Annotated in this window: 97 protein-coding genes and 1 riboswitch (2 of these 98 cut by a window edge); of the genes, 54 read left to right on the forward strand and 43 right to left on the reverse strand. The window is 69.2% G+C overall.

Annotated features, from left to right (window positions below):
• Positions 1 to 86, forward strand: the end of a protein-coding gene (locus ACLJQ7_RS18570; RefSeq protein ID WP_126731744.1) for a PH domain-containing protein. Its footprint begins 358 nt before the window's first position; 86 of the gene's 444 nt are visible here — the last part of the coding sequence; its start codon lies off the left edge, out of view; it ends in the stop codon at positions 84 to 86.
• 280 nt (positions 87 to 366) lie between these two features.
• On the opposite strand, the gene ACLJQ7_RS18575 is transcribed toward ACLJQ7_RS18570, so the two are convergent.
• Together ACLJQ7_RS18575 and ACLJQ7_RS18580 are read right to left on the reverse strand one after the other, a co-directional pair.
• Positions 367 to 1146 (reverse strand): exodeoxyribonuclease III, encoded by a 780-nt coding sequence (locus tag ACLJQ7_RS18575; protein WP_410649443.1) that lies wholly within the window; start codon positions 1144 to 1146, stop codon positions 367 to 369.
• Between the two features lie 109 nt (positions 1147 to 1255).
• Positions 1256 to 1993: a S1 family peptidase gene (locus ACLJQ7_RS18580; RefSeq protein ID WP_410649444.1), complete on the reverse strand. Its 738-nt coding sequence runs from the start codon at positions 1991 to 1993 to the stop codon at positions 1256 to 1258.
• 238 nt (positions 1994 to 2231) lie between these two features.
• On the opposite strand from ACLJQ7_RS18580, the gene uvrC reads away from it, so the two are divergent.
• From uvrC to whiA, 4 genes are read left to right on the forward strand one after another with little or no spacing between them, the layout of a single operon-like run.
• A complete protein-coding gene (gene uvrC / locus ACLJQ7_RS18585; protein ID WP_410649445.1) occupies positions 2232 to 4190 on the forward strand; it encodes an excinuclease ABC subunit UvrC in 1959 nt (652 codons plus the stop codon).
• Positions 4191 to 4240: 50 nt separating this feature from the next.
• Positions 4241 to 5098 carry an RNase adapter RapZ gene (gene rapZ, locus ACLJQ7_RS18590; RefSeq protein ID WP_101606758.1) on the forward strand — a complete coding sequence of 286 codons (858 nt, stop codon included), beginning with the start codon at positions 4241 to 4243 and terminating at the stop codon, positions 5096 to 5098.
• Positions 5085 to 6059 (forward strand): gluconeogenesis factor YvcK family protein, encoded by a 975-nt coding sequence (locus tag ACLJQ7_RS18595; protein WP_410649446.1) that lies wholly within the window; start codon positions 5085 to 5087, stop codon positions 6057 to 6059. Before rapZ ends, ACLJQ7_RS18595 begins: the two co-directional genes overlap by 14 nt.
• 18 nt (positions 6060 to 6077) lie before the next feature.
• Positions 6078 to 7067: a DNA-binding protein WhiA gene (whiA, locus tag ACLJQ7_RS18600; RefSeq protein ID WP_034311722.1), complete on the forward strand. Its 990-nt coding sequence runs from the start codon at positions 6078 to 6080 to the stop codon at positions 7065 to 7067.
• 61 nt (positions 7068 to 7128) lie between these two features.
• Here the strand turns inward: whiA and ACLJQ7_RS18605 are convergent, their stop codons facing one another.
• Genes ACLJQ7_RS18605 through ACLJQ7_RS18620 form a run of 4 tightly spaced genes read right to left on the reverse strand, consistent with a single transcriptional unit; the run spans position 7129 to position 12922 of the window.
• Entirely contained in the window at positions 7129 to 8082 is a 954-nt protein-coding gene (locus ACLJQ7_RS18605; protein ID WP_410649447.1) for a prenyltransferase/squalene oxidase repeat-containing protein, read from the reverse strand.
• Complete coding sequence (locus ACLJQ7_RS18610) at positions 8079 to 8786, reverse strand: class I SAM-dependent methyltransferase (RefSeq protein ID WP_410649448.1); 708 nt, start codon at positions 8784 to 8786, stop codon at positions 8079 to 8081. The genes ACLJQ7_RS18605 and ACLJQ7_RS18610 overlap by 4 nt, the downstream gene beginning before the upstream one ends.
• Positions 8780 to 9994 carry a glycosyltransferase family 4 protein gene (locus ACLJQ7_RS18615; RefSeq protein ID WP_410649449.1) on the reverse strand — a complete coding sequence of 405 codons (1215 nt, stop codon included), beginning with the start codon at positions 9992 to 9994 and terminating at the stop codon, positions 8780 to 8782. The genes ACLJQ7_RS18610 and ACLJQ7_RS18615 overlap by 7 nt, the downstream gene beginning before the upstream one ends.
• 3 nt (positions 9995 to 9997) lie before the next feature.
• Entirely contained in the window at positions 9998 to 12922 is a 2925-nt protein-coding gene (locus ACLJQ7_RS18620; protein ID WP_410649808.1) for an FHA domain-containing protein, read from the reverse strand.
• 71 nt (positions 12923 to 12993) lie between these two features.
• On the opposite strand from ACLJQ7_RS18620, the gene ACLJQ7_RS18625 reads away from it, so the two are divergent.
• The gene (locus ACLJQ7_RS18625; protein WP_410649450.1) at positions 12994 to 13923 is read left to right on the forward strand and encodes a hypothetical protein; all 930 of its coding nucleotides are present in this window, start codon (positions 12994 to 12996) and stop codon (positions 13921 to 13923) included.
• Between the two features lie 86 nt (positions 13924 to 14009).
• Here the strand turns inward: ACLJQ7_RS18625 and ACLJQ7_RS18630 are convergent, their stop codons facing one another.
• On the reverse strand, positions 14010 to 14888 hold the full coding sequence (locus tag ACLJQ7_RS18630) for a sterol desaturase family protein (RefSeq protein WP_410649451.1): 879 nt from the start codon (positions 14886 to 14888) through the stop codon (positions 14010 to 14012).
• Between the two features lie 83 nt (positions 14889 to 14971).
• Here ACLJQ7_RS18630 and ACLJQ7_RS18635 point away from each other — a divergent pair, with 83 nt between their 5' ends.
• On the forward strand, positions 14972 to 15583 hold the full coding sequence (locus ACLJQ7_RS18635; protein ID WP_410649452.1) for a TetR/AcrR family transcriptional regulator: 612 nt from the start codon (positions 14972 to 14974) through the stop codon (positions 15581 to 15583).
• A 105-nt stretch (positions 15584 to 15688) separates the two neighbouring features.
• Here the strand turns inward: ACLJQ7_RS18635 and ACLJQ7_RS18640 are convergent, their stop codons facing one another.
• Positions 15689 to 18211 (reverse strand): PQQ-dependent sugar dehydrogenase, encoded by a 2523-nt coding sequence (locus ACLJQ7_RS18640; RefSeq protein ID WP_410649809.1) that lies wholly within the window; start codon positions 18209 to 18211, stop codon positions 15689 to 15691.
• 422 nt (positions 18212 to 18633) lie between these two features.
• A complete protein-coding gene (locus ACLJQ7_RS18645) occupies positions 18634 to 19071 on the reverse strand; it encodes a PPOX class F420-dependent oxidoreductase (protein WP_410649453.1) in 438 nt (145 codons plus the stop codon).
• Positions 19072 to 19180: 109 nt separating this feature from the next.
• Here ACLJQ7_RS18645 and ACLJQ7_RS18650 point away from each other — a divergent pair, with 109 nt between their 5' ends.
• Genes ACLJQ7_RS18650 through ACLJQ7_RS18670 form a run of 5 tightly spaced genes read left to right on the forward strand, consistent with a single transcriptional unit; the run spans position 19181 to position 26625 of the window.
• Entirely contained in the window at positions 19181 to 20632 is a 1452-nt protein-coding gene (locus ACLJQ7_RS18650) for a hypothetical protein (RefSeq protein ID WP_410649810.1), read from the forward strand.
• A 47-nt stretch (positions 20633 to 20679) separates the two neighbouring features.
• On the forward strand, positions 20680 to 21420 hold the full coding sequence (locus ACLJQ7_RS18655) for a hypothetical protein (RefSeq protein WP_046199931.1): 741 nt from the start codon (positions 20680 to 20682) through the stop codon (positions 21418 to 21420).
• Between the two features lie 13 nt (positions 21421 to 21433).
• Positions 21434 to 25903 carry a hypothetical protein gene (locus ACLJQ7_RS18660; RefSeq protein ID WP_410649454.1) on the forward strand — a complete coding sequence of 1490 codons (4470 nt, stop codon included), beginning with the start codon at positions 21434 to 21436 and terminating at the stop codon, positions 25901 to 25903.
• A 52-nt stretch (positions 25904 to 25955) separates the two neighbouring features.
• Positions 25956 to 26222, forward strand: a complete 267-nt coding sequence (locus ACLJQ7_RS18665) for a type II toxin-antitoxin system Phd/YefM family antitoxin (protein ID WP_410649455.1) — start codon at positions 25956 to 25958, stop codon at positions 26220 to 26222.
• Positions 26212 to 26625 carry a type II toxin-antitoxin system VapC family toxin gene (locus ACLJQ7_RS18670; protein ID WP_410649456.1) on the forward strand — a complete coding sequence of 138 codons (414 nt, stop codon included), beginning with the start codon at positions 26212 to 26214 and terminating at the stop codon, positions 26623 to 26625. Before ACLJQ7_RS18665 ends, ACLJQ7_RS18670 begins: the two co-directional genes overlap by 11 nt.
• On the opposite strand, the gene ACLJQ7_RS18675 is transcribed toward ACLJQ7_RS18670, so the two are convergent.
• Positions 26609 to 27538 carry an AraC family transcriptional regulator gene (locus ACLJQ7_RS18675; RefSeq protein WP_410649457.1) on the reverse strand — a complete coding sequence of 310 codons (930 nt, stop codon included), beginning with the start codon at positions 27536 to 27538 and terminating at the stop codon, positions 26609 to 26611. The two genes, ACLJQ7_RS18670 and ACLJQ7_RS18675, sit on opposite strands and share 17 nt — an antisense overlap.
• A 75-nt stretch (positions 27539 to 27613) precedes the next feature.
• Here ACLJQ7_RS18675 and ACLJQ7_RS18680 point away from each other — a divergent pair, with 75 nt between their 5' ends.
• The 7 genes from ACLJQ7_RS18680 (at position 27614) to ACLJQ7_RS18710 (ending at position 33422) form a co-directional block, all read left to right on the forward strand.
• On the forward strand, positions 27614 to 28057 hold the full coding sequence (locus ACLJQ7_RS18680) for a nitroreductase family deazaflavin-dependent oxidoreductase (RefSeq protein ID WP_410649458.1): 444 nt from the start codon (positions 27614 to 27616) through the stop codon (positions 28055 to 28057).
• Positions 28058 to 28254: 197 nt separating this feature from the next.
• Positions 28255 to 29442: a winged helix DNA-binding domain-containing protein gene (locus tag ACLJQ7_RS18685; protein ID WP_410649459.1), complete on the forward strand. Its 1188-nt coding sequence runs from the start codon at positions 28255 to 28257 to the stop codon at positions 29440 to 29442.
• A gap of 178 nt (positions 29443 to 29620) precedes the next feature.
• On the forward strand, positions 29621 to 30625 hold the full coding sequence (gene gap, locus ACLJQ7_RS18690) for a type I glyceraldehyde-3-phosphate dehydrogenase (protein ID WP_034311751.1): 1005 nt from the start codon (positions 29621 to 29623) through the stop codon (positions 30623 to 30625).
• Positions 30626 to 30634: 9 nt separating this feature from the next.
• Complete coding sequence (locus tag ACLJQ7_RS18695) at positions 30635 to 31843, forward strand: phosphoglycerate kinase (protein WP_410649811.1); 1209 nt, start codon at positions 30635 to 30637, stop codon at positions 31841 to 31843.
• Positions 31843 to 32628: a triose-phosphate isomerase gene (tpiA, locus tag ACLJQ7_RS18700; RefSeq protein WP_410649460.1), complete on the forward strand. Its 786-nt coding sequence runs from the start codon at positions 31843 to 31845 to the stop codon at positions 32626 to 32628. The genes ACLJQ7_RS18695 and tpiA overlap by 1 nt, the downstream gene beginning before the upstream one ends.
• 156 nt (positions 32629 to 32784) lie before the next feature.
• Positions 32785 to 33015: a preprotein translocase subunit SecG gene (gene secG / locus ACLJQ7_RS18705; protein ID WP_125783705.1), complete on the forward strand. Its 231-nt coding sequence runs from the start codon at positions 32785 to 32787 to the stop codon at positions 33013 to 33015.
• Between the two features lie 65 nt (positions 33016 to 33080).
• On the forward strand, positions 33081 to 33422 hold the full coding sequence (locus ACLJQ7_RS18710) for an RNA polymerase-binding protein RbpA (RefSeq protein WP_034311760.1): 342 nt from the start codon (positions 33081 to 33083) through the stop codon (positions 33420 to 33422).
• Between the two features lie 7 nt (positions 33423 to 33429).
• Here ACLJQ7_RS18710 and ACLJQ7_RS18715 read toward each other — a convergent pair whose 3' ends face one another.
• The 7 genes from ACLJQ7_RS18715 to tkt all read right to left on the reverse strand — a co-directional run bounded on the left by ACLJQ7_RS18715 (position 33430) and on the right by tkt (position 43324).
• The gene (locus ACLJQ7_RS18715; RefSeq protein WP_410649461.1) at positions 33430 to 34632 is read right to left on the reverse strand and encodes a sensor histidine kinase; all 1203 of its coding nucleotides are present in this window, start codon (positions 34630 to 34632) and stop codon (positions 33430 to 33432) included.
• A 558-nt stretch (positions 34633 to 35190) separates the two neighbouring features.
• Positions 35191 to 35946, reverse strand: coding sequence for a 6-phosphogluconolactonase (pgl, locus tag ACLJQ7_RS18720; protein WP_410649462.1), 756 nt, complete (start codon positions 35944 to 35946; stop codon positions 35191 to 35193).
• Entirely contained in the window at positions 35943 to 36944 is a 1002-nt protein-coding gene (opcA, locus tag ACLJQ7_RS18725) for a glucose-6-phosphate dehydrogenase assembly protein OpcA (RefSeq protein WP_410649463.1), read from the reverse strand. Before opcA ends, pgl begins: the two co-directional genes overlap by 4 nt.
• The gene (gene zwf / locus ACLJQ7_RS18730) at positions 36941 to 38470 is read right to left on the reverse strand and encodes a glucose-6-phosphate dehydrogenase (protein WP_063270998.1); all 1530 of its coding nucleotides are present in this window, start codon (positions 38468 to 38470) and stop codon (positions 36941 to 36943) included. Before zwf ends, opcA begins: the two co-directional genes overlap by 4 nt.
• The gene (locus ACLJQ7_RS18735; RefSeq protein WP_410649464.1) at positions 38467 to 40086 is read right to left on the reverse strand and encodes a glucose-6-phosphate isomerase; all 1620 of its coding nucleotides are present in this window, start codon (positions 40084 to 40086) and stop codon (positions 38467 to 38469) included. Before ACLJQ7_RS18735 ends, zwf begins: the two co-directional genes overlap by 4 nt.
• Before the next feature lie 8 nt (positions 40087 to 40094).
• Positions 40095 to 41207 (reverse strand): transaldolase, encoded by a 1113-nt coding sequence (tal, locus tag ACLJQ7_RS18740; protein ID WP_410649465.1) that lies wholly within the window; start codon positions 41205 to 41207, stop codon positions 40095 to 40097.
• Between the two features lie 14 nt (positions 41208 to 41221).
• On the reverse strand, positions 41222 to 43324 hold the full coding sequence (gene tkt / locus ACLJQ7_RS18745; protein ID WP_410649466.1) for a transketolase: 2103 nt from the start codon (positions 43322 to 43324) through the stop codon (positions 41222 to 41224).
• Positions 43325 to 43624: 300 nt separating this feature from the next.
• Here tkt and ACLJQ7_RS18750 point away from each other — a divergent pair, with 300 nt between their 5' ends.
• The 4 genes from ACLJQ7_RS18750 to ACLJQ7_RS18765 all read left to right on the forward strand — a co-directional run bounded on the left by ACLJQ7_RS18750 (position 43625) and on the right by ACLJQ7_RS18765 (position 48812).
• Positions 43625 to 44605, forward strand: coding sequence for a heme o synthase (locus ACLJQ7_RS18750; protein WP_410649467.1), 981 nt, complete (start codon positions 43625 to 43627; stop codon positions 44603 to 44605).
• A 119-nt stretch (positions 44606 to 44724) separates the two neighbouring features.
• Positions 44725 to 45906 carry an MFS transporter gene (locus ACLJQ7_RS18755; protein ID WP_410649468.1) on the forward strand — a complete coding sequence of 394 codons (1182 nt, stop codon included), beginning with the start codon at positions 44725 to 44727 and terminating at the stop codon, positions 45904 to 45906.
• A 70-nt stretch (positions 45907 to 45976) separates the two neighbouring features.
• Positions 45977 to 48232, forward strand: a complete 2256-nt coding sequence (locus tag ACLJQ7_RS18760; RefSeq protein WP_410649812.1) for a HelD family protein — start codon at positions 45977 to 45979, stop codon at positions 48230 to 48232.
• A 10-nt stretch (positions 48233 to 48242) separates the two neighbouring features.
• Positions 48243 to 48812, forward strand: coding sequence for an FKBP-type peptidyl-prolyl cis-trans isomerase (locus tag ACLJQ7_RS18765; RefSeq protein WP_219153041.1), 570 nt, complete (start codon positions 48243 to 48245; stop codon positions 48810 to 48812).
• Between the two features lie 215 nt (positions 48813 to 49027).
• Here the strand turns inward: ACLJQ7_RS18765 and ACLJQ7_RS18770 are convergent, their stop codons facing one another.
• Together ACLJQ7_RS18770 and ACLJQ7_RS18775 are read right to left on the reverse strand one after the other, a co-directional pair.
• Entirely contained in the window at positions 49028 to 49555 is a 528-nt protein-coding gene (locus tag ACLJQ7_RS18770) for a GNAT family N-acetyltransferase (RefSeq protein ID WP_410649469.1), read from the reverse strand.
• Positions 49552 to 50523 (reverse strand): quinone oxidoreductase family protein, encoded by a 972-nt coding sequence (locus tag ACLJQ7_RS18775; RefSeq protein WP_410649470.1) that lies wholly within the window; start codon positions 50521 to 50523, stop codon positions 49552 to 49554. Before ACLJQ7_RS18775 ends, ACLJQ7_RS18770 begins: the two co-directional genes overlap by 4 nt.
• A 95-nt stretch (positions 50524 to 50618) precedes the next feature.
• On the opposite strand from ACLJQ7_RS18775, the gene ACLJQ7_RS18780 reads away from it, so the two are divergent.
• Positions 50619 to 50927, forward strand: a complete 309-nt coding sequence (locus ACLJQ7_RS18780; RefSeq protein ID WP_034311792.1) for a hypothetical protein — start codon at positions 50619 to 50621, stop codon at positions 50925 to 50927.
• Positions 50924 to 51790 carry a RimK family alpha-L-glutamate ligase gene (locus ACLJQ7_RS18785; RefSeq protein WP_410649471.1) on the forward strand — a complete coding sequence of 289 codons (867 nt, stop codon included), beginning with the start codon at positions 50924 to 50926 and terminating at the stop codon, positions 51788 to 51790. The genes ACLJQ7_RS18780 and ACLJQ7_RS18785 overlap by 4 nt, the downstream gene beginning before the upstream one ends.
• Before the next feature lie 76 nt (positions 51791 to 51866).
• On the opposite strand, the gene ACLJQ7_RS18790 is transcribed toward ACLJQ7_RS18785, so the two are convergent.
• From ACLJQ7_RS18790 to mptB, 5 genes are all read right to left on the reverse strand, one after another.
• Entirely contained in the window at positions 51867 to 52814 is a 948-nt protein-coding gene (locus ACLJQ7_RS18790) for an acyl-CoA desaturase (RefSeq protein ID WP_410649472.1), read from the reverse strand.
• Positions 52815 to 52928: 114 nt separating this feature from the next.
• Complete coding sequence (locus ACLJQ7_RS18795) at positions 52929 to 53897, reverse strand: COX15/CtaA family protein (protein WP_410649473.1); 969 nt, start codon at positions 53895 to 53897, stop codon at positions 52929 to 52931.
• 64 nt (positions 53898 to 53961) lie between these two features.
• Positions 53962 to 54762 (reverse strand): ABC transporter permease, encoded by an 801-nt coding sequence (locus ACLJQ7_RS18800; RefSeq protein WP_410649474.1) that lies wholly within the window; start codon positions 54760 to 54762, stop codon positions 53962 to 53964.
• Positions 54759 to 55685 (reverse strand): ABC transporter ATP-binding protein, encoded by a 927-nt coding sequence (locus tag ACLJQ7_RS18805; protein ID WP_410649475.1) that lies wholly within the window; start codon positions 55683 to 55685, stop codon positions 54759 to 54761. Before ACLJQ7_RS18805 ends, ACLJQ7_RS18800 begins: the two co-directional genes overlap by 4 nt.
• A gap of 19 nt (positions 55686 to 55704) precedes the next feature.
• A complete protein-coding gene (gene mptB, locus ACLJQ7_RS18810; RefSeq protein ID WP_410649813.1) occupies positions 55705 to 57291 on the reverse strand; it encodes a polyprenol phosphomannose-dependent alpha 1,6 mannosyltransferase MptB in 1587 nt (528 codons plus the stop codon).
• Between the two features lie 211 nt (positions 57292 to 57502).
• On the opposite strand from mptB, the gene ACLJQ7_RS18815 reads away from it, so the two are divergent.
• From ACLJQ7_RS18815 to lepB, 9 genes are all read left to right on the forward strand, one after another.
• Entirely contained in the window at positions 57503 to 58303 is an 801-nt protein-coding gene (locus ACLJQ7_RS18815; protein WP_410649476.1) for a helix-turn-helix transcriptional regulator, read from the forward strand.
• Positions 58304 to 58341: 38 nt separating this feature from the next.
• On the forward strand, positions 58342 to 59748 hold the full coding sequence (sufB, locus tag ACLJQ7_RS18820; RefSeq protein WP_410579314.1) for a Fe-S cluster assembly protein SufB: 1407 nt from the start codon (positions 58342 to 58344) through the stop codon (positions 59746 to 59748).
• A gap of 2 nt (positions 59749 to 59750) precedes the next feature.
• Positions 59751 to 60923: a Fe-S cluster assembly protein SufD gene (gene sufD, locus ACLJQ7_RS18825; protein WP_410649477.1), complete on the forward strand. Its 1173-nt coding sequence runs from the start codon at positions 59751 to 59753 to the stop codon at positions 60921 to 60923.
• Between the two features lie 35 nt (positions 60924 to 60958).
• Positions 60959 to 61729, forward strand: coding sequence for a Fe-S cluster assembly ATPase SufC (gene sufC / locus ACLJQ7_RS18830; RefSeq protein ID WP_125793823.1), 771 nt, complete (start codon positions 60959 to 60961; stop codon positions 61727 to 61729).
• Between the two features lie 54 nt (positions 61730 to 61783).
• Positions 61784 to 63073, forward strand: coding sequence for a cysteine desulfurase (locus ACLJQ7_RS18835; protein WP_410649478.1), 1290 nt, complete (start codon positions 61784 to 61786; stop codon positions 63071 to 63073).
• Positions 63073 to 63522, forward strand: coding sequence for a Fe-S cluster assembly sulfur transfer protein SufU (sufU, locus tag ACLJQ7_RS18840; protein WP_125783745.1), 450 nt, complete (start codon positions 63073 to 63075; stop codon positions 63520 to 63522). Before ACLJQ7_RS18835 ends, sufU begins: the two co-directional genes overlap by 1 nt.
• On the forward strand, positions 63519 to 63926 hold the full coding sequence (locus ACLJQ7_RS18845; protein WP_125783747.1) for a metal-sulfur cluster assembly factor: 408 nt from the start codon (positions 63519 to 63521) through the stop codon (positions 63924 to 63926). The genes sufU and ACLJQ7_RS18845 overlap by 4 nt, the downstream gene beginning before the upstream one ends.
• Before the next feature lie 347 nt (positions 63927 to 64273).
• Positions 64274 to 64603, forward strand: a complete 330-nt coding sequence (locus ACLJQ7_RS18850) for a YnfA family protein (RefSeq protein WP_410649479.1) — start codon at positions 64274 to 64276, stop codon at positions 64601 to 64603.
• A gap of 21 nt (positions 64604 to 64624) precedes the next feature.
• Complete coding sequence (lepB, locus tag ACLJQ7_RS18855; protein WP_410649480.1) at positions 64625 to 65425, forward strand: signal peptidase I; 801 nt, start codon at positions 64625 to 64627, stop codon at positions 65423 to 65425.
• Here lepB and ACLJQ7_RS18860 read toward each other — a convergent pair.
• Entirely contained in the window at positions 65349 to 67313 is a 1965-nt protein-coding gene (locus tag ACLJQ7_RS18860) for an ABC1 kinase family protein (RefSeq protein WP_410649481.1), read from the reverse strand. The genes lepB and ACLJQ7_RS18860 overlap by 77 nt on opposite strands.
• A gap of 137 nt (positions 67314 to 67450) precedes the next feature.
• Positions 67451 to 68716 (reverse strand): MFS transporter, encoded by a 1266-nt coding sequence (locus ACLJQ7_RS18865; RefSeq protein ID WP_410649482.1) that lies wholly within the window; start codon positions 68714 to 68716, stop codon positions 67451 to 67453.
• Positions 68717 to 68806: 90 nt separating this feature from the next.
• On the opposite strand from ACLJQ7_RS18865, the gene ACLJQ7_RS18870 reads away from it, so the two are divergent.
• The 4 genes from ACLJQ7_RS18870 to ACLJQ7_RS18885 are packed head-to-tail and all read left to right on the forward strand — an operon-like array spanning position 68807 to position 72321.
• Positions 68807 to 69376 (forward strand): TetR/AcrR family transcriptional regulator, encoded by a 570-nt coding sequence (locus ACLJQ7_RS18870; RefSeq protein WP_410649483.1) that lies wholly within the window; start codon positions 68807 to 68809, stop codon positions 69374 to 69376.
• Between the two features lie 9 nt (positions 69377 to 69385).
• Complete coding sequence (locus tag ACLJQ7_RS18875; RefSeq protein WP_410649484.1) at positions 69386 to 70615, forward strand: sensor histidine kinase; 1230 nt, start codon at positions 69386 to 69388, stop codon at positions 70613 to 70615.
• Positions 70612 to 71265: a response regulator gene (locus ACLJQ7_RS18880; protein WP_410649814.1), complete on the forward strand. Its 654-nt coding sequence runs from the start codon at positions 70612 to 70614 to the stop codon at positions 71263 to 71265. Before ACLJQ7_RS18875 ends, ACLJQ7_RS18880 begins: the two co-directional genes overlap by 4 nt.
• Before the next feature lie 18 nt (positions 71266 to 71283).
• A complete protein-coding gene (locus tag ACLJQ7_RS18885) occupies positions 71284 to 72321 on the forward strand; it encodes a serine hydrolase (protein ID WP_410649485.1) in 1038 nt (345 codons plus the stop codon).
• 298 nt (positions 72322 to 72619) lie between these two features.
• Here ACLJQ7_RS18885 and cysC read toward each other — a convergent pair whose 3' ends face one another.
• Both cysC and cysD read right to left on the reverse strand, forming a co-directional pair.
• Positions 72620 to 74446 carry an adenylyl-sulfate kinase gene (cysC, locus tag ACLJQ7_RS18890; protein WP_410649486.1) on the reverse strand — a complete coding sequence of 609 codons (1827 nt, stop codon included), beginning with the start codon at positions 74444 to 74446 and terminating at the stop codon, positions 72620 to 72622.
• Positions 74446 to 75354 carry a sulfate adenylyltransferase subunit CysD gene (cysD, locus tag ACLJQ7_RS18895; RefSeq protein ID WP_410649487.1) on the reverse strand — a complete coding sequence of 303 codons (909 nt, stop codon included), beginning with the start codon at positions 75352 to 75354 and terminating at the stop codon, positions 74446 to 74448. Before cysD ends, cysC begins: the two co-directional genes overlap by 1 nt.
• A gap of 77 nt (positions 75355 to 75431) precedes the next feature.
• On the opposite strand from cysD, the gene ACLJQ7_RS18900 reads away from it, so the two are divergent.
• Entirely contained in the window at positions 75432 to 75902 is a 471-nt protein-coding gene (locus ACLJQ7_RS18900) for a nuclear transport factor 2 family protein (RefSeq protein ID WP_410649488.1), read from the forward strand.
• A gap of 70 nt (positions 75903 to 75972) precedes the next feature.
• On the opposite strand, the gene ACLJQ7_RS18905 is transcribed toward ACLJQ7_RS18900, so the two are convergent.
• Positions 75973 to 76851 (reverse strand): helix-turn-helix domain-containing protein, encoded by an 879-nt coding sequence (locus ACLJQ7_RS18905; protein WP_410649489.1) that lies wholly within the window; start codon positions 76849 to 76851, stop codon positions 75973 to 75975.
• A gap of 87 nt (positions 76852 to 76938) precedes the next feature.
• On the opposite strand from ACLJQ7_RS18905, the gene ACLJQ7_RS18910 reads away from it, so the two are divergent.
• From ACLJQ7_RS18910 to ACLJQ7_RS18920, 3 genes are read left to right on the forward strand one after another with little or no spacing between them, the layout of a single operon-like run.
• Positions 76939 to 78108, forward strand: coding sequence for a hypothetical protein (locus ACLJQ7_RS18910; protein ID WP_410649490.1), 1170 nt, complete (start codon positions 76939 to 76941; stop codon positions 78106 to 78108).
• The gene (locus ACLJQ7_RS18915; RefSeq protein WP_410649491.1) at positions 78105 to 78887 is read left to right on the forward strand and encodes an SDR family oxidoreductase; all 783 of its coding nucleotides are present in this window, start codon (positions 78105 to 78107) and stop codon (positions 78885 to 78887) included. The genes ACLJQ7_RS18910 and ACLJQ7_RS18915 overlap by 4 nt, the downstream gene beginning before the upstream one ends.
• Before the next feature lie 10 nt (positions 78888 to 78897).
• The gene (locus ACLJQ7_RS18920) at positions 78898 to 80058 is read left to right on the forward strand and encodes a sulfotransferase family protein (protein WP_410649492.1); all 1161 of its coding nucleotides are present in this window, start codon (positions 78898 to 78900) and stop codon (positions 80056 to 80058) included.
• Positions 80059 to 80090: 32 nt separating this feature from the next.
• Here ACLJQ7_RS18920 and ACLJQ7_RS18925 read toward each other — a convergent pair whose 3' ends face one another.
• Both ACLJQ7_RS18925 and ACLJQ7_RS18930 read right to left on the reverse strand, forming a co-directional pair.
• Positions 80091 to 81776, reverse strand: a complete 1686-nt coding sequence (locus ACLJQ7_RS18925; protein WP_410649493.1) for an EAL domain-containing protein — start codon at positions 81774 to 81776, stop codon at positions 80091 to 80093.
• A 72-nt stretch (positions 81777 to 81848) separates the two neighbouring features.
• Positions 81849 to 82976 (reverse strand): lycopene cyclase family protein, encoded by a 1128-nt coding sequence (locus ACLJQ7_RS18930; protein WP_410649494.1) that lies wholly within the window; start codon positions 82974 to 82976, stop codon positions 81849 to 81851.
• Positions 82977 to 83019: 43 nt separating this feature from the next.
• On the opposite strand from ACLJQ7_RS18930, the gene ACLJQ7_RS18935 reads away from it, so the two are divergent.
• From ACLJQ7_RS18935 to ACLJQ7_RS18955, 5 genes are all read left to right on the forward strand, one after another.
• Positions 83020 to 84582 carry a deoxyguanosinetriphosphate triphosphohydrolase family protein gene (locus tag ACLJQ7_RS18935; RefSeq protein ID WP_410649495.1) on the forward strand — a complete coding sequence of 521 codons (1563 nt, stop codon included), beginning with the start codon at positions 83020 to 83022 and terminating at the stop codon, positions 84580 to 84582.
• Positions 84583 to 84795: 213 nt separating this feature from the next.
• Complete coding sequence (locus ACLJQ7_RS18940) at positions 84796 to 87666, forward strand: S8 family serine peptidase (protein WP_410649815.1); 2871 nt, start codon at positions 84796 to 84798, stop codon at positions 87664 to 87666.
• A 647-nt stretch (positions 87667 to 88313) separates the two neighbouring features.
• On the forward strand, positions 88314 to 88982 hold the full coding sequence (locus ACLJQ7_RS18945) for an acVLRF1 family peptidyl-tRNA hydrolase (protein ID WP_410649496.1): 669 nt from the start codon (positions 88314 to 88316) through the stop codon (positions 88980 to 88982).
• A gap of 144 nt (positions 88983 to 89126) precedes the next feature.
• Positions 89127 to 90755: an ABC-F family ATP-binding cassette domain-containing protein gene (locus tag ACLJQ7_RS18950; protein ID WP_410649497.1), complete on the forward strand. Its 1629-nt coding sequence runs from the start codon at positions 89127 to 89129 to the stop codon at positions 90753 to 90755.
• 178 nt (positions 90756 to 90933) lie between these two features.
• The gene (locus ACLJQ7_RS18955) at positions 90934 to 91143 is read left to right on the forward strand and encodes a helix-turn-helix domain-containing protein (protein ID WP_003071237.1); all 210 of its coding nucleotides are present in this window, start codon (positions 90934 to 90936) and stop codon (positions 91141 to 91143) included.
• On the opposite strand, the gene ACLJQ7_RS18960 is transcribed toward ACLJQ7_RS18955, so the two are convergent.
• Positions 91144 to 92445: a glycosyltransferase family 87 protein gene (locus ACLJQ7_RS18960; RefSeq protein ID WP_410649498.1), complete on the reverse strand. Its 1302-nt coding sequence runs from the start codon at positions 92443 to 92445 to the stop codon at positions 91144 to 91146.
• A 146-nt stretch (positions 92446 to 92591) separates the two neighbouring features.
• Here ACLJQ7_RS18960 and ACLJQ7_RS18965 point away from each other — a divergent pair, with 146 nt between their 5' ends.
• Positions 92592 to 94457 carry an ABC transporter ATP-binding protein gene (locus ACLJQ7_RS18965; RefSeq protein WP_410649499.1) on the forward strand — a complete coding sequence of 622 codons (1866 nt, stop codon included), beginning with the start codon at positions 92592 to 92594 and terminating at the stop codon, positions 94455 to 94457.
• Between the two features lie 87 nt (positions 94458 to 94544).
• Here the strand turns inward: ACLJQ7_RS18965 and ACLJQ7_RS18970 are convergent, their stop codons facing one another.
• Entirely contained in the window at positions 94545 to 95273 is a 729-nt protein-coding gene (locus ACLJQ7_RS18970; protein WP_410649500.1) for an SIS domain-containing protein, read from the reverse strand.
• Between the two features lie 131 nt (positions 95274 to 95404).
• On the opposite strand from ACLJQ7_RS18970, the gene ACLJQ7_RS18975 reads away from it, so the two are divergent.
• The 4 genes from ACLJQ7_RS18975 to ACLJQ7_RS18990 all read left to right on the forward strand — a co-directional run bounded on the left by ACLJQ7_RS18975 (position 95405) and on the right by ACLJQ7_RS18990 (position 99338).
• On the forward strand, positions 95405 to 96100 hold the full coding sequence (locus ACLJQ7_RS18975) for an alpha/beta hydrolase (RefSeq protein ID WP_410649501.1): 696 nt from the start codon (positions 95405 to 95407) through the stop codon (positions 96098 to 96100).
• Positions 96101 to 96121: 21 nt separating this feature from the next.
• Complete coding sequence (locus tag ACLJQ7_RS18980) at positions 96122 to 97384, forward strand: class I SAM-dependent methyltransferase (RefSeq protein ID WP_410649502.1); 1263 nt, start codon at positions 96122 to 96124, stop codon at positions 97382 to 97384.
• Between the two features lie 94 nt (positions 97385 to 97478).
• Positions 97479 to 98690 (forward strand): LCP family protein, encoded by a 1212-nt coding sequence (locus ACLJQ7_RS18985; RefSeq protein WP_410649503.1) that lies wholly within the window; start codon positions 97479 to 97481, stop codon positions 98688 to 98690.
• 117 nt (positions 98691 to 98807) lie between these two features.
• Positions 98808 to 99338, forward strand: coding sequence for a GNAT family N-acetyltransferase (locus ACLJQ7_RS18990; RefSeq protein WP_410649504.1), 531 nt, complete (start codon positions 98808 to 98810; stop codon positions 99336 to 99338).
• Here the strand turns inward: ACLJQ7_RS18990 and ACLJQ7_RS18995 are convergent.
• The 10 genes from ACLJQ7_RS18995 to ACLJQ7_RS19040 form a co-directional block, all read right to left on the reverse strand.
• Positions 99325 to 99789, reverse strand: a complete 465-nt coding sequence (locus ACLJQ7_RS18995) for a peroxiredoxin (RefSeq protein WP_410649505.1) — start codon at positions 99787 to 99789, stop codon at positions 99325 to 99327. The two genes, ACLJQ7_RS18990 and ACLJQ7_RS18995, sit on opposite strands and share 14 nt — an antisense overlap.
• Before the next feature lie 17 nt (positions 99790 to 99806).
• Positions 99807 to 101654, reverse strand: coding sequence for a putative bifunctional diguanylate cyclase/phosphodiesterase (locus tag ACLJQ7_RS19000; RefSeq protein ID WP_410649506.1), 1848 nt, complete (start codon positions 101652 to 101654; stop codon positions 99807 to 99809).
• A gap of 209 nt (positions 101655 to 101863) precedes the next feature.
• The gene (locus tag ACLJQ7_RS19005) at positions 101864 to 103309 is read right to left on the reverse strand and encodes a cytochrome P450 (protein WP_410649507.1); all 1446 of its coding nucleotides are present in this window, start codon (positions 103307 to 103309) and stop codon (positions 101864 to 101866) included.
• A 140-nt stretch (positions 103310 to 103449) separates the two neighbouring features.
• A complete protein-coding gene (gene metE, locus ACLJQ7_RS19010; RefSeq protein WP_410649508.1) occupies positions 103450 to 105723 on the reverse strand; it encodes a 5-methyltetrahydropteroyltriglutamate--homocysteine S-methyltransferase in 2274 nt (757 codons plus the stop codon).
• Between the two features lie 98 nt (positions 105724 to 105821).
• Positions 105822 to 106036, reverse strand: a riboswitch (cobalamin riboswitch).
• Between the two features lie 221 nt (positions 106037 to 106257).
• Positions 106258 to 107334 (reverse strand): ribonucleotide-diphosphate reductase subunit beta, encoded by a 1077-nt coding sequence (locus ACLJQ7_RS19015; RefSeq protein ID WP_410649509.1) that lies wholly within the window; start codon positions 107332 to 107334, stop codon positions 106258 to 106260.
• 76 nt (positions 107335 to 107410) lie between these two features.
• Positions 107411 to 110398, reverse strand: coding sequence for a ribonucleoside-diphosphate reductase subunit alpha (locus ACLJQ7_RS19020; RefSeq protein WP_410649510.1), 2988 nt, complete (start codon positions 110396 to 110398; stop codon positions 107411 to 107413).
• A gap of 222 nt (positions 110399 to 110620) precedes the next feature.
• Positions 110621 to 111229 carry an acetoacetate decarboxylase family protein gene (locus ACLJQ7_RS19025; RefSeq protein WP_410649511.1) on the reverse strand — a complete coding sequence of 203 codons (609 nt, stop codon included), beginning with the start codon at positions 111227 to 111229 and terminating at the stop codon, positions 110621 to 110623.
• Entirely contained in the window at positions 111226 to 112065 is an 840-nt protein-coding gene (locus ACLJQ7_RS19030; RefSeq protein WP_410649512.1) for an enoyl-CoA hydratase-related protein, read from the reverse strand. Before ACLJQ7_RS19030 ends, ACLJQ7_RS19025 begins: the two co-directional genes overlap by 4 nt.
• Positions 112066 to 112104: 39 nt before the next feature.
• Positions 112105 to 112575, reverse strand: a complete 471-nt coding sequence (locus ACLJQ7_RS19035) for a tetratricopeptide repeat protein (protein ID WP_410649513.1) — start codon at positions 112573 to 112575, stop codon at positions 112105 to 112107.
• Positions 112572 to 112964 (reverse strand): MerR family transcriptional regulator, encoded by a 393-nt coding sequence (locus ACLJQ7_RS19040; RefSeq protein WP_410649816.1) that lies wholly within the window; start codon positions 112962 to 112964, stop codon positions 112572 to 112574. The genes ACLJQ7_RS19035 and ACLJQ7_RS19040 overlap by 4 nt, the downstream gene beginning before the upstream one ends.
• 50 nt (positions 112965 to 113014) lie before the next feature.
• Here ACLJQ7_RS19040 and ACLJQ7_RS19045 point away from each other — a divergent pair, with 50 nt between their 5' ends.
• Both ACLJQ7_RS19045 and ACLJQ7_RS19050 read left to right on the forward strand, forming a co-directional pair.
• Entirely contained in the window at positions 113015 to 113875 is an 861-nt protein-coding gene (locus tag ACLJQ7_RS19045; RefSeq protein ID WP_410649514.1) for an NAD(P)-dependent oxidoreductase, read from the forward strand.
• Positions 113876 to 114138: 263 nt separating this feature from the next.
• Positions 114139 to 115343, forward strand: the 5' portion of a protein-coding gene (locus ACLJQ7_RS19050) for an FAD-dependent monooxygenase (protein ID WP_410649515.1). 43 nt of this gene lie beyond the right edge of the window; 1205 of the gene's 1248 nt are visible here — the first part of the coding sequence; it begins with the start codon at positions 114139 to 114141; its stop codon lies beyond the right edge, outside the window.

Consider the following 115343-nt stretch of genomic DNA (forward strand, 5'->3'; position numbering starts at 1 on the left):
TGGCGGTGCAGGCGGTGGACCGGGAACGCGCGGTGGCCGCGGTGCGGGCGCTCCGGAAGTTGCACAAGGCGGCCTGGGAGGGCTGACGCGCTCTTTCGTCGTGCTATGAAAGGTCCTTTCCTTGCAAAATTTGCAAGGAAAGGACCTTTCATAGCGATCGTGAGGCTTGTGGGGCGGTGCGCCTCGGGGGGCGTTGCGAAAGCCACTTTCGCAACCTTCAACGTTGCGAAAGTGGCTTTCGCAACGTCGGCCGGGCTTCGGCGCCTCAAACGCGCCGCAGATGTGCCCTTCGGCACCGGCGGGCGGACGGCCGGTGCGCTCCGGGAGTGTCACAGCCCGTTTACGGCACCTGGACCGACCGGCCGCTCAGAGCGAAAGATCCACCACGATCGGCGCGTGGTCCGAGGGTCCCTTGCCCTTCCGCGCCTCACGGTCCACATAGGAATCCGTCACCGCACCGGCCACGACGGCGTCGGCGTACACGAGGTCGATCCGCATTCCCTTGTTGTTCGGGAAGTTCCCGGCCCGGTAATCCCAGTACGTGAACGGGTGGTCGTACTTCAGCGGCCGCGGGAAGACGTCCGACAGCCCGAGGTCGCGCAGCGCGGCGAGCGCCTTCCGCTCCGGCTCGGTCACGTGCGTCGATTCGGCGAACACGCCGATGTCCCAGACGTCCGCGTCGGTCGGCGCGATGTTGAAGTCGCCGAGCACCGCGAACGGCAGCCCGCGCGCCTGCTCCTCCCGCACGGTCGCCTCCAGCGCCGAAAGCCAGGCGAGTTTGTAGCCGTAGTGCGGGTTCTCCAGGTCACGCCCGTTCGGCACGTACACCGACCACAGTCGCAGCCCGCCGCAGGTGGCGCCGATCGCTCGCGCGTCGGTCTTGTCCTCGAAGGTGGGCTCGCCGGTCAGGCCGCGTGTCACGTCTTCCAAGCCGACGCGGGACACGATCGCGACGCCGTTCCAGCGCCCGATGCCGTACGCGGCCGTTTCGTAGCCCAGTTCCTTCACGGCGTCGAAGGGAAAGGCGTCGGTGCCGCTCTTGAGTTCCTGCAGGCACAGCACGTCCGGCCGTACCGTGCCGAGCCAGTCCAGCACCCTCGGCAGCCGGGGCCCGATCGAGTTCACGTTCCAGGTCGCGATCCGCATGCCCGCGAGCGTCCCACACCCCACCGACACGACGACGAGAAAGGGGCCCTTCCGAGACGGGTCGCGTCTCGAAAGGGCCCCGGCCGGGGGGCTGCGGAGGGGGAGAGAATCAGACCCCGGTGGTCGAGCGGATCCAGGAGCGGGCCGAAGCGACGCTGCCGTAGTTGTTGGTGCCGCGGATGTTCGAGCCGCTCTGGTTCTGCACGGTCGAAGCGACACCGACCTGGACGCCGTTGGAGACCTGGGGGCCGCCCGAGTCGCCCTTCCACGCCGAACCGTTGATGCCGACGCTCTGGATGGCCGGGCCGCCGTAGGCGTCGCGCGAGGTGCCGGTGACGCGGACGTTGGCCACCTTCAGCGCCGAGGCGGGCGGGCCCGTCGGGGTCTCGCGGCCCCAGCCGTAGAGCTGGTTGGTGCTGCCGACCGACGGGTTCGAGCTGGCCAGGGAGATCGGCGTGACACCGGCGTCCGAGGCCAGGTGCAGCAGGGAGATGTCGGCACCGTTCGGCGAGGACACCTTGCGGTCGACGGCGATCTCACGGCCGCCCTGCAGCGCGTTGCTACCGACGCGGACCCGCATTCCGCTGCCGTCGGAGTCGAGGCAGTGCTTGGCGGTCAGGACCCAGCGCTGGGCGATGACGCTGCCGGAGCAGTTGAACCCGTCCCACTGACGGCCCGGGGTGTTGACGTAGACCTGGGCGCCCCAGCTCACGGTGGGGGCGGTGCCACCGCCCACGATGTTGGGCTGGACACCGGTGGGGGTGCCCGCGGAGGCGACCGCGCCTGCGGTCATGGTGAGGGCTGCGGCGGCGAGGGTGGCGGCGCCCAGCGTACGAAGACGGCTCACGGTGCAGGAGTCCTTTCGAGCGTCATCTGACGAAGAACCGAGTGAAGTGGAACTGGGACGGAAAGTAATCACCCGATTCACCCGCTAGGAACCAACGAACGTCTGATCCGGCCGAAGACCCGACTTAGGTCGGTATACGTAATGAAAGACCGACCGCATCGTGGTAGGCGCCACCCGAATGAGTGCTAGAGCATGGGGGCCCGCAAGACTGTCGGTGGTGCCCCATAGGCTTGGCGGCGTGGCTGACCCGACCACCTACCGTCCCTCGCCGGGGAGCATCCCGGACGCCCCTGGCGTGTACAAATTTCGTGACGCCACGAAGAGGGTCGTCTACGTCGGCAAGGCGAAAAGCCTCCGCAGCAGGCTGAACTCGTACTTCGCGGACCTCACGGGCTTGCACCCGCGCACGCGCCAGATGGTGACGACGGCGGCGAGCGTCGAGTGGACCGTGGTGAGCACCGAGGTCGAGGCGCTCCAGCTGGAGTACAACTGGATCAAGGAGTTCGACCCGCGGTTCAACGTCCGCTACCGCGACGACAAGAGCTATCCGGTCCTCGCCGTCACGATGAACGAGGAGTTCCCGCGTCTGCACGTCTATCGCGGCGCGCGCAAGAAGGGCGTGCGGTACTTCGGTCCGTACGCGCACGCCTGGGCCATCCGCGAAACGCTCGACCTGCTGCTCCGGGTCTTCCCCGCGCGCACCTGTTCGGCGGGCGTCTTCAAACGGCACGGCCAGATCGGCAGGCCCTGTCTGCTCGGCTACATCGGCAAGTGCTCCGCGCCGTGTGTGGGCAAGGTCTCCGCGGGCGAACACCGCGCGATCGTCGAGGACTTCTGCGATTTTCTCGCCGGTCGCACCGACGCGCTGATCCGCCGCCTGGAACAGGAAATGGCGGCCGCGTCCGAAGAGCTGGAGTTCGAGCGCGCGGCCCGGCTGCGCGACGACCTCGGCGCGTTGCGGCGCGCGATGGAGAAGCAGGCGGTCGTGCTCGGCGACGGTACCGACGCGGACGTAGTCGCCTTCGCCCACGACGAACTCGAAGCCGCGGTCCAGGTCTTCCACGTGCGCGGCGGCCGGGTCCGCGGCCAGCGCGGCTGGGTGATCGACAAGGCCGAAGAAATGGACGTCAAGGATCTCGTCGACCATTTCCTCACGCAGTTCTACGGTGAGGAGGCCGAGCGCGCGGACGATCCCGACCTCGGGTCGCCGGTGCCGCGCGAGGTCCTCGTCCCCGAGTTGCCCGCCGACGCGGAAGCGCTCGGCGAATGGCTTTCCGGGCTGCGCGGGTCGAGGGTGAGCCTGCGGGTGCCGCAGCGCGGCGACAAACGCGCGCTCGCGGAGACCGTGACCCGCAACGCCGGCGAGGCGTTCACCCAGCACAAGCTGCGCCGTGCCGGCGACCTCACCGCGCGTTCGGCCGCGCTGGCGGAACTGCAGGACTACCTGGCGCTGGAAACCGCGCCGCTGCGCATCGAATGCGTCGACATCAGCCATATCCAGGGCAGTGACGTGGTGGCGTCGCTCGTGGTGTTCGAGGACGGGATCCCGCGCAAGTCCGAGTACCGGCGCTTCGCGTTGCGCGAGGCCGCGGAGGAAGGCGACGTCGCCTCGATCGCGGAGGTCGTCCGCCGCAGGTTTTACCGGTACCTCAAGGAAAACGCCGAAGGTGCCGAGGTCGATCCGGACCGTCCGGGCATCGACCCCGAAACCGGCAAGCCGCGCAAGTTCGCGTACGCGCCGAACCTGTTGGTCGTCGACGGCGCGGGCCCGCAGGCCACCGCCGCCGCGGACGTCCTCTCCGAACTGGGCGTCACCGACGTCGCCGTGGTCGGCCTGGCGAAGCGGCTGGAGGAGGTGTGGCTCCCGGGCGATCCCGATCCGGTGATCCTGCCGCGCACCTCCGACGCGCTGTATCTGTTGCAGCGGCTGCGTGACGAGGCGCACCGGTTCGCCATCCGATACCACCGCGAGAAACGGTCCAAACGGATGCAGGTGTCCGCATTGGACGGTGTGCCCGGGCTGGGGCAGGCTCGCCGTACCGCGCTGATCAAGCATTTCGGCTCGGTGAAGAAACTCCGCGAAGCGCGGATAGAGGAGATCGAGGCGGTGCCCGGCTTCGGCAGGCGCACCGCCGAAGCGGTCGTCGCGGCACTCGCAGGGGAAACAGCCGCGGCGGCGGGGGAGTCCAGTACGTGACCGGTGAAGGGACCATCGTGAGTGCGCAAGAAGAAGGCCGCGGTTCGGGGATGGAGGTCGCGGTCGTTTCCGGTCTGTCCGGCGCCGGCCGCAGCACCGCCGCGAAATGCCTGGAGGATCTGGGCTGGTTCGTGGTGGACAACCTGCCGCCCGAACTGATCGCCACCATGGTCGAGCTCGGCGCGCAGGCGCGGGGCGCGATCACCAAGGTCGCCGTGGTGATGGACGTGCGCTCGCGCGCGTTCACCGACGACCTGGCGTCGGTCATCAAGGACCTCGACGCCCGCGGGTACAAGCCGCGCGTCCTGTTCCTGCAGGCGACGGACGCGGTGCTGGTGCGCCGGTTCGAGGCCGTCCGCCGAGGTCACCCGATGCAGGGTGACGGCAGGCTCGCCGACGGCATCACCGCCGAGCGCACGCTCCTGGAGCCGCTGCGGGAGGAGGCCGACCTCGTACTCGACACGTCGTCGCTTTCGGTGCACGACCTGCGCGCCAAGATCGAGGACGCCTTCGGTTCCGAGGCGAGCACGCAGACCAGGGTCACCGTGCTGTCCTTCGGCTACAAGTACGGCCTGCCGATGGACGCCGACCTGGTGATGGACGTCCGGTTCCTGCCGAACCCGTTCTGGATCCCGGAGTTGCGCGACCACACCGGCCTCGAAGGCGAGGTCCGCAACTACGTGCTCAGCCAGGAAGGCGCGGACGAGTTCCTCGACCGCTACCACCAGCTGCTGCGCCTGATCGGCGCGGGCTACAAGCGCGAGGGCAAGCGGTATCTGACGCTGGCCGTCGGCTGCACGGGCGGGAAGCACCGCAGCGTCGCCATTTCCGAGGAGCTCGCCCAGCGTCTGTCCAATGAGGACGGTATGGCCGTGAAGGTGGTGCACCGCGACCTTGGCCGCGAGTGATCCGCGCGCGGTCGCACTGGGGGGCGGGCACGGCCTGCACGCCACCCTCACCGCGTTGCGCCGGGTGACCTCGCAGGTCACCGCCGTGGTCACCGTCGCGGACGACGGGGGCTCGTCCGGCAGGCTGCGCCGGGAGCTCGGGCTGCTGCCGCCGGGCGACCTGCGGCAGGCCTTCGCCGCGTTCGCCGCCGAAGACGGCGGAACCTTGTGGGCCGAGGTGTTCCAGCATCGCTTCGGCGGCGACGGCGCGCTCGCCGGGCACGCGGTCGGGAACCTGTTGCTGGCCGGGCTGTTCGAGGTCCTCGGGGATCCGGTCGCCGCGCTCGACGAGGCGAGCAGGCTCATGGGCATTTCCGGCCGTGTCCTGCCGATGTCACCCGAACCGCTGGAGATCCAGGGTGAGGTTTCGGGGCTGGACGCCGAGAATCCCGAGGCGGTCCGGCGGATCCGCGGTCAGGTGGCGGTGGCGACGACCCCGGGGCAGGTGCACCGGATCAGCCTGCACCCGCCCGGCCAGGCCGACCGGCCGCCCCGCGGCTGCGCCGAGGCGATCGAGGCGGTGCTCGAGGCGGACGTGGTGTTCCTCGGCCCCGGGTCGTGGTTCACCAGCGTGCTGCCCCATCTGCTGGTGCCGGATCTGCACGACGCGTTGCTCCGAACGGACGCCACGAAGGTCGTGATCCTCAACCTGATCCCCCAACCGGGGGAGACGGCGGGGTTCTCGCCGGAAAAGCATTTGGACGTACTGTTCGAACACGCCCCGGAATTGCGGGTGGACGCGGTCATCGCGGATCGTGACTCGGTGCCCTCACCAGCCCGGTTGCGAGACGCTGCCGGGAGACTGGGCGCGCGGGCGTTGCTGGGGGCGGTGGCTGACCCGGTCGTGACGGGGCGGCATGATCCTGATGCGCTCGCGGGCTGTATGCGGGACGCTCTGGAGTCTCACCGGGGGAGGAGCTGAAGGTATGGAGGGGCAGCGATGGCGATGACCGCCGCCGTGAAGGACGAGCTGAGCCGGCTGGAGATCACCAAGATCGGCCCGCGCCGCGCGGAGGTCGCGTCGATGCTGCGATTCGCGGGCGGGCTGCACATCGTGGCCGGCCGCGTCGTGGTGGAGGCCGAACTCGACACCGGTTCGGTGGCGAGGCGGCTGCGCAAGGAGATCCACGAACTGTACGGACACCAGTCCGACGTCCACGTCATTTCCTCCAGCGGATTGCGCAAGGGCACGCGGTACGTCGTCCGGGTGGTCAAGGACGGCGAGGGGCTCGCCCGGCAGACCGGCCTGATCGACCAGCGCGGCCGTCCGGTGCGCGGGCTGCCCGCGGCCGTCGTGTCCGGTGGCGTCGCCGACGCGGAGGCCGCCTGGCGCGGTGCGTTCCTGGCGCACGGCTCGCTCACCGAACCCGGGCGTTCGTCGTCGCTCGAAGTCACCTGTCCCGGCCCCGAGGCCGCGCTGGCGCTCGTCGGCGCCGCCCGGCGGATGGGCATCCAGGCCAAGTCGCGTGAGGTCCGCGGTGCGGACCGGGTCGTCGTGCGTGACGGCGACGCCATCGGTGCGCTGTTGACCCGGCTCGGTGCGCACACGAGCGTGCTCGCCTGGGAAGAGCGGCGGATGCGCCGCGAGGTGCGCGCCACCGCGAACCGGCTCGCGAACTTCGACGACGCGAACCTGCGTCGTTCGGCCCGCGCGGCCGTCGCGGCGGCGGCCAGGGTGGAGCGCGCGCTGGACATCCTCGGCGAATCCGCCCCGGACCACCTGCTCGCCGCGGGCAAACTGCGCCTGTCGAACCGGCAGGCTTCGCTCGAAGAACTCGGTCAGCTGTCCGAGCCGCAGATGACCAAGGACGCCGTCGCCGGCCGGATCCGCCGTCTGCTGGCGATGGCCGACAAGAAGGCGAAGGAACAGGGCATTCCGGACACCGAATCCGCGGTCACGCCGGACATGCTGGAGGAAGACGAAGCCTGAGTAGCCCGCGTTTAGTCCTCTCGATGCGGTAGTTGCGCGTGCGACGACCGCATCCAGAGGACTAAACGCGGTGTTCGCCGAAGACCTCGCAGGTGGCCACCTCGCCGGCCATGGCCGCCGTCGCCAGGAGGACGGCGCCCGAGGTCCACGTGGTGCGCTCGTCCGGCCAGAATTCTTCGTCCGCGTACTGATAGCCGGTCCAGTACGAGCCGTCGTCGAGCCGGAGCCGGGTGAGGCACGCGAGGAGTTCGCCCGCGCGGTCCCGGTCACCGCGGGCGGCGAGGGTCAGTGCCAGTTCGGCGGTCTCCCCGCCGGTGACCCACGGCTCGTGGTGCACACAGCGCACTCCCAGCCCGGGAGCGACGAACCGGTCCCAGCCCGCCGCCAGCCGCGCCAAGGCGTCGGCGCCGGTCACCACGGAGCCCAGAACCGGGTAGTACCAGTCCATCGCGTGCGGTTTCGCCGCGAACAGCCGCGGCTCGCCGACCAGGGCCGCACGCAGCCGGTGTGCCGCGTCCCGCCATTGTGGACGGTCCAGTCCCATCGTGGACGCGAGTGCCAGCGCCTGCGTCAGCGCGTGGTGGATGCTGCTGCATCCCGCGACCAGCCGGACTTCGGGGTCGTCGCGCCAGGAGATGGCGCCAGACGGTTGCTGCCGCCGCAAGACGGCGTCGACGGCTCTGTCCACGACGGGCCACATCCGGTCCAGCCAGGCATGGTCCCCGGTCAGCAGGAAATGGTGCCGCGTCCCGACCGCGACGTAGGCGGTGAAGTTCGTGTCCATAGTGGACAAGTCGATCTCGTCGTCGTGGTACCGGGCCGCCCAGGATCCGTCCGGGCGCTGGTTGCGGACCAGCCAGCCGTACGCGGCTTCGGCCTCGGCCCCGAACGCGGCGGCGTCCAGCCCCATGGCGGCTTCGAGATGGTTCCACGGGTCGAGATGACCGCCGGTCTCCCAAGGGATCCCGCCGTCCGGCCGCTGCACGGCCGCGATCGTGGCGGCGGTGGCCTTCACGGTTTGCGCGCGTAGACGACGAGGCTCTTGCCGAGCACCGGGTTCAGCGCCCACTCGGCGAACCGCACCGGCCGGGGGCTCCGCATGATGTCCCAGACCAGGAACCGGTGGTACAGCGCGCAGAGCCGGTGCTCCTCGTCGGGACCGACGGCGCATTTCAGCCACCAGTACGGCGAGTGCAGGGCGTGCGCGTGATGGCCGCCTTCCGTCCGCAGCCCGGCTTCCCCGATCTTGCCGAGCAGTTCGCGGCGGCGGTAGATCCGGATGTGCCCGCCTTCGACCTCGTGATACGCGTCCGAGAGCAGCCAGCAGATCCGCTCCGGCCACCAGCGCGGCACGGTCGCCACCAGTCTGCCGCCGGGCGCCAGCACGCGGCTCGCCTCCGCGAGCACCGTCCGGTCGGCGTGGATGTGCTCCAGCGTCTCGGCCACGATCACCCGGGTGAATGAACCACTCGGGAACGGAAGCCGGAGGGCGTCCGCGCGGACGGCCAGCGCCGAAGCGGTGGCGGGAGCCTCGCCCGCCTCCGCCAGGTTGGCGAACATGTCCCGCACGTGTTTGAGCGCGATGTCGTCGAGGTCGGCGGCGACCACGTCCGCGCCGCGTTTGAACGCTTCGTAGGCGTGACGGCCGTCGCCGCAACCGAGATCCAGCACCCGGTCCCCGGGGCCGACGGGGAACCGTCCGAAGTCGACGGTCAGCATCCGGCACGCTCCCGGCCGAGGACACGCCGGTAGTACGCCGCGGTCTCCTCGGCGGTGCGCCGCCAGCTGAGCGCACCGGCCGTCGCCAGGCCGCGGTCCGCGAGGTCGGCGCGCAGGTGTTCGTCGCCGAGGACCTTGGTGAGCGCCTCCGCGAGCGCCGGTACGTCACCCGGCGGCACCAGGATCCCCGCGTCGCCGACGACCTCGGGAAGTGCCCCACCCGTCGTCGCGACGACCGGTGTCCCGCAGGCCATCGCCTCGGCGGCCGGGAGCGAGAACCCCTCGAACAACGAAGGTATACAAGCGATTTCGGCGGAGCAGAGCAACCGTGCGAGTTCGTCGTCGGTCAGCCCGCCGACGAATCGGACGCCGGCGCCGGGGCCGAGCCGGGCGAGCGCCCGCGCCGCCGGGCCGTCCGGTTTCGGTTTGCCGACGATCACCAGTTCGCCCTCGATCCGTTCCCACGCCGACAGCAGGTGATCGAGCCCCTTCAAGGGTTCGTCCGCGCTGGCGGTGACCACGACGCGTCCGGGGACCCGCGGGATCTCCGGCCGCGGCCGGAAGAACCTCGTGTCGGCGGCGAGCGGGACGACGTGGATCCGGTCCTCCGGCACGCCCATCTCCCGGCCGATGGCCGCGCGGGACGCCTGGGACACCGTCAGCGTCGGCAGCCGCCGTGCGACCCGGTGCTGCATGTCGACGAACCCGTACCACCGCTTGACCCGTGCCGCTTCGCGTCCGGTGACGGTCGCGAGCTTCAACGCCCGGTCCACGGCGATCGGATGGTGGACGGTGGCGACCGTCGGCAGTCCACAGTGGAGCATTCCGTAGCCGAGCCCCTGGTTGTCGTGGACGAGGTGGAATTCGCCCCGGCGCTTCGCGAGATGACGCGCGGCACGCAGGGAGAACGCGAGAGGTTCGGGGAAACCGCCGCGTCGCATGCCGAGGAACTCCACCCACGACGGCAGATCGCGCAGTTCACCCGGCCGCGGTGTCCGGAAGGGATTCGGCTCCGCGAACAGGTCGAGCCCCGGGATCTTCGTCAACCGCACGCCGTCATCCACCTCCGGGTAGGGCGGCCCGGACAGCACCTCGACGTGATGCCCCAGCGCGGCGAGTTCGCGGCTCAGATGCCGGACGTACACGCCCTGGCCGCCGCTGCGCGGGTTCCCGCGGTAGGTCAGGAGCGCGATCCGCAGTGCGCTCACCGCTCACTCCCGCGCGCCCCAGTAGCCGAGCTGCTCGCGGATCTTCCGGGTTTCGCCGTGCCGTTCGCCGCGGACCTCGACGGAATCGGCCAGCAGCAGGGCCCAGGTCGAGAGCGCCTCGGTGACCTGGCCCGCTTTGGCGAGCGCGAGCGCGAGACCGAACCGGCGGTCGAGGACGTCGGGATGCCGCTCACTCAGCCGTCCCCTCGCTTCGTCGAGGAGCCGTCGATACTCCGAAACGGCGGGGGGGGGCTCGATTTCGGCGCTCCAGAACGCGATGTTGTGCCGGACGTGGCTGACGATCTCGTCGTCGCCCAACGCCTGCTTCGCCTGCGGCAGCAGTTCCCGGGCGAGGCGGAGGGCCTCCTCCCCGTTCCCGGTCTTGCCCGTCGCCACCGCGAGGAAATGCCGGGCGTGCAGCGTCTCGCGATGGTCGGCTCCGAGGGCATGGGTGGCGTCGCGGACGAGAGCTTCGAACTCCGCCCGGGATTCTTCGTAACGGCCGAGTTCGGCGAGCAGATGCCCGATGTTGTTGCGGATGCTCAAGACGTCCTCGTCGTCACTCGACAGGGTGGTCGTGGCGATCGGCAGCAGTTCGCCGAACCGGGCGAGCGCGCCGGCCGCGTCGCCTGCCTTGCCGGTCCACGTGGCGTGCCTTGCCTTGCAGCGCAACGTGATCCGGTCGGTCTCGCCGAGTTCCCGTGCCGCGCGGTTCGTCCAGGCCGCCCAGCGTTCCCGGTTCTCGACGGGGATGTGCGACGCCCGGCGGTCCAGCGAGGCGAGGGCGTCTTCGTGGAGTCCGGCGAGCCAGAAGTGCTCGGCCTCGTTGGCTGCCGCGTAACTCTGCTCCGGCGTCGGCTCGTCGTCTCCGGTCACGAGTGCCACCTCCGAGGTCGCCGCCGCCAGCCGGGCGTGCGTTCGTTTCACTTCGCTGGGGAAGAGCACCGGCGGCTCTCCGGTCCACAGGACGGTTTCGTCGGCGAGACCCGCCCGCGTCCGGCTGACCGAGTCACCGAACCCGGCCAGGACGTCGCGGACGTGCACCCGCCGGTCCGGTCCGCCCGCCGCCGCGCTCGCCGCGGTGAGGATCGAGATCGGGACGGGCCCGCGGGTGGCGGCAGGTCCCAGCAGCTCCAGCAGGATCGTTCGCTCCGGTCGCGGCGAGGCCACCGCGCCGGTGCCGCGCTGGTCCTCCTCGTCCTGGTCCTCCTGCGTGACGCTGATGAAGGTGACCGTCGAGTCGCCGAGCCGGAGCACGTCGCGATGCGCCAGCTCGGCGTTCAGCACCCGGTGCCCGTTGACGAAAGTGCCGTTGGCGGAGTCCCGGTCGGTCAGCCACGCCGTAAAGCCGTCCCAGTGGATCTCGCAATGGAGCCGGGAAACCCGCGAATCCCCGAGCCGGAGCGCGGCGTTCCTGCTGCGGCCGAGCGTCGTGAGCCCGAAGGACAGTTCGTGCCGCGCGGGCGGCAGCCCCGGGACGTCGACGATCAAGGTGGCGGGGGTGATCCTCGGTGAAGTCGGTGAGCCGGTGTCGTGTTCCGGCAGGGGGGTCCAATCGGCGGCCTCCCTGGGCTCCCACTCCGGGTCGGACCCCGGCGGCCGCTCGAAACCGCCTGCCATCACCAGCGGGATCTCCACCGCGGGCGGAAGGCGGGCCGGATCCCGCGTCGCCACGACCGTCGTCACCAGGTCCAAGCCCGGGTCCGCAGACAGGCTTCGCATCAGGCCGCACAGGCGTTCCCGGACGTCGGGGTCGAGGTCGTCGAGCCCGTCGATGGCGATCCGGACCGGTGCTGCCGCGGTCCACTGTGGAGCGAGCGTCCGCAGCGGACCGAGCAAGGCCAGGTCGAAAGCGCTGGCCCCACTGCGGGCGGCGTCGTCGAGCCCGGCATGGTGAGCCTGCTCGGCTTCGGCGAAACCGGGCACGGTGCGCCGCAACTGGCGGGCGAGTTCCCGCGCGAGCCGCTCCGCCGTGTCGCCGCGGCTCGCGAACAGGACGCCGTGCAGGAAGTCGGGCGGCACATAGGAGCCGGCCACCGACGGCCGGGCGAGCGCGGCGAGCATGGTCGACTTCCCCGCGCCGGCTTCACCCGTGATCGCGACCAGCCGGGCGCCGGTGAGCAGGCGCCCGACGGTCTCGCCGAGTTTCGGATCCTGCTGGTAGTTCGCGGTGAGCCGTTCGATCCGGGGCGCGGCCGGGTTGCCCGCCAGCGGGGAGCGCCGCCAAGAAGGGGAGGAGTTCAGCGCGAGCCACAGCCCCTGATCGGCCTCGGCCACCTCACGGGTGCCGTCGAAACCGAGGTGGATGGCGGTCTGCATCGGGCACAGGCCGGTGATCACCCGTTTGAGATCCGCGCAGCGGACGCGTTCGCCGAACTCCGCGTGCCCCGACCGCAGGACCGAGACCAGTGACCGGCTGAAACAGCCGTTGGCCGCGACGCGGTCGTCCGAGGCGGTGAGCAGGTCGAAACGTTTGCCCGCTTCGCCGACGATCCTCAGCCAGCGTTGGCCCGCCTGCCTCGCCCCGATACCGGCGTGGCAGGTGTCGAGCAGGATCACCAGACCGTCCAGCGTCGAGTAGCGGCCGAGCAGCTCCTTGATGCGCTGGGCGAACAGGAACGACCGGCGGCTGTCCACCGGCAGGCCGGTGTCCTTGGTGAGGAAGTAGAAGTCGTCGTCGGCGTATTCGCCGTGGCCGACGAGCGAGAGGAAGAGCGTCGCCTCGTCGTCCGACGCGCGCTCGAAGGCCTCCACGAGCGCGTCGTCCAGCTCGACCATCGTCGGGTCGACGAGCAGGCCGCGGCCGTCTTCGAGCGCGGGCACGCAGCCGCCGATCTCGGGGTCGAGCAGGGCCGTCGACACCTGATGACCCGCGTCGGGGAGGAACGAGAGAAGGTTCAGTGAGTCGCATTGCGACGCGACCACCAACGACCTCCGCTCTCCCACGGAGATCACTTTGTCTCATCGGACGGTCACCGGCAAGGGCGGGCCGCGATACCGTGCGCCATGGCTCGGATCGTTCTGGTGCACGCATCGCCCAGGAACAGAAGTCCGCGGACACGCTCGAGGCCGAATGGCTGCCGAGTCTCGCGGGCGGTGTCCGGCTCGCCGGTGACGCCACGCTGGCCGACGCCGTGTGGCGTGACGCCCGGCCCGGCGACGCGCGGATGGCCTTCTACGGCGACCTTTTTCGCAGGGACGGCCAGCAGGGCGGCGCGGACGAATTCACCGCGGACGAGTGGGCGCTCGCCGAGACCCTGGCGGCGGAATGGCTCCGGAACGCGGCTTCGTCGGCGTCCCGCGAGACGGACCGGGACCGGGCGAGGGTCGAATTGGCTCAGCTCGGAGGCCTGGCGGGGGAGACCCAAGGGGTACGCGCGGCCGCCCGCCCGGTGCTGAACGCGCTGGTGCGGCTGAAGCCGTTCGCGCGGCTCGGGGTGGCGTTCGCCGAACGCGTGGTGATCAAGGCGCTCAAGCAGGTGACGCTGTACCTCACCGACGAAACGATCCGGGAACGTGTGCAGGAGCGCGTCGCCGAGCACATCGGGCCGGAGACGGAGGTGCTCGTCGGGCATTCGCTCGGTTCCGTCGTCGCCTATGAAGCCGCCCACCTGCACGGCCGTCCGTTGCCGCTGCTGCTCACCCTCGGCTCGCCGTTGGGCCTGCGCACGGTGGTTTACGAACGGACCCGTCCGCAGCCGCCGTCCGTCCCGCCCGGTGTCGCGCGCTGGGTGAACCTGGCCGACCGGGACGATCTCGTCGCCGCGCGGCCGGATCTGAGCGGGCTGTTCCCTGGCGCCGACGGTGTCCTGGACAGCGGCTACACCGTCGACAACGGGGCGAAACCGCACGAGGCGGCGTTCTACCTCGCGAAGCGACGGACCGGTGAGGTCCTCTCCCAGGCGTTGACCCGCGGCGGGCAGGCGTAACGCGGCGACGAGTGCTCGAGCGGGAACTCGTGCTCACCGATGTGGCCCTCACGCAGCGGCCGCCGCCGGAGATCCGCCCGGAGAACTCACCGGCCTTGCGCAGGAGCGCTTAGCGCCTCCTTGGGCTGCCAGCCCGGCGGGCCGAACACATAGCCGAATTTGTCCCGCCACGACTCCGCCGCGCGGACGTCGCGCAGGATCGAGCCGTACTCGTGGAAGCCGACCTTGAGCAGGTTGTAGGACTCGACGCTCTTGGTCAGCCCGTAGGTCGGGCGTTTGCCCTCCGGCACGAAACTGCCGAACATCCGGTCCCAGACGATGAGGATGCCGCCGTAGTTCGCGTCCAGGTATTCCTGGTCGCTACCGTGGTGCACACGATGGTGTGAAGGCGTGTTGAACACGTACTCGAACCAGCGCGGCAGTTTCCGGATCTTCTCGGTGTGCACGAAGAACTGGTACACGAGGTCGATCGACAGTCCGGTGAGGATCATCCACGGCGGAATCCCCGCGAGCGCGAGAATCGACCAGAACGGCAGCTGGAAGTACGGGGTCCACTTCTGCCGCAACGCCGTCGAGAAGTTGTAGTGCTCGCTCGAATGGTGCACCTGGTGGCCTGCCCACATGAGCCGGACGCGGTGGCTCGCCCGGTGGTAGGCGTAGAAGACGATCTCCTGGCCCAGCAGCATCAGGACCCAGGTCCACCAGTCGTGCGGGCTGAACTTCACCGGCGCCAGTTCGTAGAGCGCGGCGAACACGAACAGCATGGCGATGCGGAAGACACCGTTGATCACCACCGCCACCGCGCCCATCGACATGCTCGTGCGCGTGTCCTTGACGCTGTAGCCGATGACGTTGTCGTCATGGCCCAGTACGTGCAGAGCGAGGATCTCGATCGCGACGAACAGGAGGAACACCGGTGTCGCCATCAGCACCGGGTCACTCAGATGGGCAAGAAAATCCGCCACCGCACTTCTCCCTGGTCCGCCCCGTTATCTGACCATCAGGTAACTTACCCGAGGGTCACTTACCTCAGGGTAAGATAATCGCCGTGACAGAAGCAAGGGCCGTCGGCACGAAGGGGGTGCCTCGTGAAGAGCGGGAAACCCAGATCGTGCGCGCCGGGACGGAGGAATTCGGCAGGAACGGGTACGCCGGGGCGTCGATGGTGGAGATCGCCCGCCGGGTCGGCGTCACGAAACCCTTGCTGTACCAGTACTTCGGCTCGAAGGACGGGCTGTACCTCGCCTGCCTTCACCGGGCGGGGGACAGGCTGACCGAAGGGGTCGCCGAGACGATGGCGACGGAGGCCGAGCCGCCGGAACGGATGCCGCTCGCGGTGCTCTCGGCCATTTTCGAGACGTTCGACAACGACCGGTACGCGTGGAAGCTGCTCCGCGACCCGACGGTGCCTTCGACGGGTGAGATCGCCGGCGTCGCCATCGACTACCGCTACCGGCTCGACGGGTTCGCCCTGGTCGGCGCCGCTCAGCTGATGCGCTCACGGGGCCTGGACGACGATCGCGACATCGAGGCGATCGCCCAGGTGTGGACCGGCGTGGTCGATTCGCTGATCAGCTGGTGGATCGACCAGCCGGATCAGGACGCCGCGGCGATGACCGAGCGGTGCGGGCGGATCATGCGGAACCTGTTCGGCTGGTGAACGAAAAACCACCCCGCCGGGAGAACCCGGGCGGGGTGGCGTTCCTCCAGCTCACACTGGATACGGTCGGGGTGCCCGGCGCCGCTCCGGACACCCCGGCCGTGCTCAGGACGCGGCGCTGGATTTGCCGCGTAGCTTGACGTTGTCCGTCGAGGCGTTCTTGATCGCCGTCTCGATCTGCGCCATCGTCGAGGACGAGGACAAGCCCGGCACGGTCGCCGACTTCAGCGCGTAGAGCGTGAAGGTGTAGGGATGGCTGGAGCCGCCGGGGCAGGGGCCGAAGTACTTCTGCGAGTTCGCCCCGCTGCCCATGGCCTTCTGCTTGGCGCCGTTCTGGTTCGGAACGGAGTAGCCCGCGCCCAGGCCTTCGGGCAGTGACACTGTGGACGCCGTGGACGCCGCGGACGCCGGGATGTCCCAGATCGCCCAGTGCAGTTTGTTGCCGTTGTTGGCCACGTCGGCGAAGACGATCGCGTAGCCCTTGGCACCGGTGGTCCCGGCGCCCCATGCCAGCGGCGGGGAGGTGTCCTGGCCCGCGGTGCCGTCACCGGCGCAGGTGAACTTGTCCGGGATCGACGCGTTGTCGGCGAACGCGGAACTGGTCAGCTTGAACGCTCCCGGCTGTGCGGCGCCGGGGAACTTCAGCCGGACCACGACGTTGTCGATCCCGCTCGGGGTGCCGCCGTTCTTGTCCGCGTTGGTCGAGGTGACCCACAGGCCGCCGTCCGGGGTCTTGGTGACCGAGCGGAGCCTGCCCCAGCGGCCGGAGAACAGCGACTGCACCGAGCCGACGCCGTTGCCCGCCGCGTTGATCTGGGTGGCGAAGAGCTGTTCGCTGGTGACCGCCGCGACGTAGATCCAGTCGTTGACGATCTCGATCCCGCTCGGCCCGCCGGAACTGGTCGGCCAGGTCTTCTTCGGCGCGACCGTGCCACCACAGGTTCCGCTGGTGCCCTCGCACTGGGGCCAGCCGAAGTTGCCGCCCTTCTGGATCAGGTTGAGCTCGTCCAGTTTGCCGTCGCCGAACTCCGAAGCCCACAGCTGGCCGCGGGAGTCCCACGCCAGGCCCTGCGGGTTGCGGTGTCCGAAGCTCCACACGTAGCGGGCGTTGCCGCCGGTGGAGAAGAACGGGTTGTCGCTCGGAGCCGATCCGTCGGGGTTGACCCGCAGGATCTTGCCGTTGAGCGAACCCTTGTTCTGCGCGGTTTCCTTGTTCTGCCCGTCGCCGACGGTGGCGTAGAGCTTGCCGTCCGGGCCGAAGCGCAGCCTTCCGCCGTTGTGGTAACGGTTCTTGGCGATCCCGGTGAGCACCGGGGTCGAGGACGAAGACAGTTTTCCGTTGTCGTAGGTCATTTTCACGATCCGGTTGTCGCCGGATGCCGTGTGGTACAGGTAGATCGCGTGATCGGTGGCGTAGTTCGGCGAGATCGCGATGCCGAGCAGGCCGCCCTCGCCGTTGGTGCCGACCGCGCCGGGCACCTTGCCGACCGTGGTCTTCTCACCCGACGGCGTGATCCGCAGGATCTCGAACCGGTCGCGTTCGGTCGCCAGCGCCGTGCCGTCCGGCAGGAAGTCGACCGACCAGGCAAGGTCCGCCTTCGTGATGTCCTTGTCGTACTCGGGAATCCCACCGCCCGCGGCGCCGCTGGTCTTCGCGGTCAGCGCGGTGCTCGCGGCCGAAGCGTTGCCGTCGAGGTCGCGCGCCTTCACCGTGAAGGTGTACGACGTGTTCGCGGTCAGGCCGGTCACCGTGGCTTCGAGCGAAGGCGTCGTCGCGACCTTCGTGGTGCCCTGGTAAACGTCGTAACCGGCGATGGTGCCGCTGTTGTCCGTGGAAGCGTTCCACGCCAAGGAGACGCTGTTCGCGGTCACCGACGTCGAGCGGAGGTTCCCCGGCACCGTCGGTGGGGTGGTGTCCCCGCTGGGTGGGGTCGTGAACTGGACGACATTGCTTTGCTGTGAAGGGTTTCCGGCCGCGTCGAAGGCGCCGACCGAGATGTCGTAGGCCGTGTTCGGCTGCAGATTGTCGACGGTCGTGGTGAGCGTGTTGCCGTCGACGGTCTTGAGGACGTTGCCGCCGCGCATGACGTCGTAGCGGACCACGCCGACGTTGTCGGTCGCGGCCTCCCAGGTGAAGGTGGCGCTGCGGGCCTTGACGTCCTTGGCGGCCAGGTTCTTCGGCGGGGTCGGCGCTTCGGCGTCGAGGACCCCGCTCGCGGTGAGCTTGTCTGCGTTGGGCCCGCCGTTCGCGGTCGTCGCGGTGGTGCGGATCTTGTTGGCCCCGGCGGCCAGAACGACGTCCTTGGTGATGGTCTTCCAAGTGGTCCACGCCCCGGTGCCGGGGAAGGACAGCGTCCCGGCGGCGGTGCCGTTGACGCTCAAGGAGACGGGCCGGTCGATCGTGGTTCCGTTGGCGTAGCGGAAGGTCAGCGTCCGGGTTCCGGCCTGCGCGGCGTTCACCGTGTACTCGACATAGCTGCCGGCGACGTTGTCGAAGTTCACGAACCCGGTGCCGGAATAGCCCGCGTGGTTCTTTTCGACGGCGCCTTGGGAGATCGCCGCGGTTTCGGATTCGTGCTCGGTCGGTGCCGCGCCGGCGGGCAGCGCCGGCAGGACGGCGAAGGTCATCGCCGTTGCGGCGGCACACGTGAGCAACGCGCGCCACGGTGGTCGGGGTGCCACTGGAGCCTCCATGCGTGAAGTTCGGGGTCGGGAGGTGCAACGGCGGACCGGGCGAGCCCGGCGGGTGACGTGGAGTTTAGTTAGGAAACTTTCCTATCTATGTTTCAAATCACACACCAGCGGGTGCTTCGTGTCAATACTTGACCAACATCAACACGGAGGGTCACGCTCCCCGAACGCGTCCTTGCACACGCAAGTACCGCATCCAGAGGACTAAACGCGAGGAAAGGGTGTCGCGGCCAGCGACATGTCTCCGGGTCGGCGGGTTGCGAAAGCCACTTTCGCAACCTTCAGCGTTGCGAAAGTGGCTTTCGCAACGTCGCTTTGGTGATACACACGCAGCAGCCGTGCACCCGGAGAGGGAAGCGTCAGCCGGCGATGTCCGCCCGCGCGATCACCTTCGTGATCCGTGCCCGCACCAACGACTCCTCCGGGACGGCGTTCCGCTTGCCGTAGGCCTCGGCCTGGTCGGCGCCCATGTACCGCCCACCGAGCTTGGTCGCCCATTCGAGCATCTCGTCGAGATCGTCGTGCAACACGGCTTCGGCGGTGAACTGCACGTACGAGTACGGCGGCTTCTGGTCGTCGACGGCCAGCGAAAGCCGCGGATCGCGTCGCAGCGCCTTCCCCTTGAGGGTGTCCGTGCCGGTGGTGAAGATCAGTTCGTCACCGTCCGGCCCCTCGTTCAGCAGGAACCACACCGGCGTCACGATCGGTGCCCCGTTGGCGCGGACCAGGCCGAGCATGCCCGTCCGCGTGCCCTCGCTCGCGAACTCCCACCATTCGTCCCGGCTCATTTCACGCATGAACCAGACGCTACCGCCGCCCGGAACCCCGGGCACCCCGGTCACCCGTGCGAGGTGCCGGGGGCGGCGACTAGCCTGGCCTGCTGTGCGAGACGACGAGCTGACCGGGATGGGGCTGGCCGACGAGGGGCTGACCCGCCGCCTCAAGGCGCTGGCCTGCACCGCGCCCTTGCACGACCTCGACGCGCGCAAGGCGAAGCTGGACTGGGCGGACGCCACGATCTACCAAATGGCCGAGATCGCCCTGCATACGATCGACCAGGTCACCGTCTCGATGGACTTCGACACGGGCGCCGACCACGAACAGGTGATCACGCGGCTGCTGCCGTTCGTGGCGCTCCAGGCGCCCGGCCGGACTCCCGACGAGCATGCCAAGGTCGCCCGGTGGGTCCTCGACAATCTGATCAATGTCGGCACCACCGATCGCGGGTTCCGTCGCGTCTACGGCTCCATCGGCCCCGGCGGCGGCTACCAGCGCCGCCAGTTCGACTTCAAGCTGCTCGTCGAGCTGGCCGCGCCCGACGGCGAGGTCTACCTGCGCGCCACCGACGAGGCGATCAACGTGCTCGTCGGCGCGCTGGACACCGACGTCGAGTCCGCCCAGATCGCGGCCGAGGTCAAACTGGAGAACCTGATCAACCGGGGCCGCCTCGCCGACGCGAAGCTCGCGGCGGAACAGGCCCGCTACCGGACGGTCCAGTACGGTGAGACGCTGCGTGCCAAGCTCGACGCCACCCGTCGCGACGTGCGCGCGGTCGACTGGGAGCGTGAGGTCCCGGACCTGCTGGACCAGGCGCTGTCCCATATCGAGTCCCGCTTCCGCGCCGAAAACGCGATCCTCAAGAACATCACCGCGTCGAGGGACGAGACCGAAGACCTCGACCGGAAACGCCGCGCGGCCGAACTCGTCGACATCGTCGGCGACTGCATCCGCCGCCACACGCGGCTCCAGTCGAGGCTGGCCGACGCGGGCGCGGTGTTCCGCGCCGAACAAGACCGTCAGCAGTTCTCCGGGCCGCCGCAACGCGCGACGATCGACCTGTTCGGCCAGCTCCTGATGCCGACGCTGGGCCTGCCGATCGCCGAAGCCGTCGCGCCCGCCGAATCGTTCTTCCACGCCGGAGCCGGGATCTCCCCGCCGACCGTGCCGTCGCTGTCGTCGCTGGTGTCGTTGCTGCTGCGGCCCGCCCCCGAACGCGATCAGCTCGTCGGTGAGATCCCCGAACCCGAGCTCATGCCCGCCGAGGTCACCGACCGGTTCGGCGACGAGCAGTGGCGGCTCGCCGACGACCTGCTCGACCTGCCGGAGGTGCCGCGGCGGTTGTCCGGGCTGCTCGAAGAAGCCCGCCGGATCGATCCCGGGCTGCCCGCCCTGGTCGCCCTGCGGGCGGTGCACGCCTACAGTCCCGAAGTCGGCGCGGCGCTCCGGCAGGGGGAGCGCCAGGTGCTGCTGGCCGTCGACGACGGCACGCTGCTCGAAGACCCCGAGTTCGGCGGAGCGGATCTGCTGCTTTCGTCGGCCGCGGTCGATCGCCACGACGAAGAGGAGGAGGTCGCGTGACGACAACCGGGGACGTCGAATCCGCGGCCAGGCTGGTTTCCTTCGGCATGCGGCCGAAGCAGCTGCCGTCGCGGGACGTCGTGTACGGCGACCTCGTCCGGCGCTACGGCGAGGACAGGGCGTTCAAACAGCTCACGCACGCGGTCGCGGCCGGGCTCGGGCTGATGGTGCTGGAGGTCAACCTTCAGGCCGGTGCCGTGCTGGCGGCGACCGACGAGTCGGTCTTCGAGATCAAGATGGACAGCTACGCGCGGCAGAGCAAGATCCGCGAACGCCGCGAAACCGAGAAGGTCCTGCACGGGCTCGTGCACCTGGCCACCGCCGCGCTCGGTTACCCGCGCCCGGACGACCTCGCCAACGACACCTACATCGGCCGCGTCAGCGTCGAGCAGGTGGACGCGATGGTGCGGGAGGCCTGCCGGATCCTCGACGAGCGCGCGGCGGAGGCGGAGGCGAACAACGACCCGCTGGCCGACGCGCCCGAACTCGAACAGGCCTGGCGCGCCTACGCCCGGCGTCCGGCGGCGGCGGCGACCAAGGACGGCAGACTGGCGTCGGACACCACGCGCGGCATGGTCGCGCGGGCCCTGCGTTTCCTCGCCGATCAAGGCTTTCTCGTCCAGGTCAGCGGCGAACAGGGCGGCACTTACCGGACGACGCCGCGCTATCAGGTGCAGGTGCGCGAACTCGCCGCCGACGCGGCCTTCGACGATCTGCTGGAACTGAACGTGGTCTCGGTCGCCAACGGCGGCGGGACGTTGCGCGCGGCCGCGTCGGACACGCTTTAACCAAGGGGAGTCGATGTACGAGCTTTCGCGGGTTCGCCTGCACTCGGTGGGTCCGGCGGGCGCGCGGTACCAGGACGTCGTGCTGGACTTCAGCGGCGTCGGCGCGGCCATCACCGCGCCCAAACAGGACGCGCTGTTCAGCGCCGGGATCCACCTCGCGGGGGAGGGGCCGCCGCGGCGGCCGTCGCCGGCGAGCGTGCTGTTCCTGGAGAACGGCGGCGGCAAGTCCGTCCTGATCAAGCTGATCTTCTCGGTCATGCTGCCCGGCCGCCGCCAGGTCGTCGGCACGACGAACACCAAGGTGCTGGAGAAGTTCGTCGCCGCCAAGGACGTCTCGCACGTCGTGCTGGAATGGCTGCAGGTCGAGACCGGTCACCGGGTGATCACCGGCAAGGTGTCGGAATGGCGCGGGCACGTGGTGTCGGCGGATTCGGAGAACCTCGTCGATTCCTGGTACTGCTTCCGGCCGACGCCCTCGCTCGACCTGGACTCGCTGCCGCTGACGTCGGACGGCAGGCTGCTGACGATGTCCGGCTTCCACGACCAGCTCGACAAGGTGCACGGCGGCGAGCCGGAACTGGAGCTGTTCTGGACGCGGCGGCACCACGAATGGACGTCCCGGCTCGACGGTCTCGGCCTCGACACCGAACTCTTCCGGTACCAGCGCGCGATGAACGCCGGTGAGGGAGAGGCGGCGGACGCCTTCGCGTTCAGCACGGACGAGGCGTTCGTCGAGTTCCTGTTGCGCGCGGTGCTTTCGGAGGAGGAACCGAAGGACCTCGCCGAGGTCGTCGCGACGTACGCGCACAACCTCGCCCAGCGCGGGGACCTGTTGTCGGAGCGCGATTTCGTCGCCGGTGCCCTCGATCTGCTCACGCCGCTGGCGGAGGAGGAAGGCGTCGCCGCCGCGTCACGAAAGCTCGCCGAGGCGGCCCGCGCCGAGATGCGGACGCTGGCCGGTCAGGTCGCCGCGCGCGACAAGCTGGAGAACGAGCGACTGAGCGGGCTCGAACAGCACGTCGACGAGGTGAAGTCCGCCGAGAAACTGGCCGAGGGCGACCACCGTCGTCTCACCGCCGGAGTCACCGAACTCCGCCGCCTGGTCGGGAAACTGCGGCTGGAAGAGGCGCAGGAGGGCAAGAAGCGGATCGACGGCGAACTGGCCGAGGCCAAGACCGCCGCCGAGGCCTGGCGTGAATGCGCCACCGTGCTCAACCACCTCAACGCTTCCCGCAAGGCCCGCGATTTCCGGGAACTGGTGGGAAGTCGCGAGCAGAAGGCGCAGCCCGCGCTGCAGGCGCGCAACGCCGCCGCGGGCGCGCTCGCGCGGGGTCTGCTGGCGCTGGCCAAGAACGCCGCCGAGCAGGCGGCGAAGGCCGAAGCCCATGTCGGTGCCCTGCGTGCCGAGGCGGAGAAGGCGCAGGCGGAACGGGACGAGTCGGCGAACCTCGCGGCCTCGCGCCGGGCGGAGGCCCGGGGGCTGGGCGCGCGGATCGCCGAAATCCGTGAGGAGATCGCGGAAACGGTCCGGTCCGGCGCGCTCAAGGCCGGTGCCGACGTCGCCGAAGCGGCGCGTGCGGCCAGGGCCGAGGCCGAGGCGACCGCCGCGGAACTCGTTCGGCGCGAACAGGAACTCGAACGCGTCGCCGAAGATCTGCGCTCCGCGCAGGTCACCGTCAACGACGCGCACCGGCTCGCGGGGTCCACAAAGGACCGTCTCGAACGCGCGGCCGACGAACTCGACCGGGCCAACCGGCGCACCGACGCGCTCGCCGTCGAACCCCGGTTGAGCGAACTCCTCGGCGCCGACGACGTCACACTGGAGACGGACCTCCCGGTGCTGCTGGAGCGGCTTCGCGAGGCGGGTTCGGCCGCGGAGAGGGAACAGACCGCGTTGCGGATGGAGGAATCCGTCGACGAGCGCGCGCTGAACGCGCTCGGCTCCGGTGGTCTCCTGCCCGCCACCGAAGAGGTCCAGGCCGCTTTGGACGCGCTGGAAGCCGCCGGGATGAACGCCTGGTCCGGCTGGCGCTACCTGTCTACTTTGGACAAAAAGCGGCGGGCGGCCGTGCTGGCCCGCGCGCCCCAGCTGGTCTCGGGAATCCTGCTCAACGAACCGGAGCAGGTCCGGCTCGCCGAGAAGATCCTGGCGGAGCGGCGTCTGCTGCCCACCACGATCATCCCGGTCGCCACGACCGAGGCCACCACGACCGACCGCCTGCCGGACGAGGCCGGGATCGCCTTCCTCGTGCCGCCGAACCCGGCGATGTACGACGAAGAAGCCGCCGACGCCGAGCGCGAGGCCATCGCGCTCCGGCACGCGGAACGTCAGCGCCGCCTGGAAGCGCTGGCGACGTCGCTGGCCGACGACAGCGCCCTGTCGTGGAAGCTCAAAACCTGGCGCGAGGACTACCCGCCCGGCAGCATCGCGACACTGGCCGAGCAGCTCCAGAACGCGCGTACCGCACACGAAACCGCGCAGACCGCGTTGGAGCAGGCGGAAAAGGAGTTCCAGCGTCTCGGCGAGAAGGCGGCCGGGCTGCGGGAACGGGTCCCCGAGCTGCGTGCGGCTTCGGCCGAGGCGGGGGAGCGGGCCCGCGGGCTCGAAACACTCGCCGCGCGCGCCGCGAAGATTCCCGAGTGGACGGACGACGTCGAACGCGCGACCGAGACCGCCGAGCGGGCGGAGGCGACGGCGTCCGAAGCCGCGGTGAAGGCGTCCCGGTTGCGCGAGCAGGCGAGCGAGGAGCAGCGCACGGCCGACGGACACCGGCGCACGGCAACAACCGCGAAGGCGGAACTGGCCGAGGTGCCGGGATCGAGTGACGTCACCGAAAACGACCCCGTGCCCGCCGAGCCGGTGGACGCGCTGCGGCGGACTTTCGCGTCGGCTTCCGAGGCGTACGCGAAGGTGGAGGTCGGCAGCGACCTCCGTGCGGAACTCGATCAGGCCGAGAGTGTCGAGGCGTCCGCGCGGGCGGCTGTGGAGGCGTTGGACGACGCTGTCCGCGAGCGGGCCTCGGCGTTGCTGGAGACGCCGGACGGCTCCGACGCATCGGCGCGGGCGGCGGCGCAGGCGCGGGCGAACCGCGCGGTCACGGTGCTGGAGGAAGAACGCACCGAGATCGTCGGGCTCGTCGCGACCCGCAAGGCGGAACTGAGCCAGCTTCCGGAGCTAGCGAGCCCCCAGCTCGCCCTCGACGCGAGGCCGAAGGACATCGAACACGGCCTGGAGCTGATCGACGAAGCCGGTCTCGAAGTGTCCGCCGCCGCCCGGAAATGGGAGGAACTGCAGGACCGCCGCGCGGCGGCCGAAGCGACGCTGGAGTCCGCGAAGACGTCCGCGTCCGGCTTCGGTCTGCTGGCCGAGTCCATGGCGCACCTTTTGGCCAAAGAGGACGAAGAGGCGGCCTTCGACGGCGATGTCGAATCCGCGCGCGTCAAGCACTCCCGGCTCAACACCTCGCTCACCGAGGCGCAGGACGCCGCCGACGCGGGTGACCGCCGGGTGCGGGCCGCGGCCGACCAGCTGGCGCAGTACGCCACCGACAAACGGTTCGAAAAGCTCAGCACACCGGTGCGGCAGCAGGTGATCTCGGTCCGCCGCGATCAGCTGCCCGCCCACGCCGCGGAATGGGCGGAGGCACTGCGGCCCCGGCTGCGGACGCTCACCGACGATCTCGCGCAGATCGACCGGCACCGCGGCGGCATCATCACGCGCCTGCAGGGCATGGTCGACGGCGCACTGCGCACTCTCCGTGCGGCACAACGGGTTTCGCGGCTGCCGGACGGTCTCGGCGACTGGTCGGGCCAGGAGTTCCTGCGGATCCGCTTCACCGAACTCGAAGAGAACGTGCTCGCCGAGAAGCTGGGCGAGGTCGTCGACGAAGCCGCGGTGGGGAAGACCTCCGACGGCCGGGACGTCAAGCGGGACGGGCCTTCGCTCGTACTGCGCGGCGTGCAGGCCGCCGCTCCCAAGGGTTTCCGGGTCGACATGCTGAAGCCGGACTCCGTGCTGCGGACCGAGCGGCAGCGTGTCTCCGAGATCAGGGACGTGTTCTCCGGCGGGCAGCAGCTGACCGCGGCGATCATCCTGTACTGCACCCTGGCGGCGCTGCGGGCGAACAACCGCGGCAAGGCCCGCAACCGGCACTCCGGCGTGCTGTTCCTCGACAACCCGATCGGCCGTGCGTCGGCGGGCTACCTGCTGGAACTGCAGCGCGCGGTCGCGGAGGCGCTGGGCGTCCAGCTGATCTACACCACCGGCCTTTTCGACGCCGGCGCGCTGAGCGAGTTCCCGCTGATCGTGCGGTTGCGCAACGACGCGGACCTGCGGGCGGGACGCAAGTACCTGTCCGTCGACGCGACGATCCGGAACGCGACCGACGAACTCGGCGAGCCGGACGGCGTCGCGCGGCTCTCGGCGACGCGGCTGTTCACGCGGCCGGCGGACGAGCCGGAGCCGGAGGAGGAGACGGCCTGAGGGGGTGTGGCACGCAGTGGCACAAGGTGGCACTTCGTGGTAAAGTGCGGATATGAGCGTTCAGCACGAGATCTCCCAGCGTGATCTCCGGAACCGGTCCGGCGAGATCATGGACGCGGTCGAGCACGGCGAAACCTTCACCGTGACCCGTAGCGGTTCGCCCATCGCCCAGCTGATTCCGCTGTGTCGACGGCACGCCGTTTCCCGTGACCAGTTCGCCACCGGTTCGGCGAACGCTCCGCTCATCGACCCGGACAGGTTCCGTGCGGACCTCGACGAGGCCTTCGAAGGGGAGGCGGACGATCCCTATGGCCGCTGAGGTCCACGGCCTGCTCGACACGAACATCCTCATTCTGCGCCGGGCGATCGATCACGCCCAGCTGCCGGACCTGATGTCGATCAGCACGATCACGCTCGCCGAACTGTCGGCGGGTCCGCATTACGCCGCCGACCCGGCCGAACGGGCCCGGCGCACGGATCTGCTGCAACGGGTGGAATCCGAGTTCGACCCGCTGCCCTTCGGTACCGAGGCGGCGCGGATCTTCGGCCGGGTGTCGGCGTCCGTGCTCGCGATGGGCAGGACACCCCGGCGGCGGGTGGCCGACCTGATGATCGCCAGTGTCGCCATCGCGCACCGGATGCCGTTGTACACCACCGATCCGCAGGATTTCGAAGGCCTGAAGGAACTTCTCGAGGTCGTTCCGGTCACCCGGCCGGCTTGAGGTCTTCACGCGCCGAGGCCCGGTACTGCCCGGGCGCCTGACAGCGAGCCCGGCGGAAGGCCCGGCTGAACGCGTACACCGACGTGTAGCCGACCGAGTGGGCGATGGTGTCCACCGTGTCTCCGGTGTCGCGCAGCCGGACGGCGGCCAGGTCCATCCGCCACTGGGTGAGGTACTCGCCGGGGGTCCGGCCGGTGGTCTCGCGGAAGCGCCGGGTCAGTGTGCTGCGCGATGTCGCCAGTTCCGCCGCGAGCAGGTCGGTGGTCCACGGTTTCGCCGGGTCCTCGTGGATCTTCGCCAGTGCCACGCTGATCAGTGGATCGCCGAGGACGCCGAGCCACGTCCCCCGGGCCTCGGCCGGTTTCTCGGTCCGCCACGCGCGGAGCAACTGGACGAGGAGGATGTCGACGAGCCGGTTGAGGACGAACTCGGTGGCGATCTGCGGGGAGGCCAGTTCCCGCGACAACAGACGGACGGTGTCGTCGAGCCCGCCGCCGACGTGGTTCGCGCGGATGTGCACCAGTTCCGGCAGGGTGGCGAGCACCTGGGTGGACACCGCCGGGTCGTAGGCGTAGGACGCGCCGAGGACATGGGTCTCCACCTCGCCGGAACCGAGGCGCAGCACGCCACCGCAGTCCCGGGCCTTCTCCGCCGCCGTGCACAGGTTGGGAATGATCGCGACGTCCGGGGCGCTGCGCAGAGTGTGCTCCGGGCCGTTCGGCAGCAGGACGACGTCGCCGGGCATGAGCTGCCGCGGCGGGTGCCCGGCGAGTTCCAGCCAGGCGGTGCCGCAGGTGACGGCGTAGAAGGCGGCGCGGGTGATGCCGTGCCAGAGGATGCCCCATGGTCCGGATGCCTCGATCCGCGCTCCGGCGGCGCCACGCACTCCGCCCACGGCGAGCGCTTCGGCCAACAGGTCAATGCCATCGAGGATAGTGCGACAGATGGATATCTTCGTGGCGTTTTCAGGCATCGATATGGTCACTGGATGCGCCATACGATCGAGGTCATGACTGACACGTTCGACTTCGACCAGATCAACCGCACCGTGATCGCCGAGTTCCGTGAGACCGGCGGCAAGGCGGGGGGCATGTTCGAGGGCTACCCGCTCGTCCTCGTCCACCACACCGGCGCGAAGTCCGGCGCTCAGCGGATCGCGCCGCTGGTCCCGCTTCTCGAAGGTGACCGGATCTTCATCTTCGCGAGCAAGGGCGGCTCGGACGACAACCCGGCGTGGTTCCACAACCTGGTGGCCCACCCGGACACAAAGGTCGAACTCGGCACCGAGACCTTCCCCGTCCGCGCGCGGTTGCTCGCCGGCGCCGAGCGCGACGAGGTCTACGCCAGGCAGTCCGCCCTCCAGCCGCAGTTCGCCGATTACCAGAGCAAGACCGGCCGCGTCATCCCGGTCTTCGAGCTGGAGCGGGTCTAGCCCTTCACGAGTGGCCTCGGTACATGAAGGCCCCCTTGCTGTACCTAGGCGCAAGGAAGGGGGCCTTCATGTACTCGAGGAGGCCTTTACGGACCGGGCCGGGGTCACGACGACGGGGGAACGGCCATCCCGCGCAAGTTGAACACGAGCCCGGTCCGATCCGGGGTTTTGTCGGGGCCCGGTGGTAGGAACGATCCGTGACCCCCAAGATCGGTATCGGGCAGCGTCGTGCCCGCCTCGCGACGCGTCATCGCCTCGTCGCGCCCGCCGAGTCGGTGCACGCCGCCGCGGACGCGGTCGTCGCGCTGCATGCCACCGATCCGGCGTCGGTGCACCTGTCGGCGTGGGCGCGCGTCAAAGGCAGCGGTGTCGCCGAGCTGGAAAGCGCGCTGTACGAGGAGCGCACCCTGATCCGGATGCTCGGCATGCGCCGCACGGTCTTCGTCCTCGGTCACGAGAACGCGGCGCTCGTGCAGGCCGCGTGTTCCGCCGACATCGCCAAGAAGCAGCGCCGCCTGCTCGAACAGCACCTCGGCACGCAGGGACATCCGGTGAACGTGCCGGAGCCGGAGCGCTGGCTCGCCGAGGTCGAGGACGCGACCGAGCGCGCGCTGAAGGCCCGCGGTTCCGCCACGGCACAGCAGCTTTCCGAGGACGAGCCGCGGCTCAAACAGCAGCTGCTGATGGCGAAGGGCAAGCCGTACGAGGCGATCGCCAACGTCACCAGCCGTGTCCTGTTCCAGCTCGCGGTCGACGGCCGTATCGTGCGTGGCCGCCCGCGCGGCAGCTGGATCAGCAGCCAGTACTACTGGGCCCCGATGGCGGGCTGGCTGCCACAGGGTCTCGCCGCATGGGACGCCGACGCCGCCAGGGCCGAGCTGGCCCGAAGGTGGCTGTACGCCTACGGACCCGCCCCGGTCGCGGACCTTCGCTGGTGGACGGGCTGGACGATAGGCCAGACGAAGAGGGCGCTCGCGGCGATTCAGCCGGTCGAGGTCGATCTCGACGGCGTACCCGGCGTCGTGCTCGTCGACGATCTGGAGCCGGTCGCGGAGCCCGCCCCCTGGGTCGCCCTGCTCCCGTCCCTCGATCCGACGGCGATGGGCTGGATCGAGCGCGACTGGTATCTCGGCCCGCACAAGGCGCCGCTGTTCGACGGCACCGGGAACATCGGGCCCACCGTCTGGGCCGACGGCCGCATCGTCGGCGGCTGGGCGCAGCGGCCGGACGGCGAGGTCGTCCACCACTTCCTGGAGGACGTCGGCGCGGACGTCGAACGGGCCGTCGAGGCGGAGGCGAACCACCTGGCCGAGTGGTTCGGAGAGGTGCGAGTCACGCCACGAATGCGGACACCGTTGGAGCGACGGCTAGCACAGGGAAGCTGAGAGTTTCGACAAGACGGCCTGGTAGCGGCGGTCTTAATCGATTCTTGACCTGACCCACCGAGTGGTGGAAGTCTCGTCAGGGCAAAGAGGGTCGCCCGAGCACGCACGCTAGGGTTGCGCCCGAGTAAAGGACGTCTTACCGGGGCGATCCCGGACGAGTCTCAAGGGAGTGGCAGCAGTGACGGTTCGCGTAGGTGTCAACGGCTTCGGCCGCATCGGCCGCAACTTCTTCCGGGCCGTGCAGGCCGCCGGTCACGACATCGAGGTAGTCGCGTTCAACGACCTCGGCGACGTCGCCACCATGGCCCACCTGCTCAAGTACGACTCCATCCTCGGCCGTTTCCCGGGCGAGGTCAGCGTCAGCGACGAGGGCATCGTCGTCGACGGCAAGACGATCAAGGCCCTCGCCGAGCGCGACCCGGCCAACCTGCCCTGGGGCGACCTCGGCGTGGACGTCGTCGTCGAGTCGACCGGTTTCTTCACCACCGGTGACGCCGCCAAGGCGCACCTCGCCGGTGGCGCCAAGAAGGTCATCATCTCCGCGCCCGCCAAGGGCGAGGACCTGACCGTGGTGCTGGGCGTCAACGACGACAAGTACGACGGTTCGCAGAACATCATCTCGAACGCGTCCTGCACCACCAACTGCCTCGGCCCGCTGGCCAAGGTGCTGAACGACGCCTTCGGTGTCGAGCAGGGCCTGATGACCACGATCCACGCGTACACGCAGGACCAGAACCTCCAGGACGCGCCGCACAAGGACCTGCGCCGCGCCCGTGCCGCCGCGCTGTCCATGGTCCCGACCTCGACCGGTGCCGCCAAGGCCATCGGCCTGGTCCTGCCGGAGCTCAACGGCAAGCTCGACGGCTACGCGGTCCGCGTCCCGGTCCCGACCGGTTCGGCCACCGACCTCACCGTCACGCTGACCAAGAGCGCGACCCTCGAGGAGATCAACGCCGCGTACAAGGCCGCCGCCGAGGGCCCCCTGGCCGGCATCCTGCGCTACAGCGACGACCCGATCGTTTCGGCCGATATCGTCACCGACCCGGCGTCCTGCATCTACGACGCGCCGCTGACCAAGGTCATCGGCAACCAGGTCAAGGTCGTCGGCTGGTACGACAACGAGTGGGGCTACTCCAACCGCCTCGCCGACCTCGTCAAGCTCGTCGGCAACAAGCTCTCCTGAGCCATGGCGCTGAAGAACCTCGAAGACCTGCTGGGCGAGGACGTCTCGGGCCGGTTCGTACTCGTGCGATCCGACCTGAACGTCCCGCTCGACGGGAACAAGATCACCGACGACGGCCGCGTCCGCGCGGCCCTGCCGACGCTCAAGCGCCTCGCCGAGGCGGGCGCGAAGGTGGTCGTCATGGCGCACCTCGGCCGTCCGAAGGGCGAGCCGGACCCGAAGTTCTCGCTCGCGCCCGTCGCCGTGAAGCTCACCGAGCTGCTCGGCGTCGACGTCCCGCTGGCCGGTGACCTGGTCGGCGAGTCCGCCAAGGCCACCGTCGCGGGTCTGACCGACGGACAGGTGGCCCTGCTGGAGAACGTGCGGTTCGACGCGCGCGAGACCAGCAAGGTCGAGGCCGAGCGGCAGGAGCTGGCCGCGGAGCTGGCCGCGCTCGTTCCGGGCGGCGCGTTCGTCTCCGACGGTTTCGGCGTCGTGCACCGCAAGCAGGCCTCGGTCTACGAGATCGCGCGGGCGCTTCCGGCGTATGCGGGCGGGCTCGTGCTGGCTGAGGTCGACGTCCTCAAGAAGCTCACTGAGGACCTCGCGCGGCCGTACGTCGTCGTCCTCGGCGGCGCGAAGGTGTCGGACAAGCTGGGTGTCATCGCGAACCTGCTGACCAAGGTCGACAGGCTGCTCATCGGCGGCGGCATGGCGTACACCTTCCTCAAGGCCCAGGGCCACGAGGTCGGCGACTCGCTGCTGCAGGAGGACCAGCTGGAGCAGGTCCGCGGTTTCCTCGCCGAGGCGGAGAAGCGCGGTGTCGAGCTGATCCTGCCGGTGGACGTCCTCGCGGCGACGGGCTTCGCGGCCGACGCGGAGTTCGACGTCGTCGACGCGAAGGCCATCCCGGCCGACCGCATGGGTCTCGACATCGGCCCGAAGTCGCGGGAACTGTTCGCGGGCAAGCTGGCCGACGCGGCGACCGTGTTCTGGAACGGCCCGATGGGCGTGTTCGAGTTCGAGTCCTTCGCCGGTGGCACCCGTGCCGTGGCCGAAGCGCTGGTCGAGAGCGACGCCTTCACCGTGGTCGGCGGGGGCGACTCCGCCGCGGCCGTGCGGCAGCTCGGTCTGCCGGAGGACGGCTTCTCGCACATCTCGACCGGCGGCGGCGCGTCGCTGGAGTACCTGGAGGGCAAGGAACTGCCCGGAGTCGCTGTGCTGGGAGAGAACGACTAGTGGCGCGCAAACCGCTCATCGCCGGCAACTGGAAGATGAACCAGAACCACCTCGAAGCCATCGCGCTGGTTCAGAAGATCGCCTTCGCTCTGCCGGAGAAGTACTACGCGAAGGTCGACGTCGCGGTCCTGCCGCCGTTCACCGACATCCGCAGCGTCCAGACGCTGACCGACGGCGACAAGCTGTCGCTCACCTACGGCGCCCAGGACCTGTCGCCGCACGACTCCGGTGCCTACACCGGTGACGTGTCGGGTCCGATGCTGGCGAAGCTGGGGTGCAGCTTCGTCACCGTCGGGCACTCGGAGCGGCGTGAGTACCACGGCGAGTCCGACGAACTGGTGAACAAGAAGGTCAAGGCCGCGCTCAAGCACGGCATCACGCCGATCCTGTGCGTGGGGGAGAAGCTCGAGGTCCGCGAGGCCGGCGAGCACATCGCCCACACCACGACCCAGCTGGTGGAGGGCCTCAAGGGGCTCAAGGCCGAGCAGGTCAAGGACGTCGTCGTCGCCTACGAGCCCGTCTGGGCGATCGGGACCGGCAAGGTCGCGACCCCGCAGGACGCCGAGGAGGTGTGCGGAGCCATCCGCGCCACCCTCGCGGAGAAGTACAGCGCCGAGGTCGCGTCCTCGGTCCGCGTGCTCTACGGGGGCTCGGCCAAGGCCAACAACATCAGTGACCTCGTCGCCTGCGAGAACATCGATGGGGCGCTCGTCGGTGGTGCCAGCCTGGATGGTGACGAGTTCACCAAACTCTGCGCACTCGCCGCGGGCGGGCCCCTTCCCTGATCGGGGCACCTACCGGGTAGCCTGGGTATCCGGTCCGTCACACAGCAGTGGACGAGTCCAGGAGTACGGTGTGTTCTGGCGGTGCTGGGTTGTTTCAACCCCGGCCGCCGGTGGCACACCGTTTTCCTGCATTCTCCAAAGAGCGCAGAGGATGACATGAAGCTGTTCCTGCAAATCCTGTTGATCGCCTCGAGCTTTTTCCTGGTGGTCGCCGTGTTGCTGCACCGCGGCCGTGGTGGCGGTCTGTCTTCGCTGTTCGGTGGCGGTATGCAGTCGAGCCTGTCCGGTTCCAGCGTGGCCGAGAAGAACCTCGACCGGATCACGGTGCTGCTGGGTTCGGTGTGGCTGATCAGCATCATCGGCCTCGGGCTCCTGCTCAAGGTCTGATCGATCCAGGTGTTTCGGCGTGCCTATGGGGGGCGCGCCGCCGATCCCTATAGGTGTGAGGATTCATGGTTGGCGGTAACGCGATTCGTGGCACCCGTGTGGGTGCCGGTCCTTCGGGCGAATCGGAACGGGGTGAGTCGGCGCCGCGGCGCCGCATTTCCTACTGGTGCGCCAACGGGCACGAGGCACAGCCCTCGTTCTCGATGGACGCCGAGATTCCCGACGAGTGGGACTGCCCGCGCTGCGGGCTCCCCGGTGGGCAGGACGAGAAGAACCCTCCTGCCGCGCCGCGGACCGAGCCCTACAAGACTCACCTCGCGTACGTGAAGGAACGGCGTTCCGACGCCGACGGCGAGGCCATCCTCGCCGAGGCGCTGGAGCGGTTGCGCCAGCGCCGGGAGATCTAGTCCCCGATCACCGGTCGAGCGGGTACCGGGCACGCACCCGGAACCCGCCGTCCTCGGTGTCGGCGGTCTCGAAACTCCCACCCAGCAGTCGAGCGCGTTCGGCCAGCCCGGTCAGCCCGTGTCCTCCCGAGGGCAGGGCCGCACCGGAGGTCCGGGCGCGCTCGTTGCGTATTTCGACCTTGAGCGAACCGTGTTCGCCCTGGATCCGGATGGTCGCGGTGGCGCCGGGCGCGTGCTTGTGCACGTTGGTCAGACATTCCTGCACGGTCCGGTAGGCCGCCGCCGAAACCTGGCTGGGCAGGAGGTCGGGGATCCGCTCGACGGTCAGATGCACCGGGACGTCCGAGCCGCGGATCAACCGGTCGAGTTCGTTGATCCCCGGCCGGGGACCGTCGTCGTCGGAGCCCGAGCGGAGCACGCTCACGAGTGAGCGCAGTTCTTCGAGCGTCTTGGTGCTCAGCTTCCGGATGACCTGCGCGGTTTCGAGCGAGCGGGCGTCGGTGGTCTGCGCCTGCAGCGCGCCGGCCTGCATCGCGATCAGCGTGATCTGGTGCGAGACGACGTCGTGCATCTCCCGCGCGAGGCGGGCACGTTCTTCCGCGCGGACGGCGTCGGCGTGGAAGCGGCGCTCACGGTCGCGGCTGGCGGCCAGTTCGGACAGTTTCTGCGAGATCTCGGTCCGCGCCCCGATGAGCAGGCCGATGGCCACCGGCATCCCGGCGACGATGACGCCGTAGATGCCGTCCAGGACGTGCTCACGCCAGCTGAGCTCGACGAAGTCGGCCAGCGGCCACTGGACGAACCGGCAGGTGAAGACGAGCGCGAACCCGGTCCAGGTCTGCCAGTGCATCTGTTTGCGGGTGGCGAGGAAGCCGAGCGCGATCATCGCGGCCAGCTGCGACCAGCCCGCCAGGAACCCGGGGACGGTGACGATCACCGCGAGGAACGGCAGCTTGCGCCGGAAGGCGAGGCCGAGGCACGCGGCGCCGGACAGGTAGATGGAGTACGGCTGAGCCTTCTCGGGGATCACCAGCCACACGTCGAGCGCGGCGAGGAAGATCGCGAGTGTGTCGATGCCCAGCGCGACCAGCGCAGGGCGTTTGATCTTGGCGAACGACATGACCCCGGCGGCACGGCGCATCCGGTCGGCGGCGTCCGCTCCGGAGCCGCCCACCGAGATACCTGGCATCGAGAGACCCTCTGTGCTCATCGCTGGCGACCTCACTCGTCTTGTGGACTTGAATGGTGAGAGGTGTTCTTCGCCCGATCGGGACGCGCAGGAACGAACAAATGTGCGGATGCTAACGGGTGGATGTACAAGGGCGGTAAGTTTCCCCCAGTCGGGCTAGCGACTGGTCGGTCACTGTCCGTTCTGCGGACAAGTGCATGAACGTTCGGTCGGTCGAATCCACACCGGACCACCCGGGCTCGGTGGTCCGTTGATCGTTTCGACGCGCGAACAAGTCCTCTCTGATGCGAAAGTCCCCGGAAGTTGATCTAAGTCACGTTTCGTGGCCGCGCGGTGACCCTGCCGCGCATCCTTCCCGTCCTTCAGCGTAGGGAAGGAGGCCTTCGCGGACTTCCGCCATGGGGGTGTCACTACCGGGGTGGCCGTGCTCGAACTCGCGACTCGCGTGCTTGGAGGCGTAACTCGCGTGATCAGAGACGTAACTCGCGAGTTACGCCTTGGGGCACCTCGGCCGGAAGCGCGTGAAGGCCCCCTTCCCTCGGCTCAGTCGAGGGAAGGGGGCCTTCACGCGCGAAAGCGTCAGCTTGTAGGTGTCTGGTAGACCTTCGTGAGTTTCGAGGCGGAGCCTCGGTCCAGCAGCCAGAGCGTGCGGCGGCTGCCGCGTGCTCCCGCCACCGGAAGCTCGACCTCGCCCGCACCGGCCAGCGCCTGTGCGACGGCGTCCGCCTTGGCGTCGCCGCCGGTGACCAGCCAGATGTCCTGCGCGCGACGGATCGCGGGCAGGGTCAGCGAGATCCGGGTCGGCGGCGGCTTCGGGCAGTCCCGCACCGCGACGACCGAGCGTTCCTTCTCGTGCACCGCCGGGCTGTCGGGGAAGATCGAGGCGGTGTGCCCCTCCCCGCCGAGGCCCAGCAACATGATGTCGAACGCCGAGTCGTTGGCGGCGAGCACGTCAGCGTACGCCGCGGCAGCGTTGTCCACGTCATCGCCGAACTCGCCGTCCGAGGGTGCCATGGCGTGCACCCGCTTCGGGTCGAGCGGCACGTGGTCGAGCAGCGCCTCGCGGGCCTGCTTCTCGTTGCGGTCGTCCGAGTCCGCCGGGACGAAGCGCTCATCGCCCCAGTAGAGGTCCAGCCGCGACCAGTCGATGGCGTCACGGGCACTGGAGTCGCGCAGTTCCCTCAGGATCGCGATCCCGGTGCCGCCGCCGGTGAGCACCACGGAAGCCGAGCCCTTGGCCGCTTGGACGTCCACGATCCGGGTGACCAGCCTGGCCGCCGCGGCGGCGGCCAGGAGGTCCGGATTCTCGTAGACGACGACCTCGGTCTTGCTCATGAGGTGCCCTTCTTCGACGAAACGGCGGCCTTCTTCGCCGCCGGAGCCGCCTTCTTCACCGGATCGGCCTTGGCCGCGGTGCCCGACGAGATCTTGCCCAGCCCGTTCAGCGAAGCCTCGTAGACCTCGTCCGGGTCGAGCCGCCGCAGTTCCTCGATCAGGCAGTCCTTGTTGTCCCGCCGCTGCAGGGCGATCCGGCGCGTCGGCTGGCCCGGCTGGGTCAGCATGCCGACCCGCCCGTCGGGCCGGTGCAGTTCCACCGGTCCGGACCGCCGGTCCAGCCTCACCGAGATGATGCCCGCGGCACCGCTGCTCTTGACCCGCTTCACCGGCACTTTGAGGTACTCGGCCAGCCAGCCGGCGAGCAGTTCGGTCGACGGCGAGTCGGCCTCGCCGGTCACCGTCGCGCCGGTGACCTTCTCATGCGGCGGAAGGTCCAAAGCGGACACCAGCTGCGCGCGCCAGCTGGTGAGCCGGGTCCACGCCAGGTCGGTGTCACCCTCCACATAGGACTTCGCCCGGGTGGTGAGTGCTCTTATGGGTGCCTTTTCCGCCGCGGAGTCGGTGATCCGGCGCTGGGCCAGTTCGCCGAGGGGGTCCTTGGCCGGGGCCTTCGGACCGGTGCCCGGCCACCAGGTGACGATCGGCGCGTCCGGCAGCAGCAGCGGCACGACCGCGCTCTGGCCCTGCGAGGCCAGCGGACCGTAGAGCCGCAGGACGATGACCTCGCTCGCGCCGGCGTCGCCGCCGACCCGGATCTGGCCGTCGATCCGCGGCGCCGCGGTCCGTGCGCCCTTGGCCACCACGATCACCCGCGAGGGGTGTTCCCGGCTGGCTTCGTTGGCGGCTTCGATCGCCTCTTCGAGCCGGTCGTCGTCGTCGGCCACGATGACCAGCGTCAGCACGCGGCCGAGCGCCACCTGCCCGCCCTGTTCGCGGATCTCGACGAGTTTCTTGTTCAGCTGCGACGTCGTGGTCGACGGCAGGTCGATGATCACGGACGCCTCCAGTTCCGGCCGGTACGTTCCAGCATTTCGTCCGCGGACGGCGGCCCCCACGAACCGGGCGGGTACGCCTCGGGCGCGCCCTTCTTGGCCCAGTGGTCGAGGATCGGGTCCAGGATCTCCCAGGACAGCTCGACCTCTTCGTTCACCGGGAACAGCGACGGCTCGCCGAGCAGCACGTCCAGGATCAGCCGTTCGTAGGCTTCGGGGGACGACTCGGTGAACGCGTGCCCGTAGCCGAAGTCCATGGTGACGTCGCGGACCTCCATCGTGGTCCCCGGCACCTTCGACCCGAACCGCAGCGTGATGCCCTCGTCGGGCTGCACCCGGATCACCAGCGCGTTCTGGCCCAGCTCCTCGGTGGAGGTCGAGTCGAACGGCAGGTGCGGCGCCCGCTTGAACACCACGGCGATCTCGGTGACCCGGCGGCCCAGCCGCTTGCCGGTGCGCAGGTAGAACGGAACCCCCGCCCAGCGGCGGTTCTGCACCTCCAGCGTCACCGCGGCGTAGGTCTCGGTGGTCGAGTCCTTCGCGAAACCGCCTTCCTGCAGCAGTCCCGGCACCTTCATACCGCCCTGCCAGCCGCCCGCGTACTGCCCGCGCGCGGTGGTCTCGTCGAACGGCGCCAGCGGCTTGGTCGCCGAAAGCACCTTGACCTTCTCCGCGCGGAGAGCGCGCGGAGCGAACGAGACCGGCTCCTCCATCGCGGTCAGCGCGAGGAGCTGCAGCAGGTGGTTCTGGATGACGTCGCGTGCGGCGCCGATACCGTCGTAGTACCCCGCGCGGCCGCCGAGACCGATGTCCTCGGCCATGGTGATCTGCACGTGGTCGACGTAGTTGGCGTTCCAGATCGGCTCGAACAGCTGGTTCGCGAAGCGCAGCGCCAGCAGGTTCTGCACCGTCTCCTTGCCGAGGTAGTGATCGATGCGGAACACCGACTCCTCGGGGAAGACGTCGTTCACGATCTCGTTGAGTTCCTTGGCGCTCTTGAGATCGCGGCCGAAGGGCTTCTCGATGACGACGCGGCGCCAGGTGTCCTCACTCGCCTCGGCGAGGCCGGAGCGGGCGAGCTGCTTGGTCACCACCGGGAACGCGCTCGGCGGGATCGACAGGTAGAACGCGGTGTTGCCACCGGTGCCGCGCTCGGCGTCGAGGTCCTTGACCGTCTGCGCGAGCCGGTCGAAGGCGTCGTCGTCGTCGAAGGTGCCTTGGACGAAGCGGATCCCTTCGGCGAGCCGGTTCCACACCGACTCCTTGAACGGCGTCCGCGCGTGCTCCTTGACCGAGTCGTGCACGAGCTCGCCGAAGTCCTGGTGTTCCCAGTCCCGGCGGGCGAACCCGACCAGAGAGAACCCGGCGGGCAGCAGCCCACGGTGGGCGAGGTCGTAGATCGCCGGCATCAGCTTCTTGCGGGCGAGGTCACCGGTGACGCCGAAGATCACCAGGCTGGACGGCCCGGCGATCCGCGGCAGCCGCTTGTCGCGCGGGTCGCGCAGCGGGTTGTTCCAGGCACGTGTCACTCGCCGGCCTCCTGTACCGCGCGGACCAGTTCGGCCAGGCCGGCGGCCCGGTCCGTGAGGTGCAGGCGCAGCACCGGACGGCCGTGCTCGGCGAGCACCTGGCCGTCACCCAGCGCCTGCGCGTGCTGCAGGACGCCGAGCGTGTACGGCCGGTCCGGAACGTCGAGATCGTCCTCGACGGCGCCGGTGAGCTGCAGGAAGACGCCGTTCTGGTGCCCGCCCTTGTGGTACTGCCCGGTCGAGTGCAGGAACCGCGGCCCCCACCCGAAGGTGGTCTGGCGGCCGGTCCGCTTGGCGATCTCGCCACGCAGGAGCGACGTCGACGCGTCGTCGAGACGGTCTAGGTACGCCTGCACCGCGATGTAGCCGGTTTCCGGTGCGGAGTCGAAGAAAGCCCGCAGGATGTCCGCGAGCTTTCCTTCCGTGGCCACGCCTGCCGAGCCGAACACCTCGACCGCGCCGTCCACAGTGGACGGCTTCTCGCCGCCCTTCAGCTTGTCCGGGTCGTCGAGCAGCGACCGCGCGGCCTTCTTGGCGGCCTCGACGTCGGGCTGGTCGAACGGGTTGATCCCGAGCAGCCGCCCGGCGAGCGCGGTGGCGAACTCCCACAGCAGGAACTGCGCGCCGAGCGAGCCGGTCACGGAGATCTTCGCCGCGCCCTCCGCCGGTCCGACCGCCACCGGGGTGGCGTCGTCCTTGGCGTCGGCGAATCCGGGCGCGCTCGGGCCCTCGACGGCGACCGGCAGCAGACCGGTGCCCTGTTTGCCGGTGGATTCGGCGATCAGCTGCTCCGCCCAGTCGGCGAAACCCTTGATCCCGGAACCGGTGTCGCCGATGACGACCTTCTCGGCGCCCTTTTCGTGCGCCGCCGCCCACGCCGCCGCCAGCTTGACCGCGGGGTTGTCCACGGAGTCGGCGGCCAGCTCGTCGGCCACCGAAGCGGCCTGGTCGAGCAGGCGGGCGACGTCCGCGCCGGCGAGCCCGGCCGGGACGAGCCCGAACGCGGTCAGTGCCGAGTAACGGCCGCCGACGTTCGGGTCGGCGAGGAAGACCTTGCGGTAACCCTCTTTTTCGGACAGTTCCGCGAACGGCGAGCCCGGGTCGGTGACGACCACGATCCGCCGCGCCGCGTCGATGCCCGCGTCGGCGAAGGCCTTCGCGAAGATCCGGCGGTGGCTGTCGGTCTCGACGGTGCCGCCGGACTTCGACGACACGACGATGACCGTCCGCTCCAGGTCACCGGCGAGAGCGTCGGCGACCTGGCCCGGGTCAGTGGTGTCGAGGACGGTCAGCGCGACGCCATCCGTCGCGGTGATGACCTCGGGGGCCAGCGATGAACCGCCCATGCCCGCGAGGACGACGCGGTCGACGCCCTCCGAGCGCAGGTCGGTCCGCAATGTCTCGATTTCGCCGATCAACGGCCGCGAGGACTTGTGCAGCGTCGTCCACGAGAGACGGATCGACGCTTCGGACTCGGCTTCGGGACCCCACAGTGTGGCGTCCTGGGACGCCAGTTTCGATGCGACCTGGTCGGCGACGAGCCGCTCCGCGAACGGAGCGGCTTCGCCGGCCAGGGCGGCGTCGACGATTTCGACGCCGGTCGTTTCCCCTGCCATGGTCGGGATCAGTCCTTTGCCTTTTCCAGCTGCCCGGTGACGGTCTCGAGAAGTTCGGTCCACGACTTCTCGAACTTCTCGACGCCCTCGTTCTCGAGGGTGAGGAACACGTCGGTGATGTCGATGCCTGCCGCGCTCAGCTTGTCGAAGACGGCCTGCGCGTCGGCGCCCTTGCCGGTCACCGTGTCACCGGTGACGTCGGCGTGGTCCGCGGCCGCGTCGAGGGTCTTCTCCGGCATCGTGTTGACCGTGTCCTTGACGACGAGCTGGTCCACGTAGCGGGTGTCGGAGTACTGCGGGTCCTTCACACCGGTGGAGGCCCACAGGGGACGCTGCGCGTTCGCGCCCGCCTCGGCGAGTGCCTTCCAGCGGTCCGAAGCGAAGAGCTCCTCGAACGCCGCGTACGCGAGCCGCGCGTTGGCGATGGCGGCTTCACCGCGCAGCGCCTTGGCCTCGTCGGTGCCGATGGCGTCGAGCCGCTTGTCGATCTCGGTGTCCACACGGGACACGAAGAACGACGCGACCGAGTGGATGCCCTTGAGGTCGTGGCCGTTGGCCTTCGCCTGCTCCAGACCGGCGAAGTAAGCCTCGATGACCGCCCGGTACCGCTCGACCGAGAAGATCAGCGTGACGTTGACGCTGATGCCCTCGGCCAGGGTCTTGGTGATCGCCGGGAGACCCTCTTCGGTGGCCGGGATCTTGATCAGCACGTTCGGCCGGTCCACGGTCTTCCACAGGTCCTGCGCCTCGGCCACCGTCTTGTCGGAGTCCTTGGCCAGCCGCGGGTCCACCTCGATGGACACCCGGCCGTCGACCCCGTTCGTGGCGGTGTAGACGTCGCGGAACAGGTCCGCGGCGTTGCGCACGTCGGTGGTGGTCAGCTCACGGATGGTGGCCTCGACGTCGGCGCCGCGGGCGGCGAGCTCCTTGGTCTGCTCGTCGTACGCCTCGCCCTTCGACATCGCGTTGGCGAAGATCGTCGGGTTGGTCGTCACGCCCACGACGTGCTTGTCGCGGATCAGGCCGGCGAGGTTGCCGGTGTTCAGGCGCTCACGGGACAGGTCGTCGAGCCAGATCGAGACGCCTGCCTCGGACAGCTGCGCGAGCTTGTCGTTGCTCATGCTTGCTTTCCCCTTCAGTTCTTGGTGTTGGCGATCGAGCGACGGGCGGCCTCGACGACTGCCTCCGCGGTGAAACCGAACTCACGGAACAGCGTGGCGGCGTCGGCCGAAGCACCGAAGTGCTCGATCGAAACGTTCACCCCGGCGTCACCGGTGAAGCGGTGCCACGACTGGGCGATACCGGCTTCGACGGAGACGCGTGCCTTGACCGACGGCGGGATCACGGAGTCCTTGTAGGACTGGTCCTGCGCGTCGAACCACTCGACACACGGCATCGAGACGACGCTCGCCGGGATGCCGTCGGCCTCGAGGGTCTTGCGGGCCTCGACGGCCAGCTGGACCTCGGAGCCGGTCGCGATCAGCACGACCTCGGGGCTGCCGTTGGACGCCTCGGCGAGGACGTAACCGCCCCGCTTGACGCCTTCGGCGCTGGTGCCCTCCAGGACCGGCACGTTCTGCCGGGTGAGCGCGAGGCCCGACGGGTGGTGGACGTCCTCCAGGACGGCCTTCCACGCGTACGCGGTCTCGTTGGCGTCCGCCGGGCGGACGACGTTGAGGCCGGGGATGGCGCGCAGGGCGGAGAGCTGCTCGATCGGCTGGTGGGTGGGGCCGTCCTCGCCCAGGCCGATCGAGTCGTGCGTCCACACGTAGGTGACCGGCGCCTTCATCAGCGCGGCCAGCCGCACGGGCGGGCGCATGTAGTCGGAGAAGATCAGGAACGTCGCGCCGTAGGGACGGGTGCCGCCGTGCAGCGCGATGCCGTTGAGGATCGAGCCCATCGCGTGCTCGCGGATGCCGAAGTGCAGCGTCCGGCCGTACGGGCTGGTCTTCCACATCTCGGTGGAAGCCTTCTCCGGGCCGAACGAGTCGGCCCCCTTCATGGTGGTGTTGTTGCTTTCCGCGAGGTCCGCGGAACCGCCCCACAGCTCGGGAAGCGGGTCGGCGAGGGCGTTGAGCACCTCACCGGAGGCCTTGCGGGTCGCGATGCCCTTGGCGTCCGGCTCCCACGTCGGCAGGTTGTCCGCGAAACCCTCGGGCAGCGTGCGGGTCGACATCCGGTCCGCGATCTTCTTGCGCTCCGGGTTCGCGGCGCCCCACGCCTCGAACTTCTCCTGCCATTCGGCGCGGGCGCTCTTGCCGCGGTCGACGGCCTGGCGGGTGTGCGCGATGACCTCGTCGTCGACCTGGAAGGTCCGCTCCGGGTCGAAGCCGAGGATCTCCTTGACCGCGGCGACCTCTTCGGCGCCGAGCGCGGCGCCGTGGGCCTTGCCGGTGCCCATCTTCTTCGGCGCCGGGTACCCGATGACGGTCTTCAGCGCGATGAACGACGGGCGCTCGGTCTCGGCCTTCGCGGCCTTGATGGCCTCTTCGATCGCGACGACGTCCTCGCCACCCTCGACGACCTGGGTGTGCCACCCGTAGGCCTCGTAGCGCTTCACGACGTCCTCGGACAGCGCGATCTTGGTGTCGTCCTCGATCGAGATCTCGTTGTCGTCCCAGAAGACGATCAGGTTGCCCAGCTCCTGGCGGCCGGCGATCGAGGAGGCCTCGGCGGTGACGCCCTCTTCGATGTCACCGTCGGAAGCGATCACGTAGACGTAGTGGTCGAAGATGCTCTCGCCGACGGCGGGCTCCGGGTCCAGCAGGCCGCGCTCGCGGCGGGCCGCCATCGCCATGCCGACGCCGTTGGCGAGACCCTGGCCGAGCGGGCCGGTGGTGGTCTCGACACCCTTGGTGTGGCGGTACTCCGGGTGACCCGGGGTCTTCGAGTCCCATTTGCGCAGCTGCTTCAGGTCTTCCAGCTCCAGGCCGAACCCGGCGAGGTACAGCTGGATGTAGAGGGTGAGGCTCGAGTGACCGGCGGAGAGGATGAAGCGGTCACGGGCGGGCCACTCCGGGTCGGCGGGGTCATGACGCAGCGTCCGCTGGAAGAGCGTGTACGCGAGCGGCGCCAGGCTCATCGCGGTGCCGGGGTGACCGCTGCCGCAGTTCTCGACCGCGTCCGCGGCGAGCACCCGAACGGTGTCGACGGCCCGCGTGTCGTTCTCGGTCCAGTCGGCGGGCACGTTGCGCCGGAGGAGTGGGTTCTTCTCGCTGGTAGAGGCGGTTTCGGACACTGAACTCGAACTCCCCGTCATCAGGTTGTGGCTTCTCTTCCCTCGTGGGTAACCCATGTGTACCGCTACTAATCTCAATCGATCCGGAAGGGACGATATTCCTGGTCCGGGCCGTTCGCAGAGGTACGCCGCTGGCTACCGCGGCCAGCCTAATGGTTCGGCCGGTCGAGGACCCGCGATCACCCTCTGGAAACAGCACGTCTAACATCGGGGAAGGGTTCAGATCACGCCGGATCCGGGGCCGCCACATCACCCGGAAGCCTGGTGGACCCCGCCCCGAAAACTGACGCAGGGAGTGAAATGTCGTTGGTGAACGCTGCGCACGGACGCAGTGACAGCACCAGCGCCGTACATCCGACCGGTGAACTGCCGCACGGTGGCCGGCGAACGATCCGCCAGGTCGTCGGCGCGTACGCCGCCCTAGCGAAGCCCAGGGTGATCGAGCTCCTCCTGGTCACCACGATTCCCGCGATGTTCCTGGCAGGCCGGGAAATCCCGTCGCCGTGGCTGGTGCTCGCGACGCTCGTGGGCGGCACCATGGCCGCCGGCAGTGCCAACGCCTTGAACTGCGTCATCGACGCGGATATCGACAAGGTGATGAACCGCACCAAGCGTCGCCCGCTGGTGAAGGAATCGGTGCCCCGGCGAGGCGCGCTGATCTTCGGTCTCGTGCTCGGTGTCCTGTCGTTCGTCGTGCTCTATTTCACGGTGAACCTGCTCTCGGCGATCCTCGCGATCGTGACGATCCTCTTCTACATCTTCGTCTACACGCTGGTGCTGAAGCGGCGTACGTCACAGAACGTGGTCTGGGGCGGTGCGGCGGGCTGCATGCCGGTCGTCATCGGCTGGGCCGCCGTCACCGGCACCGTCGAGTGGCCCGCGTTCGTGATGTTCGGCGTCATCTTCTTCTGGACCCCGCCGCACACCTGGGCGCTGGGCATGAAGTACCGCGACGACTACGAGCGCGCCGGCGTGCCGATGCTGCCGGTGGTCGCCACCCCGCAGCACGTGGCGCGGCAGATCGTCATCTACTCGTGGGTGATGGTCGCGTGGACGCTGCTGCTGGTCCCGGTGACGAGCTGGATCTACACGACGTTCGCGCTCCTGGCGGGCGGCTGGTTCCTCTTCTACGCGCACAGCCTGAACGCGGCGGTGCGGCGCGGCGAGGAGACCAAGCCGATGTCGCTGTTCCACCGGTCGAACACGTACCTGATGATCGTGTTCGTCGCGCTGGCCGTCGATTCGGCGATCGGGCTGCCGGTCATCGGGCTGCCTTTCTGATCTTGTAACGCGTGAAGGCCCCCTTCCCTCGGCTGAACCGAGGGAAGGGGGCCTTCACGCGTTCCCACCTGCTGGCGCGCGTTGCCCAGCCGGGTTACCCGTCGGTACCGTCCGGCGGAGTGAGGAGCACAACCGAGCACCCGGCCACCGTCCGCGCCGGACGCGGGACCATGGCGGTCGCCTGCCTGGTCGTCTTCACCGCGCAGATGGCGACGACGATCTACCTTCCCTCGCTTCCGATGATCGAGCGCGACTTCGGGGTGTCGCGCAGCTTCGCGGCGCTCTCGGTGTCGCTGTTCGTCGTCGGCGCGGCGGCGCCGGTGGTGCTGTGGGGCCGGGCGGCCGACCGTCTCGGGCGCCGGGCCGCGATGCTGGCGTCACTGGGCCTGTTCGTCGCCGCCAGCGCGGTCCTCATCGTCAGCACCTCGCCCGCGTGGCTCCTCGTTCTCCGTTCCCTGCAAGGGATCGGCGCCGGAGGCGCGGCCATCGTCGCCCGTATCGTCGTGCGGGACCTCGGTGACGGCGACGCGCTCGCCCAGCGGCTTTCGGTGCTGTCCATCGCGTTCGTCACCGCGCTCGGCGGCGGGCAGTTCGCCGGCGGGCTGATCGGCGGATGGCAGGGCGGTTTCGCGGTGCTGACGGCGGCGGGCGTGCTCTGTGTCCTGGGCACGCTGATGATCCCGCTCGCCAGGGGCCGCGTGGAGAAGACCGGGATGATCCGGATCTACCTCCGGATCCTCGCCGTTCCGGCATTCCTGCGGCCGACGATCGCGGCGGGGCTCGGCTTCGCGACGATCGTGCTCCTCCAAGAGGTCTCGCCGTTCGTCTTCCAGCAGCACTTCGGGCTGAGCATCGACCAGTACGGCGGACTCGGCCTCCTCTTCGGGCTGGCCTACTTCGCCGGCGCGCTGCTGGTGAACCAGCTGGCCGGGCGCAAAGGCTCGCCGTGGCTGACGCGCGCGGGCGCCCTGGTCATGGCCGGCGCCGGCCTGCTGACGATCGTCTTGTGGCTCTTGCCCGCGATTCCGCTCACAGCCGCCCTCGTGACGTTCGTCGCGCTCTACTGCGGGACCACCTTCGGCCAGGCCGCGCTTTTCCCGAGCAGCATGGCCGTGGCGGTGAGCGAAGTGCCCGGGCAAGGCGCATACGCGGTCGCGCTGTGCGGGTTCGTCGCACAGTCCATCGCGGGCGTCACGGCCACCTTCGCCGCGCTGCTCCACGAGAACGTCGTGTGGGCGAGTGTGGCCACCGTCCTGTCCCTCGCCGCCTTCCTCCTGGTCCGGGTGAGAGCGCGGGAATGAGATGATGGCGGGCGCCGTTGTAGTTCATTCGGCCCCTGTCCCACCTCTCGAAAGCAGGCTGCTTTTGTCCGTGTCCCCGGACCGGGAACTCGACGCGCTCGAGCAGGACGTCGCGCTCGAGCAGCAGTACGTCACCACCCTCTATCGCAAGCTCGACGCCGAACGCGTCGACGCGCAGCGCAGGCTCGACGAGACGCTGCGCCAGACCGGCGGCACCCCGCAGGCGCGCACCGAACGCGACGTCGCCACGACGCTGTACACCGACAGGCTGGCCCAGCTGAGCTCCGTCGAGCAGGGCCTGTGCTTCGGCCGTCTCGACTTCCTGCCGGAGCACGGCGAGGAGACCACCTACATCGGGCGGCTCGGGCTGTTCGACGAGGACGACGACTACCGTCCGCTGCTCGTCGACTGGCGCGCGCCGGTCGCGCGGCCCTTCTATCTCGCCACCGCCGCTTCACCCGAAGGTGTGCGGCGCCGCCGCCACATCCGGTCGCTGAGCCGGAAGGTCGTCGGCGTCGACGACGAGATCCTCGACCTCTCCGCCGCCGACCAGGGCCAGGACCTCGGGCTCGCGGGCGAGGCGGCGCTGCTGGCCGCGCTCGAACGCCGCCGCACCGGCGAGATGAGCGACATCGTCGCCACCATCCAGGCCGAACAGGACCGCATCATCCGCGCGTCGCCGAACGGTGTCCTGGTGGTCCAGGGCGGTCCGGGAACCGGCAAGACCGCCGTCGCGCTGCACCGCGCGGCGTACCTGCTCTACACGCATCGCCAGCAGCTCACCACGCGCGGCGTGCTGGTGGTCGGGCCGAACAGCACGTTCCTCCGCTACATCGGGCAGGTCCTGCCGTCGCTGGGCGAGACCGGGGTGCTGCTGGCCACGATCGGGCAGCTGTACCCGGGCCTGGACGCCGACGGGCCGGTCACCCGCGAGGCCGCCGAGATCAAGGGCCGCCCGGTGATGGCCGGCGTGCTCGCCAACGCGGTCCGCGACCGGCAGCGCGTGCCGGAACCGGTGCTGGAGATCGAGTTCGAGCGCGAGATCCTCATGCTCGACCGCAAGACCTGCACCGAGGCGCGGACGCGGGCCCGCCGGTCGCGCCGTCCGCACAACCTCGCCCGGCGGATCTTCGTCTCGGATCTCCTCGACGCGCTGACCCGGCAGGCCGCCCGCAAACTGGGGGAGGACCTGCTCGACGCGCGGGACGTCCAGGACATCCGGGCCGAGGTGGCCGCGGACAAGAACGTGGCGGCCGCGATCGACGGGCTGTGGCCGAAACTCACCCCCGAGATCGTGCTCGACGAGCTGTTCGCCGACCGCGAACGGTTGCGCAGCGCGGCCGGAAAGGCCCTGTCGGACACCGACCGTGAGCATCTCTACAGCCCCACGGACGCGAAGTGGAGCCCCTCGGACGTCCCGCTGCTCGACGAACTCGCCGAGCTGCTCGGCGAGGACGACACCGAAGCCCGTGCCGAGGCCGCCCGCCGCGAGCGGGAGGACCGCGCGTACGCGGAAGGCGTGCTCGACATCCTCGAACAGGACGAGGAGATCGTCGACGAGGAACTGCTGCGGGTGGGCGACGTCCTCGACGCGGAGCTGTTCGCCGAACGTCAGCAGCGCCGCAGCGAGATGACCGCGGCGCAGCGGGCCGCCCAGGACCGAACGTGGACCTTCGGGCACGTGATCGTCGACGAGGCACAGGAACTGACCGCGATGGACTGGCGGCTGCTGATGCGCCGGTCGCCGAACCGGTCGATGACGCTGGTCGGCGACGTCGCCCAGACCGGGGCGGCCGGCGGGGCGCGGACGTGGGGCGAGGCGCTTTCGCCGTACGTCGCCGATCGCTGGCGGCTCGAGGAACTGACCGTGAACTACCGGACCCCGGCGGAGATCATGGCCGTCGCCTCCCGGGTGCTCGCCGAGGTGAACCCGGAACTGGAGGCACCGGTTTCGGTGCGGGAGACGGGTTTCGAACCCTGGCTTCGGTCCGTGGACCCGGCGGATCTCACCGCGGAACTGCCCGGCCTCGTCGACGCCGAACTGTCCGCCGTGGACGGTGGGACGGTCGCCGTGCTGTGCCCGTCGCCGTTGGTCGCTTCGCTCTCGGAGACGCTCGGCGAGGCCGGAGACCGGGTGTCGGTGATGCCGGTCGAGCGAGCGAAGGGCCTCGAGTTCGATTCGGTGCTGCTGGTGTCCCCGGACGAGGTCGTCGCCGGGTCGCCGCGCGGGCTCAACGATCTCTATGTGGCCCTGACCAGGGCGACCCGGCGGATGGGCGTAGTGCAGACCGGTGACCTTGTTCCCGCGCTGGAGGGTCTTGGCTAAGGTCGGCCGCATGCGCACATTCGGCAAGATCGTGGTCATCGGCGCGGGCGTCCTCGCCCTGGCGGCCTGTGGCGAGAAACAGAACACCGCAGGTTCGGCCCAGACCTCCGGCGCGGCCCCCGCGTCGGCGTCGTCGTCGGCTCCGGCCGCCCCGAAGGGCAAGGAATGCACGGCCGAGGACGTGAAGACCACCGGGAAGTTCGGCGAAGCGCCGACCATCACCATCCCGGACGACTGCGACCCGCCGAAGAAGCTCATCACCAAGGACCTCGAGCCCGGCACCGGCGAGGGCGCCAAGGCGGGCGCGAACCTGAAGATGAACTATTCGCTGGTCACCTGGTCCAACAAGCAGAAACTGGACAGCTCCTTCGACCGCGGTGAACCGTTCGAGCTGACGCTCGGCGCCGGCATGGTCATCCAGGGCTGGGACAAGGGCCTCGAAGGGATCAAACAGGGCGCGCGGCGGCTGCTGATCATCCCGCCGGACCTCGGCTACGGCCAGGGCGGGAACGGTATCGCGCCGAACGAGACCCTGGTGTTCGTGACCGACGCGGTGAGCGTCCCGACCGACAAGGGTTGATGGGGACTTCCGACGGCTTGACCGGCCCGGTTGCTTTGCCTGGTGTACATGAGATCGCCCCCTTCCTTGCGCCTAAGTACAGGAAGGGGGCCTTCATGTACTGGGGAAGGTGTGAACGTCGAGTTTCTTCGGCTGACCCGAGGGCGATCATCGAGTCCGTGAAGGCCTCCTTGAGGGACCCAAAGTCCCTCAAGGAGGCCTTCACGGCGTCCTGCTCAGCCGGCGTACTCCCAGGTGAGCAGCGTGATCTCCAGCCCCTTCTCGACCTTCGTCTCGGGCGCGGCGTCGGTCGGGGCATAGCCGACGCGGCGGGCGACGGCCTGGCTGGCCGCGTTCTCGGCGTCGATCTTCAGCTGCAGCGGTCCGAGCCCGAGGTCCAGCGCGTGAGCGGTGAGGACCCGCAGCGACCGTGCCGCCAGGTCCTGCCCCCGGTGGGCGGGACCGACGGCGTACCCGAGTTCGGCCGCGTCCTCTTTCAGGAACAGCACCACCTCGCCGAGCGGATCGCCGCCGTCGGCGGTGATGGCGAGCCGTAGTCCGTTGCCTTCCGCGCGGCGGGCGACGGACTTCGCGTAGTGGGCCTTCGCGGCCACCTCGTCGAACGGGGAAGGCAGCGGCGTGAACCGCGCGACGGCCGGGTTGTCGAACAGTCCCGGCATGTGCGCGATGTCGTCCTCGACCCACTCCCGCAGGACGAGCCCCTCAGCGGTGAGCCGGACTTCTTCCGGCCAGAGTGTCGTCACGGGATCAGCAGGAGCTTGCCGGTGGTGCGGCGGCCCTGGAGGTCTTCGTGCGCCTGACGGGCGTCGGCCAGCGGGTAGCGGCCGCCGATCCGGATGTTCAGCGAGCCGTCTCCGACGGCGGCGAACAGCTCGTTCACGCGCCACTCCAGTTCCTCGCGGGTGAGCACGTAATGCGCGGAAGTCGGGCGGGTGAGGTAAACCGAGCCGCTGCGGTTGAGCTGCTGCGGGTCGATCGGCGGCACCGGGCCGCTGGCCGCGCCGTAGAGGGCGAGCAGGCCGCGGATCTTCAGGCTCGCCAGGCTGCCGTCCACAGTGGACTTGCCGACGCCGTCGTAGACGACCTCGACACCCTTGCCGCCGGTGAGGTCGCGGGTGGCCTCGGCGAAGTCGACCTGGTCGTAGCGGATGACGTCGTCCGCGCCCGCCTGCTTGGCGAGTTCGGCCTTCTCGTCCGTGGAGACGGTGCCGATGACCCGGGCGCCGCGTGCCTTGGCCAGCTGGACCAGCAGCAGGCCCATGCCGCCCGCCGCGGCGTGGATCAGCACGTCGTCACCGGCCTTGACGTCGTAGGTCGAGGCGATCAGCGCGTGCGCGGTGATCCCCTGGAGCATCGTGGCGGCGGCGGTCTCCTCGGAAACGCCGTCCGGGATCTTCACCGCGATCGTGGCGGGAACCAGACGACGCTGGGCGTAGCTGCCGAGCGAGCCCTGCCAGGCGACGCGGTCGCCGACGGCGAACCCGGTCACGTCCGCGCCGGCCGCGGCCACCGTGCCTGCCCCCTCCATGCCCAGGATGAACGGCGTGTCGACCGGGTAGATGCCCTCGCGGTGATAGGTGTCGATGTAGTTGACGCCCGCCGCCGCGACGTCCACGAGCAGTTCACCGGAACCGGGTTCACCGACCTCGACTTCCGACAGCTCAAGGACTTCGGGACCACCGGTTCGCCGGATCTGCACTGCCGCGGGCATACATCCTCCTCGTTCAAGGTCGTTCCGACCGGCACAACTATGGCCGACGCCACGGTTATTCCGCGCCTCGGGCCTTTCGCGGTTAAGCTCGGCGCGTGGCTGAGACCGAAGAGAAGACCGAGACCGCCGCCCCCACGTCGCGCCAGGTCGCGGCCGCCCGCGACTTCGTGAAGCGGCACGGGAAGCCGTCGCGCGCGGTGGTGGAGAACATCGGCCGGGTCGGGGCGCGGGTCGTGCTCGTAGGCGCCGACGGCGCGCTCGGCGACGTCGTCGTCACCTCCGTGGAGGCGGGCGAGGCGCTGGTCGAGGCCGTCGAAGACCTCGAGCCCGCCGAGTGGGACAGCGAGACCGTGAAGGCCACCAAGATCGGCGCCGAGCACCGCCGCCGGATGGCGGGGAAGTGAGCGGCTCCGCGATCTTCGTCGGCTGCTCCGCGCTGCCCGACGGCGACGGCGACGAGCACGCCGTACCCGAGGCGCTGGCCGACCTGGGCTTCAAGACCCGCTGGGCCGCTTGGGACGACACGACCGTCGACTTCGCCGCCGCGGACATCGTCGTGCTGCGTGCCACCTGGGACTACGCCGAGCGCCGCGACGAGTTCCTGTCCTGGACCGAGTCCGTGCCGGCGCTGGCCAATTCGGCCGAGGTCGCGCGGTGGAACACCGACAAGTCCTACCTGGCCGAACTCGGCGACGCCGGGGTCGCGGTCGTGCCGACGACCCTGATCGCGCCGGACGAGAAGGCCCCGCGCTGGCCCAAGGACGAGTTCGTGCTGAAGCCCGCCATCGGCGCCGGCTCGCGGGGAGCGGGCCGGTTCACCGCGGGCGACGCGGCCGCCGCGCACCTCTCCGGGCTGCAGGCCGACGGGAACACGGTGCTGCTCCAGCCGTATCAGTCCAGTGTGGACAGTGCGGGCGAGATCGCGCTGGTGTACTTCGGCGGTGTGTACTCGCACGCGTTCTCGAAGGCCGCGATGCTGGGCCGGGAACTCGACGAGTCCGGGCTGTACGTGACGGAGAAGCTCGCTCCCGTGCAGCCCGCTGCGACCTTCCGCGCGCTGGCCGAAGACGCTCTGGACGCGACGGCGGCGCTGCTCGGCATCCTGCGCGCGGAACTGCTTTACGCCCGCGTCGACCTCGTCGCCGGGCCGGACGGGCGGCCACTGGTGCTGGAACTGGAGCTCGTCGAGCCTTCGCTCGGGTTCCGGCAGACCGACGCCGCCGCGGCCTGGCGGTTCGCCTCCGCCGTACGCCAGCAACTCGCCTGACGCCCCGCGTTTCGTCCTCTGAATGCGGTGGATGCGTGTGCAACTACCGCATTCAGAGGACTGATTGCGACGGGGGTCAGGCGGGCTTGACGAGTTTCGCGGCCAAGCGCTCCGGCTTCGGCCACCGCACGTCCCGCGCCCAGCCGAACTTCTCGAACAGCCAGATCACCCGCGCCGACACGTCGACCTGTCCGCGCAGGACACCGTGCCGCGCGCAGGTCGGGTCGGCGTGGTGGGAGTTGTGCCACGACTCGCCCATGGACAGGATCGCCAGCGGCCAGAAGTTCGCCGCCTTGTCACGGCTGGCGAACGGGCGCTCGCCGACCAGGTGACAGATCGAGTTCACCGACCAGGTGACGTGGTGCAGGAACGCGATCCGGACCAGCCCGGCCCAGAAGAACCCGGTCACCGCACCCCACCACGACCAGCTGATCAGCCCGCCGAGCACCGCGGGCAGCGCGAGACTCAGCGTGATCCACAGCCAGAAGTACCGGTTCACCACTCGAAGATCCTTGTCGGCCACCAGGTCCGGCGCGAAGCGGTCGTAGTTGGTCACCTCGCGGCTGAACATCCAGCCCATGTGCGCGTGCCAGAAACCGCGCAGCAGCGCCGAGGGCGACGTCCCGAACAGCCAGGGGGAGTGCGGGTCGCCTTCGCGGTCGGCGAAGGCGTGGTGGCGACGGTGGCTGGCCACCCAGAAGATGACCGAACCCTGCACCGCGAAACTGCCGGCGATCGCGAGCGCCACACGCAGCGGCCGCCCGGCCTTGAAGGCGCCGTGGGTGAAGTAGCGGTGGTATCCGACGGTCACCCCGAGCGTCCCGACGGTGTAGAACACGGCCGCCAGCGCCAGATCGACCCAGGTCATACCCCAGCCCCACACGATCGGCACGGCGGCGAGCAGCGCGACGAACGGGACCAGTAGGAAGGTCTTGAGTATCAGCATCTCCCCGGAGCCCCGGCGGTGGGAGATCAGGGGTTTGGACGGACTGGCCGGTGCGTCCGGCTCGGTGCTGGCGGTCATACGACACCTCGTGCCTCGACTCGGTGGTGACCCCCGTGCGGGGCACCGAACGCAGCGTAAGGGCAGTGTCTGGCGAGCACGCCGCCCGGGGGTTACGTCCGGTTTGCCAGGGGGTCAGTTCGAAGTGGCGAGTTCCCGGTCAGCGGCGGGCGAAACCGGCGCGGACCCGCGATCGCGTGAACCGCACCACAGTGCCGCGGTCGAGATGATCACCAGCGCGGAGCCGAGGACGTGGAACGAGACCAGCGCCTCCGGGACACCGAGGGCGTACTGCACCGAGCCCACGACGCCCTGGAGGACCGCGACGACCCATACGATGGTGTACCGCTGCCACAGCTGCTTCGGTGTCTCGCCACGCATCAGCTGGAGGCCGAAGACGGCCAGCACGATCAGGTAGACCACCAGCAGCCCGCCGTGGATCTGGGTGAGGGTCTCGATCGGGGCCTGGAGCCGGTGGGTGCCGGGGTCGCCGCCGTGCGGGCCCGCCCCGGTCACGGTGGTTCCCGCCGCGAGGACGGCCCACATGGACACGGCGAGCGCGATCAGCGTCTTGCGGCCCGCGTCCGGGATCAGCCAGCGGGCGGGTTCGTCGCCCTCCTTGAACGCACGCAGCAGCAGGACCGCGAGCCAGACCAGGGGAGTGGAGGCCAGGAAGTGGAGCGCGACGGTCCACCATTCGAGTTTCGCGAGCACGGTGATCCCGCCGACGACGGCCTGCAGCATCACGCCGGCGGGCATCGTCCAGGCCAGCTTCACCAGACGGCGGCGGCTCGGGTGCTCGATCTGCACGCGCCACGCGGTGATCACGCACAACGCGGCGACCAGGATGACCACCCCGGTCAACATCCGGTTGCTGAACTCGATCCACTGGGTGAGCATGTCCAATTCGGGATGCGCGACGGGCACGATGCTGCCTTCGACGCACTGCGGCCAGGTCGGGCAGCCGAGGCCCGAACCCGTCACCCGGACGACCGAGCCGGTGACGCCGATTCCGGCCTGAGCGATCACCGCCGCCATCGCGACCGCTCGCTGGACCGCGGACGAGGGATACGGCAGACGCGCTACAAGGCTCTGGAACGGCACCGTCCGATGCTAGAACGCCCTTCCTGAGAGCGTTCCACCGGCCGCACCCGCTGTGTCGGCCGCCTCAGGTCAGCTTCGTGGTCTTGCTCGCCAGCGCGCCCGCGACGACGCCCCAGCCGACGAGGACCGCGAACGGGCCCCAGCCGAACGAGCCGTCCAGCAGGACCGACCGCAGGCCTTCGGCGAGCGCGCCCGAGGGCAGGAGTTCGACGATCCACGCGACGCCGGAGGGCATGGTCGACGGCGCCAGCAGGATGCCGCCGGCGAGCAGGAGGACGAACCAGACGATGTTCGCCAGCGCCAGCACGGCCTCCGCGCGCAGCGCCCCGCCGAGCAACAGGCCCAGCGCGCCGAACGCGAGCGTGCCGACGATCAGGAACGGGACGGCACCGAGGACCCCACCCGGCGACGGCGACCAGCCCAGCAGTGCGGCGACGCCACCGAGGATCACCGCCTGCAGCGCGACCACGACCAGCGCGGCGGCCACCCGGCCCGCGACGAGCAGCCAGCGGGGGAGCGCGGTGGCGGAAAGTCGTTTGAGGACCCCGTAACGGCGGTCGAAGCCCAGCGCGATGGCCTGCCCGGTGAACGCCGAAGACATCACCGCCAGCGCCAGGATCCTCGGCGTGATCCAGTCCACTTTGGACGAATCGCCGAGTTGCGACGACGGCAGGATGTCCAGCAGCGACAGGCCGATCAGCAGCGCGAGCGGGATCAGCAGGGTCAGCAGGATCTGCTCGCCGTGGCGCAGCGTCAGGCTCGCTTCGACCTTCGCGTGCGTGCGCAGCATCTTGCCGAGCGAACCGCGGCCGGGAGCCGGGGTGAACGTGCCCGGGGCGAACCGCGGCGTGGGGGTGGTCGTCATGCGCGCAGTTCCCGTCCGGTCAGCTCCAGGAAGACCTCTTCCAGCGTGCGCCTGCCGACCTGCAGTTCCTCGGGCATGACACCCTGCTGCGCGCACCACGCTGTCACCGTCGACACCACCTGCGGGTCGATCGGGCCCTCGACGAGGTACGTCCCCGGCGACGACTCGTGGACGAGGTGCCCCTCGGGCAGCGCCGCGGTCAGCAGCGCCGTGTCGAGCCGCGTCCGGGCCTTGAACCGCAGCTGCGCGGACTCCCCGGCCTCGACGGTCAGCGACCGCGGGGAACCTTCGACGACGACCTTGCCGTGGTCCACGATCACCACGGTGTCGGCCAGCGTTTCGGCCTCCTCCATCAGATGCGTGGTGAGCAGCACGCTGACCCCGTCGGCGCGCAGCGCTCCGAGCAGATCCCAGACCAGGCGGCGAGCTTGCGGGTCCATCCCCGCCGTCGGTTCGTCGAGGAAGAGCAGTTCCGGTCGTCCGACGAGCGCGCAGGCGAGCGAGAGCCGCTGCTGCTGCCCGCCGGAAAGCCGTTTGAACGGCGTCTTCCGCGCTCCCGCGAGACCGAGGACGTCCAGTAGCCAGGCCGGGTCGAGCGGGTTCGCGGCACACGCGGCGACCAGACCGAGCATCTCGTCGGCGCGGACGCCGGGATACGCGCCGCCACCCTGGGGCATCACGCCGATCCGGGGCCGCAGCGCGGCGCCGTCGCGTGCCGGATTCAGGCCCAGCACCCGGACTTCGCCGTCGTCAGGCCGCAGGAAGCCTTCGCAGATCTCGACGGTGGTGGTCTTGCCGGCCCCGTTCGGGCCGAGCAGAGCGAGCAGTGCGCCACGTTCCATCCGCAGGTCGAGTCCATCGACGGCGGTGGTGGATCCGTAGCGTTTCACCAGCCCGGTGATCTCGACGGCGGGGGCGTTCACGACAGGTCACGATACGGCGTCACGCCGGGACCGAATGCTCCGGGGACGGTCTGGACAGCAGCAGTGGTGAGAGGCGGTGGACGATGAACAGCCCCAGAAGCGTGACGACCCCGGCGGCGGCCCACGCGAACGGCAGGACGAAACCGCGACCCTCGAAGGTGCTTCCCGTCGTCGGCAACAGGAACGGCAGGACGGCGGTGACGATCGTCGCGGCGATGCGGAACCGCGAGGTCCCCGCCGCCGCGGCGAGCGGGATGATCGCCCACAGCAGGTACCAGGGCTGGAGCGCGACGTGCAGCACCATCACCGCGCCCAGCGAAACACCGAGGCCGATGATCGGCCGGTAGCGCCATTTGAAGCTGTCCCAGAGGAACTTGACCGTCACCGCGCCCGCGACGAGGTAGCCCAGCGTGCCGAGGATCGGCACCATCGCGTTGGTGTGGTTGCCCAGGCCGAGCGCGATGCCGAGGACGCCGCCGAGCGCGGCGAGTTCCGACGTCGGCGAGATCCACGAGCGGACCAGTCCCGGTGTCCCGAGCGCGCCGACCCAGCCGAAACCGAGTCCGGTGCCGTAACAGACCGCCACCAGCACCACGCCGAACAACAGCGCCATCGGCACCGCGGCGGTGACCAGGTCCTTGATCCGGCCGTGCCGGCGTCTGGCCACCATCACCGTGAAGAACGGCAGCGCCAGGACCGCGTTGATCTTCACCGCGACGCCGAGGGTGATGAGCGCCACTCCGAGCCCGATGTAGAGCAGTTCGCCCTTGGCCAGCGGGGGAGGGGCGTCGTCCTTGAACCGCACCGGCATCCGCTGGAGACCGACCTCCAGCCCGGCCACCATGAGCCCGATCGCGAGCGCGTCGTTGTGGGCGCCGGCGACGAAGTGGAAGATCAGCAGCGGGTTCGCCGCGCCGAGCCACAGCGCGGTGGCGGGCTGCACGCCGAACCGCCGGGCCAGCCGGGGCAGCGCCCAGATGATCAGGATGACGCCGATCAGCGCGAGCCCGCGCTGCAGCAGCACCCCGGTGACGATGTTGCCGCTGCTCAGCGGGGCGAGCCAGCCGCCGAGACGCAGCAGCAGCGGGCCGTAGGGCGCCGGCGTCTCGCGCCACATGTTCGAGACACCGGAGGTCAGCGGGTCGGAGACACCGAGGGCCTCGGCCGGGCCGAGGGAATACGGGTCCATCCCGCGGGCGACGATCTCGCTCTGCGCGAGATAGCTGTAGACGTCACGGGAGAACAGCGGCGGGATGAACAGCAGCGGCGCGCACCAGAGCGCGATGGTGCGGGCGAGCTGGCCCTGGGTGGCGAGGCGGCGGCGCGCGGGTTGCGCGAACCGGCCGAGCAGCAGCCAGCTGAGCACGATGATCGCCATGCCCGCGAGGCCCATCGCGAGCGAGACCATCGGGATCCGGGTGAACAGCCGCAGGACCGGGATCTCCTGCACCGGGTTGATCACCGGGGCGGCTCCCGCGCCGAGCGAGCCGAGGGCGAGGAAGAGCGAACCGACCGCGCCGAACCGGCGGACCACGTTCAGTCCGCGCAGTTCCTTATCGTCCAGCGGTTCCGGCTCGTGCGGGCGCCCGGGGACGAGCGTCGCCACCGGCCCGGCCGCGCGGTCTTCCGGCTTCGCCCCGTCCGTGCCCCGCTGTGCCGGGTGATCGCCCACTACCACGCACGAAGGGTAGCGATGCCGGGAACAGACCGGGCGGGTACGTGGTTTCCCCTGTGCTCGACCCCGGCGGACGTGACCCACGCCACTCCGTGAGGCACCCCTCTTTGCCGTCTCCCCGGAAATACGTCACACTTGTGTTGTGAAAAAGACGGGGACGCAGGACGAGGCCGGTGGCGACATGCCCCGCGCCGAGGTCCAGCCTGTCCCCGTGCAGGTCGGTCCCGAGGGGCGGACCAGGCACGAAGTGGCCCGTTTGCTGCTGGAACAGGGTCCGATGACCGCCGTGGTGGTGGCCGAGCAGCTGGGGATCAGCGCCGCCGCCGTCCGCCGTCATCTCGACGCCCTGCTCGCCGACGGCGAGGCCGAAACCCGGGACGCGCCCCGCCGCGGCCCCCGCGGACGAGGCCGTCCGGCCAAGAACTTCCTCCTCACCGAAGCCGGTCGCGCCCGGTTCGGGCACGCCTACGACGACCTCGCGTCCTCGGCCATCCGCTTCCTCGCCGAACACGCCGGCGAAGACGCCGTGAAGGCCTTCGCGGAGGCTCGCGTCGCTTCGCTGGTCGGCCCGCATCAGGACGCGATCACCAAGCACGCGGACCCCGCCTCGCGCGCCGAGGCCCTCGCTGCGGCGCTGACCAGGGAGGGTTACGCTGCGTCGACCCGTCAGGTCGGCGTCGGCGAACAGCTCTGCCAGCACCATTGCCCGGTCGCCCACGTCGCCGCCGAGTTCCCTCAGCTGTGTGAAGCCGAGACAGAGGCTTTCGCGGCACTTCTGGGTACTCACGTGCAGCGGCTGGCGACCATCGCACGCGGTGACAACGCGTGCACCACACACGTACCCGTCGTCTCGACGGGTCACCCGGCCACACCTGGGCCGGGAAGCACGGCGCCCTCTCCAGGGCGCACAGCACGGATCCCGAATGGAGGGAAACCCGCATGACTGCCGCTGCCGAGCAGCGCACTCCCACCACCGCGCCCATGAGCCAGGAAGAGACCATCGAGTCCCTTGGCAAGTACGCGTTCGGCTGGGCGGACTCCGACGAGGCGGGCTCAACGGCCCGTCGCGGACTGAACGAGGACGTCGTCACCGACATCTCCTCGAAGAAGTCCGAGCCGGAGTGGATGCGCGAAGCGCGACTCAAGGCGCTCAAGCTCTTCGACTTGAAGCCGATGCCCAACTGGGGTGCGGACCTCTCCGGGATCGACTTCGACAACATCAAGTACTTCGTGCGGTCCAGTGAGAAGCAGGCCACTTCCTGGGAAGACCTGCCCGAGGACATCAAGAACACGTACGACCGGCTCGGCATCCCCGAGGCGGAGAAGCAGCGCCTCGTCGCCGGTGTCGCCGCGCAGTACGAGTCCGAGGTCGTCTACCACTCGATCCGCGAGGATCTGGAGGCGCAGGGCGTCCTGTTCCTGGACACCGACACCGCGCTCAAGGAGCACCCGGAGATCTTCAAGGAGTACTTCGGCTCCGTGATCCCGGCCGGGGACAACAAGTTCTCCGCGCTGAACACCGCGGTGTGGTCCGGCGGTTCGTTCATCTACGTGCCCAAGGGCGTCAAGGTGGACATCCCGCTGCAGGCGTACTTCCGCATCAACACCGAGAACATGGGTCAGTTCGAGCGGACCCTGATCATCGTCGACGAAGACGCCTACGTGCACTACGTCGAGGGTTGCACCGCGCCGATCTACCAGTCCGACTCGCTGCACTCGGCGGTCGTGGAGATCATCGTGAAGAAGGGCGCCCGCTGCCGGTACACGACCATCCAGAACTGGTCGAACAACGTCTACAACCTGGTCACCAAGCGCGCCAAGTGCGAAGAGGGCGCGACCATGGAGTGGATCGACGGCAACATCGGTTCCAAGGTCACGATGAAGTACCCGTCCGTGTTCCTCATGGGCGAGCACGCCAAGGGCGAGGTCCTCTCGGTCGCGTTCGCGGGCGAGGGCCAGCACCAGGACGCCGGCGCGAAGATGGAGCACCTGGCGCCGCACACCTCCTCGACGATCGTGTCGAAGTCGGTGGCGCGCGGCGGTGGCCGCACCTCGTACCGCGGCCTGGTCAAGGTCGCGAAGCGGGCGCACCACTCGCGGTCCAGCGTCGTCTGTGACGCGCTGCTCGTCGACACGATCTCGCGGTCGGACACGTACCCGTACGTCGACATCCGCAACGACGAGGTCTCCATGGGCCACGAGGCGACCGTCTCGAAGGTCAGCGAAGACCAGATGTTCTACCTCATGTCGCGCGGTCTCGACGAGGCCGAGGCCATGGCGATGATCGTGCGCGGGTTCGTCGAGCCCATCGCGCGTGAGCTGCCGATGGAGTACGCGCTCGAGCTGAACCGCCTGATCGAGCTTCAGATGGAAGGGTCCGTCGGCTAGTCATGTCGGTTACCGAGAACAACGTTTCCGAAGCGATGCGCGAGGGCGTGGTCATCCCGGCCACGTCCCGCGCGGAGCGCTTCACCTCCTACGACGTCGAGGCCTTCGAGGTTCCCGGCGGTCGTGAGGAGAACTGGCGGTTCACTCCGATGAAGCGGCTGCGCGGCCTGCACGACGGGTCCGCCGCCGCTTCGGGTTCGGCCACGGTGGACGCCGACGCCGCGCCTGAGCTGAAGATCGAGACGGTCGGCCGGGACGACGAGCGCCTCGGCGCCGCGGGTGTCCCGAGCGACCGGATCGCCGCGCAGGCGTACTCCTCGTTCACCGAGGCCACCGTCATCACGGTGCCCAAGGAGACGAAGACGTCCAAGCCGTCGACGGTGAAGATCACCGGCCCCGGCGAGGGCAAGGTCGCCTACGGGCACATGCAGGTGCGCGCCGAGCAGTTCTCCGAGGCCGTCATCGTCCTCGACCACGCCGGCTCCGGCACCTACGCCGACAACGTCGAGTTCGTCATCGGCGATTCGGCGAACGTGACCGTGGTCAGCGTCCAGGACTGGGCCGACGACGCGGTGCACGTCTCCGAGCAGCACCTCAAGCTCGGCCGCGACGCCACGCTGAAGCACATCGTCATCACCCTGGGCGGTGACCTCGTCCGCGTCTCCCCGACGGCGACCTTCGCCGACAAGGGCGGCGACGTCGAGATGCTCGGCCTGTACTTCGCGGACGAAGCGCAGCACCAGGAGCACCGTCTCTTCGTCGACCACGCGGTGCCGAACTGCAAGTCTCGCGTGATGTACAAGGGCGCGCTGCAGGGCGATGGCGCGCACACCGTGTGGGTCGGCGACGTGCTGATCCGGGCGGCCGCCGAGGCCACCGACACCTACGAGCTCAACCGCAACCTGGTGCTGACGCCGGGCGCGCGGGCGGACTCGATCCCGAACCTGGAGATCGAGACCGGCGAGATCGAAGGCGCCGGCCACGCGAGCGCCACGGGAAGGTTCGACGACGAGCAGTTGTTCTACCTTCAGTCGCGCGGAATCGGCGAAGACGCCGCGCGCCGCCTGGTCGTACGCGGGTTCTTCCACGAGATCCTGGTCAAGATCGGCGTTCCCGAGGTGCGCGAGCGTCTCGAGGCCGCGATCGAAGCCGAGCTCGAAGCCGTGGGCGTCTAAGCCCTCGTCCGTCCACATCAGACTTTAGGAAAGAAATGCCTACGCTGGAAATCAAGGATCTGCACGCCTCGGTCACGACCGAGGAGGGCCCCAAGGAGATCCTCAAGGGCGTCAACCTGACCATCAAGTCGGGCGAGACCCACGCGATCATGGGCCCCAACGGTTCGGGCAAGTCCACGCTGTCCTACGCCATCGCCGGTCACCCCAAGTACGAAGTCACCTCCGGGCAGGTCCTGCTCGACGGTGAGGACGTGCTGGAGATGAGCGTCGACGAGCGCGCCCGCGCGGGCCTGTTCCTCGCCATGCAGTACCCGGTCGAGGTGCCGGGCGTGTCCATGTCCAACTTCCTCCGCACCGCGGCCACCGCGGTCCGTGGCGAGGCCCCCAAGCTGCGTCACTGGGTCAAGGAGGTCAAGGAGGAGATGGGCAAGCTGGAGATCTCGTCCGAGTTCGCCGAGCGTTCGGTGAACGAGGGCTTCTCCGGCGGCGAGAAGAAGCGCCACGAGATCCTGCAGCTGGCGCTGCTCAAGCCGAAGATCGCCATCCTCGACGAGACCGACTCCGGCCTCGACGTCGACGCGCTGCGCGTCGTGTCCGAGGGCGTCAACGAGTTCAAGGCCAACAACGACGCCGGCGTCATGCTGATCACGCACTACACGCGGATCCTGCGGCACATCACGCCCGACTTCGTGCACGTGTTCGCCGGCGGCAAGATCGTCGCGTCCGGCGGCCGTGAGCTCGCGGACGAGCTGGAGGAGAACGGGTACGTCAAGTACGCCGGCTCCACCGAGACCGCCGCGGTCTGAGCTCGTACAGCCTGATCACTGAACTTCACGACTACACCGAGAGGAGTTGGCCCGATGACCACCACCACGGCTAACTCTGCTGTACCGCTGGACGTAGCGGCCATCAGGGCCGACTTCCCGATCCTGACCCGCACGGTGCGGGACGGGAAACCCTTGGTGTATCTGGATTCCGGTGCGACGTCCCAGAAACCGGCGCAGGTGCTCGAAGCCGAGCGCCGGTTCCTGGAGACCTCGAACGCCGCGGTGCACCGCGGCGCGCACCAGCTCGCCGAGGAGGCGACCGACGCCTACGAGTCCGCCCGCGTGCGGATCGCGGAGTTCGTCGGTGCCTCCCCGCACGAGCTGGTGTTCACCAAGAACGCCACCGAGGGCATCAACCTCGTCGCCTACGCGATGAGCAACGCCGCCACGGCCGGTCCCGGCGCCGAGCGGTTCAAGATCGGTCCCGGCGACGAGATCGTCATCACCGAGATGGAGCACCACGCGAACCTGGTGCCGTGGCAGCAGCTCTGCCAGCGCACCGGCGCGACGCTGAAGTGGTTCTCCGTCACCGCCGACGGCCGCCTCGATATGGCTAATGTGGACGAGCTGATCACCGAGCGGACCAAGGTGCTCGCGTTCACGCATCAGTCCAACGTGCTCGGCACGATCAACCCGGTCAAGTTCCTGGTGGAGAAGGCCCGCAAGGTCGGCGCGCTGGTCGTACTGGACGCCTGCCAGTCGGTGCCTCATTTCCCGGTGGACTTCCATGACCTGGACGTCGACTTCGCCGCTTTCGCCGGGCACAAGATGGTCGGCCCGTACGGCATCGGCGTCCTTTACGGACGTCGTGAGCTGCTCGAAGCGATGCCGCCGTTCCTGACCGGCGGCTCGATGATCGAGCTGGTCCGCATGGAGCAGACCACCTTCGCCGCGCCGCCGCAGCGGTTCGAGGCGGGCACCCCGATGACGTCGCAGGCCGTCGGCCTCGGCGCGGCAGCGGACTACCTGTCGGGGATCGGCATGGACCGGGTCGCCGCGCACGAGCACGTGCTTACCGAGGCGGCGCTCGCCGGGCTCGGCGAGATCCCGGGTGTGCGGATCATCGGCCCCACCGACATGGCCGACCGCGGCGGACTGGTCTCGTTCGTCATCGACGGTGTCCACCCGCACGACTCGGGACAGGTGCTGGACAGCCTCGGCATCGCCGTCCGCGTCGGGCACCACTGCGCGTGGCCGCTGCACCGGGCCTGCTCGGTGCCCGCGACCGTGCGCGCGTCGTTCTACGTCTACAACACCCTGTCCGAAGTGGACGCGCTGGTGAACGGGGTGCGTGAGGCGCAGAAGTTCTTCGGGGTGGCCTGATGAACCTGGAGAGCATGTACCAGGAGATCATCCTGGACCACTACAAGAACCCGCACGGCCGCGGTTTGCGCGAGCCGTTCGACGCCGAATCGTTCCAGGTCAACCCGACCTGCGGCGATGAGGTGACGCTGCGGGTGAAGGTCGACGACGGGAAAGTCGCCGACGTCTCCTACGAGGGGCAGGGCTGCTCGATCAGCCAGGCTTCCACGTCGGTCTTGACGGATCTCGTCGTCGGGCACACCGTGGAGGAGGCGTTCACCACCATGGACGCCTTCGTCGAGCTGATGCAGGGCAAAGGACAGATCGAGCCGGACGAGGAAGTGCTGGAGGACGGCATCGCCTTCGCCGGCGTGGCCAAGTACCCGGCCCGCGTGAAATGCGCCCTGCTCGGGTGGATGGCGTTCAAGGACGCCGTCACCCGCACGACCAACGGAGTTGAGACGGCATGACCGAACAGCAGACCGAAACCCGCGAGGGGCGCACGGCCGCCGACCTCGACGCCGAGACCACCGCCGCCCCGGACAGTGCCGACGTGGCGAAGGTCGAGGACGTCGAAGAGGCGATGCGCGACGTCGTCGACCCCGAACTCGGCATCAACGTCGTCGACCTCGGGCTGGTCTACGGCATCCATGTCGAGGCGGACAACACCGCCACCATCGACATGACCCTGACCTCGGCGGCCTGCCCGCTGACCGACGTCATCGAGGACCAGACCGGAGCCGCGCTCGTCGGCGGGGGAACGGGGCTGGTCAAGGACTTCCGGATCAACTGGGTCTGGATGCCGCCGTGGGGTCCGGAAAAGATCACCGACGACGGCCGCGAACAGTTGCGGGCGCTCGGCTTCACCGTCTGATTCCTGCTTTCGCGCGTGAAGGCCTCCTTCCCTCGGCTCAGCCGAGGGAAGGAGGCCTTCACGCGCTCTGGGACCAGGTCGTATAACGGCCTATACGCGTGTCGGTATAGGGTCGTGAGTGGTAAGGGTGGTTGGAGCCGAGCCCGGGGCCCAGCAACACCACCAGCCCCTTCAGTCACAGCAAGGGCGGCGGTACGGGGTCGGTCCAGTCTCGTGAGTGTTTTGGGTCGTTAGAACGACACTTACCACTCACGACCACTGGATCCGATGTCTCGCTGGTCAGTCCTGTCACGACGTTCGAGACCTCACGACATGAGGGCCACACCGCACCGCAATAAGCTGCCGGAATGATCTTCCGGTCCATCGCGCTGTTCGCGCTCGCCGCGCTGCTGGAGATCGGCGGCGCCTGGCTGATCTGGCAGGGCGTCCGGGAGCACCGCGGTTATCTCTGGATCGGCGCGGGTGTCGTCGCACTGGGTCTCTACGGCTTCGTCGCGACACTCCAGCCCGACGCCAACTTCGGCCGCATCCTCGCCGCGTACGGCGGAGTGTTCGTCGCGGGTTCACTGGCGTGGGGGATGGTCGCCGACGGCTACCGGCCGGACCGCTACGACGTCATCGGCGCCTTGATCTGTCTCACCGGGGTCGGGGTCATCATGTACGCGCCCCGAGGGTGAGGGACGGCGCTATTGTGCGCTGTGATTGAAACGGATTTCCCCGCTCCGCCCGCCGACAGACCGGGGCCGAAGCGAAGATTCTCCCCGCTCCTGTTCGTGATGATCCTGCTGGCGGTCGTCGGCGTGGGCACCGGGGGATACGGGTTCGTGACCCTGATGAGCTATCGCATGGTGAGTGTTCCCAGCGGCGGGATGTTGCCCTCGGTCCAGCCTGGGACGGTCGTGCTCTACCGCTGGACCCCGCTCGCCGAGATCCCTCGCGGCGCGGTCGTGCTCATGGACCTTTCCGCGTTCCCGGACGCGAGCCCCGGCGACGGTCAGATCATCAAGCGGGTGATCGGCGTCGGGGGTGATCAGGTCGTCTGCTGCACGCTCGACAACCTGATCACCGTCAACGGGAAGCCGGTCAAGGAGCCGTACGCCGACGACGACGACGGGTCCGGCCGCAAGGTGTACCGGCCGTTCAGCGTCCAGGTGCCGCCGGAAGCGGTCTTCGTCGTGGGGGATCAGCGCAACAACTCCCGCGACTCGCGGCTCTACGTCGGCATGCCGGGCGACGGCGCCGTGCCGCTCTCGAAGGTGAACGGGGTCGTCGTCGGCATGGGAAGCACCCTCAGTGCCGATCCCTTCCCGCAGACCACCGCTTTCGTCGAGGCCGGGCTTCCCGGTGATCCCGTGGCCGACGTCGGCTTCCGTTCCTCGCGGAACCTCGTTTTCCTCGGCGCCGGACTCGTCGTCCTCGGTGTCATCGGGACGATCGTGACCGTTGCCCGCTCCGCCGGAAAACGACGAAGAGCAGCCGCAATCCCACCAGCGCACTGACCACCAGCAGGTTGTAGCCGAACATCTGGTGCAGCGTGACCCCGGCCAGGACCTCCGGGCCGGTCGCGCTGCCCAGCAGCAATACGGCCATCAGCCCGGTGGCCACCCCGACGAACGCCAGCAGGATCTCGTGCACCAGTCCGGTGACCACGTCGCGGTCGCGTTCGTCGGAGAACAGCCGGACGTTGACCGAAAGCCTGCCCTGTTCCAGCGCGTTGCCGATCCGGTCGACGCGACGAGGCAGCCGCCGCAGCACCGGCAGGAGCGCCATCAGTTCGTTGGTGGCCGTGGACCGCAGCGATTCCGGTCGCAATCCGGCACCTACCTGCTCGGCGGCGTAGGCGCGGGATTCGACGACGATATTGAATCCCGGCGCCAGGGCGGCCAGCGTTCCCTCCAGGGTGGCCAGCGCGCGGAACACGGCGGCGATCGGCGGGGGCACGCTGAGCCGGAAGTCGGCGATCACCCGGAACAGGTCGGTGAACATATCGAGATCCGGTGCCTGTCCGTGGTTGAAATGCTTGGCCACCAAGGAACCCAGTGCCCGCTCCAGGCGCCGTTCGTCGATCTCGTCCGGCTGGTCGACGATCTCCAGCAGGCCGTCGCGCAACGCGGCCGGGTCGCCGCGGTCGAGGGCGAGGATGAGGTTCTGCAGCCCGCCGCGCAGGCCGGAGTCGAGCCGTCCGACGGAGCCGAAGTCGAGCAGGCCCAGCCTGCCGTCGGTGAGCAGCAGGACGTTGCCGGGATGCGGGTCGGCGTGGAAGACACCGCTGCCCATCACCTGGCCGAGCACGCACCGCAGCATCGACCGCGCGAGGTCGGCCCGTTCCGCGGCCGGGACCTGCTCCCGCGCGGCGGCGAGCGGTTTGCCCTCGAGGCGCCGCATCACCAGTACCCGTTCGGTGGACAGTGCTTTGTGGACGGTCGGCAGGGCGACCTCGGTGCCGGAGTAGGCCGCGGCGACCGCTTCGATGTTCCTGGCTTCGGTGCGGAAATCGAGCTCTTCGACCAGTGCGTCGGCGAATCCCTCGGCGAGGTCGACGACGCCGAGCGAACGTGCCCAGTCCGCGCGCTGGTCCAGCGCGGCCGCCACCCGGCGGACGATGTCGAGGTCCCGGTCGACCAGCGCCTGCACGCCGGGCCGCTGCACCTTGACGACCACGTCCTGCCCGTCGCGCAGCTTCGCGCGGTAGACCTGCGCGATCGACGCGGCCGCGATCGGTTCCGGGTCGAACTCGGCGAAGATCTCGCCAGGGGCGCCGCCCAGTTCCTCCCGCAGCACCGTCGCGACCTCGTCGGCGTCGGCGAAGGCGACCTGGTCCTGGAGTTTGCTGAGCTCGTCGACGAATACCGGCGGGAGCAGGTCGGAGCGCGTCGAGAGCAACTGGCCGAGTTTCACGAACGTCACGCCGCCCTCCTCCAGCGCGCGCCGCAGCGATCGCGCCAGTTTGGCGTGCCGGACCTGGGCGAGGCCGGGTTCGCGGCGGCCGGTGAGGTACCGGCCGAGCCCGTGCTTGATCGCGAGCCGGGTGATCTGCGAGTAGCGCCGCGTCCGGGCCGCGCGGCGGCGCATCGACCGGATCCTGCCGATCAGCCCGAGCCCCGACCCCGACGGCAGGACGAACTCCGCGACGAACAGGAAGATCAGCGTCGCGAGGAACGCGCCGCCCGCCACCGGGATGACCAGCCCCGCGAAGGCCCCGCCCGTGTACATCGGCGAGGGGAACGCGCTCAGGATGCCGCCGGCGACCAGCCAGCCGAAGCCGGCGGCGCAAAACGCGCGGATCACGCCGATCCGCACACCCAGCACGCGGCGGGCGGCGACCACGAGCGGCCACAGCATCAGCGCGTAGACGGGCAGGGTGAGCAGGCCGAGCAGCAGGTTCATGCCGAAGAGCACATCACGCGCAGTCCGTGCGGGATTCCCGCTCGGGCGGGACGGTACTCACCCTTGCGAGGGAGCGGAGCCTGAGGTTACAGGTCAAGAGCGACTGAATGCGGAACCCGCCTCGGCCGGAGGCCCCGCTATCGCGGTGGCAGGGCGCCTCGGTTGGCATCGTGAGCCGGATGATCAGGTTGCGCCCTGCCGACGTCGATCGCGGATGCGGGTTCGCAGGCAAGCACTGCGAGGGAGCGGACCCCGAAGTTGTAGGTAGTGGTCGCCTCCCGGGGCGCGAACAGGACGCCGAGAACGGCGATCGCCGCCGCCGCGAGGAAGCCTGCACGCAGGTCGAGGAGATCCCCGAGGAAACCGATGAGCGGCGCCCCGACGGCCTGGCCGAGTGCCAGCGCCAGGAAGGCCACGCCGACCCCGAACGCGGGCGCCGTCGGATAGGCCCTGGTGCCCCAGAGGATCAGGACGCCGGTCAGTCCGATGTAGACGGCTCCGAAGAGCGCGGCCGCGATGACGAGCGCCGGGAGGGAGCGGGTGGCGAGCGCGAAGAGTGCGGTGGCGGCGGCGAACAGGATCATGCCCGCCGACCAGGCCCGGCGCAGTCCCGCCCGCGAGGTCAGTTCGGCGGTGAAGGCGCCGGCCAGGCCGACCGCGCCAAGGACGATCCACACCACCGTGGAAGCGGTCTCGTCGAGGCCGCCGACACTCACGGCGATGTCCCGGCCGAAGGTCCAGATCGCCGCGCTGGCCAGGCCGAGCGTCGCGGCGGCGGGCAGCAGCCGTTTAGTGGCCGGCGGGAACAGCGGCACCGGCAGCCCACGCGCGCGGTCCTCCTTGACCGGCGGCACGACGCGGGCGATCCACAAGGTCACCAGCGCCGAGGCCGCGGCGAAGGCCCACCACGCCATTCGCCAGTCACCGATGGCGAGCAGGGAGACCGGGCCGGAGATCAGCACGCCGAGCCCGGTCCCGGCGTTCACCACGGACTGGGCGCGGTCACGGCGGGTCGCCCGGACGACGCGTGAGACCGCGTCGGCGAGCGAAGGGGACGCCAGGCCGGTGCTCGCGCCGGCGAGGACGACACCGAGCGCGAGCACGCCGGCGTTCGGCGCGGACGCGATCAAGGCGGTTCCCGCCGTGGCCGTCGCTCCGGCGGCGAGCGCGCCCGCTCGCGCGCCCCACCGGGTCGTGACGGCGGTCGAGGCGATGACGGCGAGGCAGTACGCGACGTAACTTCCCGCCGCGATGGCGCCGAGAGCGCCGCCGTCGAGGTCGAACTCCGTCCGGAGGGTCGGCGCGAAGAGACCGTACGCGTACCTCGCGAGCCCGTAGGAGACCGCGATCAGCGACAACCCGGCCGCCGTGAGGGTCAGTTCGCGTTTGTACGAAGAAACCATCAGCTCTCCTCCACGTGTATACCGATCGGTATACTTCAGGACTGTTCCAGCATTTCGCGCTTAGGTCAACCGATCGGTATACTCGGTGTCATGCTGACCCCAGCCGGCGAGCGTGTCCTGAGCGCCGCGAGCGAGCTCTTCTACCGGGAGGGCGTCAACGCGGTGGGCGTCGCGGCGGTGGCCGAAGCCGCCGGCGTCACGAAGAAAACCCTGTACGCGTGCTTCGGGTCGAAGACGGAGCTCACCGTCGCGTATCTGCGACGCCGGCACGACGTCTGGTGGGTGTACCTCGAAGAGCGGCTGGCGGAAGCCGATCAGCCCCGGGCGCTGGTGGTCTTCGACGCCTACATCGACCACCCCCGGCTCGGGAGCGACCGGGGGTGCGCGTTCCTCAACGCGGCCGCCGAACTGCCCGCGGACCATCCCGGACTCGACGTGATCCGGCGGCACAAGGCGGCGGTACGGGCGAAGTTCGCCGAACTGATCCGTGAGGACGCCCCGGACGCGGACGATCCGGAAAGGCTCGCGGAGCAGCTCTTCCTCCTCGTCGAGGGCGCTGTCTCGCACACCGGGATCGACGGGGACGCGCATCGGATCACCCTCGCGAGGGAGATCGCGGAGGTACTGATGCGGGATCCGCGTACGGCCGGCACGCGCTAGAAAGAGCGCATGCGACTTTTCGGCCCGCTCGTCGACCGGGCGACCTACCGCCGCTGGGTGTACTTCATCCTCGGCGGCGCGCTGAGCGTGCCGTACATCCTCTTCGCCGCCATCGTGGTGCCGTCGTTGCTTCCCCTCGTCGTGACGGTGGAACGCGGCCTCGTCATCGCGATGATCACCGTCGTCGTGGTGATGGTCGCGTCGTCGTTCATCCCCGCCGTCCGGGTGCTGGAGGGCGCGGCCGTGCGGGAACTCCTGGACGACCCTGTACCCGGGGTGACGTTCGGGCCCGCGGCGAGCTGGCCCGTCCGCCTGCGGTCGACCGCGATGTTCCTGCTGCACGTGAGCACCGGTTGCGTCGTCAGCCTGGCGAGCCTGTTCGTGCCGGTCGGCTTCGGTTTCACCATCGCGGCTCCGTTCACCGGCCGGATCGCGCTGTCCACGGAGGATCCGATCGTCGTGCCGGAGGGCTGGGCGAGCGCGTGGATCCCGGTGGCGTTCCTGCTCGGCGTCGTCGCGCTGGCCTACGTCGTATGGGGTGCGGGCGCGGTGCTGACCCGTTGCGCCAAGAGCCTGCTGGGGATCTCGGCCGCGGAGCGGATCGCCCAGCTGGAGAAGCGCACCGAGCAACTCGCCGAACGGAACCGGCTCGCGCGCGAACTGCACGACTCGGTCGGGCACGCGCTGAGCGTCGTGACCATCCAGGCGGGGGCAGCGCGCCGGACACTGAGGACGGATCCCGATTTCACCGAGCAGGCGCTCACCGCCATCGAGGAATCCGCCCGCGCGGCGCTGGACGACCTCGATCACGTACTCGGGTTGCTGCGTGACGAGGCGTCTTCGCGGACGCCGCAATCGGGCCTGGCGGAGCTGCCCGCGCTGGTCGAAGCGACGCGGCTGGCGGGCGCCGAGGTGGCGGCGGAGGTGCGGGGTGAGCCGACCTCGGTGCCGCCGGTCGTCTCCCGTGAGGCGTACCGGATCCTGCAGGAATGCCTGACGAACGCGCTGCGGCACGCCGGTAAGGTTCCGGTGACGGTCCTCGTCGACGCCGGAACGGAGCTGTTGCGCCTGCGGGTGTCCAACCCGCTCGGCGCCGCTTCGCCGTCGCGTGACGGGGGCGGCCGGGGGCTGCGGGGAATGACGGAACGGGTGGAAGTGCTCGGAGGCACGATCACCGCGGGCCGTGCGGACGGATTCTGGAAGGTCGAGGTGGCGGTGCCATGGGGGAAGCGGCGATGAGCATCGGGGTGCTGCTGGTCGACGATGAACAGCTCATCCGGGCGGGGCTGCGGGCGATCGTCGCCTCCGAGCCCGACCTGGAGGTCGTGGGCGAAGCGTCCGACGGCGCCGAGGTGCCGGGGCTGGTCTCGCGGTTCCGGCCCGACGTCGTGCTGATGGACGTCCGGATGCCCTCCGTCGACGGTATCCGCGCGACCGCGCATCTGATGTCCACTATGGACAACCCGCCGAAGGTGATCGTGGTGACCACCTTCGAAAACGACGACTACGTCTACGACGCCTTGCTCGCCGGCGCGAGCGGCTTCCTGCTGAAGCGGGCGCGGCCCGAGGAGATCGTCGCGGCGATCCGGACGGTGGCGGCGGGGGAGTCGCTGCTGTTCCCGGCCGCGATCCGGCGGCTGGCCGCGCAGCAGGCGAACCGGGGCCCGCAGGACGGTCTCGCCGGTGCCGGGCTCACCGAACGCGAAAGCGAGGTGCTGCGGCTGATGGCGGGCGGACTGTCCAATGTGGAGATCGCGGGCGAGTTGTACCTCGGCGTGCAGACGGTCAAGACGCATGTCGGGAACGTGCTCGCGAAACTCGGCGCGCGGGACCGGACGCAAGCGGTGATCAAGGCCTACGACACCGGATTCGTCACACCGGCGGGCTGAACGCGGTAGGGTTCCGGAGTGGACATCAACGTCGATCGCCGTCGCCTGCTGGGGCTGGGCACGGTCGCCGCCGCGGGCGCGATGCTCGGGACGGTGCAGGTCGCTCAGGCCGCCGAAGAGTCCGAACCGGACACTCCCGCCGCCGACGCTTCGTCCGCCGCGCGCCGGATTTCCCAGGTCTACGCCCGGGAGACCGCGAAGGCGGGCGGCACCTGGTCGTCCTACGTCAGCGTCGCGGATTCCGCCGGGAACCTGGTGCCCGCCGTGTCCGAGCGGGCCGACGAGGTCGTCGAGGCGTACAGCGTCAACAAGATCGCCGTCGCCACCGCGGTGCTCGACAAGATCGACCGCGGGCTGCTCACCTTGGACCAGCGGGTCGACGTCACGGCCGACATCGTCATCAAGGACACCGACGGCATCTTCGCCCTCGACGGCGCGTACCCGAGTTCGGTGACACTCGGACACGCGATGGCCGCGCTGCTGACGCTGTCCGACAACACGGCCGTCCGCCTGTGCGGGCTGGTCTGCCCGGCCGCGGAGCTCAACGAGATCCTGCGTGGCAAGGGATTCGTGCACACCCAGGTCGTTCCCGTGGCGAACCCGAACCGCTTCTTCCTCGGCAAGACGACTCCGGCCGAAACGCATACGCTGCTGCGGAAACTGGTCGGCGGGACGCTGCTTTCGGCGAAGTCCACCGAGTACCTGCTGGACATCCTGCGCTCGCTGAGCGCGTTCACCGACGGCGTGCGCCTCGGCTTGACGTCGGCCGAGCGGCTGCGGGTCGCCACGAAGGCCGGCTGGTTCAACGACGGCCGCAACGAGGCCGGGGTGATGTTCAGCGCGGACGGCAAGCCGATCCTGACCTATTCGCTGTTCGCCTCCGGTGAGTTCGCGGGTGATTCCGCGGTGAACAAGGACGACTACGCCGCGACGCATCCGGCGTTGAAGGCGCGGGCGAAGCTCGGGAAGACGATGTTCCGTTCGGTCGAAAAGCTGACGGCCGCCACCGCTCGCACCTACGCGACCGCTCCGTATCGGGCGACGAACGGCGGTTGAGGGTGAGGCGGCGGTTTCGTGGCCGACGCCTCCGTCGGCGCGCGTTGCGAAAGCCACTTTCGCAACCTTCAACGTTGTGAAAGTGGCTTTCGCAACGCGTCCTGGCATCGAGCCAGCTGTCGGCCGAGGTTGCGAAAGCCGCTTTGGCGAGAAGCGTTGGTAGCGCCGAGTCCTCGGTGAGGTGGACGTTGTGAAAGCCACTTTCACAACCTTCAACGTTGCGAAAGTGGCTTTCGCAACGCGCCCTGGCAGCCTCAACAGGCCACCACGGCGGCAGGTGACGCGGGAAGGCTCAGGTCTACTCCAAGGCGGCGAGAATCAGTGCGGCCATCGCGGCCGGATCCCCGTTTTCGGGGCGCAGCACCAGATCCGGGCTCTCCGGCTGTTCATAAGGCGCGTCGACCCCGGTGAACCCGCTGATCTCCCCCGCCCGCGCCTTCGCGTACATCCCCTTGGGGTCGCGGTCTTCGCAGACTTCGAGCGGAGTGTCGACGAAGACTTCGAGGAACGGCAGCCCGGCCGCCTCGTGCGCGGCGCGGGCGAGTTCGCGGTCGGCCCGGTATGGGCTGATCAGGGAGACCACCGACACCACACCGGCATCGGCGAACAGCTTCGCGACCTCGGTGACGCGGCGGACGTTCTCGGCACGATCGGCGGGACTGAAGCCGAGATTCCCGTTCAGACCGTGCCGGAGGTTGTCGCCGTCCAGCAGGTACGCGGGCCTGCCGGACGCGACCAGCCGCCGCTCCAGTTCCACCGCCACACTCGACTTCCCGGACGCGGAAAGCCCGGTGAGCCAGACGGTGAGCCCGCGTGTCGCCCGTTCCGCCCTGCTGACCGCAGCGGTGTGCCAGACGACGTTCGACGCGGTCACGCTCGGACCGGTGATCATGCCCGCCGCGACCGTCGCCCCGGAATGCTCGTCGACGAGAAGGAAGCCGCCGGTGGAGCGGTTGCGGCGGTAGGAATCGAACAGCAGCGGCTGTCGCGTACGCAGCCGGATCCGGCCGATTTCGTTGAGTGACAACGACTTCGCGGTCTCGTCGCGGTGCAGGGTGGTGACGTCGAGCCGGTAGTCCAGATCGCGGATCTCGGCCTTGGTCTCCCTGGTGGTGTGCCGTACGAGGAAGTTGTTCCCTGCTTTCAAAGCTTCTTGTTCGGAGAACCAGCACACCATCGCGTCGACGTCCCTGCTGGTGTGAGGACGGTTGCCGGGACGGCAGATCAGGTCGCCGCGGCCGAGGTCGAGGTCGTCGGCGAGCTCTATCGTGACGGCCTGCGAGGCGAAGGCTTCGGTGACCGTGGTGCCGCCCGGGCCCCAGATCGCGCGCACCGTCGTGGTGAAGCCGGACGGCAGGACGGCGACCTCGTCGCCGGGTTTGAACACTCCGCCCGCGACGGTGCCCGCATAGCCGCGGAAGTCGCGGCTGTGCTCCCGGATCACATACTGCACCGGGAATCGCGCGTCGATGAGGTTGCGATCCGAGGCGACATGCACCTGTTCGAGGTGATGCAGAAGCGAAGTCCCTTCGTACCAAGGCATACTGGCGCCCCGGTGCACGACGTTGTCGCCGTGCAGCGCCGACATCGGCACGAAGGTGAGATCGTGCACCTGGAGTTTCATGGCGAAGCGGCGGAACTCCTCGCGGATCTCTTCGAAGCGTTCCCGGGACCAGCCGACCAGGTCCATCTTGTTGACGCACAGCACCAGGTGTGGGATGCCCAGCAGGCTGGCCAGGAACGCGTGCCGCCGCGACTGTTCGAGCACGCCCTTGCGGGCGTCGATCAGGATCAGCGCGAGATCCGCGGTGGACGCGCCGGTGACCATGTTCCGGGTGTACTGCACGTGCCCCGGCGTGTCGGCGATGATGAACTTCCGTCGGGGAGTGGCGAAGTAGCGGTGGGCGACGTCGATGGTGATGCCCTGTTCGCGCTCCGCGCGGAGACCGTCGGTCAGCAGCGCGAGGTTCGGGTACGCCTCGCCCCGGTCGCGGCTGGTGCGTTCGATGGCTTCGAGCTGGTCGGTGAACACCGTCTTCGAATCGAACAGCAGACGGCCGATCAGGGTCGACTTCCCGTCGTCGACACTGCCCGCGGTCGCGAGGCGGACCAGCGAAGCGCTCATCAGAAGTAGCCTTCCTTCTTACGGTCTTCCATGCCCGCTTCGGAGATCCGGTCGTCGGCACGGGTGGCGCCGCGTTCGGTGAGCCTGCTGACGGCCACCTCGGCGACCACCTCGCCCGGCGACGTCGCCGTCGACTCGACGCAGCCCGTGCAGGTCGCGTCACCGACGGTCCGGAAGCGAACCGTTGTCTCGTAAGGACTTTCTCCTTCGTTCAGGGTGAGGAACCGGGTGTGCGCGAGCAGCATGCCGTCCCGCTGGACGACCGGGCGCCGGTGCGAGTAGTAGATCGACGGCAGGTCGACGTTCTCGGCTTCGATGTACTGCCAGATGTCGAGTTCGGTCCAGTTCGAGAGCGGGAAGACGCGGATGTGCTCGCCTTTGCGGTGCCTGCCGTTGTAGAGGTCCCAGAGTTCGGGCCGCTGATTGCGCGGGTCCCATTGGCCGAACTCGTCGCGGAAGCTGAACACACGCTCCTTCGCGCGGGCCTTCTCTTCGTCGCGCCGCGCTCCGCCGAACACGGCGTCGAAGGAATGCTCGCGGATACCCCGGAGCAGGGCGGCGGTCTGGAGACGGTTGCGGCCGGCCTTCGGGTCTTCGACGACCCGGCCCGCGTCGATGTCGTCCTGGACGCTGGAGACGACGAGCCTGAGGCCGTACGTGTCGACGGTGCGGTCACGGAACTCGATGACCTCGTCGAAGTTGTGCCCGGTGTCGACGTGCATCACCGGGAACGGCGGCGGCGACGGCCAGAACGCCTTGGCCGCCACGTGGAGCATCACCATCGAGTCCTTGCCGCCGGAGAACAGCAGCACCGGCCGTTCGAAGGTCGCCGCGACCTCGCGGAAGATGTGCACGGCTTCGGCTTCCAGTGCTTCGAGATGGGTGAGCTCGTATGCCGGGGACGCCATCGGGACCTCCGTGGTTCGAGATCAGAAAAGTAGAACAAGTTCTTGCTCTTGGTCAAGGGCTGGGGGACGCTGTCGGCATGGACCTGGTCGCGCTCGAAGAGATCCGTCGCCTCAAAGCCCGTTACCTCCGCTGCCTCGACCTCAAGCTGTGGGACGAGATGGCGGACACCCTGACCGCCGACGCGCACGCGCGCTACGGCACGCCGTCGTACGGCAAGCCGCTGACCTTCGAAAGCCGCGAAGCGATCGTCGAGTTCTTCCGGAACGCTGTCGGCCCGGGCGTCACGACGGTGCACTTCGCCGGGCAGCCGGAGATCGACGTCGACGGCGACACCGCGACGGGTACGTGGCTGATGCGGGACAAGGTGATCGTGCCCGAACACCGGGTGGTGATCGAGGGCGCGGCGTACTACGAGGACACCTACCGGCGGGTCGACGGCGTGTGGCTGACCGCCTCGACCCAGTACGACCGGCTGTACGAGACGATGATGTCGATGGACGACGTGCCGAGCCTGAAGCTGACCGCGAACCGCTGGTCCCGCGTTTAGTCCTCTGAACGCGGGTGGGGTCGGCGACGGCGTGCACCGGGCAGCGTGTGCAACTACCGCATTCAGAGGACTAAACGCGGGGGTGGCGGCCGCCGGATTCGGCGGTGACGGCGTCGGCGGTGGCGACCAGTGCCGCGCCCCGCCGCGCGATCTCGGCGCCGGTGATCGGTTCGCCGACCGACAGGGTGAGCACGAGCTCCTGCCGTCCCGAAGCGTCGAACGTCGGCGCGGCGAGCAGGCTCACCGCGTGCCTGCGGCGTGGCTCCAGATCGGCGCCGAGGTAGACGCGCTCGCCGAGGCTCGAGACGAGTTCCCCCACCAGCCCGCGCACTTCCGGCGGGAGTTCCTCCGCGCCGACGCCCGCCATCAGCGCGTAGAGCCGCCGTCCCGCGGAAGTCAGGCTCTCCACCAGGTAGCCGTGCTCCCGGCATTCGGCGACGACGCGGCGCAGGTGCGCTTCGTCCAGCCGCACCGGCACCGTCGGGGGTTTGGTGAGCCACGCGTCGAACGCCGCGTCGGAGTCCCACAACACGTACATCAGGCCGACCGGCGGCGCGAACGGATAGGTCTCGCCCAGTTTGATCCGGCCGGGCCCGGCGCTCTGCAGCATCAGGATCCGGTCGCCGACCACGGCCGACGCCGTGCACGTGGCGCCGTATCGCCTGCTCAGCTCCTCCAGATGCCGGCGCGCGACCTCGCTCGCGCCGAATCCTTCGCTCGCGACGCGGCCGGCGGCGATCAGCGCCGGGCCGAGCCGGTACGTGACCGGCTGAGGGGCCCGGACCAGGTAACCGCCCGCCGTCAGTTCGGTGACGATGCCGAGACAGGTCGGTTTGGCCAGGTCCAGCTCGCGGGCGAGTTCCGACAGGCCGAAGCGACGGCCCGGGTGCGCGGCGAAGTGGTCGAGCAGCCGCACGACTCGCTCGGTGGGCGGGGAGCGTCGGGTCATTGACCCATCCTTAGAACGCGTTCTAGTCTGATGGCTCGAAGAACGTACCAAGCTGGTACGTATTTGTACCAGTATGAGGAGTCGCCGGTGCTCACTCAACCGTTCGCGGACGCGATCGTCGAAGCCGAGAAGGTCATCGCGGAGGCGCCGCACATCCGGACCGAACAGGATCTGGTCGAGGGGTACGACTACCTCGCCGGCAGTATCCGCGCGTCCTTGCAGATGGCGTGGGCCTACGAACGGGACTATCCGTTCTTCACCCAGTCCACCGGGCCGTACACGAAGATGGGCCTGGACAACCCGGACACGCTGTACTTCAACGCGAACATCCGCGAGGACCGCGAATACGTCGTCACCGGGACGCGGGGGAGTACGGCCGACGTCAGTTTCCAGGTCCTCAACGGCGACTATTCGCCCGTCGAGGTGCCCGACAGTCTCGCCGCCTTCGACGACCGCGAGATCGAGATCGCCGAGGACGGCTCGTTCGAACTCCGCTTCGGGCCGGCGAAACCCGACCCCGGGCCGAACTACTTCGTCCTCGGCCCGGGTTCGTCGATGCTCGTCGTGCGTGAGGTCTACAGCGACTGGGCCGCCGAACGCCGAGGCACGATCCAGATCCAGTGCGCCGACACCGCGGGTGGCGCGCCCGCGCCGCTCACCCGCGACGGGCTGGCCAAACGCTATGGCGTGACCGGCAAGATCCTGCTGAGCAGGCTCCGCACCTTCCTCGCCTTCCCGAAATGGTTCTACCTGAACCTGCCGGTGAACACGATGACCGAGCCGCGACCGACGCCGGGCGGCCTGACCACGCAGTACTCGTCGGCCGGGCACTACGAACTCGGCGACGAAGAGGTCATGATCGTGACGGTGCCGCGATCGGACGCGCCGTATCAGGGCATCCAGCTCGGCAGCGTCTGGTATCTCTCGCTGGACTACATCAACCATCAGACGAGCCTCACCGCCGACCAGGCGCGGGTCGACCCGGACGGCAAGATCCGCTTCGTGATCAGCGAACGCGATCCCGGCCTGGCGAACTGGCTCGAACGCACCGGGCACGACCGCGGATACGTCCAGATTCGGTGGCAGCGTCTGTCCCGAGCGCTGGACAAGGCCGACGGGCCCGAGGTCGAGGTGGTGAAGTTCGGTGAACTCGCCGACCGGCTGCCGTTCCACGACGCGGCGCGGGTGACCCCGCAGGAATGGGCGGACCGGATCTCCGCCCGGCAGCAGGCGGTCGCGGCGAGGATGCTGGGATGACGGATCTCTTGCGGGACAAGGTGATCGTGGTCTCCGGCGTCGGACCGGGGCTCGGCCGGTCGATCGCCGTGCGCTGCGCCGCGGCGGGCGCAGACGTCGTCCTCGCCGCCCGTACCGAATCCCGGCTCGCCGAGGTCGCCAAGGAGGTCGACGCGCTCGGCCGCCGCGCGGTCACCGTGCCCACTGACATCACCGACGACGCTTCGGCCGCGAACCTCACCGAGGCCGCGGTGAAGGCGTTCGGCCGGGTGGACGCCTTGGTGAACAACGCTTTCGCGATCCCGCCGCTCATGGATCTCGCCGACGTAGACCTCGCCGACGTGCGAGCGGGCTTCGAGACCAACGTGCTCGCCGCGCTTCGGCTCACGCGCCTGTTCACGCCCGCGCTCGCCGAGAGCGGCGGTTCGGTGGTGATGATCAATTCGGCCGTCCTGCGGCATTCCCGCCGGACGTTCGGCGCGTACAAGATGGCGAAAGCCAGCCTGCTCGCGCTCGCCCAGAGCCTCGCCTCGGAACTCGGGCCGCGGGGGATCAGGGTCAATTCCGTGGCGCCGGGCTATATCTGGGCGGACTCGCTGAAGTGGTACTTCGCTTATCTGGCCAAGGAACGCGGGGTGCCGCCGGAGCAGGTGTACGCCGAGACGGCGGAGACGATCGACCTGCGCCGCCTGCCGGAACCGGACGAGATCGCCGACACCGTCGTGTTCCTGGCGTCGTCGCTCGCCCGGTGCGTCACCGGTCAGTGCCTCGACGTCAACGCCGGCGAGTACCACCACTGAAGGGGAGAACATGCTGCCAGGGCGGGAAAACGTCGGCACCGTGGAGGATCTGCACGCGTCGGCGGCGAAACTCACCGGGCTGGACGACTTCGGCGGCGACGATCATCTCGAAGGTCTCCGTGTGCTGCTGGATTCGTATGCCGGTGAGGCGGGTCTGACCGCGTACGGCAACAAGATCCATCGCGCGTTCCTGCGTGGCGCCCTGGTGGCGAGGTCGTTGAGCGAGGCCTCGTGGAAGCGGAATCCGGAGTACGCCGACGTTCCCGTCGAGCGCCCCGTCTTCGTCACCGGCCTGCCGCGCACCGGGACCACGGCATTGCACCGGCTGCTCACCGAAGACCCGGCGCACCAGGGGCTGGAAGTCTGGCTGACCGAAGTACCGCAACCGCGTCCGCCGCGCGAGACCTGGGCGGAGAACCCGGTTTTCCAAGGGATACAGGCGGGTTACGAGAAACACCACGTCGAACATCCCGAATTCATGGGCCTGCACCACATGTCCGCCGACCAGGTCGAGGAATGCTGGCAGCTCCTGCGGCAGTCGTTGAAATCGGTGTCCTACGAATGTCTCGCGCATGTGCCGTCTTACTCGCGCTGGCTGGACGGGCAGAGCTGGACCGACGCTTATCGGAGGCATCGGCGCAACCTGCAGCTCATCGGCCTGCCGGACGCCGGACGCCGGTGGGTGCTCAAGAACCCGAGCCATCTTTTCGCGCTGGACGCGCTGCTGGAGGTGTACCCGGACGCCCTGATCGTCCAGACCCATCGCGCGCCGAGCACGATCGTCGCGTCGGTGTGCAGTTTGAACGAGCAGGCGTCGGCGGGCTGGTCCGACGTCTTCCGCGGCGACGTGATCGGCCGCAGCCAGCTGGATCTCTGGGCACGCGGTACGGAAAAGTCTCTGGAGGCAAGGAAACGTCACGATCCGGCGCAGTTCTGCGATGTCCGGTACGAGGATTTCGTCGCCGACCCGATCGGCACGGTCGAAGGCGTCTACCGGCATTTCGGGCTGCCGCTGAGCGACGCCGCCCGGGACGCGATGGCCGTGGTGCACGCGGAAAGCCGTTCCGGGGAAAGGAAACCCGTGCATCGGTACGACCTCGCGGACTTCGGGCTCACCGCCGGCGAGGTCGACGAACGCTTCTCGGCCTACCGCGCCGCCTACGCCCTCTGAAACTCCCGCATCCAGAGGACGAAATGCGAGGGTCAGAAGCTGGCGGCGGCGCGTTGCGAGGGGAGTCCGCGGGTCGTGATCCCGCGCAGGACCTCGACGCGGTCCGAGCCTGGCCGCCCGAGCACCCAGCTCGACCCGGGAACCTCCTTGGCCCGCTTCTTCAGCGGCGCCAAGAGCCGGGAAGCGTCCTTGTAGGACCCGATCGCGCCGTGCCCGCACACCAGGGTCGCCAGCGAAACCGTCACCGGCAGCCCGTCGGCCGACCACGCTGTGTCCAGCAGCGCGGCGGCGACCGTGCCGATCTCGTCGACGTCGCAGGCGATCAGGAAGTCGTCTCCGCCGACGTGGCTGACGCGCATCCGGCGCAGCCGGGCCTCCAGATCGGTGAGGGTCCGGCCGAGCGTGCGGATCAGGTCGTCGCCCGCGGCGAACCCCGCGGTGTCGTTGACCGTTTTGAACGAGTCGACGTCCAGCCAGGCCGCGACGAACGGCTCCCGCGCGTTGATCCGGCGGTCGACGTCCCTGGCGACGGCGTCGCTGCCGGGCAAGCGGGTCAGCGGGCTCAGCGAGACCGCCTCTTCGACCTTCGCCTCCGCGACCCCGCGGACGACCTCGTTCACCAGCACCACGCCGACACACCGGCCGCGGTCGTCGACCACCACGACGTCGTCGCCGGTCCGGCCCCAGTCCGCGTCGGTGACCAGTTCGAGGAATTCGAGCGCGCTCGCGTCGGTGTGGATCGTGTGCGGCCGGTCGGCGAGCCGCGACGCCGGCCGTTTGGCGTGCAGGGCGTGGCCGTACAACCCGGTGACCGCGACCAGGAACCGGGTCCGGTCGATCGACCATTGTGGACGGTGTCGGTCGTCGATGCCGACGATGCCGCTCGGCCCGTCGGCGGCGGCCAGCACCTCGCGCACGTCGTCGCAGGTCGCGTCTTCCGGCAGCGTGGTCGCGGGCCGGAGGAAGTCGCCGACGCGGCGGGCGCGGGCGGTGCCGGGGATGAACGGTCCTGGCGCGTCCGGCGCGGGCAGCGGCGCGTGGTCGCCGTCCGGCGGGGCGAGCAGGTTGCCCTGCGCGATCCGCACGCCGAGCCGCCGCGCGGATTCCAGCTGCTCGGTGGTTTCGAGCCCGGTCGCGACCAGGCGGTTGTCGGTGCGCGACGCGAAGTGCAGCACCGCCTCGACCACCGCGACGGCCGCCGGGTCGTGCGGCAGGCCGCGCAGCACGCTGCGGTCCAGTTTCACCAGATCGACGGGCGCCGAAGCGAGCAGCGTGAGCGGGAGGTCGCCGCGGCCGAGACCGTCGAGCGCGAGCCGGAACCCGAGGTCGGTGAGCCGCCGCATCCCGGTGAGCAGCAGGTCGGCGGGGATCTGCGTGAACGGCGGCCCGATCTCCAGCACGACGTCCCTGGTCCGGCGGCCCGCCAGGCTGAGCGCGTCGGTCAGCGGGTCGAAGTGGGCGGGCGGTGCCGCCACCGTCCGCGCGGACAGGTTCAGGTGCAGGGGGAGGGCGGCCTGCGGTTCACGCAGCTGCCGGACGGCCTCGGCGGCCAGGCCGACGTCGACCTCGGCCAGCCTGCCGCTGCGCCGGGCGTCGGCGAGCAGTTCGTGGGCGGTGCCGCGGCCTGGCCGTGCCAGTGCTTCGAACGCGACGACGCCACCGGTGTGCAGGCTGTACAACGGCTGGTAAGCGAAGCGGACAGCGATCTGCAACGTCACAAGCGCATGTTCTCCGGTGGCGGCGGGAAACGAAATACGTGTCAACTGATGTTCATCGCGAAGGCACCTGGGTTACCTAGAACGGCGTAACGTACGCCACCCGATCAGGTGTTTTCTTACTGCCCATGGTGACAACCGGAAAAGCGCCGACATCGCTTCGGCGTTACCCGAAACATCCTCGCGACCGCTGATGAATGCGCGCTGGTGCGAGATGGGCAACGTGAAGAACAGATCGAAGAACACCGGGACCGATTCGGGCGGCATCCCGCACAGTGTTCGCAGCCCGTGCCGCCGCAATCCGTGCACGGCTCGTGCCGAGGACGGCCACAGCGCCCGGTGCGCGGCCGACGCCGCCGCGGCGGGGCCTCGATCCCAAGCCCGGGCCACGGCGTCGGCGACCGGTTCCGCGAGCCGGATCGACGTCGCGACGCTGTATCCGGTCGCCGGATGCACCAGGGCGGCGGCGGTCCCGAACGGCACGGTCCGGCCGCGGCGCGGCACCGGCGCGTCGAGCACGATCCGCACGCGTTCCTCGCGCCCGCGCGACGTCAGCCCGACGGCCCTCAGGCGGGCGCGCAGCCGCGCCGCCAGGACGTCGAGCGGCAGGCCGGGCCGGCGGGCCAGCGAGGTCTCCTCGACCAGGACGGAGCCGTCGCCGAGCGGCAGGACATACAGGAATCCGGACTCCGTGTCCCGCCAGTCCATGAACACGGCGGTGTCCGGGGCGTCGGCCAGCCGTAGCGCGTCCTCGGCCGGGAGGACCGCGCCGAACGCCGTCTGTTCGTACCGGTCACCTCGCGGCCGGACACCGGACGCGTCGACGTACAGGCCGGTGGCGAGGATTCGTCCGTCTTCGAGGTGTACCGACGAACCTCGCCCGCCGTGGTCCACACCGGACACCGCCCCGGCGACGACGTCGTAACCCCCGTCGAGCCACGTGCGCAGGCCGGCGTTGTCCAGCACCAGGTAGCGCCGATCCAGGACATGCCGCCTGGTCCCGAAGGCGAGCGTGGTCGAAGGCGCGCACGCGACGGCGCTCCCGGGCAGCGCGGGCAGTTCGTCGGCGAACGACCCGTAGGTCGCCCGCCAGCGTCGGTCCGGCGCCGGGTCGACGAGGGTCGTCTCCAGGCCGCGCCGCGAGCAGGCACGTGCGAGCGCTCGTCCGGCCGGGCCTCCGCCCGCGATCACCACGTCCGCCACCTGGGCAGTGTCTCTCAAAGTCTCGACGGATACCGTGTGAGGCATGGAACAGACGGACCCGAGGGCGTGGCGGCGCGATCCGGAAAGCGCGAACGCCGGGTTCAGCGATCTCGCCACGAGCCCGTTCCGCATCGACCGGGACCGGATCGCCGCTTCGCCGTTCTTCGCCCGGCTCGGCGGCGTGACCCAGGTCGTCAGCGCCGGGGGCGCCGGGTTGCTGCACAACCGGCTCACGCACAGCCTCAAGGTCGCGCAGGTCGCGCGCGCCATCGCCGAGCGGATCAACGCGAACGGCGATTCCGCCGAACTCGCCGCGAAACTGGGCGGCTGCGATCCGGACGTCGCCGAGGCCGCGTCGCTCGCGCACGATCTGGGACATCCGCCGTTCGGGCACCTCGGCGAGCAGACCCTGGACCGGATCGCCCGCCACCGCTTCGGCCTCGCCGACGGTTTCGAAGGCAACGCGCAGTCGTTCCGCATCATCACCACCACCGACGTGCGCGGTCCGTCGGCATCCGGGCTCGACCTCACGACGGCGGTGCGCGCCGCGGTGCTGAAGTACCCGTGGGCGCGGTTGCACGTGCCCGATCCGCACCCGACGTCGATGCGCGTCCAGCCGCGCGGCGCGGCCGAGCCCGCCGACGCCCCCGGCACCGGTGCGAGCAAGTTCTCCGCCTACAGCACCGAACTCGACGACTTCACTCAGGCGCGTGCCCCGTTCGACGGCCGGATCGAACCCTGGCAGCAGACCGTCGAAGCGTCCGTGATGGACACCGCCGACGACATCGCCTACGCCATCCACGACCTCCAGGACTTCCACCGGATCGGTGTCCTGCAGCACGCGCCGGTCGCCGCCGAGTTCGCCGGCTGGGTCGACCACGCGCTGGAACTGGCCGGGCTGGACGACGCGACGTTGACCGCGGAACGGCGGCTGCCGGGCCGTTCGCTGGAACGGCTGCGCCGCCGGATGCACGCCAAGGACGGCTGGATCGTCGACGACGACGCCTTCACCAGTGCCGTCGCCCGTGTCCGCGCCGAACTCGTCGACGGCCTGCTCGCCACCGGCTTCGACGGTTCCATCGAGGCCGAGCAGGCCACCGCCGCCTTCTCTTCGAAGTGGACCGCTCGGCTCGTCGACGGTGTCCAGATGGTGGCATCGCCTTCGACCCGGACGGGGCATCTGACGCTGCGTCCCGCCCAGTGGCACGAGGTGCAGGTGCTGAAATTCGTGCACCGGCAGTTCGTGCTGCTGCGCCCGGAACTCGCGCTGCACCAACGCGGGCAGGCGAGCCTGGTGACGACGCTGGTCGACGCGCTCGACGCGTGGCTGCTCGACCGCGACGAGTTCTACCGCCTCCCGCGACGGCTGCACGATCTGATGGAACTGGCGCGGGCCGAGTTCAGCGAACTGGCGCGGACGTCGCCGGATCTGCTCATCGGAGCGACCGGGGAACCGGTCACCGGTGCCGACGCCGTACGCGGCCTGGCGCGCGGGCGGGCCGTCGTCGACTTCGTGGCGTCGCTGACCGACAAACAAGCGGTGACCCTTTTGGACGGCTTGTCCGGCCGTGCCTCGCAGCCTTGGTCGGATTCGTTCGTCCTGTAATGGCGCGATTACCCTGAACGGCCCACGATCTGCGGCCGAATCCGGAAATTCTCCATCCGACGTCACCCGAACGGCGCCTGCCGCCGGTGCACGCCCGGTACTTAGCTTGATCGAGCCGGTGATCGCCGGCGTCGGTCAGCGTGAGTCGGGGCACGCGCCCATGAATCGGAGGCGCACGTGCGTCCAACCCGTTCCAGCAGGAGAAGAAGAACGATCCTGACCGCGGGCACCGCTGCCCTCGTCACCGCGCTCGGTCTGGTGAGTCCGCCCGTCGCGGCGGCGGAAAGCGGCGGATCCCCGGACGCGTTCTCGGCGAACACCGTCCGGCAGATCGAGGCGCTGCAGTCGATCAAGAAGAGCCAGCACGCCGGTGAGTCCAAAGTGGACAGCCGATTGCTCGTCGAACAGAAACTCCGCGCGCAGCGGATGCCGGCCTCCGCGGTTCCCGCACTGGGGTCTGGGGCGAATGTCTCCGCGGCCGGCACCGTACTCGTGGACATCCGGGGCCAGGTCTCGGAAGAACTCCTCAAGGGACTGCGTGAATCCGGTGCGGGGATCCGCGCGGTCTCCGAGCGGTACGGCAGTGTCCGCGCCGAGGTGCCGCTGAACGCGGTCCCGGCGATCGCGGCCCGTGCCGACGTCAAGAAGGTCGAGACCGCCAACGAGGCGTTCACGGCCCGCCAGCTCGCCGAGCCCGCCACCGCGGGCAAACGGGAAAGCAAGGAAGAGAAGGGCGCCCGGATCGCGGACGAGCTGAAGAAGGCCGTCGAAGCCAAGGGACAGGCCGGAATCGCCGCCGGGCCGATCAACAGCGAGGGCGATCGAGCGCACAACGCCGACACCGCGCGCCGGCAGTTCGGCGTCACCGGTGTGGGCACCAAGATCTGCGCGCTGTCCGACGGGATCGACTCGCTCGCGACCTCGCAGGCGCGCGGCGAACTCCCGGCGGGCGTCGACGTGATCCCCGGCCAGGAAGGCGAAGGCGACGAGGGCACCGCGATGCTCGAGATCATCCACGATCTCGCGCCGAACGCGGCGCTCGGTTTCGCCAGCGCGTTCAACTCCGACGCCAGTTTCGCCGACAACATCCGCAAACTGCGGTTCGACGCGGGCTGCGACGTCATCGTCGACGACGTCCTGTACTTCAAGGAATCGCCGTTCCAGGACTGGATCATCGCCCAGGCCGTGAACGACGTGACCGCCGACGGCGCGCTGTACTTCTCCTCGGCCGGCAACGAAGGCAACGTCACCGACGGCACTTCCGGCCACTGGGAAGGTGACTTCGTCGACTCCGGCAAGAGCGTCGGCAAATTCGCCGGTGCCGCGCACAACTTCGCCGGTGCCGCGGGCAATCAGATCTTCCAGCCGCTCTCGAACGCGTCGGGCCGGGTGCCGGTCACGCTGTTCTGGTCCGACCCGCTGGGTGCCTCGAACAACGACTACGACCTGTACCTGCTGAACGCGGCGGGCAACGTGGTCGACTTCAGCCAGGACGTCCAGACCGGCACTCAGGACGCCTACGAACGGGTCGACACCACGGGCGTCGCCGGCCTGCGCCTGGCCATCGTCAAGTTCTCCGGTGAAGGCCGCTACCTGTCGCTTTCCGCGCTGCGTGGCCGGTTCTCCGACTCGGCCGACGGCCTCAAGGCCTACACCAGCCCCGGCGTGACCGTGGGCCACTCGGCCGCACGGGACGCGTTCAGTGTCGCGGCGGCACCGGCGGCCAAGGCGTTCCCCCGAGCCCTCGAACCGGGCGACCCGGCCAACCCCGCCGGTCCGTTCCCCGGCGCGTTCGACGCCACCACGAAGGTCGAACGGTTCACTTCGGACGGTCCGCGGCGAATGTTCTACCAGGCCGACGGCACGCCGATCACCCCGGGCAACGTCTCCGGGACCGGTGGTGAGGTCCGCGCCAAGCCGGACATCACCGCGGCCGACGGCGTCTCGACCAGCGTCACCGGCTTCACCACGTTCTACGGCACGTCGGCCGCCGCGCCGCACGCCGCCGCGATCGCGGGCCTGGTGCTCTCGGGCAATCCGGGGCTGCCCCCGGCCGACGTGCGCGAGGCGCTGATCAACACCGCCGTCGACATCCTCGCGCCCGGCCGCGACAACTCCAGCGGTGCGGGAGTCATCCTCGCCGACAAGGTGCTCGCCTACACCGGCGCCAGCCCGCAGCCGCTCGCGTCCGCGAGCCAGCCGACGGTCACCCCGGCCGACGGCGGCTCCGCGCTCGACCCGGGCGACACCGCCAAGGTCACCCTTCCGGTGACCAACCGCGGCGACGGCACCGCGACGTCCACCAGCGTCGTGCTCTCCAGCCCGACCCCCGGTGTCACGGTGGCGCCGCGGTCGAAGTCGTACGGGACGATCAGCCCCGGCCAGACCGGCGTGAACGACTTCACCATCAACGTTCCCGCCACGCAGGAACCCGGGGTGCCGGTGGTGCTGAACGCCCGCGTGACCTTCGCGGGTTCGTACTCGCCGACGACGTCCACGTTCTCGCTGCCGGTCGGCACCCCGTCGCCGGTTTCGCGGGACTTCGCCTACGCCGGTGAGGCGGTGGCGATCCCGGACAGCGACCCGACCGGCGTGACCGTGCCGATCGCGGTGAGCGGGGTCGGGCGCGCGTCGAAGCTGACGTTCTCGGTGGACGGGGCGACCTGCGACGCCGACCAGACCTCGACGACGGTGGGCATCAACCACTCGTACGCAGGTGACCTGGTCGGCACGCTGACGTCGCCCTCGGGTGCGAAGGCGACCGTGTTCCAGCGCAGCGGCGGCTCGGGCAACAACCTGTGCCAGGTCGTCTTCGCCGACAACGCGACCACCGCCTTCAGCTCGGTGAACGCGGCGAACGCGCCGTTCAGCGGCACTTACAAGCCGGCGCAGGCGCTCGGCGGCCTGGCCGCCGGTTCGGCCGACGGCACCTGGAAGTTCACCGCGGTGGACGTCGCCGGTGGTGACACCGGGTCGATCCGCGCGATCTCCTTGCACATCAACGGTTTCGTTCAGTCCGGCGTGGCTGAGCGGCCCGCGGGTGTCGGGAAGTCGGTCGGTCGTGGGCCGGTGAAGCCGGTCTAGTCCTTTCGGTTTGCGCGTGAAGGCCCCTTCCCTCGGCTCAGCCGAGGGAAGGGGGCCTTCACGCGTGTCGGGCGGGCGGGTGTTGCGAGAGTTGCTTTCGCAACGCATGCACGCGTCTGCTGTTGCCGCGAATCGGCGACAGTCGTATGGGCGGGGGGCTTCTGGGTTGCCAGGCGGGTCGTGAAGGCTGCTTGTGCGACGTCTGAGGTTCCGAGAGTGGTTTTCGCGACCCGGCCGATGGGCGACTCCGTGCTCACTTTGCCGCAGCCGCGGCGTAGGTGTTGCGAAAGCCACTTTCGCAACCTTCAACGTTGCGAAAGTGGCTTTCGCAACGCACGTACGCGTCTGCTGTTGCCGCGAATCGGCGACAGTCGTATGGGCAGGGGCTTCTGGCTTGCCAGGCGGGTCGGGCCGGGTCGCGAAGGCCACTTGCGCGACGTCTGAGGTCCCGAGAGTGGTTTTCGCGACACGGCCGATGGGCAACTCCGCGCTCACTTTGCCGCAGCCGCGGCGTAGATGTTGCGAAAGCCACTTTCGCAACCTTCAACGTTGCGAAAGTGGCTTTCGCAACCCGGCCGGGGAGCAGCGCCGCGAAACGGCAACGAACGATCCCTGCCGAACACGGCCAGGCCCCGTACGTTGGACCCATGGCGAGGGAGCGGCAGGTGGCGGGCGGGGGACGGGCGGTCGAGGTCGCGCCGGATCGCCTCGAAGGCTGGTACGCCCGCTTCGCCGTCCGCAACGAAGGTGTCCGCGAGACCGAGCTGAGCCCCGGCACCGTCACGGTCGTCGCGAGCAACGGCGTGAAAGCCGTCGCGAGCGTCCCTTTCGGACCGCTGAACGCCGAAGGAACCGTGCCGGGTCTCGCCGTCGGCCCGCTCGTCGAGCACGCGCTGATCTCGCGGCGGATCGCGCTCCTGCTGGTGCGCCGCGGCGGGCACAGCGTCGGGATCGCGCGCGGGGGAGTGGTCGTGCAGTCCAGGACGGACCGCCATCTCGTCCAGGGCCGGTCCGCGGCGGGCGGCTGGTCCCAGCAGCGGTTCGCTCGGCGGCGGGAAGGGCAAGCGCGCTCAGCGCTGCGCTCCGCCGCGGACGACGCTTTCGAGGTACTCGTCCCACAACTGTCCGAAGTGGACGCCGTAGTACTCGGCGGTGACCGCCGCGCCCTGGAATCCCTGCGTGACGACAAGCGTCTCGCGCCGTTGTTCGAGCGTGCCGAGGCCCGCGTCCTCGACATCGCCGAACCGCGCCGCACGGTGCTCGAAGACGCGGCGGAACGGGCTGCCGCGGTCGAAATCACCCTGTCCGGGCCGTGACGTCGGGCACGGTCGGATAAAACCGTTCGACACCGGCCCGTACACTGATCGCGTGGACATCCTCTTGGAGTGAGCTCCTCGTCTGCCCGACGGCAGACGAGTCGAAGCCGTCCACTCATCCACCCCTTTTTACCGGGAGTTCCCGTGATCACGGCCTCTGGCCTGCAGCTGCGCGCAGGGTCGCGCATCCTGCTCGACGACACCAACGTCCGCATCCAGCAGGGCGACCGCATCGGCCTGGTCGGCCGCAACGGCGCCGGCAAGACCACCTCGCTCAAGGTGCTGGCGGGGGAGGGCGAGCCGTACGCGGGCGAGGTCCGCCGCAGCGGCGAGCTCGGTTACCTCCCGCAGGACCCGCGCGAGGGCGACCTGTCCGTCACCGCGAAGGACCGCGTGCTCTCCGCGCGCGGCCTCGACACCTTGCTGCGCAACATGGAAAAAGCGCAGACAGCGATGTCGGAGCTGGCGGACGAGAAGGAACGCGACAAGGCGGTCAACCGCTACAGCCGCCTCGAAGAGCGCTTCGCCTCCCTCGGGGGGTACGCCGCCGAGAGCGAGGCCGCGCGGATCTGTTCCAACCTCGGCCTGGCCGACCGGGTGCTCGAGCAGACGCTGCAGACGCTCTCGGGTGGTCAGCGCCGCCGGGTGGAGCTCGCCCGGATCCTGTTCGCCGCCGCCGAGGCGGGCGCGGGCGGTAAATCCGAGACGATCCTGCTGCTCGACGAGCCCACCAACCACCTCGACGCCGACTCCATCAACTGGCTTCGCGGCTTCCTGAAGCAGCACGACGGCGGTCTCGTGGTCATCAGCCACGACGTCGAACTGCTCGCGGACGTCGTCAACAAGGTGTGGTTCCTCGACGCGACCCGCAGTGAGCTCGACCTCTACAACATGGGCTGGCAGCGCTACCTCGACGCGCGCGCCACCGACGAGAAGCGGCGCCGCCGCGAGCGCGCGAACGCCGAGAAGAAGGCGTCCGCACTGCAGCAGCAGGCCGCCAAACTGGGGGCCAAGGCGACGAAGGCCGTGGCCGCCAAGAACATGGCCCGCCGTGCCGAGCAGATGCTTTCCGCGCTCGACGAGACCCGGCAGGCCGACAAGGTCGCCCGGATCAAGTTCCCCGAGCCCGCCCCGTGTGGCCGGACCCCGCTCACCGCGGAGGGACTCTCGAAGTCCTACGGTTCGCTCGAGATCTTCACCGGAGTCGACCTCGCGATCGATCGCGGGTCGAAGGTCGTCGTGCTCGGATTGAACGGTGCCGGAAAGACCACATTGCTCCGGTTGCTCGGCGGAATGGAAACTCCGGATACCGGGGAGACCATTCCAGGTCACGGATTGCGTTTGGGCTATTACGCACAGGAACATGAAACGCTCGACCACGACGCGTCCGTGTGGGAAAATATCCGTCACCTCGCGCCGGACACCGGCGCGCAGGAGTTGCGGAACCTTCTCGGTTCGTTCCTGTTCACCGGCGAGCAGCTCGATCAGCCCGCCGGCACGCTCTCCGGCGGTGAGAAGACGCGGCTCGCGCTCGCCGGGCTGGTGTCCAGCGCTGCCAACGTTTTGCTGCTCGACGAGCCGACGAACAACCTGGACCCGGCCAGTCGCGCCCAGGTCCTGGACGCTTTGCGCAGCTTCGCCGGAGCCGTCGTCCTGGTCACGCACGACCCGGGTGCCGTCGAGGCGCTGGAGCCGGAACGCGTGATCCTCCTGCCGGACGGAACCGAGGACCATTGGTCGGCGGATTATCTGGAACTTGTCCAGCTTGCGTGAGGCCTGCGTCCGTTCGGGTGCTTGATCGATGCCATCCGGCCACTGAAATGGCCCAATGTGATCGCGGTTTCAGCAGTTTTGCGCTCGTCGTCTGGCATTCCGGCGCTCAGTGTTCGATCATTGCGGCGACAGGGGCCGTTATGTGGCCCAGAACACTCTCGGCGGGAAGGCGATCGACGTGGCTGATCTCAAGAAAGGCGCGCGGATCACCGGCAACACGCGTGACAAGCTGGCCGCTGACCTGAAGAAGAAATACGAGAAGGGCTCGAGCATCCGCGCTCTCGCGGAGTCCACGGGTCGCTCGTACGGGTTCGTGCACCGGGTCCTCTCGGAGTCCGGCGTCCAGCTGCGCGGCCGTGGCGGTGCCACCAGGGTCAAGAAGAAGTAGTCACGAGGAAGTAGCGGACTGCTGCGCGGGGGGCGCAGTTCCCTTTCCAGGGACCGCTGTTTCACGGGTTTCCGCGGCCAGGAAGACCAGCCTGGCGCCGAGCAGGACCAGCGGATACACCAGGTAGCCGTACCTCGTCGCCGGCGTGAGCATGATCAGCGCGACGAGTCCGACGGCCATGCGCAGCAGCGCGTCGGAACCGGTCGCGGGAGGGCGGCGAAGCAGCCAGACCAGGATCGCGACGGCAGCGATCCCGAGCAGGGCGAAGGAAACCGCCGTGCCCACCGGGCCGAGCGAGGCGATGAGGTGTCCGGGCAACGGGCTCTCCGCCGGTGACTTGATCACGCCGATTCCCAGCGGGAACCGGAAGACATGCTCGGCGAACGCCTTGGGGTCGACCAGGTAGACGGGGACGTGCACGACGAGCGTCGTCACCACGAGTGCCGCGGCGAATCCGCCCAGTGCGCGAGGACCACGCCTCGTGATCAAGAGGACACCCAGCACCACTATCGCGGGCGCGACGATGAGTTTCGCGCTGACCACCAACGCCAGCACCAGACCCGCCAGGATCGCGCGGCCGGTCGTGGCCAGCGTGAAGGACAGCACCAGCAGGCCGACGATGGCCAGATCCGGGCCGGCGACCGCCCAGGTCAGTGCCGTGAGCGGGCAGGCGAGCGCGAGTTGCGCCGCGCTGACCGGGATCTTCGGCCACTTCAGCAGCCGCAGCGTCAGCAGCACACACGCGACGGCCGCGAGCGCGAACACCCAGCGCGCGTCGGTGAGGGCGTTCGCGACCGGCCCGCCGCCGAAGAGCGCACGCGGCAGACCGAAGACGGTCATCACCGGACCGTATGGCGTGTAATCGTTTACTTCCACCGCGCGACCGAGCGCGGTGACGTCGACGTACGGGGTTCCGTTCTCCAGAAGGAGTTTCGCCGACCGCTCGATCACCCAGACCTCGGGCTGGGCGGCCCACGAGTTCGGCGTGACGAGCCAGTCCACTCCGGTCAGACGGCGAATGACGAGCATTCCCAACGGAAGGATCATGGCGAACAGGCCGATGGCGCCGATGCCGATCCACCGTGAACCGAGCGCGCCCGGCGGCCGCTCGCCGCGCCGGGCGGCGACCATCAGCCAGCCGGAGTGGAGCACGGCGAGGCCATAACCCGCTACAGCGAAGTTCGCCCACACGCGATAGCCGTAGAACTCCGCGACGGCCGTGTTCACGACGGCGAAGATCAGGCAGCCCGTGTAGAAGACCAGGTCTATGGTCAATCGCCGCCGGTCGGGGTCCATGGTCACCGGCTCAGGCTACCGACGTGGCCGCGTCCGCCGGAAAGCGGACGCGCAAACCGGGAAGCATCCCGTGTCCTTCGGTGTTGGTGGTGGTTATATCCGGGAAAACCCTCGACTAATATCGAGGTTCTGGGGGCAAAGAGAGGGTTCTCATGGACAACACCTGGTCGCTGATGAACTCGGCGATGAAGTCGGCCGACGTTCCGAAGGGACTGCACAAGGGAACACTCCGCCGTGTCGCGCGGTTCGCCAGACCGCATTGGCGGAGGCTGCTGATATTCCTGGCGCTCACCGTCGTCTCCGCGGTGCTGGCGGTCAGCACGCCGGTACTGGCCGGGAAAGTGGTCGACACGATCGTCGGCGGGCACGACGTCTCGCTGGTGGTGTGGCTCGCCGTCGTGATCGCCGTGCTGGCGCTGATCGACGCCGGGCTCGGGCTGGCCGAACGGGCGCAGTCGTCGAGGATCGGCGAGGGGATCATCCTCGACCTGCGGCTCGCGGTGTACCGGCACGTGCAGCGGATGCCGGTCGCGTTCTTCACCCGCACCCGCACCGGCGCGCTGGTGAGCAGGCTCAACAACGACGTCATCGGCGCGCAGCGCACGTTCACCGCGACCCTGTCCGGGTTGGTCACCAACGTGATCCAGCTCGTGCTGTCGCTGGTGGTCATGATGACGCTGTCCTGGCAGGTCACGCTGCTGGCGCTGGTGCTGCTGCCGGTGTTCATCCTGCCGACGCGGCGGCTCGGACGGCGGATGGCGGCGCTGCAACGGGAGGCGGGCCAGCTCAACGCGTCGATGACCACGCAGATGACCGAACGGTTCTCCGCGCCGGGCGCGACGCTGGTGAAGCTGTTCGGCGACCCGGCACGCGAGGCGGGCGACTTCGGCTCGCGAGCCGGGCGAGTGCGCGACATCGGGGTGCGGACGGCGATGCTGACGCGCTGGTTCCTGACCAGCCTGACCACGGTCTCCGCGCTCGCGCAGGCCCTGGTCTACGGGCTCGGCGGCTACCTCGCGCTGACCGGGGCGCTCGCGCCGGGCACCGTCGTGGCGCTGGCGTTGCTGCTGACCAGGCTGTACTCACCGCTGACCGCGCTGGCGAACGTCCGGGTGGACGTGATGACCGCGCTGGTCTCGTTCGAGCGGGTCTTCGAGGTGCTCGACCTCAAGCCGATGATCGAGGAGAAGCCTTCCCCGCGTGGTCTGCCCGAAGGCCCGGTTTCGGTGGAGTTCTCGGACGTGCGGTTCGGCTACCCCGCGGCGGACCGGTACTCGCTGGCGTCACTGGAGGACGTGTCCACTTTGGATCACCGAGGTGGCGAGGAGGTGTTGCACGGCATCAGCTTCCGCGCCGAACCGGGACAGATGGTGGCGTTGGTCGGTTCGTCCGGTGCGGGTAAGTCGACGATCGCCTCGCTGCTGCCGCGGCTCTACGACGTCGACGCCGGATCCGTCCGATTGTCCGATGTGGACGTTCGGGACCTCGGTTTCGCCACGTTGCGGGAAACCGTCGGCGTGGTGACCCAGGACGGCCATCTCTTCCACGACACGATCCGGTCGAACCTCGAATACGCGCGGGCCGGCGTCACCGACGCCGAGATCTGGTCGGCCCTGGAGAAGGCGCGGCTGGCCGAGCTGATCCGGGACCTGCCGGACGGGCTGGAGACCGTGGTGGGGGAGCGGGGCTACCGGCTCTCCGGCGGGGAACGGCAGCGGCTGACCATCGCCCGGCTCCTGCTGGCGCAGCCGAGGGTGGTCGTCCTCGACGAGGCGACCGCGCATCTGGACTCGCAGTCCGAGGCCGCCGTCGGTGAGGCGCTGACCGACGCGCTCGACGGGCGGACCGCGCTGGTCATCGCGCACCGGTTGTCGACGGTCCGGGCGGCGGACCAGATCCTGGTGATCGAGCACGGGGAGATCGTCGAGCGGGGGACGCACGAAGAGCTTCTCGCGCGGGAAGGGCGCTACGCGGCGCTTTACCTGACGCAGTTCTCGGAGGAGCCTGCGGCCGTGTGACCTCATGGCGCGCGGGGGTCTGCGGGCTCGGTGGTCGTGAGTGTTTTGGGTCGTTAGAACGACCCGAAACACTCACGACCCTGACCGCTACCGCAGCGCCGGGACCCGCGCGCCGTACTTGGCCAGCAGCGCGGCGTTGGCCTCGTCGCCACCGTCCACGTTGGAACTGCGCCACAGCGGGATGTCGACGCCCTGTGCCGCACCGAGATCGACGACCTCGGCGAGCACGAGGTTCCACAGGAACGCGTTGATCACCGTGGACAGCGGCGCGGTCCGCGGCGCGTCCGGCGGGTAGCTCGCGTCCCCGGGCCGGACGTGGGAGTCGAGCACGATGCTCGCCTCTTCGAGCAGCGTCGTGGCCGCGCGTTTGGGTGCCTTGGCCACCGACGCGGCCGAGCTCACCGCGATGACCGACGCCCCGCGCTTCCGCGCACCGGCGGCCAGTTCGACCGGGTACGGGTTGACCCCCGAGGTCGAGAACACCACCAGCACGTCGTCCGGCCCCGGCGCGCGCTCGGCCAGCACCTCTTCGGCCAGCCCGGAGCGGCGCTCGGTCTTGGTGCTGTGCTGCGCGCCGTGCAGCGGCAGCAACTCGGGGTGGTAGACCGGGTACACGCAGGCGAGCCCGCCCGCCCGGTAGAAGGTCTCGGCGACCGCGGCCAGCGAATGCCCGGCCCCGGCGGTGAACACCAGGGCGTCCGCCCGGATGACCCCCAGGATCAGCTCGGCCGATTTCCGGATCTGCTCCGCGTTACCCCGTTCGGCCTCAGCGAGCCGTTCGGCGACGTCTGCACAACGTTCGGTGGTGCTCACCACATCCGCCCTTCCGTCTGGAGATCAGCGACGAATGTATCGCGTGGACCAATGGCCGAAGTGGAATACATCGGGTCATGATCGAGGTTGACCCGACCACTGCGGCCGGGGTTTCGGAGACTGGAGGGTCCAGGGTGAGCGAGGCTGATCCCGCGGTGCGGACTTGGCGAGCACGCGGCCGGGTGAAAGGCGTGGTGCTGGTCTTGCACGGCGGCGCGGAGCACAGTCATGCCCGCGTGGCGCCGTGGCGGCTGGCGTACCAGCGGATGGTGCCGCTGGCGAGGGACGTCCACCGGGCGGTCCGGGGGCACGGGGCCGAGGTGCGGCTCCTGCGCAACCGGGTCTACGGCTGGAACGACCACGGCACCGACGCGCTCGCCGACGCACGCTGGGCGTTGGAACAGATCCACGACGAGCACCCTGGGGTTCCGGTGATCCTGGTCGGCCACTCGATGGGCGGACGGGTCGCTCTGCGCGTCGCCGACGATCCGGCCGTCATCGGCGTCTGCGCGCTGGCGCCGTGGACACCGCCGGGTGAACCCGTCGGCGCCGTCGACGGGCGTGCCGTGCTCATCGCGCACGGGACCAAGGACCGGATGACCGATCCGGTGGCGTCACACGCTTTCGCGGAACGCGCCGAAAAGGTGACGTCACGGTCCGCGCGATTCGAAATAAGCGGCGAAGGGCACGCGATGCTACGGAGGTCTCGCGTCTGGAACCGTCTCGTACGGGCTTTCACGCTCGAGCTGATCGAGGCCGGGGGAAGCGACGAAACGCTGAGCGGCGCCTGGGGGCGGCCGAGCTCGGAACGGCTGCGGATCCCGGTCTAGACCGGGCGGGAGGGAGTACTCATGTCCACGTCGAGCGTCGATCGGATGGCCGGTTCGTCCGGCCTGCCCACCCCCGACGAAAACCGGTGGCCCGGGCTGGCCACCCCGCCGCAGTCCCCGTTCCGGGCGCGGATCGCCGAGCAGTTGTTCCGGCAGGCGGTGCGCCCGCTGAACGTCCGCGTGCGCATGCCCGACGGCTCGCAGCTCGGCTCGGGCGGGCCGGACGCGCCCGAGATGCGGATCAACCGCCCCGCCGCCTTCTTCCACCGCCTCGGTGTGGACGCGAAGATCGGCTTCGGCGAGGCCTACATGGTCGGCGACTGGACGAGCGACGCGCTCGCCGAGGTGCTGACCCCGTTCGCGGAGCGGATGGCGACGCTCATCCCGCCGCTGCTGCAACGGTTCCGCCGGTTCGTCGACCGCGGCCACCCCGCGGACGAGGAGAACACCGTCGAGGGCGCGCGGGCGAACATCCATCGGCACTACGACCTGTCGAACGAACTGTTCGGCGCGTTCCTGGACCCGTCGATGATGTACTCGGCGGCGTTGTTCGGCCCGGACGACGACCTCACCGCCGCCCAGCACCGCAAGATCGACAGCGTCCTCGACTACGCCGGCGTCCGCGAAGGCAGCACCGTGCTCGAGATCGGCACCGGCTGGGGCGAACTCTCGATCCGGGCCGCCGCGCGCGGGGCCACGGTCACGTCACTGACCATTTCCCAGGAGCAGGCGAAGCTGGCGACCGAGCGTATCGCGGCGGCGGGTTTCGCCGACCGCGTCGACGTCCGGCTGTGCGACTACCGTGACGCAGGCGGTCAGTACGACGCCGTGGTCAGCGTCGAGATGATCGAGGCCGTCGGCGAGTCCTACTGGCCCACGTTCTTCGAGACCATCGGGAAGCGGCTGAAGCCGGGCGGCAGGTTCGGGCTCCAGGCCATCACCATGGACCACGAACGCATGCTCGCCGCGGCCCGGTCCTACACCTGGGTGCACAAGTACATCTTCCCCGGCGGGCTCATCCCGTCGACCACGTCGGTCGAACAGGGCATGCTGGCGCACACCCGGCTGAATCTGCAGGGCGTACGCGAGTTCGGCCAGGACTACGCCCGCACGTTGCGGCTGTGGCGGGAGAAGTTCACCCAGCGGTGGGACGAAATCACCGAACTGGGCTTCGACGACGTCTTCAAACGGACGTGGGAGTTCTACCTGGCGTACTCCGAAGCGGGCTTCCGGTCGGGATATCTCAAGGTCCACCAGTTCGGATTCGCCGAAAACGGACAGTGAGCTCCACCCAACCGATGCGGGGTGCCGGACGTCCTTCACCTAGGGTCTGCGGTTGACTGGGCCCTACACGCGAGATCGGGACGGGTGATTCGGCATGACGTATGGAGGCGACGACCGAGGGCGACGGATGCCGCCGCCGCAGCGGCCGCCGTCCGGTCGCCCCCGGCGGCACCAGCCCGCGCAGATGATGCCGCTGCCGGGCCGGGGGAGCAGCCCGTACGACGAGCGGACGCGGCCCATGGGGCACGGCGGCCAGGAGCGGCCCGCCGGCCCGCCTCCGCGCCGCCCGGGCCCGCCGCACCCCCCTCCGGGGCGCCCGATGGACGACGCGCGGCCGCCGCGGCGACGTAAGCGCTGGGGTTTCGGCAAGGTGCTGCTCACCCTGCTGACCGTGTTCGTGGTCTTCCTCGCCGGCGTCTGGGTGTACCTGGAGTTCTCCATCAACCGCGTCGACGCGCTGGCCGACTACTCCGGCCGTCCCGTCGCGGCCGAAGGCACCAACTGGCTGATCGTGGGTTCGGACAGCCGCGACGGGCTGACCCCCGAGGAGCAGGAGAAACTGGTCACCGGGGACAGCAAGGCCGCCGGCGGCGGCAAGCGCACCGACACCATCATGATCGCGCACGTGCCGTCCAACAGCACCAAACCGACCCTGCTGAGCCTCCCGCGCGACTCGCAGGTGACCATTCCGGGGCACGGCAAGAACAAGATCAACGCCGCGTTCTCGATCGGCGGCCCGGCGCTGCTCGCACAGACCGTCGAAGGCGCCACCGGCCTGCGCATGGACCACTACGCCGAGATCGGCTTCGGCGGGTTCGCCAAGATCGTCGACGCGATCGGCGGGGTCCACATGTGCGTCGAGAAGCCGATGGAGGACACCCTCACCAAGATCAAGATCCCGGCGGGCTGCCAGGACCTCCAGGGTCCGCAGGCGCTCGGGTTCGTCCGCATGCGGCACAGCGAGGCCACCCCGCGTTCGGACCTCGACCGCGTCGCCAACCAGCGCAAGTTCATCGGCGCGCTGGTCAGCGAGATCGGCAGCCCCGGCACCCTGCTGAACCCGTTCTCGCTGTTCCCGCTGCTGTCGACGGGACCCGACGCGCTGACGATGGATTCGGGTGACCACGTACACAACCTGGTGGGGCTGGCGCTGGCGATGCGGGGGATCTCCTCGGGCGGCGTCGTCACCACGACGGTGCCGGTGACCAGCGGTTCGGCGGAGAACTGGGACAAGACGAAGTCGAAGCTGCTCTTCGACGCGTTGAAGAACGACACGGAGATCCCGGACAGCGCGATCCTGACCTGATCCGGCCGCCATGAACGGGCCGTTCCTTGCGAAATTCGCCAGGAACGGCCCGTTCATGGCGTCGGCGGGACCGGAAAACCGGAGGCGCCGGGAACGGAGGCGAGTCACCATGGGCGGATGGAAGCACCCGCCGAAACCCTCGCCGACGAAGTCGTCACGCTGCGCCGCTGGAAGCCGGAGCAGCTCGAAACCCTTGCCGCCGTGGCGGGGGGTTCGGACGCGCATCTCGGTGCGTGGATGCTGTGGGCCACCTACGGTTACGGCCGTCGCGAAGCCGCCGATTTCCTGGAGAACACCGCACGGAACTGGGCCGAAGACAGGACTTACGACTTCGCGATCTTCGCCGGGGACGAACTCGTGGGCGGCACGGGCATGATCATCCATCCGGACCGGATCGAGATCGGCTATTGGCTCGGCCGCCATCACACCGGCCGCGGCTACGTGACCAGGGCGGCGCGCCTTTTGACCGCCGAGGCCTTCCGGCTCGGCGCGCCGGAGGTCGAGATCCGGCACGACGAGGAGAACCGCGCGAGCGGTGCCGTGCCCGCGCGGCTGGGGTTCACGATGATCGGCGACGAGGTCACCGAACCGCCGCTCGCCCCCGCCTGTGCGGGTGTCACCAGGATCTGGCGGCTCAGGCGTCCTTAGTCTTGCGCTCGCGCAAGGCCGCGAGTGCCTTGTCCGCGTGCACGGTGAACTTCAGTTCGCTCTTGATCACTTCGAGCACCTTGCGGTCGGTGTCGATGACGAAGGTGTGCCGTTTGGCGTGCAGCGGGCTGAATTTGCGCCATACGCCGAACTGTTTCGCCACCACACCGTCCACATCGGACAGCAGGGGATAGTCGAAACCGTGTTTGGCCGAGAACTCCTGCTGTTTGGCGACGGCGTCCGGGCTGATGCCGACGCGGTGCGCGCCCACTTCGGCGAATTCGGCGGCGAGATCGCGGAAGTGGCAGCTTTCCGCGGTGCAGCCGCTGGTCATCGCGGCGGGGTAGAAGAACAGCACGACCGGGCCGGACGAGAGGAGGTCCGACAGCGTGCGCTCCTCGCCCTTGTCGTCGGGCAGGGTGAAGTCCGGGGCGATGTCACCTTGGTCCATGGACCGATCCTGTCACGTCAGTGGGCGTGCCGTTCGATCAGCTCGTCGACCTCGTCCCCGGTCGCGGAATCCGCCACGAACGAACCACGCGCCGCGAGAACGCCGTACCGCCGCAGCCGTTCGGCCTGTTCGTGACTGTGGACGCCTTCCGCGCCGATGCGCAGTTTCAGCTCCTTGGCCCTGGCGACCAGCTGGCACAGGTGGCGGACGTCGGCCTCGTCCTCGCCGTCGGCCAGCGCGTCGACGACCGCGCCGGACAGGATCACGTGGCGGACCGGCAGCCCGTGCCGCGGGATCAGCTCCAGATCGTCCGAACCGGAGATGGTCAGCACCAGCTGGGCGCCCAGATCGGCCAGTACGGCGAAGGAGTCGAGCACCTCGCCGTCTCCGTCGAGGATGGATTCGCGGTCCGTGCACAGGCGCAGCGCCTGGGCGGGCAGGTTGTGCCGGTCGAGCTGTTCCTTGACCAGCAGGACCAGATCGGGCTCGATGGCCAGCCGGTTCGGCAGCCGCACGCAGACGTCGGGCGCGGCCTCGCCGAACCTGTTCCGCCACCTCGCGGTGGCGGCGAGCGATTCGGCCAGCAGCCATCGGCCGAGCGGGATGGTCATCCCGGTGATCTGCGCGAGCGGGTAGAACTCGTCCGAGTCGAGTTCGCCCTTCTCCGGATGGCTCCAGCGCAGCCCGGCGTTGACGGCGGCCAGCTGGTCGGGATTCGCGAGCTTCACCGTCGGCTGGTAGATCAGCGAGAACTCGCCGTTCTCCAGCGCGCCGGCGATGACCGCGCCGAGCTGGTAGCGGCCACGATCACGCGCGTCGAGTTCCGGATCGAACAGCATCCACTGCGCCTTGCCCGCCTCCTTGGCACGGTGCAGCGCGATCTCCGCGGCGCGAAGCAGGTCTTCGGGTCCGCCGTCGGTGACCGGGCGGACGACGATGCCCGCGCTCGCGCTGACGCCGATCCCGTGCCCGCCGAGATAGATCGGCTCGACCAGTTCCTCCAGTGCCTGCTCGACCAGCGCGATCACCTCGGGCGAGGTGAAGTCGCCGCGCAGCAGGACGGCGAACCCGTCGCCGGACAGCCGGGCGACCGAACCTTCGTGCCTGCCGGTGAACACGGCCGTGAGCTTGTTCGCGACCCCGCGCAGCACCTGATCACCCACGCCGGCCCCGAGACCGTCGTTGATCACCTTGAAGCCGTCGACGTCGAGATACACGAGCGCGACCTGCTCGCCGCCGGATCCGGCCAGCGCGGCTTCGAGGGCGTTGCCGAACGCGGTGCCGTTGGGCAGGCCGGTCAGCGGGTCGTGCACGTTCTGGTGCCGCAGTTGTTCCTGCAGCAGGTGGATTTCGTTGGCGTCGGAGACCATCAGCACCGGATAGGTCGAACCGGGCCGGTCGCCGGGCAGATCGGTCAGGGTCACGTCGACCCAGAGAGGGCCTTCCTCGCTGTGATTCACCAGCAGACGCTCTTCCTGCGTCGGCTGGCCGTGCGTCATCAGCTGAGCGAGCCCGTTGCGCAGGCGGGCGACGTCGTGTTCGGCGGAGCCGAGATCGGGGATCTCCCGGCCGCGCAGCGAGGCGGGACGACAACCGAGGAGGCGGCCGAGCGCGGCGTTCGCCTCCACGATGGTGCCGTCGGCGTCGGCGAGGGCGATCCCGACGGGAGAGGCGGAATAGAGCTTGGAGAAGCGCAGCACGGCAGGCTGATGGTCGGGCTCGGCCAGAACGGCGTCCTGGGCGACACCGAGCAGCAGCTGCTCGAGTTGCTCCTTGGGAAGCGATACTCCTTTAGTGTCAGCGAGCGTCTCGGCCCATCTCCGAGCGACGTCCACCAACCCTGGCGCGGAACCAGGTTCGGGCACACTTCACCTCTTCATGCGCGGTTGATGACCAGCTCAGACCGGGTGTCCGAGCCCATGGGCCCACACTAGGTATGAGCCGGCCGGGTGTAGTGCCACGGCATCATGCGCGATCCGGGGTGTCTACCGGCTGAAAGGGTGATCGCAGCTACACGAGTGGTGACCGGAAGTCACCAAGAGTACTCGATCGTGGTTGTCCGATTGGTCCGGCTTCAGCGGGCCGTCAGGTGGATCGGCAAGCCGTCCGCCGGCACGGGCAGCGAGACGTAGTCCCAGCGTGCGGTGTAGTTCTCCGGTACCGACCACCGATACGCCCGCAGCATCTCGTGCAGCAGCGCCTTCACCTCGAACGTCCCGAAATGCAGGCCGATGCACTTGTGCGCGCCGCCGCCGAACGGCATCCACGCGTAGCGATGCGACTTGTCCTCGCGGCGTGCCTCGCCGAAGCGGTCCGGGTCGAACCGCATCGGGTCGGTCCAGTGCTCCGGCGAGAAATGGTTGACGGTGGGGGAAACCCCGACGAGTGTCCCTTCGGGAATGAAATGCCCGAGAACCTCGGTGTCCTTCACGGTCTTCCTGGTCAGGGAAGGAACCGGCGCCACCAGCCGGAGGGCCTCCTTGATCACCAGGTCCAGCGTCGTCAGGGTCTCCAGCGCCTCGATGTCCGGCACGTCGTCGCCGAGCGCGAGCGATTCCCGACGCGCGCGTTCCTGCCACTCGGGGTTCTTGGCGAGGTGGTAGACGGCGGCGGCGCTGGTGATCGTCGACGTGTCGTGCGCGGCCATCATCAGGAAGATCATGTGGTTGACGACGTCGGCGTCGGTGAAGCGGTCACCGTCTTCGGTGGTGGCGTGGCACAACGCGGTGAAGAGGTCGTCGCCGTCGCCTGCCCGTTTCGCGGGCAGGTTCGCCGAAAAGTAGCGTTCGAGGACCTTGCGGCCGTGCAAACCCGCGGCCCAGCGGCCGCCGGGAACGGGGAACCGCACGATGGCCGTGCCCGCGCGCACGGAGTTCACGAACGCGCGGTTGATCGCGGCCGCGTCGTCGCCGGATCGCATGCCCATGAACACGCGCGTCGCGACGTCGAGCGTGAGTTGCTTGAGGGACCAGTAGATCCGCGGGTTCGGCCGGTCCGCCCACGCGGCGACGCCCTCGCGCAGGGCCGGTCCCATCTGGTCGACGTAACCGGTGAGCCGTTGCCGGGTGAACGCCGCCTGCATGATCCGGCGGTGCAGGTGGTGCTCGCCGAAGTCGAGCAGCATCAGGCCGCGGTCGAAGAACTGTTCGATGAAGAACTTCCAGCCCTCCTGGGAGAAGGCCTTGTCCTTGTTCACCAACGCGATCTGCGTGGCCTCCGGGCCGGAGAGCGCGACGATGCGGCGCCCGAACGCGCCCATCCACGACACCGGTCCGTAGGTCTCATAGCGTTTGAGGCCGAACTCGATGCCGAAGCGCATGAAGTCCAGCGCGTGCCCGATGACCGGCGGGCCTTCGTCGCCGAGAACGGGTTTGAGGCCCGGCGGGGCGGGCGCGAGTTCGCGGACCGGCCAGGTCGCGCCGAGCCAGCGCTGGTCGACCGACCGTGGCAGGGGGATCGAGGTGAGCGGCGGGACCCGTTCGCGCAGTGCCCCGGTGACCTTTTCGACGGCGTTCGCCATGGTGACCATCTCCCCGCTGAGATCGGTTACCGCTCCACCATCGCACCCTTGTTGACGTCCTGACAATACCCTGGGGGAGGTACATGAAGGCCCCCTTCCTGTACCTGGGCGCAAGGAAGGGGGCCTTCATGTACTTCAGGTCAGCGGAGTTCGGAACGGACGGTGCGGGCCGCGGCGACGAGGTTCCGCAGGGCCGGTTCGACCTCGGCGTATCCGCGGGTCTTCAGGCCGCAGTCCGGGTTGACCCAGATCCGCTCGGCGGGTACGGCACCGACGGCGGTCCGCAGCAGCCCGCCGACCTCGTCGACGCCGGGGACGCGCGGCGAGTGGATGTCGTAGACGCCCGGCCCGACGCCGCGGCCGAAGCCCGCCGCGCCGAGGTCGGTGACGACCTCCATCTTCGACCGCGCGGCCTCGATGCTGGTGACGTCCGCGTCGAGCGCGTCGATCGCCTTGACCACGTCGCCGAATTCCGAGTAGCACATATGCGTGTGAATCTGCGTCGCGTCGTCGATCCCCGACGTCGCGAGCCGGAACGACGAAACCGCCCACGCGAAGTACGCCTCATGCGCCGCTGCGCGCAGCGGGAGCAGTTCCCGCAGCGCCGGTTCATCCACCTGGATGACGCGGATGCCCGCCTCCTGCAGATCGTGCACCTCGTCGCGGATGGCCAGCGCCACCTGGCGGGCGGTCTCGCCCAGCGGCTGATCGTCGCGGACGAACGACCACGCCAGGATCGTCACCGGCCCGGTCAGCATCCCCTTGACGGGCTTGCCGGTCAGGCTCTGCGCGTAGCGCGCCCACTCGACGGTCATCGGCTCCGGACGCGAGACGTCGCCGTACAGGATCGGCGGCCGGACGCAGCGCGAACCGTAGGACTGCACCCAGCCGAAGTCGGTGGCCGCGAACCCGGCCAGCCGCTCGGCGAAGTACTGCACCATGTCGTTGCGCTCGGGCTCGCCGTGCACCAGCACGTCCAGGCCGAGGTCCTCCTGCAACCGGATGACTCGTTCGATCTCGGCCTTCATCGCCGCCTCGTAGCCCGCGTCGTCCAGCGAGCCCGCCTTGTGCGCGGCGCGCGCCTTGCGGACGTCGGTGGTCTGCGGGAACGAGCCGATCGTCGTGCTCGGCAACGGCGGCAGATCCAGCGCGGCCTGCTGAGCCGCCGCACGCCGGGCGTAGGGGGAGCGGACGGTGTCTTCCGGTCGCAGCGCCTCCAGCCGGGCGCGGACGCCGCTGTCGGCCAGATCCACCGCCGTCGCCCGATCCGCGGCCGCGGCACGGGCGACGGCGAGGTCGACGCCCTCCTTCTTCAACGCGCGTCCGAGCAGGACGACCTCGTCGACCTTCTGTTCGGCGAAGGCGAGCCAGCCCTTGAGACGCGGGTGGAGCCCGTCCTCCCGCTCGACGTCGTAGGGCACGTGCAGCAACGAGCAGGACGTCGACACGCTGACCGACTTCGCGATGCCGAGCAGGGTCGTCGCTCGGCTGAGCGCGCGGGTCGGATCCGTGCGCCAGACGTTGCGCCCGTCCACGACACCGGCCAGCACCTCCTTGTCCCGCAAGGCGGGTTCGGCGGCGACGGCGTCCACAAAGGACTCATCGGTGACGAGGTCGACGGCGATCGCGTCGATCGGGGAGCGGGCGAGCACGCCCAAGCCGCGACCGAGGGCGCCGAAGTACCCGGCGACCAGGATCTTGGGCCGCGCGGTCTCCTTCGCGAGCCGGTGGTAGGCGCGGATGAGCGCGTTGAGCTCCCGCTCGGTGCGGTCGGCGGCGAAGGCGGGTTCGTCGAACTGGACCCACTCGACGCCTTCGTCGTGCAGGCGCCTTAGCAGCTCGACGCAGCCGTCGAGGAGGCTGTCGAGCAGGTCCAGCGGGCGGAAACCTTCCGGGGCGGCCTCGGCCGGCTTCGCGAGCAGCAGAAAGGTCACCGGGCCCACCAGCACCGGCCGGGTCTCGACGCCGACCGCGCGGGCTTCGCGGTATTCGTCGAGCGGTTTGGTGCCGGTGAGCGAAAACGTCGTGTCCGGGCCGAGTTCGGGGACGATGTAGTGGTAGTTCGTGTCGAACCACTTCGTCATCTCCATCGCCGGCGCGTCCTGCACCCCGCGTGCGGCGGCGAAGTAGGTGTCGAGCGCCGAGAGACCGAGCGTCGTGAAGCGCTCCGGCAGCGCTCCGAACAGCTCGGTGGTGTCGAGCACCTGGTCGTAATGGGAAAAGGTGTTGGAGGGGACGGAATCCAGCCCCGCGTCCTTGAGTTCCCGCCAGGTCCGGGTGCGCAGCGCGCGGCCGGTGCCCAGCAGCTCGGCCTCGTCGATCTTGCCCGCCCAGTAGCGTTCGAGTGAACGCTTGAGTTCCCGGTCCGGTCCGATCCGGGGGTAGCCCAGCACTGTCGTGCCGATTTCGGTCACAGCTCTCTCCTCGCGAGCTTGTCGTGAGAGCCCGGAGCGCGCAGGAGTGACCGCCGTTCGGTCGTGCCCATCCCACGAGGCCCGGACTCACGCACGCCGTCGGCGCGCGTACCACGGGCAGGTCTTCGGACTCGTGGGCGACTCGCTCGTTCCTACCGGCCGTCGCTTCCCGGGGCGCCATGTCCCAGTGCTTTACCGTGTCTCGCACGGTGACGGCTTTCGTTCCCACATACCGCTGCGGGGCAGTCCCGGATTCGCACCGGGTTCCCTGTTACCTCGACCGGCCGGGGAGGCCGGGCGAACCAGTAGCACCCCGGAGCGTACCGAGCCCCGCTACAGCCCCGCTGGACATGTGACGAACCGGACGCCACGCGTGATCAGACGGCCAACACGCGTGATCAGACGGACGACACGCGTGATTGAACGGCGAACTCTCGTGATCGGGGGCGTAACTCGCGTGTCCGGAAACGGAACACGCCGGGCGGAGGCCGCCCGGCGTGTTACGTGTCTGATCACGTGAGTTACGTGCAGGGGTCAGTCCCAGTCGAGGGCGCCGCCCGACTGGTACTCGATGACGCGGGTCTCGAAGAAGTTCTTCTCCTTCTTGAGGTCCATCGCCTCCGACATCCACGGGAACGGGTTCTCCGTCTCGCCGAAGATCGGCGCGAGACCGATCTGCTGCGCCCGCCGGTCGGTGATGAAGTGCATGTACTGCTCGATCAGCTCGGCCGAGAGCCCGAGCATGCCGCGCGGCATGGTGTCGCGGGCGTAGGCGACCTCGAGCTCGCACGCCTCGGTCAGCATGCCGCGGACCTCGGCCTGGAACTCCTCGGTCCACAGGTGCGGGTTCTCGATCTTGATCTGGTTGATGCAGTCGATGCCGAAGTTCAGGTGGATCGACTCGTCGCGCAGGATGTACTGGTACTGCTCGGCGATGCCGACCATCTTATTCCGGCGGCCGAGCGACAGGATCTGCGCGAAACCGGTGTAGAACCACATGCCCTCGAAGATCACGTAGAACGCGACCAGGTCACGCAGGAAGTTCTGGTCCGCCTCGGGGGTGCCGGTCTCGAAGTCCGGGTTCTCCAGGTTCTGCGTGTACTTCAGTGCCCACGCGTCCTTCTCCGAGATGGAGGGGACCTCGCGGTACATGTTGAACAGCTCGCCCTCGACCAGGCCGAGGCTCTCGCAGATGTACTGGAAGGTGTGCGTGTGCACGGCCTCCTCGAACGCCTGGCGCAGCAGGTACTGGCGGCATTCGGGGTTGGTGATCTGGCGGTACACCGCGAGCACGATGTTGTTGGCCACCAGCGATTCAGCGGTGGCGAAGAAGCCGAGATTGCGCTTGAGCATGGTGCGCTCGTCCTCGGTGAGGCCGTCGGTCGACTTCCACAGCGCGATGTCGGCCTGCATGGCGACCTCGGTCGGCATCCAGTGGTTGTTGCAGCCGGCGAGGTACTTTTCCCACGCCCAGGTGTACTTCATCGGCAGCAGCTGGTTGACGTCGGCGCGGGCGTTGATCATCCGCTTGTCGTCGACGTTGATCCGGGCGGCGCCGACTTCGATCTCACCGAGGCCGGTGGCGTCGGCGGAGGCGTCAAAAGTGGTCATGAAAGAGGCACACTCCAAGAGGCGTCGTGAGTGGTGAGGACGGTCCGAACCCGTCCTCACCACTCACGAAGATGTATTACTGGCAGGCTTCGCAGTCGGGGTCGTCGATCCGGCAGGCGGCGCCGTCGGTGGCGACGAAGTCGACGTCCGAGACCTGCGGCATCTCCTTCGGCTCCGGCTTCGCGGCCGGGGCGGGGGCGGTCACCGGGACGGCCGGGACCGCGGCGGTGGCCGACGGGGCGGGCGAAGCGGCGGGAGCCGGCGCCGGAGCGGCGGCGGGCTTGGGCGTGGCCGGGGCCGGGGTGGCCGAGACCGCGTTCAGCTTGCCGTCGGTGCCGCGCAGGGTGCTCTTCTCCACGTGCGTCGCGGACCGCGCCCGCAGGTAGTACGTGGTCTTGAGGCCCTTGTGCCAGGCGTAGCGGTACAGCTCGTCGAGCTTGCGGCCGCTGGGCGCCGCGATGTACAGGTTCAGCGACTGTGCCTGGTCGATCCACTTCTGGCGCCGCGAACCGGCGTCCACCAGCCACTTGGACTCGATCTCGAACGCGGTGGCGTACAGCGCCTTCAGATCGTCCGGCACGCGGTCGATCTGGCCGAGGCTGCCGTCGAAGTACTTCAGGTCCGACACCATGACCTCGTCCCACAGCCCGCGCTCCTTGAGCGAGCGGACCAGGTGCGGGTTCACCACGGTGAAGTCACCGGACATGTTCGACTTGACGAACAGGTTCTGGAACAGCGGCTCGATCGACTGCCCGACCCCGCAGATGTTGGAGATCGTCGCGGTCGGCGCGATCGCCATCACGTTGGAGTTGCGCATACCGACGGTCTTGACCCGCTCGCGCAGCGGCGCCCAGTCCAAAGTGGACGAGGTGTCGACGTCGAGCGCGTCGCCCTGCCGCGCGTCGATCAGCAGCTGCAGCGAGTCGATCGGCAGGATTCCCTTGCTCCACAAGGAACCCTCGAACGTCTGGTACTGGCCGCGCTCCTCGGCGAGGTCGGTCGAGGCCGAGATCGCGTAGTAGCTGATGTGCTCCATGCTGGTGTCCGCGAACTGGACGGCCTCGTCCGAGGACAGCGGGACACCGATCTCGAACAGCGCGTCCTGGAAGCCCATCAGGCCCAGCCCGATCGGGCGGTGGCGCAGGTTGGAGCGGCGCGCTTCCGGGATCGTGTAGAAGTTGATGTCGATCACGTTGTCGAGCATGCGAACGGCCGTGCGCACGGTCTTCTCGAGGCGCTTCGTGTCGAGGCCCTCGGGGGTGACGTGCTTGAGCAGGTTCACCGAGCCGAGGTTGCAGACCGCGACCTCGTCGGTGGTCGTGTTCAGGGTGATCTCGGTGCACAGGTTGGACGAGTGCACGACACCCACGTGCTGCTGCGGCGAACGCAGGTTGCACGGGTCCTTGAAGGTGATCCACGGGTGGCCGGTCTCGAACAGCATGGTCAGCATGCGGCGCCACAGGTCGACCGCGCGGACCTTGCGGAACACCTTCAGCTCGCCACGCTCGGCGGCGGCCTCGTACTCGCGGTAGCGCTCGGCGAACGCGTTGCCGTAGAGGTCGTGCAGGTCCGGGGTCTCGTTCGGCGAGAACAGCGTCCACTGCGCGTCGGCCTCGACACGGCGCAGGAACTCGTCCGGCACCCAGTTCGCGGTGTTCATGTCGTGCGTGCGACGACGGTCGTCACCGGTGTTCTTGCGCAGGTCGAGGAATTCCTCGATGTCCACGTGCCAGGTCTCGAGGTACGCGCAGGCCGCGCCCTTGCGCTTGCCGCCCTGGTTTACCGCGACCGCGGTGTCGTTGGCGATCTTGAGGAACGGCACGACACCCTGCGACTGGCCGTTGGTGCCCTTGATGTGCGCGCCGAGGCCGCGGACCGGGGTCCAGTCGTTGCCGAGGCCGCCCGAGTACTTCGCCAGCAGCGCGTTGTTCTTGTACGCCTGGAAGATCGAGTCCAGGTCGTCGTCGACCGTGGTCAGGAAGCAGGACGACAGCTGCGGGCGCGTGGTGCCCGAGTTGAACAGCGTCGGGGTGGACGCCATGAAGTGGAACGTCGAGAGCAGCTCATAAAATTCAATCGCACGAGATTCCCTGTCATCCTCGCGGATCGCCAGGCCCATCGCGACGCGCATGAAGAACGCCTGCGGCAGCTCGAAACGGACACCGTCGTGGTGCTGGAAGTACCGGTCGTACAGGGTCTGCAGGCCGAGGAAGCCGAAGTCGAGGTCACGCTCGGCGCGGATGGCCGAGGTGATCTTGTCCAGATCGAAGGTCTGCAGCTCGGGGTTGACCAGCTCCAGTTCGATGGCGCGCTTGAGGTAATCGCGGAAGTACTGCGGGTACCGTGCGGTCATCTCGTTCTGGCTGGCCTGCTGCGGCACGCCCGCGAGGTAGCTGAGTGCCTCGCCGCGGAGCTTGTCCGCGAGCAGCCGGGCACTGACGTAGGAGTAGTTCGGCTCCTGCTCGACGAGCACGCGCGCGGCCATGATCTGGGCGAGGGCGAGTTCGTCGGCGCTGATGCCGTCGTAGACGTTGCGCTTGGTCTCGGCAAGGACCGGCTCGGCCGAAACATCCTCGAGACCGGCGACGGCCTCTCCGACGACGTGCGAGACGCGGGCCCAGTCGAGCGGGCGAAGCGAGCCGTCGGCGGCCTTGACGCTGATGGCGATGTCGGACGAAGCGGGCTTCTCGGCCTCACGGGCCTTCGCGCGCTCATCGCGGTACAGGACGTACGCGCGGGCGACCTTGTGGTGCTCGCCGCGCATCAGCGCCAGTTCGACGATGTCCTGGATCTGCTCGATGTGCAGCGCGGTCTCGGGGCCGGCGTGGCGGAGCAGGGTGGTCTCGATCTGCTCGGTCAATTCCTTGACCAGGTGGTGGACCCGCGACGAGGCGGCCGCGTCACCGCCCTCGACGGCGAGGAAGGCCTTGGTCACGGCGACCGAGATCTTGTTCGCGTCGAAGGGGGACACGCTGCCGTCCCGCCGGATGACTCGCACGGTCGCGGGCGTGGTGTCCGAGGACGAGGGCGGCCGCTGACCGGTTTCCGAGTTGACCACTGTCATGCATGACTCCAAGAGGGCGCGTTGAAGCACCACAAGGCCTCACAAGGCCGTGCGCTGCACGTTCACAAAGCTGTCCGGCAACCGCTCCCGAGCGGTCTCCCCGTCGCTGGGCGGTACCGGTTCCCAGAGACTACATGTAGGGGTCAGGGGCTGCACGTGCCCCAATGGGTGGCGTGTCGTGGTCTCACCCTGGCGGGTTAGACGATCACGCTGAGCGGCCGGTCAGCCGCCGAAAACGATCTTGAAGTCGCGCAGGCAGGCGCTCAGCGCGGGCCGCTGACCGGCGAGGAAGCCGAACGGGCCGGACTCGTTGATCCGCCACTCCGCGGTCGCCGGACGCGGGTTCGCCGTCGCCCGGACGGGGCTTCTTTTGAGACGGCCGTCCAGCATTTGGACGACATCGAAGGCCGCGGGCATCCGCACCGGGAGGCTCGGCCGGGCGGTGAAGGCCGCCGTCGCGATCCAGTCCTCGTGGGTGGCCGCCGAGGCGGTGAAGGTCCGCCCGTGGGTGAAGTCGAGCGCGGCGAGATCCTTCGGGATGCCCCACAGGGCGCGCCCGCCGGCGAGCGAGACCTCGCTGTCGACCCAGATGTCGGTGATGGAGCTGGACAGGCGTTCGCCGCGGACCGCGACGGTCGCCAGCAGCTCGTGGTACCGAAGCTGCCCGGGCTCCTGGTAGTCGATCCACGCGGTGAACACCTGGGCGCGGCCACCGAGTGTGATCGGCTCGACGCCGCCGGGGAGTCCGGGCAGTTCGCTCACCGGGACACGCCAGATCGACAGGTACGCCTGGCCCGCCAGGTTCCAGGGCTCCGGGGGATAGGCGGTCACGACTTCCGCCACGGCAGGCAGGCGGGCTGGTCGGTGTCGACGCGCATGGAGAACTCCGGTGGTCGTTTCTGCAGGAAGGACACGACTCCCTCGACCGCGTCCGGGCTGGAGCCCAGGCCGCCGATCAGCTTGGAGTCCAGTTCGTGCACGGGGAACGGCGATTCCGCGCTGGCCATCCGGTACAACAGTTGCCGGGTCACCGCGACCGACACCGGCGACGTGGTCGTGGCGATTTCGAGCGCCAGTTCGCGCGCTTTGCCCAGCACTTCGTCCGGCTCATGGACACTGTGGACCAGTCCGGCGGTTTTCGCTTCGTCGGCGCCGAAGACGCGGCCGCTGATCATCCAGTCGAGTGCCGTGCCCATCCCGACGAGCCGCGGGAGGAACCACGCGGACGCGCCTTCGGGGTAGATCCCGCGGCGGACGAAGACGAAACCGAACCGGGAATCCGTGGACGCCAGCCGGTAGTCGCAGGACAGCGTGATCGTGACGCCGCCGCCGACGGCCGCGCCCCGCAGGGCCGCGATCACCGGCTTGTTCATCGTGAAGATCCGTTTCGAGCAGCGTCCCGCCGGTTCCTGCCACGCCGCGTCCGGCCCGGACTCGGGGTCGAAGTCGAAACCGCCCTGCGTGAGGTCGGCGCCCACCGAGAAATCCTTGCCGTTGCCGGTCAGGATCACCACCCGGACCGCTTCGTCGCGGTCGGCCCGGTCCATCGCGTCACCGAGTTCGTCGGCCATGCGGATGGTGTAGCCGTTGCGGGCCTCGGGCCGGTTGAGCGTGACCGTCGCGATGCGGTCGGCGACCTCGTAGGTGATTTCGGCGTACGCGCTCATGACGGGAAAGTACCAGTGTTGACAAGATGTCAACAAGGCTCACTCGACGTCGTCCAGATGGTCCGCGTAGTACTCGACCGCTCGCCGGTACCGCTGGACCCCGGCGTCCGCGCTGGTCGCCGCGAGCACCTTCAGCAGCGTTCCCGTCGCCTCGCGCGCCTCGCCGACGTTGTAGAGCGCCATCGCGAGGAACGTCCTCAGCGCCGCGTCGTCCGGGAACTCGCCGAGGCCGCGCCGCAGGGTCTCGAGTGACTCGTCGTACCGGCCGAGAACGCGATACGTGCTGCCGAGTCCGACGAACACCCCGTGCCTGTCCTCCGTGGACAGACCTTCGCCCGCGAGTGCCTGTTCGTAGAACGGGGCCGCTTCGGCTTCCAGCCCGGCCGAATCGTGGGCCCAGGCCGTCTGGTAGGCGATCACGGCGTCCCGCGGGTTTCGCCCGGCCAGTTCGATCAGCCGCCGGCGCGCCTCGTCGGTGCCCTGCTCCCGCAGCCGGATCGCCTCGTTCACGCGGCGGCCCCGTCGAAGGGAGGGTACGTCTCGCCGCCGACACGCTCGGCCACGACGATGTACTCGGCCAGCGCGTCGCGCGACCGCGTCAGCTTGGCTAGTTGCTCGTCCAGGCGGCCGAGGCGCTCGCGCATCGCGGCCAGCAACTCGGGGCAGCCGATCAGCTCGGGTTCCTCGCCGATCGCGCAGGGGAGCAGGTACGCGATGTCTTCGGACGACAGGCCGGCGGCGAGCAGATGGCGGATCTGCTTCACCCGCAGCAAAGCCGTCTCGTCGTATTCGCGGTAACCGTTCGCGCCGCGGCTCGCCTCCAGGAGCCCTTGTGCCTCGTAGTAGCGCAACTGGTGGGCGTTGACGCCCGCCCGGTGACTCAGTTCGCCGATCTTCATCGCTTTCCCCACTTGACCTTCATACCGGTATCAACGTTGACGATCGTGCCATGACAGACAACGAGAACACCCCGGTTTCGGTCATCGGTCTTGGTCTCATGGGCACCGCGCTCGCCCGCGCGTTCCTGAAGGCGGGGCATCCCACGACCGTGTGGAACCGGACGGCCGCCAAGGCGGACTCCCTGGTGGCCGAAGGCGCGCGGCTCGCGCCGTCGATCGGCGACGCGCTCGGCTCAGGCGGCGTGACGATCCTGTGTCTCACCGACTATTCCGCCGTGCGCGAACTGCTCGGCGACGCCGCGCTGGCGGGCACGACACTGCTCAACCTGACCTCGGGCGATTCGGCTCAGGCCCGGGAAACCGCCGCCTGGGCCGAGAAACAGGGCGCCCGCTACGTGGACGGCGCGATCATGGCCATCCCGTCGTCGATCGGGACCGCCGACGCGGTGATCCTGCTGAGCGGGCCGCGGCCGGACTTCGGGATCGGCGCGCTCGGCACGATCAGCTACCTCGGCGAGGACCCCGGGCTCGCGTCCCTGTACGACGTCGCCGGTCTGACGATGATGTGGAGTGTCCTGAACGCGTGGCTCCAGGGCACCGCGATGCTCAAGACGGCCGGTGTCGACGCCGCGACGTACGCGCCCTTCGCGCAGCAGATCGCCGTCGGGGTGGCGAGCTGGCTGCCCGGGTACGCCGAACAGGTCGACAAGGGTTCCTTCCCCGCCGACGTGTCGGCCCTGGAGACCGACGCGCGGGCGATGGCGCACATGGTCGAGGAGAGCGAGGCGCTGGGTGTGAACGCCGAACTGCCGAAGCTGATCAAGGCGATGGCCGACCGCGCGATCGCCGCCGGGCACGGCGGGGAGCAGTATCCGGTGCTGATCCGGGAATTCGAGCGTGCGGGGGAGTAGCTGCGGCTCGCACGCCGGTCTGTGAAGGCCTCCTTGAGGGACCCTGGGTCCCTCGAAGTTCCCCTCACGCGCCCCAGCAGCCACCAGTCGCAGCGGCGGTGCGTGAAGGACTCCTCCCGTAGCTCAGCCGAGGACACCCCCAAGTACATGAGGGCCCCCTTCCTTGCGCCCAGGTACAGGAAGGGGGCCTTCACGTACTTCCACCCCTGTGACGCGGGCAACATACTGACCAACTGAACATTTTGGTCAGTATGTTCGAAAGCATGACTGGAACCGAGGTCGGACGCGTACTCGTCGTCGGAATGGGAGTCAGCGGCATCGCCACGGCGGCGCGACTGCACAAGGCCGGCTGGCAGACCGTGCTGATCGAGAAGGCGCCGGAAAGGCGTTCCGGCGGGTACTTCGTCGCCCTGTTCGGGGCAGGCCAGGCCGCCGCGAGGAGACTGGGCATGGTCGACGCCATCCACGACCGTGCCTCCCTGGCACAGGGCCTCGACCTCGCCCGTGACGGCTCGAGCCGTCCGGGGATGTCGTATGCCGACCTGCCCGGCAAGCCCTGGATGATGCTGCGGAGTGACGTCGAGAAGGCCGCCTTCGCCGTTCTCCCCGACGATGTGGAGATCCGGTACTCGACCGTCCCCACCGCCATCGAGCAGGACGCCGACGGTGTCGACGTCACCTTGCTCGACACCGCTTCGAACACCGCGACGACCGAACGCTTCGACCTCGTCGTCGGCGCGGACGGGCTGCGGTCCACGGTGCGGTCACTGGTGTTCGGGCCGCACGAGAAGTATCTACGGCGGATGGGCTACATGGTCGCGGCCTTCCAGTACACCGGCACGCCCGCCGGCCTCGCCCCCGGGCAGGGTGCCACGCTGCTCGAACCGGACCGCTCGATGTGGGTTTTCGCGTTCTCCGACCACGACCCGACGGTGATGCTGACCTACCGCACCGACGACGTCGACGCCGAGTTCACCCGGCCGCCCGTGGAACGCGTGCGGGCGGCGTTCGGCCCGCGGCCGCTGGGAAAGGTGCTCGGTGACGTCGTCGGCGCGCTGGAGTCCGCCGACGACGTCCTGTTCGACTCCGTCGAGCAGGTGCGCCTGGACCGGTGGCACAAGGGACGCGTCGTCCTGATGGGTGACGCCGCCTGGTGTGTCACGCTCTACGCCGGAATGGGCGTCTCGTCCGGGCTCACCGGAGCCGATCTGCTCGGCGGGATGCTGGAGCGGTATCCCGGTGACCTCGGCGCCGCCCTCGCCGCATGGGAACGAGCACTGCGGCCGTACGTCGATCATTATCAGGACGGCGCGTTCGCCGACCGGAAGATCTTCGTCGTCGACAACCGGATGCAGCTTCTGCTCCGGCGGGCGGTGCCGGTGCTGAGCCGCTTCAAGCTCGGCAAACGGCTGACCGACCGGATCATGCGGCTCGACGAGATCGCGCTGTACAAGAATGCGGATATCGT

This window comes from Amycolatopsis sp. cmx-4-54, assembly GCF_046548895.1.
Taxonomy (GTDB): Bacteria; Actinomycetota; Actinomycetes; order Mycobacteriales; family Pseudonocardiaceae; genus Amycolatopsis.

Coding starts and splice junctions, on each gene's coding strand:
- sufD (WP_410649477.1), top strand. CDS start 59,751: ATGTCGGTTACCGAGAACAACGTTTCCGAAGCGATGCGCGAGGGCGTG.
- ACLJQ7_RS18875 (WP_410649484.1), top strand. CDS start 69,386: ATGCGACTTTTCGGCCCGCTCGTCGACCGGGCGACCTACCGCCGCTGG.
- ACLJQ7_RS18965 (WP_410649499.1), top strand. CDS start 92,592: ATGGACAACACCTGGTCGCTGATGAACTCGGCGATGAAGTCGGCCGAC.
- ACLJQ7_RS18645 (WP_410649453.1), bottom strand. CDS start 19,071: ATGCGTGAAATGAGCCGGGACGAATGGTGGGAGTTCGCGAGCGAGGGC.
- ACLJQ7_RS18610 (WP_410649448.1), bottom strand. CDS start 8,786: ATGCTGACCGTCGACTTCGGACGGTTCCCCGTCGGCCCCGGGGACCGG.
- ACLJQ7_RS18655 (WP_046199931.1), top strand. CDS start 20,680: ATGCGGCCGAAGCAGCTGCCGTCGCGGGACGTCGTGTACGGCGACCTC.
- ACLJQ7_RS18650 (WP_410649810.1), top strand. CDS start 19,181: ATGGGGCTGGCCGACGAGGGGCTGACCCGCCGCCTCAAGGCGCTGGCC.
- ACLJQ7_RS18735 (WP_410649464.1), bottom strand. CDS start 40,086: ATGGCAGGGGAAACGACCGGCGTCGAAATCGTCGACGCCGCCCTGGCC.
- ACLJQ7_RS18870 (WP_410649483.1), top strand. CDS start 68,807: ATGCTGACCCCAGCCGGCGAGCGTGTCCTGAGCGCCGCGAGCGAGCTC.
- sufC (WP_125793823.1), top strand. CDS start 60,959: ATGCCTACGCTGGAAATCAAGGATCTGCACGCCTCGGTCACGACCGAG.
- ACLJQ7_RS18640 (WP_410649809.1), bottom strand. CDS start 18,211: ATGACCTTCGCCGTCCTGCCGGCGCTGCCCGCCGGCGCGGCACCGACC.
- ACLJQ7_RS18900 (WP_410649488.1), top strand. CDS start 75,432: ATGGACCTGGTCGCGCTCGAAGAGATCCGTCGCCTCAAAGCCCGTTAC.
- ACLJQ7_RS18670 (WP_410649456.1), top strand. CDS start 26,212: ATGGCCGCTGAGGTCCACGGCCTGCTCGACACGAACATCCTCATTCTG.
- ACLJQ7_RS18775 (WP_410649470.1), bottom strand. CDS start 50,523: ATGCCCGCGGCAGTGCAGATCCGGCGAACCGGTGGTCCCGAAGTCCTT.
- ACLJQ7_RS19030 (WP_410649512.1), bottom strand. CDS start 112,065: ATGAGCGCGTACGCCGAAATCACCTACGAGGTCGCCGACCGCATCGCG.
- ACLJQ7_RS18790 (WP_410649472.1), bottom strand. CDS start 52,814: ATGACCGCCAGCACCGAGCCGGACGCACCGGCCAGTCCGTCCAAACCC.
- sufU (WP_125783745.1), top strand. CDS start 63,073: ATGAACCTGGAGAGCATGTACCAGGAGATCATCCTGGACCACTACAAG.
- cysC (WP_410649486.1), bottom strand. CDS start 74,446: ATGAGCGCTTCGCTGGTCCGCCTCGCGACCGCGGGCAGTGTCGACGAC.
- ACLJQ7_RS18945 (WP_410649496.1), top strand. CDS start 88,314: ATGGCGAGGGAGCGGCAGGTGGCGGGCGGGGGACGGGCGGTCGAGGTC.
- ACLJQ7_RS18860 (WP_410649481.1), bottom strand. CDS start 67,313: ATGAACCTGCTGCTCGGCCTGCTCACCCTGCCCGTCTACGCGCTGATG.
- ACLJQ7_RS18865 (WP_410649482.1), bottom strand. CDS start 68,716: ATGGTTTCTTCGTACAAACGCGAACTGACCCTCACGGCGGCCGGGTTG.
- ACLJQ7_RS18850 (WP_410649479.1), top strand. CDS start 64,274: ATGATCTTCCGGTCCATCGCGCTGTTCGCGCTCGCCGCGCTGCTGGAG.
- ACLJQ7_RS18935 (WP_410649495.1), top strand. CDS start 83,020: ATGGAACAGACGGACCCGAGGGCGTGGCGGCGCGATCCGGAAAGCGCG.
- whiA (WP_034311722.1), top strand. CDS start 6,078: ATGGCGATGACCGCCGCCGTGAAGGACGAGCTGAGCCGGCTGGAGATC.
- ACLJQ7_RS18835 (WP_410649478.1), top strand. CDS start 61,784: ATGACCACCACCACGGCTAACTCTGCTGTACCGCTGGACGTAGCGGCC.
- ACLJQ7_RS19020 (WP_410649510.1), bottom strand. CDS start 110,398: ATGACAGTGGTCAACTCGGAAACCGGTCAGCGGCCGCCCTCGTCCTCG.
- tal (WP_410649465.1), bottom strand. CDS start 41,207: ATGAGCAACGACAAGCTCGCGCAGCTGTCCGAGGCAGGCGTCTCGATC.
- ACLJQ7_RS18750 (WP_410649467.1), top strand. CDS start 43,625: ATGTCGTTGGTGAACGCTGCGCACGGACGCAGTGACAGCACCAGCGCC.
- ACLJQ7_RS18800 (WP_410649474.1), bottom strand. CDS start 54,762: ATGACGACCACCCCCACGCCGCGGTTCGCCCCGGGCACGTTCACCCCG.
- sufB (WP_410579314.1), top strand. CDS start 58,342: ATGAGCCAGGAAGAGACCATCGAGTCCCTTGGCAAGTACGCGTTCGGC.
- ACLJQ7_RS18680 (WP_410649458.1), top strand. CDS start 27,614: ATGCGCCATACGATCGAGGTCATGACTGACACGTTCGACTTCGACCAG.
- ACLJQ7_RS19045 (WP_410649514.1), top strand. CDS start 113,015: ATGACAGACAACGAGAACACCCCGGTTTCGGTCATCGGTCTTGGTCTC.
- secG (WP_125783705.1), top strand. CDS start 32,785: ATGAAGCTGTTCCTGCAAATCCTGTTGATCGCCTCGAGCTTTTTCCTG.
- ACLJQ7_RS18915 (WP_410649491.1), top strand. CDS start 78,105: ATGACGGATCTCTTGCGGGACAAGGTGATCGTGGTCTCCGGCGTCGGA.
- ACLJQ7_RS19005 (WP_410649507.1), bottom strand. CDS start 103,309: ATGGCGAACGCCGTCGAAAAGGTCACCGGGGCACTGCGCGAACGGGTC.
- ACLJQ7_RS18845 (WP_125783747.1), top strand. CDS start 63,519: ATGACCGAACAGCAGACCGAAACCCGCGAGGGGCGCACGGCCGCCGAC.
- pgl (WP_410649462.1), bottom strand. CDS start 35,946: ATGAGCAAGACCGAGGTCGTCGTCTACGAGAATCCGGACCTCCTGGCC.
- ACLJQ7_RS18905 (WP_410649489.1), bottom strand. CDS start 76,851: ATGACCCGACGCTCCCCGCCCACCGAGCGAGTCGTGCGGCTGCTCGAC.
- cysD (WP_410649487.1), bottom strand. CDS start 75,354: ATGGCGTCCCCGGCATACGAGCTCACCCATCTCGAAGCACTGGAAGCC.
- ACLJQ7_RS19015 (WP_410649509.1), bottom strand. CDS start 107,334: ATGACCACTTTTGACGCCTCCGCCGACGCCACCGGCCTCGGTGAGATC.
- ACLJQ7_RS18995 (WP_410649505.1), bottom strand. CDS start 99,789: ATGGACCAAGGTGACATCGCCCCGGACTTCACCCTGCCCGACGACAAG.
- ACLJQ7_RS18665 (WP_410649455.1), top strand. CDS start 25,956: ATGAGCGTTCAGCACGAGATCTCCCAGCGTGATCTCCGGAACCGGTCC.
- ACLJQ7_RS18715 (WP_410649461.1), bottom strand. CDS start 34,632: ATGAGCACAGAGGGTCTCTCGATGCCAGGTATCTCGGTGGGCGGCTCC.
- rapZ (WP_101606758.1), top strand. CDS start 4,241: ATGGAGGTCGCGGTCGTTTCCGGTCTGTCCGGCGCCGGCCGCAGCACC.
- ACLJQ7_RS18990 (WP_410649504.1), top strand. CDS start 98,808: ATGGAAGCACCCGCCGAAACCCTCGCCGACGAAGTCGTCACGCTGCGC.
- ACLJQ7_RS18985 (WP_410649503.1), top strand. CDS start 97,479: ATGACGTATGGAGGCGACGACCGAGGGCGACGGATGCCGCCGCCGCAG.
- ACLJQ7_RS19040 (WP_410649816.1), bottom strand. CDS start 112,964: ATGAAGATCGGCGAACTGAGTCACCGGGCGGGCGTCAACGCCCACCAG.
- ACLJQ7_RS18920 (WP_410649492.1), top strand. CDS start 78,898: ATGCTGCCAGGGCGGGAAAACGTCGGCACCGTGGAGGATCTGCACGCG.
- ACLJQ7_RS18575 (WP_410649443.1), bottom strand. CDS start 1,146: ATGCGGATCGCGACCTGGAACGTGAACTCGATCGGGCCCCGGCTGCCG.
- ACLJQ7_RS18710 (WP_034311760.1), top strand. CDS start 33,081: ATGGTTGGCGGTAACGCGATTCGTGGCACCCGTGTGGGTGCCGGTCCT.
- ACLJQ7_RS18660 (WP_410649454.1), top strand. CDS start 21,434: ATGTACGAGCTTTCGCGGGTTCGCCTGCACTCGGTGGGTCCGGCGGGC.
- ACLJQ7_RS18880 (WP_410649814.1), top strand. CDS start 70,612: ATGAGCATCGGGGTGCTGCTGGTCGACGATGAACAGCTCATCCGGGCG.
- ACLJQ7_RS18765 (WP_219153041.1), top strand. CDS start 48,243: ATGCGCACATTCGGCAAGATCGTGGTCATCGGCGCGGGCGTCCTCGCC.
- ACLJQ7_RS18980 (WP_410649502.1), top strand. CDS start 96,122: ATGTCCACGTCGAGCGTCGATCGGATGGCCGGTTCGTCCGGCCTGCCC.